Origin of the sequence: Martelella lutilitoris (genome assembly GCF_016598595.1) — a bacterium.
Lineage (GTDB): Bacteria > Pseudomonadota > Alphaproteobacteria > Rhizobiales > Rhizobiaceae > Martelella > Martelella lutilitoris_A.
In genome coordinates, this window is the sequence record NZ_CP066787.1 from 1 (window position 1) to 110176 (window position 110176).

The following is a 110176-nucleotide window of genomic DNA, read 5'->3' on the forward strand; positions in this document are numbered from 1 at the left end:
TGCTCAGGCACGGCTGACCTTGGCGTCATAGACATCCTCGGGAGAGAGTGGCACCAGACGATCACCCATTTCGCGCTTCAACGCGGCAAGCTGTATCTCGTCTTCGGCTGTCCTGTCCTCCTTGCGAGCCAGCGTGATAAACTCGGGGCGGACATGGCCGGGACGGATCGTCACCTCAACGACGGTACCCCGATAGGTGAAGCGGAAGTAGTATTTGCCCTTGGGGCTTTCCTCGATGCCATCCCAACCGAGCGACCGGTCAACCGTGTAGCGGTCGTCCGTCAGGGCGCGCGTGACGAATTCGATGGCGTCGCGGCCGCCGGGGCCGGGAAACGCCGTATCGATGCGCACCTCGCGGCGCTCGATCGGGCGGCCCTCGTCGAGCAGCGGAAAGGCGCGTTGCATCACTTTCAGGCCATGCGCCACGCCGCCCGGAAAGGTGGTGCCGTGATAGTTCAGTAGTTCGGCAAAGCTGACGGTGAAGGTTTCGCCGTTTTCGAGATAGGTGATCGTATCCAAGATTGGCTCCTGTCTTGCGGTTATGATGGAAGGGCCGCCTCCCCGAAGATCGGGGAAACGACATCTGGCCGGCCGGGGCCGGGAGTATGGCGGGCAAACGGCACGCCGTAGAGACGGGCGAGTTCTCCGTCCGTCATCATCGCGGAGGCTTGGCCATAGCGGACCTCGTCTCCGGCATGCATCATCAGCGCCCGGTCCGCAAGGAACAGGCCGTGCTGCGGATGGTGGGTCGTAAAGATGATCGTATGGCCGCGCGCCTGCCGCAGGCGCATGAGGACTCCGAGCAGAAGGTCCTGATTGGCGAGGTCGAGCGAGGCGGCTGGCTCGTCGAGCACCAGTACTTTCGTTTCCGTCGCCAGCGCCCGGGCAAGCAGCACAACCTGCCGCTCGCCGCCGGAAAGCTGGCCGAAGGGCCGCCCGGCGAAACACTCGGCGCCCACGGCCGCGAGCGCGGAGAGCGCCGCCGCCTCGTCCTGCTTGCCCGGCAGGCCGAAAAGCCCGAGCCGCCCGGCCCGTCCCATCGTCACGATATCGAGGCAGCGATGCTGCTCGCCGCCACTTTGCAACTGCGGCACGTAGCCGACGAGCGCCGGCATGGTGCGCTCACCCTCGGTCAATGTCAGCGAACCGAGCAAGGTGCGCAGCAGCGTCGTCTTGCCCCGTCCGTTACGGCCGAGGATCGCCAGCACCTCACCCTCCGCCAGCTTGAAGCTGACATGGCGGAAGATCCAGCGCTCACCCCTTCGAAGGCCGGCATCCTTGAGTGTGATCATCGGGCAGGGCCTCCCTGCGTCTGGCGCGTGCACAGGAGATAGATGAAGACGGGTGCGCCTATGACCGCCGTCAGGATACCGAGCGGCAGTTCCGCGCTCGTCACGGTGCGGGCGAGCGTATCGACCGTCACCATGAAGCTGGCGCCGAGCAGCGCCGCCGTACCGTGGAAGCGGCGATGGCTTTCGCCGACGAGCAGGCGCGCGGCATGGGGAATGACGAGGCCGACCCAGCCGATGACGCCGGAAACCACAACGCAACCGCCGATGATCACCGAGATGACCGCAAAGACAAGCCAGCGCGAGAAGCCGACATTGACGCCGAAGGACCGCGCCTCCTCTTCCCCCATCGAGAGCACCGCGATGCGGAAACGCAGGCGATAGAGAAGCGCGATGGCGACGAGGATGACCGGACCATGCTCACCGACTTTTTGCCAGCTTGACGAGGAAAAGCTGCCCATCAGCCAGAAGACGATGGCGGGAAGCGAGGTCTCCGGATCGGCGACATATTGCGTGAGCGAGATCATGGCGGAAAACAATGCGTCTATGACGATGCCGGCCAGGACGATGGAAAGGATCGAACGCCCTGCCATATGCGAAATCACCGCCACCAGGACCAGCGCCGTAAGCGCCGAGGCGAAGGTGGCCGCAAACAGCATCGCGGCACTGCCTCCGACGAGCAGGGTCAGCGTGCCGCCCAGTGCCGCGCCGGAGGAAAGACCCAGGACACGGGGCGAGACGAGCGGATTGCGAAAGAGCGCCTGCAGGGCCGCACCGCAGAGCGCAAGTCCCGCTCCGACGATCGCTGCGAGCAGGATCCGCGGCAGGCGCACATTGATGAGTATGCGCTCTTCCATCGTTTCCGGTGCGGCCATGCTGGAAAGCCAGCGGCCGAGAATCTGCCATACGTCGGCAAGCGGTATGTGGAACCGCCCGGTGGCGGCGGAGACGAAAGCCGCCACCGCAAGGACAAGCACGAGCGACAGCCAGTGAAGGGCGCCGCCAGCCGCCTGCCCGTTCGAAAGCCGGGCCTCGGTCAGGGCGGACGTCATTTGCGGGCAAACTGCTCGTAGTTGGCGGCACCCTTGTTGAGTTCGAGCTTCAGCACGGCATCGATCTCTTCATCGGTGGGCGTATAGTTATAGAGCTGCTCGAAGCCGCTCTTCACCTCGGTGCGCAGGTCGAAATGGAAGAGGTCCGGATGGGCGAGATTGGCGAGCCACATCCAGGTGAAGGGGCTTTCATGGCTGGCGCTGTCCCAGACATAACCGCCGTTCGGCGTCTTGTAGACGCGACCAGCCTTTGCCGCGGCTGTCTGCGACAGGATTGCATCCTCCAGGATCGTTTCGCGGCCGGCGTCGGCTTCGTGCGCCGTCAGCATGATAAGGTCGGGGTTCCAGGCCGCGATCTGCTCTGCATTGACCTCGGCCCGGACGCCAAGACCTGCGGCGACATTTTCGCCGCCCACCAATGTGATGTAGAAGTTCTGGTAGCTCTTCTCACCGGTCGCCGTGAACTTGCTCTTGGAGGATCGCAGGTGCAGGATTCTCGGTCTGGTGGCGTCCTGATGCGCGGCAAGCGTCGCCTTGATCTCGTCGATCACCGCGTCACGCCATTTGAACAACGCCTCCGCCTTGTCTTGCTTGCCAAGGATATTGGCGACGAGGCGGATATTCTCCCGCGCCAGTTCCTCCGTGCCACCATTGCCGCCACCGACCATCAGCGCGACGGGAATACCGGCATTGCGCAGGGGGGCCACCAGTTCGTCGCCACGTCCGCCCCACTGGATGACGAGGTCCGGCTTCAGCGCAGCGATCGCCTCGACATTCGGCATCCACCCGTTGCCGCCCTCCGCGACAATGCCACTCTCGATGGACGCGGCATCCGGGAACATCTTTTTGAGAAGACCTGTTTCGAAGGCCTTGCGCGAAACAGGATTCATGCCGACCAGGTGCTCCGAGGAGCCGTCCACCGCAATGACAGTCGCGGCACCGGGCTGCGGCAGCGTTACGATCCGCTTCGCTGGGCCGGGCAGCGTAATCTCCGCGCCCGTAACATCCTTGAAGGTGACGGGATCAGCAAGGAGCGGCGCCGGCGAAAGGGCGAGAAGGAAAAAGGCGGCAGACAGGCGCAGTTTCAAAGTCATCGGTTGTCCCATTATTCATGATAATAATACTCATGTTTTTTTGTACAAAGGGGAAGGCGTCGTATCAAGTCGAACAAATCGGACAATGTGGAAAGGAATTTCGAACAGCGGCGCCATCGGGAAAGCTGCTGCCAGACAACTATCGATCGCATTAATGCCGACGACAGGTGACCGCCATTGACGGGAAATCGTGTCAAGCATTCGCACAGGCCCTCAGATTGGGTGCAAAGCGGTCGAGGAAGCGGGTCGTTGCAGGCATGAAGCGTGAACCGTGATGGAACATCGGGTCGAGCGAGGAGATGACCATCGTGCCGGCCGTCGAAATCGTGTCCATGTAGAGGATGGCGCGCCCCTCGCCGTCGCGAGCCAGAACCGGTGCGCCTTCCGGTGGCGTGAACCAGCCGTGCAGATGCCAGGTCACGTCCTGCTTGCCGATGTGGCGCATCAATGGGTGTGTCTTAGCCTGATCGGTCAGTTCGACCCCGAGATCAGCCCCAGGGGTGAGCCACCACCACCAATTTGTCGGCGTTCTGGTGAAATGGACCGCAGGAAGCCATAATTCCGACTGGCTTTCTCACAACGCGATCACCGTGCCGCCGGCATCAAGCTGGCGCGCGATGACAGCCCTCTGCTTGATCATGCGCTGGGCCGGGGTTCGGCATGGCACCCAGAGGATATCCTGGGGGCGCAGTACGTTAACGAGGTCCTCGGGTGCGCAGATGACATCGAAAATACCGGTATAGGCCGACCCTTCCAGACTATGGATATGATAGTAGGTTCCGGAACTCGACGCGACGATGCGTGGGCCCACCCTGCCTGTATCGCGCGCGCCGCCATAGCTCTCGGCCCTGGTCAGCGGCAAGTCTTCGAGCGGCAGTGTCAGCGCGAAGCAATTCGAGGAGAGGCAGGAACCGCCGTTTGCCCAGTTGATAATGCGCCGCGTCAGGTCCGGGGCGAGATTCCATTCAAGCCCGATCGTGCCGAGGTCATTGCCGGCATGGGAGAAGAACCGGCCACCCCGCGGCCTTGCCCACACCCAATCGACCGGGACTTGCGTGGGACCCAGCCCATTGACGGCCACCGCGCCCTCCGGTGGCGGATTGCAGCCGCGTCCGTAGAAACCCGCGACGCCCCTGTTGGTCTCGATCTTCTTCAGGTCGATACCGTCATAGAGCGAATGAGGATTGATCGACGACAGATCTAAATTTTGTCGTTTTGGTGCGACGATCGAACGATACTGACCGATGCCATCAACCAGCGGACGCGCCATATGGCCGTTGATGAACCAGCGCCCACCGTGATCGAGAAAAGACGCGAGCGCATCCTTGAGCGCCAGCATGGCATTCTGGTCGAGCTAATTACCGGTGATCAGCCCCTTGTGCGACATGAGAATCTCGGCCGTGAGATCGGCTTGCTCTGTGATGGCGACTTCTCCACGGAGCGCGGCAGCCCGAACCGTCTCGGATGGCTCTTCGAAAGTGGATTTCAAGAAAATCGTGGTCATGCTGCCCCCTACCGATCAGTTCTGTCTGCAAGGCAAAGTCATGAGCCAGCATGGTTCTGAATATCATGACTAGTACTATCATGTTTTTTCGGATAGGAGATGAGGTGGCGTTTGGACAAGTCGAATGAATAGAACAGATCGAACGATCATATCGAACAAGCTATCGGCGGTCTCGATACGGGATTTTCTCCTTGTTACGACCGTCTGGAAGCGCTCCAGCTTTAGGGTCGTTGCGCGGGAGTTAGGGATAAGCCCGTCGGGCCTCTCCCATCAGGTTCGCAAGGTCGAGGAAGCTCTTGGCACGACCTTATTCGAACGGTCCAGCCAGCAGGTGAAGGCGACCCTGGAAGGTGAGGTTCTCTTGTCTCACATTCAGGATGTCCTCGGGGTGGTTGGTAAACTTGACCTACTCGCCGTGAAGACGAGCCGGCCCTTCGGAGGGCACCTTAAACTTGGCGCGATCTCAACGATCGGTGCCTATGTTTTGCCTCACGTCGTAAATCTGTTCGAGGCAAACTTTCCTGATGTCAGAATTGATCTCCTGGAAGGCAAGACCGAAGGGGTCACCCAACGTCTGCGCGGAAGTGAAATTGACATGATGTTATCTTGCTGTTTCGCTGACAATGCGGATCTGGAAACAAAACCTCTGTTCACCGAGCGCTTTGATTTGATCGCCAACGTAGCTCATCCGCTTGCGGCAAAGACATCAATAAACGTTCAGGATCTTGATGCATCTGAGTTTATGACGATGGCAGACGGCGAGGGTTATAGCGAAGATACGCTACCTGCAGCGATACGCACGACACAGCACGACTACAATGCTTGTCGCACCGAAATCAGAGGGTTGAGTCTCGAAACAATCGGTGCGCTCGTTTCAATGAAAGGGGGGGCTAGTATGGTTCCTTCGTTAGCCTCTCCCCGGCTAAGTACCTTTCCTAATGTAAAAATTGTGAGCATCTCCGGCCGCGCGCCACAACGAACCATATACGCTTCTTGGCGCAGATCGTCGCCTCATCAGGAGGCATTTCATCAGTTGTGCCATATTTTGAGCGAGATGCAGGCGGTATGCGATCTTCCGATCGCAGGCGCGAGTTCCTTATAGTTGGTTAGAAAAGTTGCAAGGTCGTATTTGGTCTCCATTGTGGCCATAGGCGACGGGCACGGAATAGTCGTTCGTCTTGTAGCGAACGAGAGACTGGGCCGTCACCCTGGCGCTGGCTTGGTCGCAGGCGTCAAATGGCGACGCTGGCAAGGACTGCATGGCAGCCAGATCGCGCTGCAGTCGTTCACCGATCGTCTCGCTCTCACCGCGCAGCCTGTCACATTGGCGCTTCCGGCACTGTTCTTCCAGAAAGGCATTGAAAGCATCCCAGGTCGCAAACTGCGGGATGGGGACCATGAAGTTACGCCGGGCATAGCCGACAAGGCCCTCGACATTCCCCTTATCTGGCATGATCACGCTGACGCCTCGATATCTTTGCCGCACTTCGGTGGCAGGCGCACCACATCAGTAGCAATGCGTTCGTCTTCAACAATACGAGCGCGTTCGAGTTCGCTGAGAAGAAAATCGGCAAGGCCAGCATTCTGCTCGGCAAAGCGTTCGGCAAGAAGCAGAAGGCGCTTGTGGTCGGTTTTCGTCAGAACAATTGCAGGTTTGCGCAGTTTCTTTTGGTTTGAAGGCGCAGTCTGTCTCCTTGCTGAGATCATCAGCAAAATGAAGGCCGCGAGTGCGGGCGTTATCTCTGCTATCTAGGGATTTGTGTCGCTTGACAGGCGCTGTTTCGAGCGCCCGGTGGCAAAATGCCCGTGCCCCGCGACCGGGGCGCGACGCGACCAGGCCGGGGGCTATTTGCCTACGTTAAGGCGAACCCGTTGGGAGCGGAGATGGAAACTCGTATAGTTCATAGTGATAAGGTGTGTCCTCGCAATCGATCAAAGTCAAGTGGGCTGGCGTGGGAGCCGGTGCGGCGAAGTGTCTGATGTTAGCATTACAGTTGCGATTTTGATTTGATATGGGCTCGTCGCCAGAGCGACCATGAGATGATGTGTGCGGGTCGGATTTGCTGACGCGCGAGGCGGTTGGCGATGCGACGCACCGTTTTTGGGGGTGGCGCGGCGTTGGCATGATGGCGGATGGTGGCCATCATGGCGAAGGCGAGCATGACGAGCGAGACGTGGCGATGCCAGCCATGCCAGGAACGGGTTTCACAAGGTCGAACGTTGCATGGACTCGAAGCGGCTTTTCTTGCCCATCCGTAACCTTCGTAGATCATTCGCCCCTGCGTTCGCTCATCGGCGTCCCACTCGGTCTTGCTTCGGCGCTGGTGATTTTCTTGACCGTCTATTGGGGTCTTCATGCCGCCTTTTTCCGCGCGGACCGCTGGCTCTGGCGGATATGAACGGAGGCGATGGCGAGCTGGGGGCAGGCGCTCCGGAGCTGGCACTCTGACGGTGATCGAAGCCTACGAACAGTCGATGATGGGGATGCATGAAGAGATGATGGACGGCTTGCGCTATGACGATCCGGGCGTGGCTTTCGCGCCCGGCATGATACCGCATCACCAGGCGCGATCGACATGTGCATCTGGCGGCGTCAGCGCCGTATCGAAAGCGAGCCATTCCCGCCATACGCTGGCCATAGAGGAGGCGAGACGGATCTGTCTTGTCGTCTCGCCTTATGGCGGAGAGGATCGTGCCGGTGACCCCGGCCCGAAGACCTGGGGCGACAGCACGATGTCGGCGAGCGTGTAGTGATCAAAAACGGTGAGGAAGGATATAAGCGCTTCGTTCAGGATCGCCGGCAGCTTGCAGGTTTTCGTGACCACGCACTGGTTGCCGGTCGCAAAGCACTCGACAAGCGCGAAATCGGCTTCCGTTGCACGAATGACCGCACCGAGATTGATCCGCTCGGGCGGCAGCGCCAGCCGGAAACCGCCGGAGCGCCCGCGCACGCTGACCAGATATCCGTGTCTGGTCAGAACATTCACGACCTTCATCAGATGCGTCTTCGAGATCGCATAGGCGGTCGACGTCTCTTCGATGGTGATCAGCCGGTCGCCGGCGGATGCCGCGTACATCAATACGCGCAGCGCATAATCGGAAAAGGTTGTCAGACGCATGAACGCACTCCGTGGATGCTGTGGCGGCGGAACGCAGAGGACGTTCCGCATCCGGGCATTTCCTCTGTTGCCGGTATTATCATATACCGAAGATGAATCTTATATTTCGTCCGAAGGCGGGACCAAGACATGACGAATTTTCTGCTCGCGATTTTCGCTTTCCTGCTGGCCCATGTCATTCCGCCGGCGCCCCCCGTGCGGACAAGGCTGATCGCCCTGCTAGGGCGTCCTGTCTATCTCTTCGCCTATTCTTTTCTGTCGATCCTGCTTCTGGTCTGGATCATCGTCGCGGCCCGGCAGGCACCGTTGATTTATCTCTGGTATCCAGCGCCCTGGCAGGCTCTTGTGCCCGTAATCGCGATGCCGTTCGCCTTCTGGTTCATCACAGCCGGGCTTGCGGCGCAAAACCGGCTTTCGATCACCTTCCGGCGCAGTGGCGAGGCGGGCGCGCATGGCCCGATCACCGCCATAACCCGCCACCCCGTGCTGATCGGTTTTCTGATCTGGTCGCTCGCCCATATTCCGCCGAACGGGGATGTCGTGTCGCTGATCCTGTTTGGCGGCATGGGGTTGCTCGCGCTTGCCGGAATACCTGTGCTCGACCGTCGTGCGCGCCGCCGGTTGGGCGATGGCGAGTGGGCGACGGTGCGCGCGCAAACCTCCGTTGTGCCATTTCTGGCGCTCATTGAAGGGCGCACGCATCTGCGGATGGATCGAGACTTCTGGCTCTGGACCAGCCTTGGGCTGGCCTTCTATGTCTGGTTCCTGTTGCAGGGACACCGTCTGCTGATCGGCGTCGATCCGATGGCCTGGCTGTAACCGTTTCAGCCGCGAGGCCTGAGCAGCATTGGTCCGTAGACCACGCAGAAGCCGGCAAAGGCGAGAACCCACGCCAGACCGGCGAAGGGCATCAGCGTGAATGTCCAGTTGGGATTGAAAGCGGCCGCAAGACGCAGGACCAGTGCGATCATGATCGCCAGATAGATTGCCGCCGTTGCCGGCGGCGCCGTCAGCGGATGGCCGGTGTGGCCGCGGCTGGCGCGGGTCATGATTGCAAGCGTCATGCCGCCGATGGCGCCGACGGTCCAGCAGTGGATCGCCGCACTTTCAGCGCCCCCATCGCCCGTAAAGGCAGCATAGCCGGCGAAGACGAAGCCGAGACTGACCGGCAGGAACGCCAGATGCAGAATGAAGACCAGCGGCTCAGCCAGGGTTTTCAGTGGTCGCCAGCGCCATTGCCGGAACAGGTTGAAGGCACCGATGGCCATCAGCAGCAAACCCAGCACCGGCTCTTCTATGTCGAATGCAGGGAACACGACCCATGCGCAGAGACCGGCAGCGCTCATCACCATCACGAACCGGTCGAATTGGCCGAAAGCAGGCGGAAGAACCGGAGAACCCTGCTTCTTGAGCCAGTTTCGGGTGAAGCTTGGAACCACCCGGCCGCCGATGATCTGGATCAGCATGATGATGAGGGCGATCGCGGCGCGTTCGGCATAGACCGACGTGCCGTAGCGGCTGTTTTCGTAGTAAAACAGGATCTGCGTGGTGGTAAAAAGGGTGAGAACCAAGACCACCTTCAGGTTCCGCCAGTTACGCCCGGCCAGAATTTCCCGCGTCAGAAACCCGATCAGCGCCAGCGGGAAAGCGAGGGCAGCGAGATAGACAAGGGCGGGCGTCAGCGAAGCCGAAAAGGCGACGAGGACCCGCGCGCCAAGCCAGAGGCCAAACAGGCCCGCAAGCGGCCAGCCGACCACCGGCAGACGGCCCGTCCAGTTGGGAACGGCGGTCAGAAGAAAGCCGGCGATGATCGCTGGAACATAGCCGTAAAGCAGTTCGTGCACATGCCATGAGACGGGCGTGAACATGCTCGGCACTTGAATAAAGCCCAGATACCACGGCACCCAGAGTGCGATCAGCAGGGCGGCGTCAAGCGCGCCGAAAAGGAAGAAGGGCCGGAAACCATAGCTGAAAATCGCCGGTCCCTGCCATGCGCGCAGTCTTGCCATTGTCGTCATTGTTCTTCTCAGCAATCATGTTGGTTGAGTGTTGCAGGATCGGCGAACGCTGGCCAGTAGACCCTGAGCCAGAGCAGAAAGCCGCCGGCCCAGAAAATTGCCGCCACTGCGTGGTGGTGACCGACGAGCCCGGACGCGATCCCGAATTCTGGAAGAGTTCGGATTGCGATCGCGATGACGATCAGTGCGATTGTAATCTTCGTCGCCACGGAGAATGCGAGCGGCTGACCCGTGTGTCTTAATCCGGCAATGCAGAAGACCGCGATGACGCCGAGGCCAAGCCCTCCCATCAGGGCTATGTGCAGGCCGGTGGTTTCCATTACCGGCAGCCCTAGCCGGGCGCAGCCGATCGCGATGAGGCCGATGCCTGCCAGCGCGCTTGATCCGGCCAGCACTGCGATTTCAGCCCGGAAAAAAGCGCGTCCGACGAAAGCTTCGGCCACGCGGTCGAGAAAGGCCGCACCGGCGGCGATGAAGACAAATCCCGTGACCTCGGAGGACAATCCGGAAAGTTCCGCCGCGATCAGGATGGTCATCACACCGGGGGCGAGATTGAGACGCCCGGGATGCGGCCTGAACGGGGATGTCTCTCCCGAAGGATCCAGAATGTCGTTGGTAACGGGCACTGTGATGCGTGCCAGAGCAAGACCGAGCAGCCCGAGGAAGATGAAACCCGAAAGGTGGGTGAAAAGCTGCGCATGTTCCACGTTTCCGGTGGCGAAGGCATAACGCGTTGCCGTTTCGCAAAGCCACAGGCCTGCAAGCCAAAGGATAAAACCGGTCAGTCTGCTGTTCTTCTTGTCCAGGCTGACGCGAAGCACATAGGCCGCAAGAAAGCCGGTCCAGACAATATCCGTGATGGCGCCTATCCAAAAAACACCCTCAGCGCCGACCAGCCCGCAAATGCGTGCAACACCCCAGATTGCCGCGAGTGCATAGAGCGCCTTGCCGCGAAGGCGCGGCGTGTCCGTCCATTCCGGGATGGCCGTTGTTAAGAAGCCCAGAAGTGCAGCGCCGAACGCTCCGATGATCATCTCGTGCACATGCCAGATGCTCGGTGGTATTGCCCCAACCGCGGGAAGTTCGTAGCCATGGACCACCACCCACAGGAACGGCCAGACGGCCGCGTAGAGGGCGCTCAAGGGGAAGAACAGCCGGAAACCTTCATCGCCGAGAACGTGCAGGAAGCTGCGCCGGCCGCGCAGAACGGATGTATCGACAAGGCTCATCCGCTCATCCTTTCGTCGACGTCGTGAATATGACGAAAGGCGGTGTCTTCGCGTATCCAGCGCTGCGAAAGCGCGAAAAGCTCGGCATCGTCGCGCATGCCAGGCGTTCCGGGAACCAGACGTTCGCCGACAATCCCGCCGCCGCCGACATCCAGCACGGCCACTCGGTGGGCTATCCGTGCGGCTTCCATCAGATCGTGGGTCACGAAGATACCGCCGAAGCTGGACGATTGCGTCGCGGCGATCACGAGATCCTGCATCCGCCGTTTCAGTGCAACATCCAAAGCGGTGAAAGGCTCATCGAAATAGATAAAGTCCGGCGCGACAATCAACGCGCGCGCGATTGCGCAGCGCTGGCGCATTCCGCCGGAAAGCTCGCCCGGATATTTTTCAAGGTCGTCCGGTAGGAGTGCGACCTTGGCTGCAACAGACTTCAACCTCGCCCTGGCCTCCCGGCGCGAGGTGCCGGAGATCCTCAAGGGATAGACGATATTTTCGGCCGCCGTGGCCCAGGGCAGCAATCTCGGTTCCTGAAAAATCATCGCATGGCGTTTGTAATTGCGCTCAACCCGACCGCCGATTGGCGTCAGCAAGTCAGCAGCAAGGTGAACCAGCGTGCTTTTTCCGCTGCCGGAGGGTCCAACCAGGGCGACGATCTCGGACGCTGGTACCTCAAGGTCGATATGGTCCAACACCGTGCGGCCGAGATAGGCATGACGGAGCCCTTTCAGGGTGAGGCCGGTCTTCATCGTTTGACCCCCCACGGAATTTCGGCTCGTCGCCAGCGCTCGAACTCGGACCGGATTGGATGGATGACGCCATATTCGAAGATCAGCAGCGCGATCACCGCGATCATGACCCAGGCGAGCGCCTGCGTGATATCGAGATAACTGCGGGCTGCCGACAGTTCGCCGCCGATTCCGCCGACATTGGCCAGCAGTTCGGCCATGACCGCGACCTTGAAAGACATGCCGAGGGCCAGCGTCAGGGCGGGAAACAGATGGGCAGTGAGTTGTCGCAGACGCAGGCTTGTCATCCTGCGCCAGGCATTTGCGCCGAAGACGCGCGCCATGTCATCGAGCTTCCGGTCGCGGCTCAGAATACCCTCGGCCGTTCCCGCAAAGATGATGGGGACGGCCGTCACCACCACAGTTGCGATGACGGTTCCGTCGCCCGCGCCGAACCAGATCAGGGCCAGAACAATCCAGGCGATCGGCGGCACGCCGATCAGGATCGTGATCAGCGGCCGCGCTAGTCGGATCGTTGCCGGGGAATGGCCGGCGACCACGCCGAGCAACGCACCGGAAAACGCGGAGAGGAGGAAGCCCTGGAGCGCACGTCCGACAGTCTGCGCGATCAGCGACCATGCGGCTGGATCGGACAGGATCGACCATGTGGCGGTAAGTGTTGCAATCGGGGAGGGCAGAATGAACGCCCCCCATTGCTCGTGCCCGTATTGCCAGACGGCGGCAAGCAGCGAAAATGCTGCCAGCCCCGCAAAGCCGGACCAGAGAAACTGCCCGGTCCGGCCGAGGCGATCCAGCACGGGGCGCAAGACGCTTGCGCTAAAGTAGGTAAAATCCGTCATCAGGAAGCTTTCCGCCGATAATGCCGGGATCGCTGTCGGCAAGGATCGACAACAGGGATTCGATTGCCGGTCGCGCCGTGGTTGCCTGTGTTGCCGTCAGGTTGGAATAGCCGATCGCTTCTTTCAGAACAGGCCAGGGCATGCCAAGCGCAGAGGCCGCGTTGTTGGCGGCTTCTGCCGGCTCTGCGTTGACGGCGGCCGTTGCCGCAACCAGTGCCTGATGAAGTTCGGGGATGAGGGTTCCATTGTCTTCGAGGAATGGCTCTGTCACCGCAAGGCCTGCCTGCGGCAGAACCGGCGGCACATTCATCGTCTCGCCCCAGGCTTTCTGCACGTCGATTGCGCGGGTGACTGTCACACCCGCGGCCTTGCCTTTGATGATGGCGGCTGAAGCGGCCGGCTCCGGCACAAGCGCGGCGTCGATCCTGCCGCTCAGCAGGAGTTGCATGGCTTCGATTGGCGTGCCGGTGGTGTCGAGCGAAAGGTCTTGTTGGGGATTGATATCGTGGGCCTTGAAAAGTCGCTTGAGGATTAGATCGGGCGTGTCGTTGCGGAACGGGACCGCAAGCTTTCTGCCGCGCAAGGCTGCGACCGTTTGCAGAGACGGGTCGGTGACGATGATATAGAGCAGTCCGTTGGTCAGCGTGTTGACAAGCCGAACGCCGAAGCCGCGATTATACATGTTGGCGGCTGCCTGGACCGGCATCACCACTAGCGACATCTGGCCGGAGGTGATCCCGGCACGGACTTCGTCGGGATTGCGCCAGACGTTGAATGCGGCCTTATCGGCGATCTTCGAGAACGCGCCCGTGGCCGCGGCCTGAGCGAGCGTGATCGACGGTCCGGCAGGCGGCCCGGATAGCGATATTTGCGCAAGCGGCGCCGCGGCTGCGGCATGGCCCGCGCCAAAGCCGATTGCGGGCAGGCTTGCCATGCCGGCCATTCCGGTAAGGAACGTGCGGCGGCGAAGTGGGAAGGTTTTCAGGCCGTTCATGAGGGATTCCTTTCGACTGCTTCAGGACAGTCGATCTGCTTGTCGGGATGGGCCATCGAAGATTTCCTTTTGCATGTCGTAGCGTTCAAAGCGCGTCGAGATAAGCCTCGAACCGCTTGCGCGCGCGTGGCGGGACACGACGGCTGACGAGGCCGTCAGGCGCCTGTACGTCACCGACCGCGATGATCATGACCATGCCCATGGCGTAATGCGGTTTGCACTTGATGGCGTAAACGCCCTCGGTATCGGGCGAAAACAAGACTTCCTCGTTCAGCCGACCCTCGAAGCCGGCTGCACCTTCGGGAACCATGCCGTCAATGGTTTCGGCATTGTGTCCCCGGTCGGCGGCAACAAAGCGCACAGTATCGCCGGGCTCAATGACGAGCAGACCGGGCTCGAACACCATGATGCCATCGTCACCCCGGTTGAGCATGTTCACGACATGATCTGCGGCCCGCACCGGGGCCATCGTGGTGGTCAGGACGAGAAACGAGAGGGCGAAGATGCGGAACATGGGGGCACCGGTCAGTGTATCGGCCAGTCCTTAGCGACCGAGTCAGAATAAAACATGTATTTTATACTCATCTTTTATGGTGACGGTCAACGATTGCTGCTAGGGCGGGTCAAGTTGACGCAGTGCGACCGGCTATTAGCGCATCCTGCGATGCCGACGAGCCTTGAACGGTATGAAACCAATAGCCGGCTGCTCGACAGTGATCGGACGAACTGGCTTCAGAAACATTCAGCGCAAATGCTGGGAATCATATGCCGGCAATGGTCTTGATGACCGGCGGGCAGGGTGTGCGTCTGACGACGCGTTTCGACCACGAACAACGTATGAGGACAAGCTTCGTGTCATGGCGAGCTCCGCGTGTCGTTCTGTTGGTCAAACGGCGCCATAGCGGCTGGGCAGAACGCCTTTTTCGGCGCGGAAGGCCTTGCTGAAGTGGCTCAGATTTTCGAAGCCGACGGCGAGGGCGGCTTCGGTCACGCTTGCGCCGGCCGAAATCAGGTCGGCGGCGGCTTCGATCCGGGTTGTCCGCAGGTAGGCGTGGATCGATTTTCCGATTGTCAGGCGGAAACCCTCTTTCAACGGCTCTGTTGCAAAAAAATCCAGCTGGCAAGGCAAGGCCCTCATTTTCTGCTGTCAAGCGGTCTGACCTTGTAGATTCTGGGCGAGCAGTTCCACGGCTTCTGTCAACGCGCTCGGCCCGATACCAAAAGCACGTTCAACGATGCGCGCTTCCCCACGGATGTCTCGTGTCAGGTTGAAAATATTAGCCTGGCCCTTGCGCAACGCCCGCATGACCTCGAAGCCCTTGATCGTCGCATATGCCGTCTTCAACGTCTTGAACCCTCTGACGGGTTTGATCAGCTGCTTTAGCTTACCGTGGTCAGCTTCGACGACATTGTTCAGATATTTGACCTGCCGATGCACAAGGTCATTGGGGCATCTGCCTTCGGCCTTCAACTGCGCGATGGCAATCCCATAGGTCGGCGCTTTGTCAGTGTTGATGAAAGTCGGCTTTTCCCAGTCTTTCAGGCCGTTCAAAGCTTTGCCGAGGAAGCGCTTGGCCGCTTTGGCATTGCGTGTCGGAGACAGGTAGAAATCGATCGTGTTGCCGAATTTGTCGACGGCCCGATACAGATAGGTCCATTTGCCGCGAACCTTCACATAGGTTTCGTCAACGCGCCAGCTCGTTGACTGTGGTCGGTGCCAATGCCAGCGCAGCCGTTTTTCGATCTCCTGCGCGTATTTCTGGACCCAGCGATAAATCGTGGAATGATCGACGGGCACACCGCGCTCACCCATCATCTGTTCAAGATCGCGGTAGCTGATCCCATAGCGGCAATACCACCGCACCGCCCATAAAATCACGTCACCCTGAAAATGACGCCACTTGAAATCGCTCATCAAAAGTCCCGCTGAAAATTGTCCGCACTCTTTCGGGCATCGGCAAAATTTTTGCAACAGAGCCCCCTGCTTTGGGGCAACGGGAAATCGGCCTCTTTAGATGGCAAATTCTTCCGCGCCAGCGACCGGGCCGCCAAGCACGGCGACATCAATTTGCACTACGGCGATGAGCCAGGGACAAAATTCTACAGTCATCTATCCGACCAGTACGGGTATTTCGGAATATTACCTATCAGCCCGACGGAAAGCGAAGCGGCTTATGTTCTCGACGGACTCTTTGACCACGAAACGATTTTGGAAATCGATGAGCATTTTACCGATACCGGTGGCGCCAGCGATCATATCTTCGCGCTATTCGCCCTGATTGGCAAACGCTTTGCACCACGGCTCCGCAACATAAAAGACCGGAAATTCCACGCCTTCGAAAAAGGCGATGTATATCCCGGGATAGAAAACCACATCGGAGCGCCCATCAATACGGCGCTTATTCTCGACCATTGGGATGATTTGCTGCGCCTGGCCGCCTCGGTCACTGCACGCCTTGTCGCACCCTCGATGATCCTCATGAGGTTTTCGGCTTCCTCGGAATCAAACAACCTAGCCAGAGCATTACGAGAAATCGGCCGCATTGAGCGAACGCTGTTCAAGATTGAGTGGTATTCCAGCCCTTCGTTGCGTAGACGCTGCCAAGCTGGCCTGAATAAAGGGGAGGCTGCCCGCAAACTGAAGCGCGCAGTCTTTTTCCATGAACGCGGTGAAATCCGCGATCGTTCCTACGACAGCCAAGCTTTCCGAGCATCCGGTCTCAATCTTGTTGTCAGCGCCATTGTTCACTGGAACACAGTTTATCTCAGTCGCGCGGTTGCTCATCTGCGTCAAAGGGGGCGCTACATTCCCGATGAACTGTTGAGGCACGTCTCGCCACTCAGTTGGGGGCACATAAATCTCACCGGTATATACTCCTGGGACTCTGAACAGCACATGCCAGGAGAGTTCAGCCCCTTGCGACTTCCGAACGGTCGCGCGGTTGCTGCATAAAGTTCACATTTCGTTCGCTCTTAGCGGATGACGCGATCGGCGACCACTACGATCTGGCGATGGGCCGCTGCGGACGCGATACGCCTGAGGAGATGACCGTCTTCAAGAATGGCGGCGGCGCCCATCTCGATACCATGATCGCCGCCTATATCGCCCGCGCCTGCGCCGAGGCGTCTCAGAACCCGTGATATTGCCGCTTCCCCAGGGTTAAAGTGGAAGCGGCTCCTTCATCAGGCTAGACAGGTTTTGCCGCCGCGCGCTGACGGGCGAGAATGCCGAGCGCGGAAGTGATGACGCGGGCAAACGACAGCGCGCCCAGCCCATCGATATCGCGCTCCGGCATGAATTCGACAAAATCCATCGCGGCGATGCGGCCGCGTTTGGCAATCCCGAACAGAAGGTCGAGGGTCTGGAAATAGGAGAGCCCGCCCGGACCGCGCGCGATCACGCCCGGCACAAGCGTGGAATCGAACGCGTCGGCATCGAAACAAACGATGACATCGGTGCCATCCGGGATCATGTCGAGCACCGGCTCGAGGCCGTCGCGACCGAGCTGATGGGCGGTAAAGAGGCTGGCGCCCCAACGCCTGGCATCCTCGACGTCCGACGCCCTTGCCGAGCCGATGCCGCGCGCGCCGACCTGAATGATCCGCTCGATATGGCCCATTTCGGATGCCCGGCGCATTGTCGACGACAGCCCCATGTTCTCGCCCATGTGGGAATCGCGCCAGTCGATATGCGCGTCGATCTGAACGATGGTATATTTACGACCGGTCTCGGACAGCGCGTCGATCATCGGGATCGGAATGGAATCGTCGCCACCGAGCAGGACGGGAACGGCCCCGCGCGAGATGACCGTGCTGACGGCCTTGCGGATCGTGCCCCGGTTGCCCGCCGCATCGTTTTCGTCGAAGGGCAGGTTGCCGCAATCGACGGCGCGCAGACCGGACTCGGGAAACACCGGACCGCCGAGATCGAAATCGAAATGGTCGACATTGGCTGTCAGGGGCGCGGTTGCCCGCCTGAGCGCATCGGGAGCATTGCGGCAATAGGCGCCGGCGCTGGCATAGGGCGTGGCGCAGGGCGCGCCGATGATGGCAATCGGGGCGTCGAGCGTCGTCAGCTCACCGCAGGCGTCCAGCCCGAGGAAGGTTTTGGTGTCGGCGGCTGCGCCGAAAAGAACGCCGAGATCGACGGATTCAGTCATGTCTTCTCCTTGTCTGCCAGGTCTGGGACGCGGGCAGATCGTTTGTCATTGTTTGAATGCGGATCGTCCGCGCGGTCAGTGAAGTCTTGGCTGCAGGTATCCGGCATAGCGGCGCTGAACGAGCTGGAAGGCGGAGACCAGCACGAATGTCATTACCAGATAGATACCGGCCGCTGTCACGTAGGGTTCGAACTGGATATAGTCGTTGAGCGAGATCTGCCGAGCGACGCCGGTCGTCTCCAGAAGCGTCACCGTGCTCGCAAGCGAGGTCGCATGCAGCATCATGATCATCTCGTTGCCGTAAAGCGGCAGCGCACGAGTCAGCATGGCCGGCAGCAGGATGCGTCGGGCCGCGGCAAGCGGGGGAATTCCGAAGGCGCGCGACGCCTCGATCTCGCCGTGCGGAATGTGCCGAAGCGCACCGGCAAATATCTCGGTGGTGTAAGCCCCGGAATTCAGCGCAAGCGCCATCAGCACACAGACCATCGGGCTTGAAAGCCAGGGCCACAGAAAACTCGTCTGGATCAGTTCGAACTGCGCCAGGCCGAAATAGATCAGGAAGAGCTGCACCAGAAGCGGGGTTCCGCGAAAGACCAGCGTATAGGCGTGAACCGCGCCGCGGATCGCACGGTTATTGCTGTTGCGCAGGAAAGACAGCGGCACGGCGATAGCAAAGGCCAGTAGAAGGGCGAAAAAGGTCAGCACCAGTGTCAGCTTCGCGCCTTCGAGAAACAGGAGGCGGTTTTCGGCGATGATATCCCAGTTCATGCTCCGGCCTTTCTCATGCCCGCATTGAAATGCGCCGCGACGCGCGCGAGGCAGAATGTGGAAAGCAGCGTGAGGGCCAGATAGAATGCGCCCGCAACGAGATAGAAGGTAAAGGGCTGTCCCGTCGCTTCAGCTGCGCCCTTGGCCCGGAACATGACGTCCTGAAGTCCGATCAGCGAAACCAGCGCCGTTGCCTTGGCCAGCACCAGCCAGTTGTTGGTAAACCCTGGCAGCGCCAGCCGGATGAGCTGCGGCAGCACGATCCGAAAGAAGATCCGCGCCCGTGCGAGGCCGAAGGCCTGTGCCGCCTCGATCTGGCCATGCGGAATGTTTTCCAGTGCAAAGCGGAAGGTTTCGGTCATATAGGCGCCGAAAATCAGCCCCAGCGTCGCAATCCCGGTCGCAAGCGGCGGAAACTCGACCCACCAGTCCAGACCCCAGAGCTGGAACAGCTGGTTGAGCAGCGCCGGCAGGCTGTAGAACACCAGCAGGATCATGACGAGGTCCGGAATACCGCGAACGATGAAGGTGTAGGCCTCGGCCGCGCCCCGCAACGGCCGGCTGTGCGAGCGCTTGGCGAGCGCTGCCGCCATGCCGATCAGCGTCGACAGCAACAGCGCCGCAAAGGCCAGGAGAAGGGTCATCCCTCCTCCTGCCAGGATCGTCCAGGTGTAATCGACGAGCATATCCGTCAGTCACCGAAATACTGGGCGTTGAGCGCATCCAGCGTGCCGTTTTCACGGACGATCTCGAGGCCCTTGTTGATCTCTTCCAAAAGCGCGGTGTTTTTCTTGCTGATCGCGATCGCCACGCCCTCGCCGAATTCCGGCGCGTCTTCTCCGGTCAACTGCGGGCCGACAAGCTCATAACTTTCAGCCTTGTCGCCGCCCAGGAAACCCGCCGTGATCTGTGCCTGGTAGCTGAGCACGACATCGGCGCGCTTGCTTTCCAGATCGAGATAAGGCGCGCTGCCGGTGTCGTAGCGCTTGATATCGGAGTCGGCGTAGACGCGGGTGACATAGGCATCCATCGGCGTGCCGCGCTGAACGGCGATGGTCTTGTCGGCAAGACCTTCCGGCGTGATCGTAAGGTCCGAGTCCCTAGCCGCGACGAAACGGAAGATCGGATGGCTGTAGATGTCGCTGAAAGCGATGACCTTGCGGCGCTTGTCGGTCACCGTCAGCTGCGAAATCAGCGCATCGTATTTGCCGCTGATAAGGCCGGGGATCATCCCCTCCCAGGCGGCATTGGAGATGACGCAGTTAAGTTCGGCGGCCTCGCACACGGCCGTCATCAGGTCGATGTCGTATCCGACGAGCTTGCCGTCCTTGTCGATCGATTCGAACGGCGGGAAGGTCGCGTCCGTTGCGACGATGACCTTTTCGCCGGTCTGGGCGTAAGCCGTGCCGGTCGCAAGGGCAAGCGCGATGGCGGCGGCGGAAAGCAGTCTTTTCATAGGTCTGTCCTCTGTGGTTTTCGGGGGTGGAGCGGCAGTTGCGGAACGATCCGGTCTGCCATTTCTTATCGGCGTTCGGCGGGACGATGCGCCCGGTCAATGCCGCAATTGTCCGGCCAGGAATTGCTGCATGCGTTCGCTCTCGGTTTGGTCGAACACGCGCGACGGCGCGCCTTCTTCCTCGACGCGGCCCTGATGCAGGAACATGACCTTGGTCGAGACGTGGCGGGCAAAGCCCATCTCATGGGTGACGACCACCATGGTGCGGCCCTCTTCGGCGAGCGCCTGCATGACCTTGAGCACCTCGCTCACCAGTTCCGGGTCCAGCGCCGAGGTCGGCTCGTCGAACAGCAGGACCTCGGGATTGACGGCAAGCGCGCGGGCGATCGCCACACGCTGCTGCTGGCCGCCGGAAAGATGGGTGGGGTATTTGTCGAGAACGTCCAGACCGAGGCCGACCTTGGTGAGGTTCGCCTTCGCCAGTTCGGTCGCCTCACGGCGCGACAGGCCCAGCACGCTGATCGGCGCTTCGATGATGTTGGACAGCACGTTCATATGGGACCAGAGGCAGAAATTCTGGAAAACCATGGCAAGGCGGGTGCGCATCAGCCGCAGCTCGCTGCGGTTCAGCACCCTCAGCATGCCGTCGCGGTCCCGCACCGTTTCCAGCCTCTTGCCATCCACGGCAATCTCGCCCTCATGCGGACGTTCCAGGAAGTTGATGCAGCGCAGGAACGTGCTTTTGCCCGAACCGCTGGAACCGAGAATGCTGACGACATCGCCGGCGGCCGCACGCAGCGAAACGCCTTTCAGCACTTCGTGCTGGCCGTATGATTTGTGAATGTCGCTGACGGCGAGTTTGTCCATTTCATACTCCGGAGCATGTCTCGGGCGGAAGGTCTCCCGCGGAGCGGGCCGGGCATCGGCAAACGCCGATGTCTAATTTTCAGGCACAATAGATGCGTGTCGGATTTTTGCGCAAATGATCATTCCTCAAGCGAATCATGATCTGTTTTCATCAATCGGGAGAGGGTAGCGTGTCGACCATGTCGTCCTGCCCGAAGGCCGCCAGAAGCCAATGCAGGAACAGGCGCGGGCCGGCCCGCTCCAAGCTGTGCAGGTGGACAACGACATACCAGCCGCCAAAGGCATCGATCGAGAAACCGAATGGTCTTATGAGACGGCCCTGGCGAATATCATTGCGGGTCAGCGTTTCGCTGGCAAGCGCAAACCCGACACCGTTGAGCGCAAGATCGATGGCGATGCCGAGATCGCTGCAATAAAGGTGGCGGGCGCGGTCGAATACATCGCCGTGGCCGCATTCGGAAAGCCAGCGCCGCCACTCTGCCCCGTCGTCCCGATGCAGCAGAAGACAGTTTTTCAACGCGCCCGCATCCGGCGTTGCATATCCCAGACGCTGAAACAGCACCGGCGAACAGACCGGCGTGATGTCGACATCGGCGAGACGCGCCGACCACCGGTTTGGCCATCCGCCCTGCCCGAACATGATACCGAGATCGACATCAGCTGTTTCGGGGACGAGATGATTTTCAATGAGCCGGATATGGCATTCAACCGTCGGGTGCCTCTCGCTGAAATCCGCGATATTCTTCGCAAGCCAGGCGCTGGCGAACATCGGCGGACAGGCAATGTCCAGCCGCCCGCCGGCGAGCGGCTGTTCGGACAACATGACCGCGGTCGACAGGATATCCTGCAACGCCTTCGCAACGGTCTTGTAAAACAGTTGCCCGGCATCGGTGAGCCTGATCCCCCGCCCCGCCTTCTCGAACAGGTCATAGCCGAGATCGCCCTCCAGCCTGCGCAGCTGATGACTGACGGCGCTGTCGGTCAAGTTGAGCTCGGCCGCCGCCCGCGCCATGCTGCCATGGCGGGCGGTTGCCTCGAACGTCCTCAGCGTCTGCAAAGGCAGATGTCGCAGATCCTTCACGTCGACCTCAATGTTTCGGCGCCCGGTCCTGGTGGACGATCTGTCGCCTGACGCAATGACGACCGCCCAGGCCGGCCGCTTCTATCGTCTGGCGAGGTGAATGCCCGCCAGGGTGCAGCGCACCGAGCCGCCGGCGTTCTCGATCGTCGGAATGTCCAACGCCACAATGCTTGCCGTCTTTTCTATCGCTGCAATCTGGTCGGGACGCAAGGCGTCGAGCGCAGTCGTGGAAAGGGCGAGCAATCGCTGATCGGGCGCCTGAAGCTCAAGCGCATTGCCGGCAAAGCGGGCGATCTGGTCGTTGTCGAGAGCAATGATGTCCCGTCCGGTCCGTCGCAACCTGTCGAGGATCTCGGCCCGCCGGTCGGGTTCGGTCATCATGTCCGGGCCGATCAGCACGAAACCGGTTCCGATGCACATCAGGACATTGGTGTGATAGATCGCCATGCCCTCAGGGTCGCGCGCGTCGAAGACCATCGGTTCGAAATTGAAGTGGGTCGCGAAACGCTCGAGCGCGACCGGATCGGCGCGCTCGGAACGTACCACATAGGCCACCCTGTCGATATGATCGAGCACCATGGCGCCCGTTCCCTCGAGGAAAAGACCGTCGGCTTCCAGCCCCGAATAGTCGATGACGTCCTGAACGCGATAGTCGCGTTTCAGCATTTCGATGATGTCCGGACGGCGTTCGAGCCGCCGGTTTCGCGCCTTCATCGGAAAAATCGCGATATGCCCGCCGGCATGGGTGGAAAACCAGTTGTTTGGAAAGACAGAATCCGGCGTCGTATCCCCCTCGTCCTCGAACATGTGCACGGCAATGCCGGCCGAAGAGAGCATTTCGCCGGCGCGGGTGATTTCATCATAGGCCCGGCGCCTGAGGTCCTGCCCGGTTTCGGGAACCTTCTGAAACCGGTTGTCATTGGCCGTTTCGGTGTTGACGGTGAAATGATGCGGCCGGACCATGACCACCGCGCTCGCCGCCTGCGGCGAAAAGAAGAAAGGGCGCGCCATGGTTCACACCGCCCGCTGCAGCATACCGAAGAGATCGCGCGTGTCGTCCGGATCGGCGATCATGTCGAGGTTGTCGTAGAGTTCGGTGCCTTTGATCCGCTCGGCGACATAGCGCAGCGCGGTGAAATCCTCGATCGCGAAACCGACGCTGTCGAACAGCGTGATCTGGCGTTCGTCGGTGCGCCCGGCCTGGCTTCCCTCGAGCACCCGCCAGAATTCGGTCACCGCGTAGTCTTCGCCCATCTGCTGGATTTCGCCCTCGATACGCGTTTGCGGCGGATACTCCACGAAGGTGGTCGCACGCTTCAGGATATCGGGATGCAGTTCGGTCTTGCCGGGGCAATCGCCGCCGATGGCGTTGATGTGGATGCCCGCCCCGACCATGTTGTCCGTCAGGATCGTGGCATACTGCTTGTCGGCCGTGCAGGTGGTGACGATCTCGGCGCCCTCCAGCGCCTCCTCCGACGAGCGGCAGGCCTTCACCGACAGCCCGCTGCCTTCCAGATTGCGGCAGGCCTTCTCTGTTGCGGCCGGGTCGATGTCATAGAGCCGCACCGCCCTGATGCCGACGACGGCCTTCATCGCCAGCGCCTGGAACTCCGCCTGCGCGCCATTGCCGATCATCGCCATCGTTCCGGCATTCTTCGGCGCCAGATGGCGGGCAACCATCGCCGACGTTGCCGCTGTCCGGATAGCCGTCAGCAGTGTCATCTCGCTCAGAAGGACCGGATAGCCGGTGGCGACATCGGCCAGCAGCCCGAACGCCGTGACCGTCTGGTGCCCCGTCAGCTTGTTCCTGGGATGGCCGTTGACATATTTGAAGCCGTAATGACCGCCATCGGAGGTCGGCATCAGCTCGATCACGCCATCGGCGGAGTGGGCGGCCACGCGCGGCGTCTTGTCGAACTGGTCCCAGCGCCGGAAATCCTCTTCAAGCGCTTCGACGAGTTCGATCATCATCGTCTCGATGCCGACATTGTGCACCAGCCGCATCATGTTCTCGACGCTGACGAAGGGCACATAGGCTTTGGTGGAAGGTGACGGCATTTCAACCTCTTTTCGTTTTGATCCTCTCAGGAAAGCTATGCCGATTTGAATGCTAGCGAAAAGCGCAAAACTGTACTAAATTTGTTGCATATTTAGTCTATTTGAACAAATGGATTGATCAATTTGAACAATGAACGCGACAATACCATAGCCAAATACGTTCCCGATCGCCTTGACAGGGACATTATTTCGCATCTGCGCAGCGATGGCCGGGCCTCGCTTTCCAAGCTCTCCGACACGCTGGGGATTGCCCGCGGCACGGTGCAGAAACGCCTCGACCGGCTGATCGATACCGGAACCCTGATGGGCTTTACCGTGCGGGTGCGCGAGGATTACGAGGATGATCGGGTTCATGCGGTGATGATGATCGAGGTCGTCGGCAAATCGACCACCCAGGTCATTCGCAAGTTGCGCGGCCTGCCGGAGGTCTATTCGCTGCACACGACCAATGGCAACTGGGACCTCGTCGCCAATATCCGCACATCGACGCTGTCGGAATTCGACAGGGTCCTGCGCGAGGTCCGGATGATCGAAGGCGTATCCAACAGCGAGACCAGCCTGCTTCTGAGCAGCGTGTGACGGCGCCGGCCGTTCTGCGAATCATCACCGGCGCGAACGAATGCTATCGAGCGACGCTTGAAAAGCGCGAGCCACAAGAATCCGGAAAAAGTAGAAAAGGCACTGATTGAAGCCACCATCGGTCGCAGATGCTTGGCACGACTGCGATTGGTCATGAAATAGCCGAAGATGCCGGCCGAAAGCGGGTAGTTTTCGTCCACCGCACCCTTGCCCATAACGGTCGTCGCCACCGGCAGGCCGAATGACTCCTGGAGGGCGGCGAGTTCTTCGGCCGCGCCAGATACATGCACGCCGCCACCCGCGATTATCAGCGGACGCTCCGCCGACGCCAGCAATTTGGCGGTCTGGGCAACTCGTTCCGGGTCCGGGCGGCTGCGATCGAGTGGAAATGTGCCGAGAGACGCCGTCCGGGCATCGTTGCGGCTCGTTGCTGTTTCCACGAATATGCCGATCGGGACGATCAGGACGGCCGGGCCTGGGCGGCCCGATGCAGCCGCGGCGAAAGCCATATCGATATAGGGCATCGCCAACTTAACGAAGCTTGGACCTGAATGTGGGATGCTCGGCCATGACTGACCGAGATCCTCTTTACCGCCGCCATCGTTTTCCACCCGAAATCATCGCCCATGCGGTGTGGCTCTATTTCCGCTTTCCCCTGAGCCTGCGGATGGTAGAGGATTTGTTGGCGGCGCGTGGCATCATTGTCTCGCATCAGACCGACAGACTGTGGGCGGAGAAGTTTGGCCGGACCTTCGCCAACGAGATCCGTCGCCGGTCATCCGGGCGGCTTGGTGATAAGTGGCACCTAGATGAGGCCGTTATCTCGATCCGGGGCAAGAAGCATTGGCTATGGCGCGCCGTGGATCAGGACGGTTTCGTCCTGGAGGTCCTGGTGCAAAGCCGCCGCGACACCAAGGCGGCCAAGCGCCTGATGCGCAAGCTTTTGAAAGGCCAGGGACGATCGCCGCGCGTGATGATCACCGACAAGCTTCGCTCCTATGCAGCCGCAAAGCAGAAAATCATGCACGGCGTCGAGCACCGCTCGCATAAGGGCCTGAACAATCGGGCGGAGAATTCCCACCAGCCAGTCCGACGGCGAGAGCGGATCATGAAGCGCTTCAAGTCAAAGCGACATCTCCAACGCTTCGTTTCCATTCACGATCCGATCGCCAACCTCTTCCACATCCCTCGCCACGACATTTCCACCAGCCACCATCGCGAACTGCGCGCCTCAGCCATGAGCATATGGGCGGAAATCGCTCGGATTTAGTCGACAAGTCGAGCAACCGGGCAAACCAGAGCCTATCGGGTGTTAAGTTTACGGTGCCAGTTTCGGAATTCTCCGGCATCGAAATGTCCCGACTGTTTTGCTTTTCATCGGACACCGAAAAGTCCGCCTGGCTATTTCTTATGACCTGCTCTCCGGGAAGTCGACGTCTATACGTTGGCCGTGTTCAGGTGTTCGTCCTGCCTTGATCGATTGGCACATTGCCGTGGTGCGATCCTCCCGCGCGTCCCGCGCCCTCATTCCTCCTCGCCCTCGACGACGGCCCCCATCGCCTCCTCCTGCACAGCGGCTCTGCTGAGCAACCCCGCATCCTCAAGCGCCTCGATGTCTGGGAGGTCACGCAACGTCTCCATCCCGAATGCGGAGAGGAAGTGCTTCGTCGTCACATAGGTATAGGGCGCGCCGGGTGTCGGGCTGCGGGGGCCGGAGGCGATGAGGGCGGCGTTGCGGAGCGAGGCGATCGTGTCGCGGCTGACCTCCTTGCCGAAAATCTTGCCGAGTTCGGCGCGGGTGATGGGCTGGAAATAGCCGATGGCCATCAGCACCATGGATTCGAATTCGGAGAGTGCAGCGCCTCCGCCGCGCGTCGGGGCGGCCGAAGCGCGGATGGCGTCGGCATAGGCCGGGCGGCTGCGGTGCTGCCAGCCGCCGGCGACCGGGACGATCTCGTAGGGCCGGCCGGTGAGTTCTTCGCGGAGATCGTCGATCAGAAGATCGATGCTGCAGGCCTTGCCGACGACGCGGGCGAGCGTTTCGCGGGTGACCGGTTCGGCGGCGGCGAAGATCACAGCCTCCACCCGCAGCATCCATTCGCGCCAGCGCAGATCGGGCGGCAAGGCCTCGAGCTCCCGGTCGAAGAGGCGTTCGCCTCCCGCCTTTTCGTCTGCGGCATTCGCTTTCTTGCGGCGGGACGGCCTGTTATCTGCTGCTCCGGTCATGGTCACAACCCGTAAATCCGGAAGGAAGAACGGCCCGACAATTCGCGCACGGCGCCGAAACTTTCGAGCCGTTCGAACAGGCGCGAGGCGGCCCAGCGGGAAAGATTGCTGCCGGGCGCGCTGGCCGGGATAGCGTCCTCGTCCAGCAGTTTCTGAATGACCGGGCCCGCGCCCTTGGTCCGCACCTTCGGCGCGACGGTCACAAGAACATCCGCCCGACGTGCAATCGTGTCTGCTGTCCGCAATGCGTCCCCTGCCCCGTCAGAGAGTGCCAAGCAGACCGCGCGTGCGAAAGCCGGCTCGCCCGGCCGCACACGCCCCCTGCCGCCGATAGTTCGAAACGCCGGGCCGTAGCGCTCGGCCATCAACAGCGGCACGGGACGGTCCCACTTCAGCAGGGTTGCGATCATCATGTCGGCCATCGCCCAGGCCAATGGCTCGGCATCCGGACGGATGGCGAGGATCGCGGTGATGAGGTCGGCGATTACGAAGGGAACCGCGCGGCCGGACTGGAGCGCGGTATCGGCCAGCTCCGGTACGGCGGCAAGGTGGTCGTTGAAGGCGAGCCCCATCAGATCGGCGAGATCCCCCACCTGTTTCTCAGAAAAACCGGGTTTTCGGGCGGCAAGCCTTTTGTGAGCCAAAACCATCCTGCCAGCGGGGCCTGGATCGTCGCCGGCGGCGGTGAGCAGGACGGCGTCGCGCAGCGCCGCCTCGTCCTCGTTGCGACCGCTGAGACGGACGGCGGCGGCGGCGCATTTCAGGGCCTGCCGTTCGCGCCAGCAGCCGGCCCAAGGCGGTTCAGAGCGGACGAGATCATCAAGGGATTTCAGGGCGATACCGGCCGAGAAGGCGGCATCGCTTTCGGTGATATCGCTCCCGCGCGGGCGGGTCCAAGCTGGCAAAGGCGCGGCGGTTCTGGCGGGTGTTTCGGCGTACGAATCCATGACGCCAACGCTAACCGAAACGAGCAGTTAATGCCATAATAATCGACATAACCGCACAGCCTGTCTTTTGTGTATTATGATTGATAATCTTGCATTATCGTTCATAATGCTCATTATAAATGAAAAACCCCATTTTGAGGCCCTCAATGCCCGAAAACGACGACGATCCGCACGACAGCCCGTCTCGCGGCACGAGCGCCGCTTATGAATTGCAGCCGTCCGGGGCGTCGGGCGCGGTGACGGGGCATCTCGCGCCGCTGGTCGAACGCGCCCGCGGTTACGTCGACGCCTCGAGCGCGGCCAATACGCGGCGCGCCTATGCCGCCGACTGGGAGCATTTTTCAAGCTGGTGCCGGCGCAAGGGGCTTGCGCCCCTGCCCCCCGATCCGCAAATCGTCGGGCTCTACATTACGGCGCTTGCCGCAGGCGAAGCCGCGCCACGGACAAAGCCGAGCGCGGTTTCCACCATCGAACGGCGGCTTTCGGCGATCACGTGGAACTATATGCAGCGCGGTCTTCACCTTGATCGCCGCGACCGCCATATTGCCACGGTGCTTGCCGGGATCCGCAATCGCCATGCAACCCCGCCCCGCCAGAAGGAGGCGATCCTGCCGGAGGAGCTGATTGCCATGCTGGAAACGCTCGACCGCGGAACGCTCCGGGGTCTGCGCGATCGCGCCATGCTGCTGATCGGCTTTGCCGGAGGATTGCGTCGCTCGGAAATCGTCGCGCTCGATTGCGGTCGCGACCAGAGCGAGGACGGAAACGGTTGGATCGAAATCTTCGACAAGGGCCTGCTGGTGACGCTGCGCGGAAAAACTGGCTGGCGGGAGGTCGAAATCGGCCGCGGCTCCTCCGATCTCACCTGCCCGGTCGCCGCCGTCGAAACCTGGCTGAAACTCGGCAGGATCGGCCATGGCCCGCTGTTCCGCCGTGTCACCGGCAAAGGCAAGGTCGTCGGCCCCGAACGGCTGAAGGACCAGGAAATTGCCCGCCTCATCAAGAAGACGGTGCTTGCCGCCGGCATTCGCGGGGAGCTGCCCGAGGCCGAACGGGTCAAACTGTTCTCCGGCCATTCGCTGCGCGCCGGCCTCGCCTCCTCGGCCGAAGTTGACGAGCGCTATGTGCAAAAGCAACTCGGTCACACGTCCGCCGAAATGACAAGGCGATACCAGCGCAGGCGTGACCGGTTCAGGGTCAATCTCACAAAGGCCGCGGGGCTTTAGAAGCCCCTCCCCTGCCGTGGCTCTTTCAGAGCTTTGGGCCGTGTCGGGAGCGCTCCGCAATGCTCGACAGATCAACTTTCTTGCCCGCGACATCCGCGACGATCTTCAACGTGCCGCCAAGGGATTCAACATAATCGCGAAGCGTCGACAGTTTCATGTCGGCCCGCTTCTCCAGTCTCGAAACATTGTTCTGCTTGATACCTGTTCCAACGGACACATCCTCCTGCGTCCGTCCGGCAAGTACGCGCAGTTCCCGCAGATTGTAGGCCGCAACAAGCTCGCCGGCACGCTTTTCAATAGCGCCTCGTTCTTCTTCAGGAAGCGTCTGCATCAGCTTATCGAGATCATCCATGTTTCTTCTCCAACTCGCTCAAATGCTCATCGTACCGTTTGTCCGCCAGATCAATCAGGCGCTTGTAAAAGAGTCTCTGGCTCACACCGCTCTTTGCACCGCCGCAAAGGACTATAGCCTTTCGCTCCGGATCGAAGGCAAACGCGAACCGCCATTGCACCTTCAACACCTTGACGCGCAGTTCCTTCATGTTCGCGTGTTTGGAGCCTTCGAGTGTGTCGACCTCAGGCCGTCCCAGTCGAAATCCCTTTTCGCGAAGCAGCACCAGATGCGCGAGCAATTCGACCCGAACATCTGCTGGAAGATCTGTGATCTCGCCTTTGAAGCGGTGATGAAACGCGACCTTCCATTTCGTCATTTAATATCCTAAATGATATAGATACTTTGGGATATATAGTCAATTTCTCTCCTCAACGCAACGGTAACGCTTCCTCTGGAGGTGCCGGCAAATAATGAATTATCCGTATCTCCTATGTCCGGACATCGGCTTTTCTCACCAATGCGGCAGGTTCCGTGATGACGCCTGCGCTCCAAGTCATCTCCCCGGCTTTTTCAGCGAGCGTGCCAGGGCGGGCGAGACGGAAAGACCATCATCGCGGCGGTCCTCCCCTCTCCCGTCGGCATCGGGTTTTGGCGGCGGCTCGTTGTTTCCAGCCTCGATCCGTGCCCTGAGCAGCGCCATGACCATCGGCCAGACGGAGAACTGGCCGTCGCGGGCGCGGTCCGTCAGGTTGCGCAGATAGCCGCCGGGGCTGACGACGGCTTCGCCGCGCTGGTAGATGGCGGCAAGGGTGATCGCGGCCTGTTTGTCGCCCATGATTTCGGCCGCCTCCCGCCAGGCGCTGGGACTGACGCCCAGCATCGGCCGGGCGATCTCGGCGACACCCAAAAACTCCCGCCAGTTACGGATCGAGCCGCCCTTTGCCAGATCCCGCCAGCCTTCGCAGGCGTCCAGCACCAGTGCCAATGGCATTTCCCGCTTCGGCAGGCTGTGCAGGTTGTCGGTTTCGTCGGCGCTGCCACTCGCTTCTGGTCTATTTCCTAAGCCATATTTAGATTCAAATTGGGATTCTGGGTTTGAATTCTGTTTGTGACGCTCAGAATGAGACTCATTGGCGTTCTTTTTTTGCGGATTTACGTGAAATTCCAATGTCTCACGCACTTCCTCGTGCAGCAGGGCCAGAGCATCGCAAATATCCTCGGCGATCGCCAGGTCGGGGCGGCGCGGAAGCCGGTCAATGATCTCTCGATAAATGCGCGTCATCTTCGCCCATTCGCCCGGAACACCCTCATCGAGCCCGGCCTCGATCATCTTGACGATGTCACGGCGCAGCAATGTCAGCCGTTCCCGGGCGCATTTCAGCGCCAGACGCTCCTCGGCGATCCGTGCGGCCATCGCCTCGAACTCGGTCGCCCTGGCGACAAGCGGCGACAGGTCGAAGCCATAGGCCTGCTCGACCTGCCCTCCCCTGCCCTTCCTGGCGAAGCGCTTGCCGTTCGGACTGTCGCGGCGGATGATCAACCCGCACTCGACCAGGACGGCCAGATGGCGGCGCAGCGTCGCCGGCGAGATGCCGTTGGCGCGCGCGATCAACTGCTCATTGGAGGGCCAAACCACGAAGCCGGTTTCCTCCGCAAGCTCGTTCTCGGGATAGAAGGTCAAAAGCGCGTTCAGGATCGCAAGGCCGCGATCACTCGCCCCCAGCGCTTCCCGCGCCTCGCGCACAGTATGGAACAGTTTCCACTTATTGAGCCGAGCCCCCTTCGGGGCTTCCCGCGCCACTTTCTGACTTGAAAGCATCGCGAGCGACATCGGCCGCCGCCCAAAGGGCGTCGTTGTCATCGCATTGTCCATGGTTCACCTCTTAAAAAGGCAAAAGAATCCGCCCCTCCCCACATCGAATGCAGGAAAGCCTCTTGACGGAAACGGTCGGAAATGCGAATCAGTAGGTGCTAGTTACAAATCGGCTTCCGGACGCTCGTCGTTTGGGGGCCTTTTTTCTTTTGCGCGTTATCCTTTCTTCTGCTGACGTTGAAATTCGTCGTAAAGCGCTTCTAACTGGGCGGAAAGATAGGTGCCAAAGGCATCCGCATCCGCAGCCTTGAGTGAAAGAGAAAAACCGTTTGTGGCGTGCTTTGTTGTCACGCTCATCTTATTGTCAGCCAGCGACCATTTCTTCTCGCTGACATTCTTCAGCCTCGCCCGCCTTCCCTTGCGCTTCAGCTCCTCAAGCAGCGCCAGGCATCGTTCCGGTGAGCCGAGCTCCTGAAAACGCCCCTCCCCCACAAACTGACGCGCCTGTTCCAGCTTTGCTGGCGGCAGCAGCAAACGTTTTAGCTCATCCCAACGATCGCGGCCGATCCCTTTGGCCGCCCCGATCTGCTCGAGAATGTCCGTCGGGATGCCCTCCGCGATCGAAAGCATGCGCGAAAGCATGGCGTTATCAATGCTGAGCGCCTGACGGATGGCCTGCCTGTCGATGCCGGATTGCTGCAGCCGGCTGGCAAACAGCGCCTTTTCGATAAAGGAGAGGTCCGCGCGCGCCGTGTTCTCCTGTCCCTGGGCCACCACATGCGCAAGCTCCTCGAGGTCGCGAATAATCGCACGGACCTTGATGCCAAGCATCTTTGCCGCCCGGGTGCGGCGATGACCATATACGAGCATGAAGCGGCCGGCGACGTCCGGATTGGGTCGCACAAGGATCGGCGAAATCTGCCCAGCCTCGCGAATGGCTTCAACCAGCACATTCAAGGCTTCGCCATCTTCCTCGATGCGGTCGACATAGGGCGATGGATCGATATCGTCCGGGTCCAGCATGACAACTGTCTCGCCGTCCTGGACACGCAGCGAATTCTCCGCCATTTCCTCAAGCGATAGCAACATCGAGCGCGATGCGCCGCGCAAGGCATATGCGGAGCGCCCGTCTTGCCCAGCCTCAGGCTTATCGCTGGCCTCTTTCGGGCTTATGACATGGTTCAAAAGGTGCTTGCGTGCCATATCAGTCCCCCCGATCGCGTGACAAGTATTTGAAGATGCGACAAAAAACTTCTGTTCGTACGGCTGGCAACATCACTTGCGTCCCCATGCCTGGTGGATGAGTTCGGCAATCTCTCCATTGACGTCGTTTAGGCAGCCGATCGCACGGTCATAGGTCGTTCGCGTGAACTGTACACGCTCGACCTCGTAGAGCGTCTGCTTGGTAATACCTGCATCGGAAATGGCTGTGGACTTGACCATGTGGTTCTTGAGCATCCTGCTCCCGAACATCGCTTGCATAAAGCCGACCATCTGTGCCTGCGGTCCGTCTGTGGGCTCATAACGGGTCACCAAGTAGCGGAACCAGTTAAGCTTCACGCTGGCACCTACGCCGCGAATTGAATCAAGAATGCCGCCCAGCATCAGCAGGAACTGGCTCATTGACAGAATATCGAGCATTTGCGGATGCACGGTAATCAGCACTGAGGTCGACGCAGTCAGCGCCGTCAAGGTGAGGTAACCCAGTTGTGGCGGGCAATCGATCACCACGACATCATAATCGGCTTCAACCTCCTTCAGCGCCCTGGTGAGGCGGGTGAAGAAAAGTCGGCCTTCCTGAGACGACCGGTCGGTGGCGGCAAGCGGTGTCTCATATTCATATTCCTGCAGCTCGAGATTTGCCGGTACGATATCGAGTCCGGGAAAGTTGGTCGGGCGTATGATCTCGCTGATTGGCTTGATCTGGTCATCATAACGCAACGCCTCGAACAGAGACGGTGAGTTGTCGAGCTCCGGCTGGATACCGTGCAGCGCAGTGAGCGAAGCCTGCGGGTCGAGGTCGATCGCCAGCACGCGGTGGCCGGTCAGCGCCAGATACTGGGCGAGGTGAGCCGTGGTCGTGGTCTTGCCTGAGCCGCCCTTGAAATTGACCACGGAGAGAATTTGCAGATCGTCACCTGGTCGACGATGAGGCACATAAAACTTGTCGGAGCGGCCATTCTTGTCCAGAAAACGGCGCAACTCTAGGATTTGCTCGGCCGAATACGAGCGGCGGCCGGAGGCTGAAACGACGGGGGAGGGGCCCTTGCCCTCTAAGTGCAGTTTCTTGATATGGTTCTGGGTGACGCCGAGAAACTCCGCAACCTCGGCAATGCCAAACAGCCGCAGTCCCTTCTGTGCATTCGGGGGGAACTGCTCAATGCGCAGCAGGTCGAGCTTATCCGAGATAAGCTTTCCCTGATCAAGGATCTCGTCGGCAAAATCGGATTTGCCGGTGTTTGCAACAGACTGTGTCGTCAAGGAATCACTGCCATCGACTCGGTTAATTCTCTAAGAGCGCTTTTTATACGGTTACTGATGAAAAAGCGTTATTAGTATGGACCGATTCGTCGAACGTGCAAGGTATTTTTAGTTAACGAGAGATTAACGCATCGCCGGGCAAAATACGAAGTGAATGCCGTTTAGGTCAGCCAGCCTAACGAGTGTCGAGCCACGTAAATCAATTAACCACGGATCAACCGGAAGCGTAACGACAAAATTCCAGTAACTCACTATTTTTTCTAACAATAATCCCATTCTTTACGGCTGGCAATCGCACGAGTCTGTCTGGAGCACATTTCGAAGAAGGGAGGTTATTGGGAATGACACACGGGATTGTTGGAGATCGTACAAACCAGCACAAGATATCTGGCAGATGAGATGACTGGTGGCGCCGTAGCAAATGACGATTACCTTTAATCGGCTTCGCAGTGATGCTAAGAAATTTCGAGTGGACGAACTGAGCACCGCCATGTGCTCTGGACCAAAGCCACACGCAAATTAGTGCATCTATGATCTGAGGGCTAGCCGGGTGGGCATCGAGCCCATTCGGAGTGAGCATAGGGCCTTCACCACACTAACGCTCGGGCGACTTCGTAGCACATGCGCCATAATTCTCTGCCGTGAAGCAGACCGCCTGGCATCACGTCACCCGCGCAGCCGGGCGCGTTCTCTCGCGTGGGGAGAGCTTTTGGGGCTTTTCACATATCGCTTGGACCGACCTCAAAATCCTGGAAAAGTGGTGCGCTTCGCCACCTCGTCGCCTAGACTGGCGAAGGCCAAGCTGTCAGACTTCATGACGCTAGTGACACTAGTCATTGGGATCGCGCATGATAACACCATGGCCGTCCTTTTCGCTCAATGCAGGCGATGCAGCTGGAAATGCCGAAACCAATTCAGATTACGGGAGCACTGGCGTCCCTAGTCATAGTCTTCCTTCTTCTCGGTTGCGTCGCGGATCCTTCGACGGAAGTGACAATAGATGCCGACCAGCAGAAAAGCGGCGGCGGGCCATCGCTGATTAGCTTCAAGACAACAGAACCGCCCGGAACAATCATCGTAGAGCCGGATGACCACAAGCTCTATCTTGTCCAGGAGGCCGACACGGCGCTGGCCTACAACGTGGCAGTCGGCAGAGAAGGCCATGACTTTTCGGGAAAGGCTGTCATTGGGAGGAAAGCCGAATGGCCGACCTGGACGCCAACGAGCTCAATGATACGCGACCGTCCAAAGGTGAACGCACCTATAGCCACGGGACTGCCCGGCAGCGAGACGAATCCGCTCGGCGCTCGCGCCCTATACCTTTACCAGGATGGCACCGACACGCTCTATCGTATTCACGGCACGAATGATCCGTCTTCGATTGGAAAGTCAGTTTCGAGTGGCTGCATCCGCCTGCTCAACAGCGATGCCATTGATTTATATGATCGTGTAGGCGTAGGCACCCACGTCGTCGTCCGTTAGAATTGATACGAAAGTCTTAGTGAAAACTGTCATCAAATGCTCAGGATTCGTTGACACTCCGCAATTTAGCCGATTGATTAAAGGGTGTAGTACACCTCTGCAATGCATCAAATTCGGGACGACATCATGCCTCAAGCACGCAATTTTCTTCGCTTTACCAATGAAGCTGGCCTTGAGGGTGAAATTCATCATAACGGTACGCTGTATCATATCATTGGCGAACCGTCGGGACCTTATAACTTCCAGATGTTCGGGTATTCACCGCGCGGCCGAAAAGTCGCGATCGGCGGCATCGGAAAACGCTTCGACGCGAATGGGAATGAATATCTGCATTTACGCGTGTCACTCCCAGGCGGCCCGTTCGAAGCAGACTTGACCGATGATCCACGAACAGTCGCATTCCTGCCTCTTTCTTCTCAAAACATCGCGACGACGTCTGATACGGCGACCGCGGTTTAAACAAGCGCGCGCAAAGTGCTTCCAGCAATAAGGTCGCGGCCAATTGGCTGCGGCTTTGTCTCGAAGTCCGCCGCCATCTTTTCCCTTCGCTGTCAATGACCAAGCATCTGCAAGGCAGATGACATCTGTTGAACCGTGCCTCGGCTTCGCCTGCGGCCGCACCACCTCAACAGATGTGTCATGACAGTGAATGAAAAAGCCGTCGGGCGGGCAGCGCCCTCCCTCCTTTGCCCCCGGAAAACTTGGTTTTCCAGGGAAAAGGAATGGATGCCTTGCCCATGGCGGACCGTTGAAAACAACGCAATCGACGGAGCAAGAAATGAAGAATATGGAGCGCTTGAACTACGTGCAGTTTGACGCAACGCGGGAAACATTCGAAGGCAATATCGCATCGCTTGAGTTTGACGAAGACATTCGCGGCGTCAAACTTGACAACAACAATGAAGGCTCACCTGCATATCGCGTTTACGGCAAAACCCCGAAAGACCGGGAGGTGGAGATCGGGGCAGTTTGGCGGCGTAAGAACGAACAGGGTCAGGAGTACTTTCAGATGTCGGTGCATATGCCGGGACGCACTGTGCGGGCAAATCTTGGCAAGTATCCGGGCGAGATCGATGACAAGCTCATGTCAGTGATCTTCTGGCGCGATTAGACAGCCAAATCCAGGGCCGGCGCTTCGGCGTTGGCCCTTTGCTTCAGGGGATGAAGATCGGCCTAGAAGCCGACCTTCATGAGCGGAATACCTGCCTTGCGTGCCTTGTCGGCCAGGTTCTGGTTGATGCCATTACCGGGCGTGACGATCATCCCCTTGGGCATCATTTCGACAATCTTGTCGTTGCGCTTGAAGGGCGCGGACTTGTTGCGGTGCGCGGTCCAGTCGGGCTTGCAAACCACCTGCGCCACCTTGCGAAGTTCTGCCCATTTGGCGGCGATGAGCTCGGCCCCCTTGGGCGAACCGCCGTGGATCAGAACCATATCCGGGTACTTTTTGTGCGTCTGGTCGAGAGCATGGAAGATGGTCTCGTGGTCCTGATAGTCGGCGCCGCCCGTGAACGCGATCTTGGTGCCGGTCGGGCAATAGATTTCCTTCTCTTCGTGGCGCTTCCTGGCGAGATAGTCGCGACTGTCGATAACCGCTGCGGTAAGCCCATTGAACGAGGTCTTTGAACCAGTGCGCGGTAGCCATTCACAGCCGACGCTTACCCTATAGTGATCCGCGGCAAGATCTCGCATCGCCTCGAAGGCATTGCGCATTTCAGTCAGCGTATCCCCTTCGGCAGCTTTCCTTTCCAGTTCGACGCTGCTGATCTCACTGCCATCCTGCACAGCGATCAAGCTTCGCTGTTCGGCTTCATTGTCATCGAGCTTCTTCTGCGCTCGGGTCAGACGGCGGTGAAACACATTGGCGACGGCCCACAGCACCTCGGACAGTTCGTCTTCCAGCCGGGTGTTGGTGAACATGGTTTCGAGGCTTTCGAATATGCCGGCGACACCGATCTCAACAGTCTCTGCGTTGGGAAGAGGGCGGTAGTCGTGCTCATCGCCGTTCGGGCGGTAGCCAAAGAGGGCGATTTCTTGGAGGAGGTGCGCGGTCGGGCTCTGCGGCTGCTGAACTTCGGTTGTGTAGGCGTTCATCGGTTCGTCCTCTCGTTTTCCTTGCGGTTTGTATGGGGCGATAAAAGAACCGAAAGGGCAGGGCTGACACCCGTAGGGCCGAGCGCAAGCGCTGGACCCGAACCGAAAAGAAAAGGGGAGGGTCCACCGAAGGTGGAAACCGCTTTTGTTGAGAGGCGGGGTTGTCCTTTGTCCTGCCAGCCGCCTTTGCGGTCGGCTTTCGGTTCATCGCCAAAGCCATACAAGCCGCTACGGAAAACGACTTGTCAGGCGAGACCGCACGCCGGCCAACCGTTATGGCATGCGCAGACTGGCCCATGGTACCGGCCTGGTGATCGCCGCCATGATCTGCCGGTTGAGGTTTTCCCGCAGGATCTGCCTGCCGAACTTCCGCAGATCGTCGTTGAAGTCGTCGAGCGTCGGCACAAGATCGACCACCTCGATGCCTCGTTCTTCGGCCCGGCTGCGCAACTGGCGGTTTGCCAGTTCGCCGGCATCATCGTTGTCGCGGCCGATGAACAGCCGCGTGCAGCTCGATGGCGGATCGAACAGAGACAGATGCGTTGCCGTCAGACAGGCTGCCAGCTCCGCGCCCGGATACACCGAGCCGATGGACAGCACTGTTTCAATGCCTTCTCCGGCGATGATGTCACCGCCCGCCTTGCTTGAGTGAAACCGCACGGCGTTGCCGTAGAGCTGGCCCGAAACCCGCTTGGGTTCGGCGATGCGCGCGACAGAGTTGTTTTTCAGATCGAGCCAGGTCCGCGCACATGCCATGACCACGCCGTCATTATCCGTCACGGCCGCCAGCATGGCAGGCAACTGCCGGGACTGACCGTCCTCATCGCGGAAGAAAACGCGGGGATGATACTTGAGGGCTGGCCCGAAGCGGCTGATATCTCGCCCGCGCAGATAGCGCTCTACGGGCGTATCCTTGAACAGTTTGCCGTAGGAGAAGAGCTTTCGGCCGGATTCGACCTGATCGAAATTGGAGGGTGGCTTCTCTTGATCGTTCCCGGCTCGCCCAAGATCAGCCGACACTTCCGGCAGATTCAGGAAACGGCGTGCTTCCTTGCAGGTTTCGGAAAAACTGCCTGTCCCGACGATACTCTCCAGCAGATCGAGAAGATCACCATATTCATGGGTCGCACGATCGGCCCACTTGCCAGCCCTGCGCGTGCCGGCGTCTTGAAGACGCACGGCCATGGATCTACCGGGGTCACCGTACTTGTTCCCCACCTGCCAATAGTTGCCCGCCCGCCGACCGGCGGGCAGATAGGTCCGGCAGAACTGTTCGGTTCGCGCAGCGAGCTGATCGGAAAGTTGGGAGGCAGAAATCATGTCCACCTCTCCCTGACTGCGACGATTTTCGTGCCTTCCAGCACTTTTGCGAGAACGCTTTCGTCGTCCGGAACGAAAAGGCGTGTCTTCCATGCGATGGTCTCCGTGTAGCAGCCAAGCGCCTTGAAAGCTTTCAAATCCCTCGGTTTGAAGTCTAGCATCTCGATGCGGTGGCGATCCATCACTTTCGACCGCCGAAGCTTGATTTTATTGGACAATGTGAATTGGGCATTGCCAATGAGGAGGGCTTTCAGCACCTCCTCGGGATCAAGCTTGATGGCATCCAAAACGCCAAGCTGAGCCGCGAAATTGACCGCATCGATATGGGTCAGCATGCGGCCCAGGATACGCTCTCCGTCCTCGGCAGTGAGGCGGTAGACCTGCGTGTTGGACTGTGGAAGGTGCTGCCAGATCGGCAGCAGAAGGCCGGCGACAATCGTGATCGTCGATGTGTCGAATTGGGGGATGGTCTCAACCTTGGTTGCCCATGCCCTTTCGAACGCAACGCGATCGATCGGCTTCCAGCTGGAATCCGCCAGCGTCGATCGGTGCATCGCCTTTTTAAACATCGGCTGGATCAACTGCACGCGCCGGATCGGATCGCCCGCTTCGGTGAACCAGGTCGCCGATGGGATAACAATGGCAGCGTCGCCGGTCTTCTTGTCGAGATAGGCTTGGGCGTCAGGCTGACGCTCCAGAAACCGGCGCGCATCGTCGAGCGACATCGGTTTGTTGCGGGTCAGCCTCTCGATCGTCAGGATCTCGGTCTTGCTGTGACCGTGTTCGTAGATCGGCACGCGCTTTTTGACGGTGAAGCGTTCACCCGTGAGCGTCTCAAGGCCGACCTCATAGGTGCCAGCCTCAATCGCCTCTTCGACGATCCCGTCGAGGATTTGGGTGAATGCTTCAAACACCGTGTTCTGCATGGCAATCGTGAGCGCCAGGCAGCGGTTGAGAAACTGGCTGATCGGGGGCAGGGTTTCGCGTAGCGACCCGTCATGATCGGTCAGCGCCAGACCGGTCACCTCCTCGAACTTCGTCAGCGAGCACGACGGAATCTTGCCAGCATAGAGCTGGCTGAAGAACCGGCGCAATGCAGCGCGGGCGTAGTCGCTCTCCAGATTGTCTTCCGGTCGGAACATATTTTGACCGCCAGTCTGGCGCTGACCTTTGGTGATGGCGCCAAGACTGTCGAGGCGACGTGCGATCGTGGACAGGAACCGCTTCTCGCCTTTCACATTGGTCGCACAGGGGCGGAACAAGGGCGGTTGCGCCTGATTGGTCCTGTGCGTGCGTCCAAGCCCCTGAATGGCCGCATCCGCGCGCCATCCGGCTTCAAGCAGATAATGGACACGCTTGCGCCTATTCGTCGCTGCAAGATCGGCATGATATGAACGGCCGGTCCCGCCGGCGTCCGAGAATGCCAGTATTTTCTTGCTGTCGCCCATGAACGCATCGGTTTCGGAGTAGTTCGACGATGCCGGACGGCGCTCCAGTTTCATGCGCCCGTCGCGCGTCTTGACGATCCGGCGCGAGCGGCCGGTGATTTCGGCCACCTGTTCGGTCCCGAAATGGCAAATGATCTGGTCAAGCGCCGACTGAACGGGAGGCAAGGCGCCAAGATGCTCGATGAGCTCATCACGCGCTTCGAGCGCTTCCCGGCTGACAACCGGATTGCCGTTTGCATCGTGAACCGGGCGGGAGCGCAGTTCCCCGTTCTCGTCCTCGAAGGCTTCGAATAGCTGGGTCGGAAAGGAGCTGTTGAGATAGTCCAGCACATATTCGCGGGGCGTCACGTCTACATTGAGGTCGTTCCACTCCGATGGCGGGATTTCCGCGATACGGCGCTCCATCAGCGCCTCGCCGGTCGAGACGATCTGGACGACGGGCGCATGACCATCATCGATGTCCGCCTGGATCGCCCGCAACACCGAAGGGCATTTCATCGCGGTGATCAGATGGTTGAAGAACCGCTGTTTGTTGCCCTCGAACGCCGATCGCGCGGCGCTTTTGGCGCGCGGATTAAGCGTTGCTCCGTCCGCCGTGATACCGACGGCTTCCAGCGCCTTCTCAAGGTTCTGGTGAATGATCTGATACGCGTTGGCATAGGCGTCATAGATCTCGGTCTGTGCCTCGGTCAGCTCATGTACGAGCATCTCATACTCGACATCCTTGAACGAAAGCAGGCGAGCCGTATAGAGGCCAAGCGCCTTCAGGTCGCGTGAAATCACCTCCATGGCGGCGATCCCGCCGTCTTCCATGGAGGCGATGAAATCGGCCCGCGTGCTGAACGGAAAGTCGCCGGTCTGCCAAAGGCCGAGCCGTGAGGCATAGGCCAAATTGCTGACCGTTGTGGCTCCGGTCGCCGACACATAGAGCACGCGCGCGCTCGGAACGGCATTCTGCAGGAGAAGCCCAACGCGACCCTGCTCCGATGGCTTGCGTTCGCCGCGCTCGCCTTTGGCGCTGACGGCATTGGCCATTGCATGGGCTTCATCGAACGCGATCACACCGTCGAAGTCATGACCGATCCAGTCGAGGATCTGCGCAAGGCGGCTTTTCTTGTCCTGCCTGGCCTGGCTGCGAAGCGTGGCATAGGTCACGAACAGAATACCCGGCTGATCAGGGATCGACCGTCCTTGCGGAAAACTTGAAATCGGAATGATATCGGCGGCCACGCCGCCGAGCGCCTGCCAGTCACGCCGGGCATCCTCGATGAGCTTGTCGCTGCGCGAGATCCACAGCGCCTTACGGCGCCCCTTCAACCAGTTGTCGAGAATGACGGCCGCGACCTGTCGACCCTTGCCGCAACCGGTCCCATCACCGAGAAAGAAACCGCGCCGGAACCGTGCGCTTTTCAGGACGGTCTTCGAGGCGTCCTCCGGCAGCGCTTCGACCGAAAACGCGCTGGCTTCAACCTTTGCCGGCTGGATCGACGCAAAGTCGTCGACCACATCGTAAGTGCCTTTCAGAAACGTCTCATGGGCCTCGCCGGCATAGATCACGGTTTCGAGCTGAGGGGCTGACAAGACGCCATCGGCTATCAGCTGCGCTGGAAGGCGGGGCCGATAAGAAGGAAGCGGGGCCTGTACGGACGCCATGGCGGCCGACTGAACCAGTTCGCCAGGATGCGGCTTGGCGTGATCGATCGCGATCGTCTGAACCTCGTAGGGCTCATAGATTTCATCGGAGCCCTGACCGCCAGCGCTGATGTCGTCGCGGGCCTGATAGGCGACGTCGCAGATCTCGGCGTTGTCCAGGGGATGCGCTGTCGAGGTTTTAACGGTCGCGCGTGCCTTGGCGCGGATCTGTGCCAATGCCGGGGCGGCCGGAGCCGGGTGCGGCGTTGTCGAGGAAGTCGTCGTTGCCAGTCGGGCAGGGCAGTGCTCAACCACAAGGTCCAGCAGCTCGCCCGCGGTTTCGCAGCGCGCAAACGCTAGCGGCTCGACCGTCTGCGGCACCTTGTCGAACACGGTCAGGCGCGTCTCGACGGTCGTGCCATGCCGGGCATAGGCTTTGCCCGAAATCGAAGCGGTGAAGACAACTGAAGCCGTTTGCTGCAGGTCGTTGAAGAACGAGCGCCACGAATGCGACTGCGCCGTAAAGGAAGCGCCGGAAATCAACACAAGGCGGCCGCCAGGGCGAAGTCGGGCGAGGGCAGAGCGCAAATGATGCGCGGTCGCGGCCCTGTAACGGCGAGTGACGCCCGGGGCGGCCGAAAATGGCGGGTTCATGAGAATGACCGACGGATCGACCGACGGGTTGAGCCGGTCATGGATTGTGCCGGCATCATGGCGGGTAACGTCTGATCCGGCGAACAGCTCAGTCAGCAAGGCTGCGCGCGTTTGCGAAATCTCGTTGAGATGCAGGTCTGCGCCGGCTATGGCGGCGAAAGCAGCCAAAAGTCCCGTGCCGGCCGATGGTTCGAGAACATGGTCGTCGGCGGTGATCGCCGCCGCGTGCGCGGCGGCGAATGCTATGGGCAGGGGAGTGGAAAATTGTTGAAGGGCCTGAGATTCATCGGAGCGCTTCGTCTGGCTCGGCGACAGGCTGGCGATGGTCTCGATCATCGTCACCAGTTGCTGCGGCGTCTTCGCCTGCTTGCGCATGGTGGCGCCGTACTTTTGCAGGAACAGAACCTGGGCGCATTCGGCAGCTTCGTAGGCGTGCTTCCACAGCCAGGTTCCGTCTGTATCGGAACCACCTGAGGCTCGTTCCATGGCATCACGCAACGCAGATGACGAGATGCTGGTCCCGCTTTCGAGGATTGGCAACAAGACCCTTCCTGCGTTCAAAATGGCGGCGGGATCATCGGTGACGGGGGTTCCGGTCGTAAAGGCTTCGACGATGGTCATGGGGATCTCCGGCTTGGTTGACGGTTGAGACCTCCCCTTTCTCTGTCCTGGGAAGGTTCAAACCTTCCCGGTCCCCCTCTTGCTTTTGGCTTCGAAGGCGAACCGCAACATAGAAAAAGCCGCCCGGTTGTTCGGACGGCTTTTGATTTTCGATTGATAGATGCCTATGCGGCGAGAACGCTACGCGCTTCCGTCAGGCAGTCAGCCATTGTTGAAAAGCCCCAGCATGAATCGATGACTTCATCGTCGTCGCCCATGATCTCAAAACCGCAATAGTCTCCACGAAGATAGGCGTCGTAAACATCCACTTCCGCCCGCAAAATGTCGATCGCGCGCTCGCGCATTTTGGAGGATAGCCGCTTGGCGCTGAATTCAGTCCTGGCGTCTTCGAGTGTGACGAAAACGTATCCGACCTGACCGCTGTCCCACGGGCAGGAAAATCCATTGGTGTTCATCGTTAGGCCGCTATGGTCATAGAGGTACAGCGGCAGGATGATCGCGTTTCGCAGAGCGCGTTTTTCGATCGCTTCCAGATCGAAAGGTGCTTCATCTTCATAGCCGGCAAGAGCGATGAACAGCTCCTGATTGTTGCGATAGCTGTGCTTGTCTCCAAGGTTATAGCGGGGATGCCAGCAGATCATCGTGCCCAGCGTGTCGCACTCGACACGCGGGTTCATCGGATCGGGATCGGGGATGATCCGGATTGTCTTGTCATTGAGGGTTTCGCGGTGCAGTTCAAACATGCCGTGCTCCTTGTTCAGATGCACGGCGAAAGCGCCGTCCTCGAACATCGAGGCGGCGCTTTTTGCAAGGCAACTTCTATGCTGCCGTATCGAGCGTCGGAATGCTGGATACGTCGACGGTGCGTTCGGCGTGCCAGGTATCATAGGCACTCTGCATGCGCAGCCAGAGGCCGGCGCCATTACCGAACAGTTTGCCAAGTCGAACAGCAACTTCAGGGCTGACCGGTTTTCGCTCTGCCAGGATGGCATGGAGCTGCTGACGCGATATGCCAAGAAGACGGGCGATCTCGCTGATGGACTTGCCCGTGGCCGGGATAACGGTTTCACGCAACAATTCGCCCGGATGCGACGGGCAGCGGTCAGGATTGCGGGCCATAATCGTCACCTCTCAGTGATATTGTTCAAAGTCGACCACATAGGCGTCACCATTCTCGAACTCGAATGTCACGCACCAGGGGCCATTGACATGCACCGTATAGCGGGTTGGGCTAAAACCGGTGAGGCTATGAAAATTGAAGCCGGGAATGTTTAGATCCTCCGGCCTTGAAGCCGCGTCCAAAGCATCGAGGCGCAGCAGGATTCGCTTGTGAAGACGGGCGTCTATTTTCGACTTTCCCGTCTCCCACAGCGCCTTGAGTTGCTTGTTGGCGAAGCCTTTTATCATGACAGAACCGTAATCAATCTGATTACATATGTCAACCGATAGATTACACCTACGCATAGTGCGATGCGTAGCACGGCTTTCCATACCACAGACGGGCATGAATGAAGGATTCCGGGCTGAAGCCACTGTTGGAGATTCTGACGCGCCGGGCCTACCCGATGAGCTGGCCTGCCAGGCTGGCCTTGGCTGTATGCTCAGGAAAGGTTGCGAGGCCTCCTCAAGAGCTTAGCAGCAACGATCTGGCATTTTCCGGGATTGAGCTCATGCTATCCAGTTCTCAACCTCGAGGCCGGGCACTCGCAAAAACTCGCGCGTATTGGCTGTCACCAGAACAGCATCGACAGCCAAGGCATGGGCTGCAATCAGAAGATCATTTGGACCGATGGGCGTACCGGCTGCTTCGAGGCCTGCTCTGATGCGGCCGTACCGGGCATGTGCTGGCGCATCCAATGCGAGTATTTGCATGCCGCCAAGAATGGCCTCGACCTGGGCTGTCAGCTTGGCAGACCCCTTGCGTTCGCAGCCATAGCATAGCTCAGCCGCGGTGATAATGCTGACGCAGATCATATCCTGCCCGACATCAGCGATATGGCCGACGACGGCGCCGGCCGGATTACGCGCGAGATCCGACACGATATTCGTGTCGAGCATGTAAAGGCGGCTCAAAGGTCGATTTCCCTTGCTGGCAGCAGGGTCTCATCGACGTCGGGGAACTGGTCATCAGGGCCGAGCGGCTTCAGTCGCGCCAGAATGTTCAGAAGATTTTTGTTGGGGGCAGGTTCGATCACAAGTCGGCTTCCCTCCCGATGTATCAGCACACGGTCGCCCGGAAGTTCGAAATCGGCCGGGATACGAACCGCCTGACTCTTGTTGTTGCGAAACAACTTGGCTTCGCGTGCTTCGGACGCTTGGGGCTGGGGCATGATAACCTCCTGTCAGAATTTTGTATATACAGAAGCATATACTAGGCCGGATGTGAGATTTCAAGCGTAGTGCGAAGCGTAGCACGGCTTTCCATCCCACAGACGGGCATGAATGAAGGATTCCGGGTTGAAACCGCTGTTGGAGATTCTGACGCGACGGGCAGGACCGATAAAGTGGTCGGCATACGGAACGACATGCTCGGTCATCGGCGCCTCATTCTCGCTCGACGCGTCGATCGATCCGATCGGTCGGACCTCGGCCATGGACTTGCCGATGAGCTTTGTGACCTGCCAGAAATCGACGTTTGTCTGATCATAGCCCCAGGACGCCACGAAGATATGGCCAATCTCGATGCCGGCGTTTGACGGCCGATAGCGCTTTTTGCACGCAAGCGTCCTGCGGCGGTCCTGGAAGCCTTCTTCGATCCGCTTCTCGCGCGCTTCCGGGCTTTTGAACCAGTAATGCCACTCGGGGCGCGCGCGCTTGTCGACGAACAGCTTGGCGCAGGGCCTGCCGCGGTTTTCGAACAGATAGGCGACGGCATCGGATTCCGGATCGGAACGCACGTCAGCACCTTCGGGGATGAAGTCTTCTCGTTTCGGTCTGTAAGCTCGCATGGGTTTTGTCTCCGTATCGAACGGCGGAGAAAACAACTTTCTCGCTCTTGTTTTCCGTTCACGGAAAAGACGGCCGCCCTCTAACTTGAGAGCGACCGTCCACCGGAGACCTGGTGGTGATGGGATCTATTCAGCGGCGGCTTTCAGGAACGCCGGCAGCACATCGGGCTTCGGGTTTTCGACCTCGCCCTGCGGCTGCTCATCAGAACTTTCGAAGGCCATGCCGTCGGGCAGCCAGCGCGCGGTGCGCCTGGCCGTTTCCGGATCGATGCCGACCCGTTCGTCAGCGCCCTCCCGGAAAGCCGCTTCCATCGAGGCGGCGAGCGCGTCTTTCTTGAAGTCGCGGCGCTCATCGGCCCACTTCTGACCGATAACTTCCGCGGCGACGGAAAGGGCATGCTTTTTCGGGACGCGCGACCAGTAGTTTTTCGCGTCCGGACGCCAGCAATTTGCAACATCAGTGCTGCAACGGCGGCCGATCTCCTCAAGAACCGGCGAGCTATGGTCATCGTTGGCCAATTGCTGCTGAACAGCCTGCGCCGTCGCCCAGGCGAACAGCGCCTGCTTCTTTTCCATCGGCAGAGCCGACATCGTGATGAAGTCCTGCGGACTTTCGAGCGAGATCCACGACAGGTCGAGCGTGTTCTTGATTTCCTCAAGCATGGCAGCCGCGATCGTATCCTCCAGATATTCACGGCTCTTGAAGACCTCCGCCTGACGCATCGAGATATCGATCGGCGCGGCGGCATAGGCGATGGGCAGGCGGACGATCATCGAATAGAGCATCGCGTCGAAGGCAGTTTGATAGTCGCTGGCAAGGTGGGCCTGTAGGTTCTGATGCCGGATCGCACGCAGATCCGCCGAAAGCGAATTCGACACGCCGGCCTCCTTGCGTTTTTCCTCGGCCGACATCGTTTCAGAGCCGCCGGAGCGAATCTGCTGCCGCTTGTCGTCCGGATGCACCAGACCGGTCTCAACCCTCAACGCCCCGCGGTGATCGATGGACACAACGCAGCCTGCCCGGGCGCGCTGTTCATCGGTGTATTCCGACCGCTTCACGTCTGCGGATAGCGCCTCCAGATCGTTATGGAGTTGATCCCAGCGCGCCTGCACCTCGTCGGTCCAAGCCTCCTCGCCGATCTCCTCCATCTCCTCGATCTCGCCGTTCAAGGCATCGAGCTTGGCCTGATCCTCGGGGGCCGGCTCGACGGGGAGCGGGTATTCGCGACCATAGCGCATATACTGGTCATAGGTGACCGACAGATGCACATCGACCCATTTCCACTTTCCCGTCAGCTTCTCCGCCTCGGCGTTCAATGCCTCGGTCGCCAGACGATGCAACAATGCAACATCTTCAAGAACAACGTTGTCAGCTTCGGAAAACAGATCCCTGCGCACCGTTCCCCCGGCAGCCGTGTAAGCATCGACGCCGACAAATTGGGCGACATTATCGCTCGCCGACACTTCGTCCTCCGTAGCCAGGTGGCGAACCTGATAGGCGTTGATGCCGTGATAGGTAGACTTGAGCTGCTCGAAGATCTCGACCTGCCGGCTCCGGTCCTTGCAGATCGTGAACGCCGTCAGCGCGTCCAGGGAGAGCTCGTCGTTGCGGAAAGCAGTGAGAAGAACCGGATCGACCTCGGCCAGTTTGAGGCGGCGCTGCACGAGGTTTTCGGTCACGCCGAACTGATTGGCGATTTCGGTGGTCCTAAAGCCCTTTTCGATCATCGCCGCGAAGGCTTCATACTGGTCAGCGGGGTGCATATTGGCACGCACGACGTTTTCCGTGGTCGAGCTGATGATAGCCTGCTTTTCGGTCTCGACCTTGCAGGGTACAGCCGTTTCGGCCGGCAATGCGCCTTCGTCGATCAGCACCTGCAGCTGCTTCAGCCGACGACCGCCGCCATGAACCAGGAACTTGTTCTTGCCTGCGGGATAGACGAGCAGGTTTTGCTTGATGCCGCCGTCGGCCTTAATCGAGGCTTTCAGTTCCGCGTCGGCGGCTGCGCCGGCCTCGGTCTTGCGAACGTTGAGCGGGCTGAGCGCGAGCTGCCTGACGGGGATGATCTTGATGGCGTTCGAGGTCATTGCTGTTCTCCGGTATCGGCCGGGAGGAAAGACTTTCTCTCCTTTTGGAAGCCCGGCAACCGGGCTTCGCTGAACTCTTGCTCTATCGATCAGTGAAACCGACACAGCTGGCAAAATCAACGTTTCGGTTGTTTTTTGTTCTTTCATATGTTGCATAAGTCTTGTTGCGGACATTTCGCAGCCAAGGCCCCCACTTTGGCGAAACCCCTGTTCGAGGCAGGTGCCGCAACAAAAAAACGGGCTTCGCGCGGCGGCGAAGCCCGTTTGATTTGCTAAGATTTTCGGGCACCTCATGCCGCATGTTGGGTGGTTTGTTCGCAAGACGCCTGCAGAAGATAGTCCGCTGCTTTCTGGGCCTCGCTCGCGGCGCGGAAGATGTACTTCTTGTCGTTCTTCAGTGATCGAAGCCAACTCTCCACATAGGCCGCCGATTGTGAAAAGTCGGGGACCAGATCCAGTGAAACGCAAAGCATGGCGGAACCGATTTCGGCACAAAGCTCCTCGAAGGCGAGGTCGGCTTTGCGGCAAAACCTCTGATTCCGATCAAGCCGGCCTGCATGGCTGGTAGCGTGAGACTTATGCCGATATCGGCATAAGGGTCATTATGCCGTAAGACGGGTTATGCCGCATGGCCGGTTTGGTGGCTTTCGCACCTGCGTTCTGCCTTGCAGCAGTTCGGCATAATCAGAGCGTTTCGAGGAACTCAGAAGTTCTGATTAAGTGCACCGTTCTCGAAGTCTGACTGTCAGTCACTGCGGACATTCCCAACATTCGTCCACCATGGACTTTGCCCTTGTGCCCACCTCTGTTTTGTAGGTATACTGGTCTACCTATATTCTAGGAGCAACTAATGACCATGCCAGACGCCACACCGAAAATCAGTGCTCACGACCGCCTCATACAGGCCGCGATGATCCTATTCTACAATCATGGCATCGGCGGGACCGGCATAGACGCCATCGTGGAACGCGCGGGGGTGGCGAAAAAGAGCCTTTACAATAATTTCGCCTCGAAGGCTGATCTGGTGAACCAGTATATCGAAGCGAGGCATGCGGAATGGCTGGCACTTTACGCTGCGCGAGAAGCTACGGCATCCCATCCGAAAGAACGCATCCTAGCCGTCTTTGACGCCTATCAGGATCACGCTGAACACGCCTATGAGCGTGGATTTCGCGGGTGTGGGCTGTTAAATGCGGCGGCCGAACTTGAGGCGGGCGATGCCGGTCGCGAGGCCGTTCGGCGGCACAAGGAACAGGTAGAAAACATCGTCGCTCAACATCTTTCCGAGATTGTACCGGATGACTTTCACCGTGTGTCAAGCCTTGCAGCACACATCGCCTTCTTGCTGGAAGGTGCTATGACGCGGGCGGGGCTTGAGGGCAACAGTGCAAGGGTCATATCGGCACGGGCCATGGTGTCCGACATGCTGAAGGCGCTTTGATATGACGCAAGGATATGTCGGGGGAGTTGTCGCGATCCTGTTCGCAGCCGTTGTCTGGGGCACAACCGGGACTGCTGCAACCTTTGCGCCAGATGTCAGCCCTGCAGCCATCGGCGCGGCAGCAATGGGGATTGGTGGGATGGCGCAAGCCTTGATCGCCCTGCGCGGCATCAGCCGTTCCCACGCAGCATTATGGGATCAACGCAGGTTGCTCATGATCGGGGCGGTTGCGGTCGCAGCCTATCCTTTGGCCTTCTATGCCTCGATGAGGTTGGCGGGAGTGACGATTGGAACAGTCATCACCATCGGGTCCGCGCCGCTGCTATCAGCTCTCATTGAATATGTTTTGGATCGGACAGATCTGACAGCACGCTGGGCCATCGGAGCCTTGGTCGGACTGATTGGCATGACTTTCATCTGTGTGGCGGAAAGCGCGTCGCATAGCGAGGTGGTCGGCGGGGACAACGTCCCCCTTGGTGTGACCCTAGGCCTTATCGGAGGGCTAACCTACGCCCTATACTCCTGGACCGCGCGCAGGATGATGCTCCGGGGCATGAGATCATCCGTAGCGATGGGTGCAACCTTCGGACTTGGTGGCCTTCTGCTGATGCCAGTGCTTGTCGCGACAGGTGGGCCATTCCTCGCGTCGTGGGAAAATGCGGCAGTCGGAATGTATATGGCTACCGTGCCAATGTTCCTAGGATATCTGTGTTTCGGCTATGGCCTTGCTCGTGTGCGATCTAGCATGGCAACCACAATTACGCTGCTGGAGCCTGTCATTGCCGCAGTTCTGGCCGTGATCATCGTGGGCGAGCGCTTGCCAGTCCTCGGATGGGTCGGCGTGGCATTGGTCGTGGGATGCCTTGGCATCATCACGATGCCTTATTCACGAAAACAAATAGCGACTGAACTCGGAGTGAGGTCCGCCTGAATGCGGATTTGGGTTCGAAGCGGACAACTTCATTGCCGAGGACGCACGGGGTCTCGTCGAAATCCGCCGCAGGGCTGGTCAAACAGCCCGGATTTTCCACCAAGATAGTGTTCCAAGAACATGGAGCACACGAAATGGAAATATCCAAGGAAACTACCTGCCTCGATTGCTATCTCGAATCGTTCGAGAAAAGTCTTTCATTCCAAAACTACAAGCCAACCACGCTGAACAACTATCGTTGCCTGCTTCGGCGGTTCGGTCGCTTGCTCGACGCCGAGGGCATCACTCCGTCGGCGTTGACGCCAGACCTTGCCGTCGAGTTGGGGCAGAGATTGCCGGCCACGCCGAAGAGCCAGGTGAAGATCCCCAATCTCGCAAGGCTGTTCGTCACGCACCTGATTGAAATAGGTGTTGCGACACGACCGCCTCTGACGCCCGCGCAGGCCGACCGCGCAGAACTGCTGGGCAACTTCGAAATCTATCTCGTCCGGCAGCGGGGTCTCAGCCCGCGCACGATCTATCATGTGCTCCGGTTCGCGGACCGCTTCCTTGATTATCGCTTCGGCGAGAACCTGCTCGATCTACCAGCGCTGAACGTCAAGGATATCGTGGCGTTCATGGAGTATCTTTTGACGCGCAAGCGGCCGTTCCGCGACAAGACACCGGCCACGCATCTGCGCAGCTTCTTCCAGTATCTGTTCGCTCAGGGCCTCACGACGACCAACCTGTCGCTCTGCGTCCCTCGCGTGCATAGATCCTGGGGCGCAAGGCTCCCTCGATACCTGTCGCCTGAGGAGGTGGAGGCCGTTGTGACCTCGGTGCGCGGCAATCCACGGCGCGGCACCCGTGACTACGCCATGCTGTTGCTGATGGCGCGCCTCGGCCTGCATGCGCCGGAGATCATCGCAATCCAGTTGGATGACATCGACTGGCGCGCCGGCGAACTGATGGTTCGTGGGAAAGGCCAGCAACATGATCGGCTGCCTATCCCGCCGGACGTCGGCGAAGCGATCAGCGAATACCTACGTGAGGATCGCTCCTCCGCAACCACACGCACGCTGTTCGTGACGCATCGAGCACCCAATCGCCCGTTCAAGGACAGCCAGGTCATCAACGCCATATTGAAGGAGGCATTCGCGGCGACGGGCGTGAAGCCGCCAACACCCTACGTCGGATCACATGTTCTACGCCACAGCCTGGCAACGAACATGGTCCGTGCCGGGGCGTCGCTGGAGGAGATCGGCGATCTGCTGCGACATAGGTCGCGGGCGACGAAGATGATCTACGCAAAGCTCGACACGGAGGGTCTGCGTTCCATTGCCCAGCCCTGGCCGGTCGCGGAGGCGGCACGATGAGCTTCCTCACCGAAATGGACCGATACCTCACCATCAGACGGCAGCTCGGCGCCGATCTCAGCACCGATGAACGGATATTGCGCCGCTTCGTCACGTTTGCCGACCGTGATGGGGCGCAACACGTCAGCACAAGCCTCGTCATGCGCTGGCTCGAAAGCCTGCCTTCCGCCAGCGCCGGAACAAGGGCGACACGCTTCAGGGTCGCCCGCCAGTTTGCCGAATGGTTGCACGGCATTGACCCAAGGCACGAAACTCCACCACGGGGATTGGTGCCAGGCCGCGTTCAGCGTTCTCACCCCTATATCTACAGCGATGCCGAAATCGTTGCGATCATCGAGCATGCGCGAATGCTGCCTTCGGTCTACGGCCTTCGCGGGCTGACCTGCTCGACGCTGTTCGGCCTGATCGCCGTGACCGGGCTTAGGATCAGCGAAGCTCTTGCTCTTGACCCTGCCGACCTTGATGTAGAATCCGGCGTGCTTCGCATCCGGCAAGGCAAGCTTGGCAAGGAACGGTTGCTGCCGCTGGACCCAAGCGTCGTACTACGGCTGGAAAGCTATGGTCGCGAGCGGGACCGGCTGCTCGGGGGCAGGCCGGAGGCATTCTTCGTGAACTGTGAAGGGCGTCGATTTGGCGACTGCAGTGCACGCTACAACTTCGCGCATGTCTGCCAGCAGATCGGACTGCGAGAATCGCAGCTTTATCTTCGGCACGGTCGTCGCCCGCGCATCCACGATCTTCGTCATACCTTCGCGGTGCGGACCATGCTGAGCTGGTATAGATCAGGCAAAGACGTCGGCCGCGAGATGATCAAGCTGACGACATGGCTAGGTCATGCGAACCCCGCCCACACATACTGGTATCTGGAAGCGGTACCAGAACTGCTGGAACTGGCCTCGGCCCGAATAACCGGCGCAGTAGCGGAGGAGGAAACCCGATGAAAACGAGTAACTTCCCTGCGCTGATCCAGCGCTTCTTCACTGACCGTCTCTGCACCCAGATGGAGGCAAGCCAAAATACCATTGCCGGCTACCGCGACACGTTCCGGCTGTTGATCCGGTACGCAAGCGCACGGTGTGAAAAGCCGCCCACCAGGCTGACAATTGGGGACCTCGATGCCGATCTCGTCGCCGACTTCCTGGTCCATGTCGAGACGGTTCGCGGTAATACGGCGCGCACCCGCAATACAAGGCTTGCCGCCATCCGCTCATTCTTCCGCTACGTCGCATTAACCGAGCCAAGCTGGCTTCTTCATTGCCAGCGGATACTCTCGATGCCGAACAAGCGGTATGTAAAGAGGAGTGTCACGTTCCTCGACGCGGATGAGATCGCGGCTTTGCTGGCTGCGCCGGATCGGGCGACGTGGGCGGGGCGGCGGGATCATGTCCTGCTGGTGCTTGCACTTCAAACCGGTTTACGCGCTTCCGAATTGGTCAACCTGCGCTGCAAGGATGTGATCCTTGGCACCGGCGCCCATATCCGTTGCATCGGCAAAGGCCGAAAAGAACGCAGTACGCCTCTTCGCCGCGACACGGCCAAGCTTATCCAGACCTGGATCGGCGAACGGCGCGAGAGCGATGGACCGCTGTTCCCCTCGATCCGGGGTGACCGGCTCAGCCGGGATGCATTGGAGCATCTGGTTCGCAAGCATTACCGTCTGAATGATGGAGGGCATAGCGATCACGACCTTCTGAAGGTGCCGATTTCGAACCGGTTTCCATTCAATTGAAACACCCGCAGAATTTATTTGAGAGTCGGATATCGCGGCGCTTTTTGCGCTTGGCGGTCTCGGCATCTAGTCGAACCTCTTCCCGCAATCGGCACGAAGCGAAAGACTGAAAGTCTTTCCGGACGAGCGATCGTGACCCGCATGGGCGAAGACGGCCTTTGGGCGGCTTCGTGCCGCAGGCATAGAGCGCGGTCGGCCATCGGCCGAACGGCCAAGATTTCGCATGATGACAATGCTTGGTCAGTTGAAATTCATTACCCTTCCTGCTGACCAACGCAAAAGTATACCACCATCGCCTCCGATACAGACTTCATCGCCGTCATCGCCGGCGGCACATGCCTTGAATGGATAGGAATGCAATGTTTCAAAAGGTTTATTGAGCACTTGCCTCTGAAAAACATGAACAATTTGTTCAAGGTCGAACATGCACGTTTTCACAAAATCGCACTCAAAAGAAACACGACCATCAGGCGAAATAATCGCCTTCATCAACGGGCTAGTTGCCTGAAACAGATCGCCCCGAGCATCTAGGCAATTCGATGCTTCGGTTTCGGTCCTTATCGCGTTTTCGCAGTAGTCAGGAACTGACCGTAACAGTTGTTCAATTTCTGCACGATGGGTTTTGAAATCACCCGCATCGATGCATATCACTCTTTCATCTGCGGGAGATGATGCTCCGTCAAGAACTCGCAGCGGGGCATTGAGCGAGTTGGTCTCCTGATAGCAAACCAAACCTCTGCGGTTAAATTCCGCGACTTGGTCAACTAGCGACATTTTCAGATTTACGCCTTTGATTGTGATCGGCGCGGCGCTGGCGCCAGTGGCCGAACTACCAAGAGCAAACATGCTAACGCCAAGCATGATAAGGGTGATCTTCCAGGACATTCCTCTACTCCAAGTACACATTCGACACTATCGATTTCATATATACAAACAGATCACCCGCACCAATGGCGCTTCCGCTCGTTCCAGGCGGCCGACCCGCCCCGATATCGAAGTGCAAGCCCCTCTCTGACGAGAATTTGCCCAGCGTCCCTTCCGTCAACCTCGACATGGATCAAATTCCGACCGTATTTGTCGGTTGTCCCGCTGTCGATGATTTCGACGGTCCCGGCCTGACCGATCAGCGCCCGCAATCTGTCTCGGGCCTGATACCCCACCTTTTCCTCGTAGCTGCACCGCGGCTTTGAGATTTCGGGCGTGTCGATATCAAGCAACCGCATACGCTGACCATCAATTTTGATGGTGTCCCCGTCGTAGACGCTGATTTCGCCGGCGCTGGTCACGATCGTTGTTTGCCGGCCGTATTTTTCAGCCTGCCGGCCGATCTCCCGAAGGACCGATTTCGGGACGCCGATCGATTGGGCAATGCTGCCGGCCTCCGGAATGGCGGCAATGATGGCGATGGCGCCGGCAAGACCGAGCAAAAATTTGGATCGCATGCGTTTCATGTCAGCGTTTCAGCCTCCTAAGTTCCTACTGGATCGGCGCCGCGCACGTCTGCTGCGCGGCCAATTTTCGAGCTAGCAGCCCGTTCAGGGATTTTTCGAGATGCAAATCGCCGGCCTTCGCCTTCCTGGCCATTCCCCGAAGATAGCCGCCCGGCGAACTGACTTCGCCGTCCGCTTGTTTTTGGGCGGTGATGGCAAGGGCGAGCGCAGCGAGCCCTTGCCCTGCGACCGTTCGCATTTCCGCCCAGGCATGGGCCGACACGCCGAGCATCGGGCGAAGTTCAGCGGCGTATGCGTCGAGATCGCGCCAGCTTCGCAGCGGCTCGGTGGAAAGCTCGGTGATAATCGGGCATGCCGTCAGCACGGTTCGCAGATCTATCCGTCGGCCGGATTTCACTGATTTTTCGGGTTGCTCATGCCCCTCAGCTTGCCGAGGCTCATTTTCAAGAGCCATTCTTTCAGCGCCGTAGGCGCTGTCAGCGTGAAAACCAGAGCGTTGCGCGTCAGCGCAACTCCATTCGTCATTACAAGATACGTTTTCAGGTTGGGTTGTAGGTTCTAATAGGTGTCCGCTCAGGGACACCTTGGTGTCAGTTTTCTTGTCCAAGTCACTCATGACGAGGGCATTGAGCGTCTTCCAAAGGCGTTCGAAATCGCGGTGCATCCGCTCCAGATGCTCGACGCTGGCGCGGCCGATCTTTCCGAGAAAGGCCCTGAGCTGGTCGAAGCGCTGGGCAATCGAATGCCAGCGCGACGGCTTGACCGTCTCCTTGGCGATTTCGAGCGTTGCCATGATATCGCGGCGCAGTGACGTAATGTCGTTGCGGAGGACGCGGCGGCGCTGATTGTCCAGGTCGTACCTGTCGGCTTTCGCTGTCAGCTCATCAAACCGCGCTTCGAGCAAAGCGAGGCTGATGCCGTGAGCATGAACGATGCGGCCGGAACGATCGCGCTGGCCGGATCGCCGGCAATTGGCGCTGTCGTAATGCGAGATGATGCCCATGTCGGTCAGTGACCGTAGCGCGGCGCGTGTCGCGTTGACGCTGATATTGAGCTGGCGGGCCATGGCCTCGTTGGACAGCCAAACGATCGGCTGAGATCCGTTTTTCCAGTCCTGGTAATAGGTGGCGTCGAACAGGATATTGAGGAGCAGCATCTGCGTGGTATTCGTTTTCAGAACGGGACGTATGCGGTTCAGGAGCCGCCTGATTTCGGCGCGGCTATGGTCTCCGATCGGGGCCTTGGCCGCGAGATCGGAAAAATAGGCGCGCTCGGGTGTCTGTTTTCGCCACCCGGTCGATGATTTTAACATTCCGTTTTCCTTGCTTTCGAGCAGGAAGCAGGCAAAGGGGTATCGTGCGCAGAAACTGCGTTTTTCCTCTTGCCCACGATGTCGGGTGAATGCTAAAAAGGGCCTATCAACGTCTTGGCTATTTTTAGCACTAAGCCCCCGCCGGTTGCAGCCGCGCGGGGCTTTGTCGTTCTGAGGCTACCTCAACTTTTCTCTCCTTTTTGTCGCGCTGAGTTTGACTTCACCGAAGCCAAAATAGATTCAGCGGCATCCGCCAACTGGTTCTGTCTCGCGTTGATCAGGCTATAGTCGCCACCCACAGCGCAAATTGCGCTGCCGCCGGCAATGCCTTCCGAGAACACACATGCGCAAACGGGAGCTTTGGCGGTGGTTTCTCGAGCTATGCTCATCCCTGAACCTCACGCGTCTCAAAGCCATAGTCGATCATTGAGCGGTATCTGTAGCCGGGCAGGGCGGGGTGTTGGCGGCCAGCAACAAGGCTGCGAATGGCCCTCAGTGCATTCGGGAAAGCATACCCATAGCGCTCGATGAGCCAGAACCCGCAACACGCGAGGACCAGTGCGATGAAGGTCCATAGCCGCAGGTGCAATGTCAAAAGCAGGAAGAAGAATATCAGGCGGGCATCGAAGATAAGCAGGCGCGGCGTTCGCACTGTTTCCCGCCAGTAAACCGGCGTGCCGTAGATGTTGAAGCTGCTTTCCGCCATCAGTTCGCCACTCCGACATTTTCAAGGAACAGGATGCCGATCATTTGACCGGCCCGAACCTTGACCAGGGGTCCGTTCGGCGCGTTGTTGTTGAGGTCGCTGGAAATGGCGTCGCCAGCTGCGGCGAAGCCGGCATAGATGCTTTCGTTCACCGTCGGCTTGTTGGTGATGATGGAGCCAATATTGTCGGAAATGCCGACATATTGCTGTTGCGGTTGAGACAGAGAGCCGCTCAGACCGGATATGAACGCGGCCGCCAGTTTACCGCCGTAGCGCTGAAAATAACGACGGTCGATGTCAGTTTTCACGGCGATGGTCGACTGCTGTGCATCGATCGCGTAGGCGCTGGTGTCGTAGTTTGCGCCATCGGGCATCACGATCCGATCGAACTGGATGACGAGCGCGCTCTGCGTCTTGTTCACCTCAAAAGCGCCAATGGCGCGGGCGCCATCAAGGGGGCCACTGATGATCTCGGCGATCACCGGTCCGGGCGTATCGGAATCGGAAGCGTTCTGGATACGCGCCATGACAGTGTCGCCGGCGACCGCATAGGTTTGAACCGACGAAGATCCGGACGCCTGGGCAGAACCATTGCCACCGCCCTGTCCATTGCTGGCTGCGAGCGGTTCAGGCGGCGTATACAGGTCCTGTTCAATGACAACCGTTGCCTGTGAGGCCACAGGCTGCCAGGACTGAAGCAATCCTTGCTGTTGCGCGCTCATGGCGCTCGCAAGCTGATCGATGCGTCGATAGTCAGTCTGCGGTTTGGGGGGCTGCCGCCGATCGGCGGTTCGGTACTCAACAGGCTGGACGCGACGCTCAATGACATTGGCGGGCGCGACGGGCCGTTTGACCGGCGGCGGATCTTTCCTCTGCCCAATCGTGTCGATCGACCGCATGGCTTCGTCAGGTGTCGCGATGAAGCTTTCGTCGTTTTCGAAAGCGGTCTTGGCACCGAGCTCGTTCGACTGATCGAGCGTATTCTGGTAGCGCTCCGACCTTCCTTGCTGTTCGCCGCCGGGTGTACTCTCGACATTCGGTGGGCGTGCAACGCTCGACGATGGAACGGGCGAAGACGAATAGCTCTGCCACAGAACGAAACCAAGACCGACCGCGATCACGAGAATACCGCCGTAGACAATGCGATTGTTGCGCTGCGCGCTCCGATCGATCGTGGAACGCCGTTCATCGTTCATGGGCGATTCAGTCTCGACTTCCGGTGCGGCCTGGGGCGTTTCGCTGGTATCGGGGTTGTTGTGGATCTCGTCAGATCGGTTTTCTGCATCGGTCATTGGAAAATTCTCACTTTCTTGACAGAGCCATCGGACGAGATCAGTGCAACGGGCGTCGGTTTGAGCTTGTAGGCGTGCACCGAGCCAGGACCGGTCAGGCTTTCAGTCCAGGATGGTGAAAGCAGCGTGCTGGTCGTGCGGATGTAGAGATCCTTTCCGTATCGCCATGCCGATACGGACGGTTCGTCCGTGGAAAGCCTCGTGGCATTTTGTGGAATGCCGGCGCCTTGGACGAACGCCATCATGACCTGGTTGGAGGCGCGGCTCGGCGGAGCGCTGACGGCCGTGGAAACATGCGCATTCGGGCCAAGACCGTCGACCTGATAGTCGCGCCGATATTGCGTGACCTTTTCGTTTGTTTCGACGTCGATAATTAATGGCCGGTCCTCACCGACCAGAGAAACGGTCAGGTTTGTGAAGGCATGCGGGAGAAGCGGCGTGATCATGAGCTGATTGCTCCCCTCCTGCATCGCATAGACCTGAAACGCATTGGGGCGACCGACGCCATAGCTGGCAATAGGCCAAGCCTTTCCGGTGCGGTCAAAGAAGGCAAGGTTGGAGATCGTTCCAGGCGAGGTTTTGATAGCGGTGGTTTGTGCGGATGCCTCAAGCGAAACCTGAACCTGATCAGAGATCGCCTTCGGCCGAAATCCAGCCGCGGGTTGAGCTGCGGCTTTCTGGCTTTCATTCACTCGCCGCTTGTAGTCGCGGATCAACTCGGGGGCCATCGGCATTTGAGATTGAACCGCAGCGCCGTAAGCCGTGATTTCTTCCGGCGAAAGCGGGCGATCCAACTCATCCAGCGACTTGAGTAGGTGGTCGGACCCAATGACAGGAAACTCGCTGTCGGGCTGCTCGTATTGTTGCTGGTCGGCGCGCTGCTGATTAATCTGTTCGGCGCGCTGCGTGCCTTGTGCAGCCGCCTGGGCAAGTCCGCTCGGCGCGTCCTGCGCGCGAGCGGGTGTCGTGGTCGCCAGAAGAACGCATAGAAGGGCGCCTGAAGTACGCATTGTCATTAGGCGCCTCCACGCGCTGCGATAAAGCGGTTGATCGCGACGGCTTCAGGGGTCTGATAGGTTTCCATCCGATTGATGGTAACTGTCACAAGAAGATCCTGCCCCGATACTTCACTTGCGGATTCATAGGTGATGCGGAGCGGAATCTGCACGACCCACTGATAGACGCCACGAGCATTTGGCCCCTGTGAAAGGATCACTGCGTCTTGAGCAACCGCCGTGGTATTCAGCCTGCGCTCCTTCACCATTTCGAGCTGACCGCTCTTGTCGAGAGCGTCGATGAACGAGTTCCATCCGGCGGGCTGCGTGAAATACTTCTGCACGGCTGTGAGGTCGGCGCGATAGTTGGTGAACGAGTAGGTCAGCGCGGCGGTCACGGCCTGGGTGGCGAAGTTGGCGACTTCGTTTGCATTGAGGTGCGGTTTATCCAAAGCCACCAATGGCAAGATTTGGCCGTTGGTTGTTGTCGCAAAGTAGCGGGGCTCGGGCCTATGGGTGGCAAGATAGGCCGCTGCGCCCACCGAAACGACGGTTGTGACCAGAAGCGCACAGCTGATTACCGACATCACCCGGAAAGCCGTCCGATACGTCTGTGTGCGCTTCATGACGGTTTCGAGTGCGCCGTAGGATTGCTCGCTCATGCCTCACTCCATCGTGAGCGCTGTATCGAGCGCTTGTTGAGTGAGGTTGCCAAAAGCGAACTGTCCGCCCTCGGGTGTCTTGTAAATGAAAAAGGGAACGCCCTTGATCCCGTTCTGGCGCATCCACAACACGTTTCTGCGAAGAATATCAGCCGTCTGATCGTCGATTTTGTCGGAAGCGATTGCAGCAACCTTTTGGCCACCAACACTTGAAGTCGCGGCATACTCATTTTTCAGGAAAACCGTGCCGACGTTGCGCGAAGCCGACGGCATCGACGATACGGCCGTTCGCTTCCGTGTCTCCTTTGCGGCCTGGGCTCCGAAAACCCACAAGGACGTGCTCATGAGACAGGTTGCCAATCTACGGCGCGCGGTCGAGCGCTGGGGATCAGCGCAAACCGATGCGCTGATTGGCGATCCCGTCGAGAACGTCATGTCGTCGGCGCTCGCGATGAACTGCGCGTCGACCGCGCCGCCCATGGCGGCGAGCCTGTCACACGCGCTGGCGATGAGCCCGATTTCGCGCCCGGCGAAATGCTGGGACCATGGTGCTGTGCTGTTCAGAACTTCGGACGGAAAGCTGTGGCCCTATCAGCCGGGATCATCCAAGCAGACGTCGTGGGTCGACGTCATCGTCGGAACGCCGGGCTCCGGCAAGTCGGTCCTGCTGAACTCGATGAACCTTGGCGTGGCGTTGTCACCGCAAAGTGGCCAGTCAGATGATGGTAGCGGATTGTTGCCACGCATTTCGATCATCGATGTCGGCCCGTCTTCGGCCGGATTGATTTCGCTCCTGCGTGACAGCCTGCCGGCGAACCGGCGTCACGAGGTCGTCTATCACCGGCTTCGGATGGAAGAACAGTATTCGGTCAATCCGTTCGACACCCAGCTCGCATTGCGGTTTCCTCTGGCTCACGAGCGCGGATACCTCGTCAATCTTGTGACCTTGCTATGCACGCCGGACGGGGCTGAATCGGCCTATGACGGCATTTCCGCGCTGGCAGCAAGCTGCATTAACGAAGCCTATGAGCGGTTTTCGGACGACCGAGAGCCGAAGAAATACGTCCCATCGGAGAGTTATGAAGTCGACGCCGCTCTCGGTGAGGTCGGCTATGTCGCCGACCAGTCCTCGACCTGGTGGGAGGTGACCGACATTCTGATGGAAAACGGTCGACGGCATGAGGCTGCACTGGCGCAGCGCTTTGCTGTTCCGACGCTGTCCGATCTCATCTTGGTATCGAATTCCGAGACTGTGCGAGAACCATTCAGAGAAATGGTGACGCGGACCCAGGAGCCGGTACTTAAAGCATTTCAGCGCATGGTCAGCTCCGCGACCAAGGATTTCCCCATCCTCGCTCGCCCGACGCGTTTCGATGTCTCCGGCGCGCGCATCATAGCCTTTGATCTGTCGGACGTGACCGCGACGGTCGGGCCGCAAGCGAAACGACATACCGCTATCATGTATATGCTGGCCCACCATGCCGTCACCTCTGACTTCTGGTTGGACGAAGACGAGTTGCGGGGCCTGAAGGCACCGCAAGTCTACATCGACTACCATCTGCGCCGTTGGAAAAATAACCGTCAGATGCACAAACGACTGTGCTTTGACGAGTACCACATGACTGGTGGGCTTGGTATTCGCCAGCAGGTCATCAATGACGTTCGAGTGTGCCGGAAAGCGGGTGTCCAGATCGCCTTGGCATCGCAGCTGATGGATGACTTCGATGAGGCCATCCAGAAGCTCGTCACCAATATTTGGTTCTGCAACGTGCCTACGGAAAGCGCGATTTCAGAGGTCTCCGAAACCTACAATCTTTCAGCCTCTGCTCGATCGATCCTCCGAACGCTCCATGGCCCCGTCCCTGGCGAGGGCGCTCCGGTCATGGCTTATCTGACGCTGAAGAGCGGTGTTTACACCCAATATCTGATCAATGAGCTCGGCCCGATCGAGCTATGGGCGCTGTCCACCACATCCGAGGACACGGCCTTGCGGTCCATGCTCTATGACCGTCTCGGCTCGAAGCGCGCGCGCGCCATTCTGGCCGCCCGCTTTCCCGACGGATCTGCAAAGGCAACGATCGAACGCCGGCTCGGTGAGCTGGAAGATCGGGGCGTTGCCGTTGACGAGGGCAAAAGAGGCGATGTCATCCGCGATCTCGCAGATCAAATTGTGAAGGAGGCAGTAGCATGAGTTTTCGAAACTTGGCGCTGGCGCTTCTGTTGTCGTCATCGGCAGCTGTCGCGCAAGATACGGATGTAGCGACCACATACATCACCTTCAACGATGTGGATGCGGATGCGACACAGGTCGCTCGCAAGATGTATGGGCGCTTCTATCGCATGGTCGAGGCCGAGCGCGTCTGGCTGGAAGAGCCGACCGAAAGCTATGACCAGATGGTGGTGCGCCTCGGCGACAACCGCAAATGCGATCCAAACTGCGGCGTTGTTGCTCTTTATTACAGCGAGCCGGACGCAATGTGGCTTGAAGTCTGGCGGGGCCTTGGCGATGCGGTTGGTATTGGAGACGTCGGCATGGATGGCATTCGCTCCATCCATGGCGACGACGGTCGTGTTTGGAAATGGTTCAGCACGTCCTACTCGCCCCAGGTACTAGGTGATGTTTACGAGTCCCGCGTTGCCACGGAAGATGAGAAGCGCGCCGCCTATGGCGTCCTGAATGCTCGATCGGCACCTCCCGAGGGCGTCGATCCGCCTGAGTTTCTCGCATTTGACGTGGACCTGAAGAGCGGCGACGAAACCGTCATTACAGCGCGTTCCCTTTACTATTGCGGCAACGGTCCTTGCCCACTGATTGTCCTCGACGGCGATAACAAGGCGATCGCCAACTTCCGGACCTATGCCGAGGATTTCGCTCTCGAGCCAGATCGCGACGAGGAAGGTTACCGCCTGATCGAATTGTCGATCGACGACGGCATCGGCGTTTACAGCGTCGGCAGTGGTGAACGGGTCAAGACAATCGGTCTTATGCCTGTCCTGGAGGCTGGTCGGGAGAAGCCGCTATGAAACAGGTTATCTTGTGCTTATCCGCTTTTTCGCTCGGCCTGGCGTCGGTAGCGGCACATGCGGGATATCTGGATGCTCTCAAGGGACATGAGGGAGGCGACAGCTACTCGGTCATCAACAAGAAGGGCACCGCGCTCGGCAAGTACCAGATCACGGCTGGTACATGGGCCACGCTCGGATATACCCAGGGATCTGGTGGTGACTGGTCAAACTACACCTTCACAGACAAGGCACGCGCCGCCGGCGTCTCTTCACTCGACGATCTGCGGTATTCCGAAGCCGGCAAGGCACTGCAAGAGCGCGCCGTGAACGAGCTGACCATCAGCAACTGGAATTCAATGAGTTCCCAAACACGAGGGCTTGTGGGTCAGACAGTCAATGGCGTGCAGATCACACAGGAAAGCCTTCTGGACGCGGCGCATTTTCTTGGCTCCGGCGCCCTGAATGATTGGGTCGCAAGCGGTTTCGATCCCAACGCGCTACCCGAGAGCTATCTCGCGGCCAATGGCCTGTCATCCTACGCGGAGCTGCAAGATCTCATCCTGAAGCGCATGGCATCCATCAACGGCAACTCATACGACGGCTTCGGATATACGAACACCTATTCCGTCGGGGGAATGTATGGCGCCACCAGCGACTTTCCCGGCTTTGGATCTAAGCGGCCCGTTCTCATTCAGGAAGTGCCGCCATATCAGGGAGAAAAGAAAACGCTATGAAGAAGCTTGTATTGTTTTTTGCACCTGCCCTGATGCTGCACGCGGGATTGACCCATGCCGCAGAGGGAACCGACCAGATCGAACAGCTATTCGATTCCATGCTCGGCGGTCAAAGCGGCGCATGTACTGACACCGTTAAAATCAGTTTGACCGACGCAATCCGCGCAGGGATCGACACTGAGGTGGCGCGAAAGGAAGCGGCGCTTCAACAGCCGAAGCCCGTTGATGGCCTTGGTTGCCTGGACAACCTCATGAATCTGGACCTGGATATCGCCATTCAGGTTCCTGACGTGCAGGGCCTGTTCGATTCTGCATTGTCCAACGCAGAACAACAAATCTGCTCCTTTGCACAAGAAGCCTGGGACAAGGCCACGGAGCCCCTGACATCGGCGCTTCAGCTGCCGTCCTTCGATGGCATCTCGGTAGACAGCTTTACCGGCGGTTCCAGTGACGTGCTCGACTTCGGGTCCGTCAACATGGGCCTGTCACAGGGCGGCGACTATGGCGGCGACGCGGGCGTGAGAGATGCTGGCGCGAATTCGCTGCTGCGCGACACCTATCAGAAGCTCTATGGCACCGGAGGACAGTGATGAAACATTTGATTTACGGCCTGTTGGTTTCGGTTGCGAGTGTCGGTCTGGCGCAGTCGGCTGAGGCGGCATGCTCTTGCGGTGGCGTGCGCAACATTGTTGCTCAATACAGCAACAAGACCATCCAGGACGTCAACGACCACACGACAGATGTCGGGCAGCAGATTGCGGATACGATCCTGAAAGGCGTCGCACAGCTGAGCGCCTATTCCGATCGCTCCGTGGAGGCGCAAAAGCGCATCGAGGACGCAGCACAGTTGAATGACACGTTGCGGGCGCGTCAGGAGGCCCGCGGCAAGGCGGAAGGCGGCCGCTACGATCCGGCCGCATCAGCGTGCTTCGACCTTTCCGGTCTGATGCAATTCGGCGGCGGAACCGCTTCCTATGGCGTCGGCGGGACTGACGTCTCGAACCTGTCGCGCAATCGCTCGCGTGGAAACGGTGCTGAGGGACAGGCAGTGTCCCAGGGTGGGCTTGCGATCGCCAATGCGATTATCAAGGACCGGGACGAGCTGGAAGATGTTGGCGGTTTCAAAGATCCCACATCTGACATTCGCTTCCTCACCGACGCGCAGACGTTGGATACATCCGAAGGCAAGGTAGCCCAGGCATATGCGCGCATGGTCAACAACATGGTCGACCCGATCCCGGCAAAGCCAATCACGGAAGGTGAAGCGAAAACGCCGGCAGGAAAGGCCCAAATGGCGGCGCGCCAGGTCGACGCGACACGCCGGTCGGCCTCCCACGCCATTCTCTCCTACCTTGGCGACCTGAGCGCGCCGACCGGCAGCAGCGAGCTCGCCGATTGGGCCAAAAAGGCTGCACCGACCAACTACCCCTATGAAATCGGAGACAAGGTTTCGAAGCTTCAGGCTTTGGATATCTTCGTTGAAAGTCGCTTCCCGAATCCGGAATGGCATCAGGCGGTTGCCAAGATGTCACCAGAGGCCGTTGAGCGCGAAAACCTTCTGACCAATGCCCTGCAGCTCTACGTCTCATGGGAGCGTTTCGGTCTCGAACGGCGACAGGCGGCCGCTCTGTCTGCACTGCTCGCTCTTCAGCTTGACGATCGCGACAGCAGGACAACCGTAATCCCGGTGAACGACTGATGAAAAGACGGCGGAACCGACAGGATGATCCGCACAAGACTGGCTGGCTTGCCCGACGCGGCGGCATGCACCAGCTTGCCTTCATCGTCACGTCCGGGTTTTCGGTCGGCATGGCGGCATGGGATATTATCTCCAGCACGATGCGACCGAAGCGCTATTCGCGTGACAGGTTCTTCAAGACGGACGAAGACGGCGGCATCTCCCGCTTCAAGGCCCAGACATCTGGAATGAGCCAAAAGGAAATCGACGACGATGCCCGCGCCTGGCTACGGGAGCGAACGGTTTACACGATCATCGCGTTTCTTTGTCTCGCTGTGATCCCGGCCATGTTTGCCTTCGGCATTTTCAGCATTTTCACACTCATAGCACTCATCGTTTTGGCACTTTTGTTAGCGGCCAAGGCCATGAAAGCTGACTTTGCCTACTGGCAAATCCGACAGGGCCGTTTCGGCCCCTTTGCGGACTACCTCCAGCACCGTCTTCCTTACGACATGCAGATAATCAGGAAGGATTGAACCTTGCGGCGATTTTTCAAAGGTCTGCCCCTGGCCTTCATCTTTACCAGCTCCGGCGCGTTCGCACAGGAAATCGATGTCGTGGACATTCTGTCCGGCGGCGGCGACGAACGGACGAACACCTATCTGAACATGATTTTTGGTCCGCTTTTTCCCGGCCCGAACGACAAAACCCTGATCTCGGTGCTGATCTCGGACTTCAATATTCTGTTCTTCGCCCTCGGCGCGATCCTGCTGACCTACAACATTATTATCGGGACGATGGAATCGGCGCACCACGGCGAAGTCCTCGGCCGACGTCATTCATCCCTGTGGGCGCCGATCCGCACACTGGTCGCAGCAGCGCTGCTCATTCCCATACCTGCGACGGGGTACAATGGCGTGCAGCACGCAGCGGCCTATCTGGTGCAGTTTGGTACGGGCACGGCATCGTATTTCTGGCAGAAAAGTGTGGATCTCGTCTTCAACGACCACATGCCGATCGTTGGCACGGATATGTCCCAAAAGGACGGTCAGTTCATTCAGGCTGTTTGGCGCATGGAGATGTGCCGGGCTGTCTACAACGCTGAAGCTGCAAAGGGTGGTGGCGACATTGCCGGCATTACCAAAAACTGGCGTACAACGGCCAGCGGCAGCTTGGCGCTCTCCTATGACATGCCCAACTATCGGGGTGCGTGCGGCACGATCACGCTTCCCTCCGAAACCAAAGGTTTCCAGAGGATTGCTGCGTCATCGAACAAAACATATGCCGATTATGCAAAGGCCATGCGTGACGCGGTTACTCAGGTCACCAACAACTATGCGCCGACGGCGGATTCAGTCGCCCTGGCGGTTTCGCAAAGGCAGCCTTTACCCGATTATAGGGGCCTTGCAGATGACCTTGCGGAATGGCGCGAACTTCATGCCAACATCCTCAAGGACTATATCGCAACCGTTAAGTTGCAAAAGGACGTGCAATCCGCGGCATCCGAAACAGAAACGATCAACATCAACGGCATAGGCGACAAGGAGCAGAACATCGACCTCTCTGCCAGTCTGAAGGATGGCGGATGGCTGCAAGCCGGCTACTACTATCAGCTGATCAGCCGCTTTACCGCCGACGCATCGGCCGTCGCGGGAGGAATTCCGCAGACAACACCCGGCGGCGCGATCGGAGCGACGGCTAATCCGAAAGGTCGGGTCGGAGAGTCTATTGCCTCGCAGTATGACGACGCCAATTGGTATCTGTTCGGTTCAGCCCAGGGAGACGCCACAAAATTTCTTGAGAGTTTCGCCGGCACCTACAATGGTGTCGTCGAATGGTGGAACGAGAGCGTCGCCCGAAGCGATGTACGGGCCTTTACCAACGAGCGTGCAGCGTTTGCAGATTCAACGGCCGATATGACATCCTATATGGTGTCTGCCGGCAATCTGTACGAAGCCTTCGACTTTCTAAACCCGGCTGCCAATGACGGCGACCCTATGGTGGGCCTGATCGCCGTCGGTAATCAGCTGGCGTTCTATAGCGGCGTCATCATGATTTCGCTCGCGGTGCTGGCAGCGGTGCCTTTTCTTGGACAGTCCGTGATCGCGTTCGCCGGCTTTCTCGGCTGGGTCTTGAGCGGGATCTCAGTCGCCGGCTACTTCATGGCGTTTGTGCTACCGATGATCCCCACCGTGATTTGGGTCATCGGCGTGACGGCCTTCTTCCTGTTGGTTGTCGAGATGATTTTTGCCGCACCACTGTGGGCGATCGCTCACTTGTCGATGGAAGGCGAAGGTTTGGGCGGTCGGCAGGCCAGACGCGGATACGTCATGTTGCTGGCGCTGACGGCAACACCAGTGCTCATGCTCTTCGGGCTTCTCGTGGGCATGATCATCTTCCGGATTGGTGGAACGCTTCTCAACGGGGGCTTCTATTATGCCATCACTGCAGCGCAGGCTCTGTCTGGTGACAGCTACACCCAAATCACCTGGTTCATCGGCATTTTGGCCATCATGGTGTTCATGCTCTTCGCATATGTCGTCATGCTGGAACGTTCTTTTGCCTTGATCGCCGAATTCCCTGGCAAGGTGTTCCGATTGATCGAACCGGATGCTGTCAGCGATCTCGACACGCATGCAGCCATGCGGGCCAATGTTGCCGCTGGTGGAACAGCTGGCTCGATGGGTAGCCTGACAACTTCGGGAGGCCATTCTCTAAATAGACGCATCGCTGGCAACGCAGCGAAAAATAACGATTAAGGAAGGAGCCGAAATGCCTGACACCAACTCTCCCGTTTCTGTTCGGTTGGATGTCGATACGCGCGGCAAACTAAACGCACTGGCCAATCGTCTGAACAGCACACCACATGCGCTGATACGCCAAGCGGTTGCAGGGTTTATCGAAGACAATCACGGCGGTTTCAGCTTCGATACCAAACTAGAGCAGCGGATAACCGATGATACGCATATCCAGAAACCTTGATGAAGCTGCAGCATCCCATCGACTTGAGGATTTCGCCGAAGCCTCAACACAAATTCTCGAAAGTTCCGGCTTCTGCCCGGCTTCCAGTGGCACGACATGATCCCAGAACAACGCCTCGATCGGGTCCAAAACGCACGGCGCTTACGCTCCAAGGAGACAGCATGCGGCGGCAGAAAACATCATCCAATTTGACCGGCGCTGAAGAAGGCGAACTCAATCGCCGACGAGTCCTGCCCGACAAGCGATAATCGACCAGGCTAGACTGTTCCGGAATTAACGAAAAGACTCTCCCGTTCCTTCGAAATACGCATACCGCCGACGTCATCTCCTGATTGTGTGCGCTTGACTGCGGCGCCAAGAGGGTTCCGCTTCCTTGCCCTTAGGCTCCGCTATCGAGCCCTCTCCAGCGGGTCTGGGTTGTAGTGTTCCGCGCGACGGATTTTTCCTCTCCGGTAGGCAGCACGACGACCTTTGATCCGTCAGGCACACGGCGATAAAGATCCATGACGTCTTGGTTCATCATTCGAATGCAGCCCGAAGACATGGCCTTGCCGATTGACCATGGTTCGTTGGTGCCGTGGATTCGGTACAGCGTATCCTTGCCATCCTCGAACAGATAGAGCGCCCGGGCACCGAGCGGATTCATCGGCCCTCCATCCATTCCATCTGCCCATTTCTGATAGGTTTCGGGATCTCGTCTGATCATGTCCTGCGTGGGTGTCCATGTCGGCCATTCGCGTTTGTAAGCAACGGTGGCCGTACCGGACCAATCCATGCCTGCACGACCAACGCCCACTCCGTAGCGCATGGCCTTGCCGTCATCCATAACGAGATAGAGGAACCGTTTTTCCGGATCGACGACCAGCGTTCCCGGCTGCTCGCCGGTCGGATCATCAACGATCCTGCGCCGGAATTCAGGGTCGAATTGTCTCATATTGACAGCCGGCACAATGAACGGTTCATCGGTGACGGCGTCATAGCGGGCATCGTACACCACTGGCTTCGGCTTTTCGGGTCGAGGCACATCCCTAGTCGATGCGCAGGCTGACAGTCCTGCGGCCACGACCACCAGAAAGAGCCGAAATGCGAGAAATTTCATACGTTGTTATCTCCCTTGGCGCGACGGTATCGGTCTTCCGGCACAGTCTTTTGGAATCCGTCACCGTCGAGCTTGGTCGTCAAAATCGAACCATTTGGATAGTTGCTGCAGGAGGAAAAATCCTGTGCTTCATTTCGATCTCGTTCGGCGATCTTCCGGCGCCACCCGAGAGAGTCTCAGTGGATGGTCTCAGCGAGGAAATCCGCTATCTCAAACGGAGCATTTGCCATCGCGCCCTCGGTAACATCATTGGGCAGCGATAAGCAACCTACCACAAACAGAACGGCGCTTGGGACCATGAAGGGCATCAATAGTTGGCGGTTCACTTCAATTGCAAAATCGATCCCTCCAATGCGACCTCCCTATTATTATTGTCGGCAATTGTTCTTCGACACCGTATTGGCTAAGCAGCAGCGGCACTCGCCCAGCGCACCTGCGTCCGTCTGAACCCAATGCAAGGCGAAGCTCAATCCGGAGTGGTTGCCCAGAATAAGGCAAACGGTCTCTAGAACCGGCAGGCCTCACACTGCGACTGAAGCTCGACAGGTATCCATTGACTAGGTTGAGCAGAGACAAGTCGGCTACCCCAACGTGATACGGTGCTTCATTGCTACCAAATATCTTCCCATCCGAGGGTCTGAATCACCGAGTTTTGACTCTCAGCCACCGCATGTTAGGCTTCCCGAGGAAGGAGATCATGAAACATGACTATACCATCCTGGATAAAGCCCGCAGCTTGGGGCGCGGTATGTGGTGCCGCTGCCATAACGATTTTCACGATGAGTGCCGGTTGGCTGGTGACCAGCGGCGCTGCGGAAGAACAAGCCGCGAATGAGGCTGACCGTGCGGTCATTGCCGCTCTAACGCCGATTTGCGTTGCGCGGTTCAATAAGGTCGCTGAGACGCAGCAAGAGAAATATATAGCCGCCCTTGAGCAAGAGAGCGCCTGGAGCCAAGGTGATTGGATAGAAGAAAAGGGCTGGGCAACGCTTCCCGGTAGCGAAGAACCCAACGACGAAGTCGCTGAAGCATGCGCCGAGCAATTACTTGCCGCAGCAGAAAGTTAAAAAGCTAACCAGTGGGATGTGGGACAATATTATCAAACTCCGACATTCTCAACTAGTTCTTATTTAGATGGTGGCTTTGGTCGGTGATCAAAAGCCGCCATTTTTTGAGAAACAACTATAATGAAGTTGAATTTCCTATCGCTCTTCGCTTCCCTCTATATTGCTGCATCAGTACTGCCTAATGGCGCTCAAGCGCTTGAGGAAAAAGGCCAGGAAACGGGGTTCCCGCTTCCTCGCTTTGTTTCTCTCAAGTCAGAGAAAGCAAACATGCGGGTCGGGCCCGGCCTGCAATATCGGATTAAGTTGGTCTACACTGAGCCCGGCTTTCCATTGGAGGTGCTGGCTGAATACGGGAACTGGAGACAGGTCAGAGATTATTCTGCCGACGTCGGCTGGATGCATGAGGTACTGTTATCCGGAAAGCGGACAGCAGTGGTTGCGCCGTGGAAGAAGGGGTATACGGCTCTGCGCGAGCGTCCGTCCTTTGACGGAGACGTAAGGGCGAAGCTGGAGAGCAAAGTTTTGGTCAACGTCAATTCATGTAACACGGCCTGGTGCAACGTTTCGGCAGGCGATCCTTCCGTGGAAGGTTATGTCAATCAGCTTGCTTTGTGGGGCGTATACCCTGGCGAGGCTATCAATTGAATCAAGCTGCACGAAATTTGCATTGGCTCAAGTCATCGGCAACCTTCTGATCGCCTTAACAATCTTTCATCAACTTTCAATCTCCTCGTAATGCGGCAGCTTTTATCCTGTGGCAAAAGAGCCACCGGCCATAAGCGGATAGGAGAACTTGATTGATGAACGAAGCCAATAACTCGACACGACTCAAAACCATTCTCAAAGGCTCAGCGGCAGCAGGACTTGTAGCTGCGGTCGTCTATGGAGGTATCACTGGCTCCGCGATCAACGCTTTTGCTGATCCGGTTCAAATTGAAGCCCCGGCAGAGAACCCTGGCTTCGCCGATGTCGTCAGCGCGGTGTCGCCAGCAGTGGTGTCGGTTCGGGTCAGAGGCGAAGTCAAACAGGTTTCAGACAATCTACCTGGCTACGGTTTTGGGAATGGTCTCGACAGACTGCCCGAGAATCATCCTCTACGGCGTTTCTTCGACCAATTTGGTGGACCAGGCTTTGCCACCCCCTATCAAGGGAAAGGCGAAGCTCCGCGAGAAGTTCACCCAATCTCACAAGGCTCGGGCTTCTTCATCTCTGACGACGGTTATGTCGTCACAAACAACCATGTCGTAGATAACGGATCTGAGTTTAGTATTCTTCTTGATGACGGGACCGAACTCGATGCGAAGCTTGTCGGCAAAGACAGCCGAACGGATTTGGCGGTACTCAAGGTCGACGACAAGCGGAATTTTACGTATGTCGATTTTGCCGAAGACGAGGACGTGCGCGTGGGCGACTGGGTGGTCGCGGTTGGCAATCCCTTTGGACTTGGCGGTTCCGTGACCGCCGGTATCGTATCAGCACTTGGTCGCGATATCGGAACCGGCCCTTATGACGATTACATCCAGATCGACGCCGCAGTGAATCGTGGTAACTCCGGCGGTCCGGCATTCAATTTGAATGGAGAAGTCGTGGGCATCAACACTGCGATCTTCTCACCCTCTGGTGGCAATGTCGGAATCGCTTTCGCAATTCCAGCGTACGTGGCGCAGGACGTTGTGCAGGACCTCATCGATGACGGCAAGGTCGAGCGCGGCTGGCTTGGCGTGCAGATCCAGCCGGTGGACGCCGAGATTGCAGAATCGCTTGGCCTTCAGGCGGACCGAGGCGCGCTTGTTGTCGAACCCATGCAAGGCTCTCCAGCGGCCAGAGCTGGTATCGAGACAGGAGATGTCATTGTAGCCTTGAATGATGAGCCGATCGAGGACGCCAGCGATCTCTCAGTCAAGATCGCGTCCGCCGGCCCTTCAAGCAAGGTCCAGCTCTCGGTATGGAGAGACGGAGAAACGAAATCGATCGATCTAACGCTTGGGAATCTGGCGAAAGCTGATGTCAATACAGCCGAAAGCCAGGACACGATAGCGCCGAGCACATTTCAGGCGCTGCCAAGTGTTGGACTGACGGTTGCCCCTGCCCAGGAAGGCAATGGCCTGGTGATCGCCAAAGTCGATCCAGAATCCGATGCTGCGTTGCAGGGCATCTTCGAAGGCGAACGCATCGCCTCAATCAATAACCGGAAGGTAAGCGACATTGATGATGCCAAGGCCATCTTGAACGACGTTCAAAAGTCTAACAGAGAGCACGCCCTCTTCCAGATTGAAGGGGAGCGAGGCAGCCGTTTTGTGGCCTTGCCGGTTCAGCAGAGCTAATCATCTCCAAGCGCGATCTCTGCTGTACCTTTTGCCGTTGAGGGCAGTCATGCATGAGGTGTCCACCAAAGATAGGTGGACACCATGTCACGGAAGAAGGTCAGAAGCTGAATGTGAGGTGAGAGGAAAGCGCCTAGAGGACCATGTTTGACATGAAGTTCCACGGCGGCACGAGAGCCTCGATATCGCGCGCAGCAATCGCTTGCTCATTCGAATCAGTGTCTGCTAGGCGACTAGATCGGATTCTGCAGATGGCCGTGTAAATCCTCGATCGAGCCGTTCTCCTGTAATGCGGTGGCGGGTTTGCGCGTCAGCGTCATATAATAATGGGCACAGACTTCCTCGTAACAATAGGAGAGATCGGCCTTTTGCTTTCGCATAGAGGTTTCAGAGGGCGGACGACAGCCTGTTGCTGCGGTGACGGAACGACAAAAGCTCGTCTTCAGTTCAGGGCAACGCTGTTTTTTTGAATGGCGACGTAACCGACGGCGGGTGTTGCCTCGTGGAACGGAACAGCCTCGGAATGAAAGAGGCGCGTCATCGAGATGAAGGCCACTCAATGCAGCGGTGCGAGTGGAGGGTTCGGGGAGGCTCCGAGCGGCCGCCGCGTGCCAAAGCGGAGACCGTTCATCCCTTGGAACAATCACCGCATTCGTCAGTTCGAAGCTCAGGAGCCGCTCGCCGGCCACTCGCAGGTCGGCGACAAACGCAGTCTCGATGAAGTGCGAGGAAAAGATGATAGTGAACGAGAGCACCCACCACCGCCTCAAAGATCCGGCGTACTGGTACTGCGTCAGTCTTAAGATCTTGATGACTTTGCTCGGGATCGTGTTGGGCATCGGCGGCCTCTGGCTCATCGCGCTGGGTGAGACCTGGTTCGATCTGCTTGGCGGGCTTGGTCTTGTGATCTCCGGCACGGGGATGGCCAATACGTCCAGCGCCGGCATGTGGGCCTATCTTCTTTCTTATCTGTTTACCCTCGGCTGGACGTTTTGGGGGGTCGAAACGGACTGGTCCTCGCTGGCGCCAAGGTTGGTTGCAACGATCGCGCTACAGGCTTCGGTCTTTATTTGTATTTCGTTGTCAAGATCACCCCGTGATGCACATGGTCATGGTCGAGCCGCCGCCATGGCGGCTTTCTTGGTCGTGGCGGCTGGCGGCTTTCTGCTCACGGCGTCTGAATCTCTCAGGGTGGTGGTCGGAGAGATATCTCGTTACATTGATATCCTGCCTACGTGAGGAGCGTCCAACTGGAAATCCTGACACCTGATCGATCGGACCGTTTCACTTCACGATTTTGTGCCAAGCTATGGAATAGGAGGTGCCAAGACCGGATCCCTCTGGCAAGGGTTGTAATCCCGCCTCCAATGCCCAATTGGATGCTTGAACCTGAACTCGAGAGCAGGAGAAAACGCATGCAGTGTCCGCTGGACGGTCAAACCCTCGTCATTGCCGAACGTAGCGGTATAGAGATTGATTACTGCCCCAAATGCCGCGGAGTTTGGCTGGACCGTGGCGAACTGGACAAGATTATCGAACGATCGGGCCAAGCTGCGATGAAACCCCAGCGGGGGCGCGACAGTCGCGAGGCGCCTTCATTTGGGCGCGACCACGATGACGACCGAGCCAGTGACGGATCGAGGTCTTACAAAAAAAAGAAAAAGGAATCGTTCCTCAGTGATTTGTTCGATTTTTGACGTTGTGAAGACAATCGCTTGGGTTTGTCTGGCCGTTTCGCACGTGCCTGTTGACGTCTAAGATGTTTACAGAACCAGAATAAGTTTTGAAAGACGAGGACTCGAATGCTCCCTGATCTTGTGCTCGTTGTGGCAGGTCTCTTTCTTCTTTTCATCGGTGGTGAGGGCTTGGTGCGAGGCTCGGTAGCCATCGCCGAACGACTGGGTATATCCAAACTTTTGATTGGACTGGTCATTGTCGGGTTCGGGACATCCACGCCTGAACTGCTTGTATCGGTAAACGCTGCCCTTGATGGCGCGCCGGAAATAGCGCTCGGAAATGTGGTGGGTTCGAACATCGCCAACGTGCTGCTGATCGTAGGCATAGCGGCCGTGATCGCTCCCATAGCGAACTGGGAGCGAACAGCCGTTCGCGAGGCGGTGATTGCGTCCCTCGTAACGCTTGCCGCATTTGCGCTGGTCCAGGGCGCGGTCATCACCCGTCTGGAAGGCGGCGCAATGCTGGTTGTACTCGCTGGCTACCTTGGCGCAAGCTACTGGTTGGAACGGCGGGATCGCAAGGCAAAGGCCTTCCAGCATCAGACCGACGAATTGAAAGATATCCCCCTGACACGACCTTGGCTGGCACCGGTCTTGGCAATCGGTGGAATAGCTGCGCTGGTATTCGGAGCTGACTTGTTGGTCGAAGGAGCTGTCAACATTGCTCGTGATTTCGGTGTGCCGGATGCGGTCATCGGGCTGTCACTCGTCGCCATCGGAACCTCCCTGCCGGAACTCGCCACGGCCGTCGTCGCCGCTGTCCGACGTCATTCCGATGTGGTTCTGGGCAATGTGATAGGTTCGAACATTTTCAACATCCTCGCAATCCTTGGCGTAACAGTACTGATACATCCAATCGAGGTTGCAGCGCGGTTTCGCCAGATCGACGCGCCGGTGATGCTTGGAGCCGCGTTGTTGCTGCTGACGCTGCTGTTTGCGGCCAAATCCATCGGGCGGATATGGGGTGTGCTCATGCTGGCTCTCTATGCGGCCTACATGATATTCCTGTTCTCCAACGGCCTATCGGCTTAAGCATGAAGATTGGAATTGTTTTTGGGACTGAAATGATCGGACTTGAGACGGTAAAGGTTCCGATTGCCCGTGTTATGTCCGAGGCAACCCGCAGAAGCTCTTGAGCATGTCTATTCTTGTCACATCACCCATCGGGCCTATCCTTTTCCTTGATGGTGTGCGGGAGGGGCGATTAAGCCTTTCGGCCCTTTTCATTGCCGCACGGGGTTATGTGCCGCCACCGATCATTCTCGGAGATGCCGAGGTCCATGCAATGGCTTTGGCGGAGTATGATCATGCGATCGCTTGGAGGGCGCGGTTCTCACTACCGGCCGATCGGACCTCCGCCTACGCCTGGGATGGCGTGAGCTATGAGGTCGCCGGCGATCTCACGGGTGATATTCGTCTGGCTTATGTCTCGTGCAATGGCGAAGAAATAGCCGACATGGAACGTGAGGGCTCAGAGCGCAACGCCATGTGGGCGCGCCTGCGCGAAAGCTATCAGGCCAAGCCCTTCGCGCTCATGCTTCACGGCGGTGATCAGGTCTATGCCGACGAGATCACGCTCGGTCACAGGTTGAGCCATGATTGGCCCGACCGCAAACCGGACGATCCGTCACCTCCGGAGTTGGCCGATTTGCGACACCATCTCCGCGAGGGTTTCTTCGCTCGATATGCCGCGATTTATTCAACACCTGAGCTTGCGTGGCTGGCCGCTCGAGCACCCTCGCTCATGCAGTGGGACGATCACGACATCTGCGACGGGTGGGGATCGTTGCATCACTCCCTGACAGAATCTCAGGTGGGCCAGACGGTTTTTTCAGTCGCGCGGGAGAGCTTTCTGATCTTCCAGCAAGCGGCCAGGGAGGGTGACCTGCCGTTCCGGTTCGCGGACCGCTCGGGGCGACATCTCGGTTGGGGCATTTCCGCGCCCGGACTGCGCATTCTCGCTCCGGATCTGCGTTCGGAGCGGACGCGAGACCAGATCATGGGGACTGGTGGTTGGGCAATGATGACGGCAGAAGCTTTGCGCAAGATGGAAGGGCACACGTTGCTGATGTCGAGCGTCCCATTGCTCGGGCCGAGGCTGTCACTGCTTGAGGCTCTGATGGCCGTCATTCCGCGGATGCAGAAATACGAGGACGACTTGCGAGACCAGTGGCAAAGCCGTGCGCATCGCGAGGAATGGCAGCGGATGCTAAAGCTCGTGATCCAGATAGGTCAACGTGACGGCCATCAACTGACCGCGATCTCAGGAGAAATTCACCTTGCCGCCCGTGCCGTTATGGACTTAGGACACGGCCTTCATCTCAATCAGCTTGTCGCGTCAGGCATTGCACATCGTGCGCCGCCCAAGGCTTGGGCTCGCTTCCTTGGCGCTCTCGCATCGCTCGGCGAGCAACCGCTTCCTGAGCATCCTATCCGAATCAATACGGTGCCTGGTCAAAGCGAGCGCTACACAGCCGAACGCAACTATTTGCTCCTTGAGCGATCATCCGGGACCTGGTCAGCGCGCTGGGACCTGGAAACGAGTGGTATGACTAAGTCGCTTGCACTCTACTGACTCTAAATCATGGTGTATTTGGTTTTCATGTCGATGTCGCGCAAGTATCTGCGGGTCGGTCATGCTCTGGCGGAGCGGCAGGCCTTTGGTCGGAAAGACATCCACCCGCAGGCGAAGGCGGATGCTTACCCTAAATGATAAAGTATCGATGCACGACGTAAGCCAGCTTCCAAAGCGACAGGATCGCCGCCGAGGCGAGAGCGATCAAAGCCAGCATTAACCAGTCGTGGGCAACGATGGCATTCTCGACAACATTCAAAAGCTTCAGGAACAACAGGCCGAAGGACAGAAACATGCTCGCGATCACAGCGATAGCCGGCACGCAAAGAAGAAAGACGATCGGCCAGTTGACCACTATGCGAACGATCCGCTCCCCGAAGCTTGCCTCGTAGCTTTTTTTGTCCCTGACGGGTCGAAGGTATTTAGGGACCAGCATTTTTTCTCCTTCATGATCAGCGGCCGTCAGTGGCGCGGCAGCAATCGCCTGACGTCGTCATACGAAACTTTGCCCTCATCAACCTTCTGTTGGGCCGCATCATGCATGGAGCGGGCAAGAACACGGTCGGCCGACTCAAGCATCAGGCGGCTCACGACCTTCGGCCAATCCCCGATAGGCGCGGAAACAAACTGATCGCGCACATAGTCATCAAACAACAGATACTCGCGCAGCGGCACGCGGCCGCGATGGTCGCTTGTGCGGACCAGGTGCTGAACGACGAAGAGCTGGAGCGACGTGATCAGGTCGAACGCGCGTGCATCGCGTTCTTCGGCCGGGAAGTTCACGACCATGCGCCGCAAGCCTTCCGCGACCGATCCGGCATGCGTGGTGGTGTAAACCAAGTGGCCGGTCAGACTGGCTTCCAGGCAACCCTCGAGGGAGGCTTTGTCGCGGGCCTCTCCCAGCGAAATAATATCAGGCGCACAGCGCAGTGCCGCCCACACTCCGTCGCCGAACGACGGCAGGTTGCGCCCTTCGCCGATCTCCGACTGCTCAATGGAAGACGCGCAGTCGCTATGATCTGTCAGCACGTCGGAATAGGTGAACTCGATAGGCGCCTGCAGATCGACGATCGCTTTCGGATCGGCCGTGTTCTCAAGATGAAAGCGCGTGATCCCGGCAAGCGTCGTGGACTTTCCCTGGCCGGTCGCCCCGGCGACCACGACAATGCCATTCTGAGGCGACATGTACGGGCGCACTTCAGTGTCGAGACCGACATCATCGATCGTCGGCGTCTTTGTCGGCAGCGGCCGCATCGTCATGGAAATGCCGTCGCCGGCACCTTTCATCACGCCCTTGGCGTTCACGCGGAAACGCTGACGTCGGTGGCGATCGATCGGCACCTCGAACGAGAAGTCCAGCGGCCGCCCTTGACGCAGAATGCTGAAGGCATCTTCCGACCGCCACATATGGCTCAGGATACTCAGGACCTCGGAGGCGTTCAGGGGCCTTGCCGTCGCAAAATGCTGGGTGCCGTGCATCTTGATCCGGATACGACTGTCGGTCTGTATCCGGATGTCCGACGCCCCTTTGATGGAGGCCCCGACCAGCAACTGTTGAAACGGGTCCATGTCGCCGTCAAAACGCAACGGCTCATGGTTCAGGACGCGAGCATAGGGCTCCTTCGGATCATAGGCGTCTTCCATCAAATTCGAGAGATCAACCGCCGGCATTACTTGGCCACCTGAAAACGTCTCTGGATTGGCTTCCATCGGGCAGGGTTCTTGACGAACCGGGCGGCATCGTCGATCTCGACACGGCGCTCCCCGATATAGAGCTCGTCGACATCACCGGCCGCGCGCGTCTCGCTCGACTTCAGCACGAGGTTGGTAATAAGGCCGGCTTCCACCGCCTTGCGATACTCGACCATGCCGAGATAGTCGCGCCGCAACAGGTTCATGTTTTCCTGCAAAGCAGCGTCGGCCTGCTGCTCGCCCTGTGACCAGCCTTCATCGAGATACTGCGACCAGACTTTGGTTTCATCGTCATCCTGGGGCAATAGGCGATCGTCAGGCTCACGCGGCGTATCGAGCGGGAGCACAAGATAGTCGCGCCAGGTCGGCAGAATGGCGACCAGTCGGCCTGGCTCCTCGATGCGGTAGTATTCGTCGGCGGCAACGCTCTTGCGGCCATTGTCAGTGACGTTGATCGCCGCCGTGGCGCGGGTGATCACCGGCGGCAACACGTAGCCTGTTTCCCGCGGCGCCTTGAATGCGACCCGGTTGAAATTGAAGGTTTCAGAGAGTTTGATCGATTCACGCTCCAGATCATTCATGATCTCCCAGCTGCGCCGCTCAAATCCTGCTTGTGCCCCATAGGCAAGGGCTGCGTCCCGAAGGACCGAATAGCGCTGCTCCTCAACCTCGGTCCCACCAAGCTTTCCGCGTTTGGCCCGGGAAGCAAACTGCTTGTAGGACAAGGGCGCATATCGCGGACTGGTAAGGTCGTCAGGGCCGCCGAGCTGCGGGATGGGCGGCGGTTCCGGGGTTTCGTCCTTCATTGTTGCGCATGAAGACAAAAACGCGGCCATAAGAATGCCTGTCAGCGTCATGGCACGAAGGCGACGGTGAGAAAGGGTCTGGCTCACGGCTTGAGGTCCTCCTGATGCGGGATCGGGCTTTGCTCAGGGCGAGCGTAATAGATTGTCATGTGTCTGGCGCCTTGATCGATCACGAGGCGCGCACGTCCCTTCGCCTGCCCATAGGCTTCCCGAAGCAATCCCAAGGCCGTCAGATTGTAGAAATTGGTCGAGATCAAAATCGGAGCGCCGGACTTTTCCCCGGACGCCGACACGCTGTAGTCCACTTCGCTGGCAACCCGCGTTGTCAGCTCATCCAACGTTCCCTGCCATTCGGCATCAACGATCTTCATAATCGGGTCTTGGGCAATCCCCGGATTGCGCACCTCAACCGTATTCGTAGCACGCGCTTCCAGGACATTTTGATAGAGCGCTGCATCGTTCAACTCGCTTCGAACGAGATGGACTTGATTGTCGATGTAATTGATCGTAGGGGAATCCGACGGAACGTCTCTTGTGCTGGTACAGCCAGCGAGCACAGCCAGTGCCAGGCTGATCGCGATGCGCATAGGGAAACCTCTTGCGGTGCGGAAATTGCAGCGTATTACATCTGCAATTCACCACAATGGCCGCCTTGATGCAACATCCAAGAGAACAAAAGGGCGTTCAGTCACCATTCTTGCCGATTTTGGAGCGCTTATCTCCCGATAGAATGATACTGCGACTTCTCGTGCTCGAGACGAGTTTCGCGCCGCTGTGTCCGATCGATCTCGACACACCTGTCATAGGCAGCGCAGATCTGGCGGGCATCACGATGAACCCTCGATCTTGCTTCTGGAGAAAGCTCCGGCATTGCCCGTGCAATCAGTTCCTGCGCCGGCGCGCCGCTGCTATCGCCAAAACGCGCCCTGATATCATGAGCGACACCCCGCAGCTGGCCGATGGCTTCCCTGTCTTCGATCGCCGCCCTTTCAAGAGCGCGACGTTCGTCAGAGCGTTCCGGAAGACTGGACGCTTTCGACAGAGAGGCCAGCACATCTTTGGCGGCCGGCGACAGTCCGTCGATTGGCGCGGCCATCTGGCTACGCAGCTTTCTCTCCGACTTTTCGGCACCCTCAATGCTCACCTTTAATGATCCGGCAAAATTATCAGCACTACTGATCGCCGGCATCACTGCCGCAAGTGCCGCTTTCCGCTCCTCATCAGGGCGCCCCAGGAAGTTTGTTTTGCCGTTCAAATCGCCTAGCGATGCCGGGCTCTGGTCCATCGTTTTCAATACCTGAATGACATCGGAGCCATCCGTCACCGCCGCCACCAGCTTGTCGAGGATCGCGGCCGGATCGCGCCAGACCTTGCCCATGTTCTGAAGCGCAGACCGGTGCAGCGACTTGGTAACCGCCGCGTAATTGGCCGGATCACGGGCAACGGCTTCGACCGAAACGGGCCATTGCGTCACGGACGGAACAAGCGGAACATCGGGAAGGCGATAACGTGCCCGCTCCTTTTCATAATCGGCCTCAAGGCCAGCATCGCGCCGCTCCGTGACCATGACCGACGCAACATCAACGCGGCTCTTGTCGTCGGCGGCCAGCTGACCGACATGCACGAGCTGCCAGTTTCTCTTGATGAAGGTCTGCGCCGATGGCGGAAGATGCGCGACAAGCGACTGAAGCTTGTCGTCATCCGGATCGCGACCAAGAGATCGAACTTCCACCGGGGAAACGAGCGCTGCGATCTGGTCATTGAACATCACCAGATCGGTCGCTGATGACATCTGCGTCAGCTCGGTTTCGGCAGCGCGGAACCAGCGCCCCCGTTTGCCGCTGTAGCCGTTCGTGTTGCGGTCCACTTCCGAAAGCCGCGAAAGCGCCTGGCTGACCGCTGGCGTCAGTTCAGGAAGCCTGATCTCTTTTTCAGCTTCAACAGGCCGCGCGCCGTCGGCAGGCGGGACATTCGGCGAGACGTCAACCGCTTGCGGACGCGCAAGCGAAAGCCGTTCGGAAATTGCTCTGAACCGTTCCGCAATAGCCGCGAACCGCGAACGCATGGCATCGAGCGATCGACGCCAAAGATCGCGCAGTTCGCCAATGTCCGGAAGGTCGCGCCGACGCACAAACGCGTCACGTTCGAGCTGATAGTCGGGCGTATGCGCATAGGCCAGCGTTGAATCCTTGAGCCGGTCGCGCGACAGCGTGTTCAGCAAATCCTTGATTTCAGGAAAGTCATTCCGGCCGGCATAAAGTGTGACCGCCTCGCGATGACGCGAAAGCGCGACATAGGAAAGCTGGGCATCCATCATCTGTGTGGCAAGCACATGCACCCGATCGACGGTCGCCCCTTGCGACTTATGGATCGTCGTCGCGTAGCCATAATCAACGTTGTTGTAATGCTCATGGTTGACCGCAACGATCCTGCCGTTGTCGAGCCTAACGTCAAGAATGCCGTCATTCGCCTTTTCCACGGTTGCCAGCATTCCGTTCTTGACGCCAAGGTCACGATTGTTTTCCAGGAACAACAGCCGATCGCCAACGGCGAAAGCGCGCGGGCCACGAACCGCGTCAAACGTCACTTCATTTTGAAGCCCCCCGTGGGCTTTGATGGTCAGGCGTGCCCGCTCATTCAGACTGAACACCGCGGCCTTGGTGTGCGCCAGCATCAGCGTATCGGCGCCGGCGCGCCAATCAGCTCCCCACGCACCAACCAACTCAGACATGGCATCGTCACGATGGCCCTTAAGACGAATGTGCCCGTTGTCTGCATAAGTTTGAAGCGCCGCGCGGCTCTCACCGCGCCCGAATGCGAGAGAAGCGTCCCGCATCCATGTTTCCCTTTGCCGGCGCACCTCCGTCAACTCGACAAACCCGGTATTATCCGCAATGGCGCGAAACGCAGCGCCAGCCTGAATAGGCTGAAGCTGCCGCGCGTCCCCGACAAGAATAAGCTTGGCCTGCGCCGCGTTAACCGCATCAACCAACATCACCATGTCGCTCGAAGAGACCATTCCTGCCTCATCCAGAACGAACACGTCGCCTTTCTGAAGTCGGCGCTTGTCGTGTTCCCACGACAAGCGCCAGGACGCCAGCGTCCGGCTCTCGATACCAGCCGATTCAAACAGGCCCTCGGCTGCCTTTCCGGCAAGCGCTCCGCCAACCACACGACGCCCCTGCCCTTCGTAAACCTCCCGCACGACGTCCATGACCGTGGATTTACCCGCTCCCGCATAGCCGACCACCGTCGATACGCCGCGATCGGACGTGACGGCGTGAACGACCATCGCCTGTTCGCCGGAAAGGGAAAACCCGTGCGACTTCGAGAAGTCCGCGATCGCCTTTTCAACCTGACGCGGCGGGGCACCGAAAGACTGATCCGTCGCGCGCTGACGGACGCCATCGATCATCTGCGCTTCCATCTGCAGGACTTCTCGCGTGGTCATCTTCTCCCGTTCAAGAAGTTTGTTCGTGAACGGGTCGCGGATTTCCTGGGAAAGCGTCACAAGGTTTTCGAGCGCACCGACCCGGAGGAAAAGCCCGGAAAATTCTTCAGACGTTGACGCATACCGGTGGATGAACTTTGCAACATCACGTTCATCGAAAACGGACTTTTCCGCAGTGATCATTTTCAGAACAAGCGCAGGATCTTCCGCCAGCCTGCGGAAATTCTCACGCATGACCTGCTGGTGCTGCTGGACCATCTCGGTCTGAATGCCGCGCGCCTCCATGTCGTCGACGGCGGGGCCGCGATGCGTCGTCGGCTCCAGCGGAATTTTCCGATCTTCGAAGCTGCGATGATCAACTGTCGTGTCATATCCATGCTGGACCAAATGACGATTGACCACCTGCGACCAGGCAGCGCGGATCTCGGGCAGGCGGTCCTTCCAACCCGCGAAGTGCTGATAGACGATTTCCCCCTTTTGGCCCTCCACCTTTGGCGGCCTTCGGACCGGTTCACCGTCACCATCAAGAACCGGAACCCGCTTTGAGCCAAAGCCTGTCTCGGTCAGCGGTCGCAACGCCACCATGATGTGAACATGCGGATTCCCTGTAGCATCGTGATAGTTCCAATCTGCGACCTGCCCACGCGCCGCAAACTGATTGCGCACAAAGTCACGAACCAGAGCCTTGTTCTGCTCTACGGACAACTCAACGGGCAGTGCGACGACAAACTCATGCGCGAGCTGGGCGTCATCGCGCTTTTCACTGGCTTCCACACGGTTCCAGAAACGCTCGGCAAACTCATGTGGCGAATATCGATCATGCCAGGCATTTATCCACCGCGGGGCAGCTTCGGGCAACACGACTTCACTGTGGATACAACCCTTCTTTCGACTGTAGTCGGCAATCTCTCCGGAGCGCGCGACGTTCATATGTGTCGCGTGGCGGTATGCAGCGGCAGCGACCGCACTCTGCCCTTTGCCACGGGATATCTGATGAGCGCGCAAATGATAGATCGCCATGAAACGGACCTACCATCTTACATTGTTGAAAACAATGTATAAGTGCGCATTTAACAAAACGATCGTTTTGTTCGCATGACGGAGTGCGGCATCGGCTCCGCCGATTCATCTTATACAGTATGGGCTCTTTTTCACGCATCATCGGTGTTTACAAACACAGAACATCTCTGCAATCTTCTCATCGTTTGATGCCGAAAAGGAGAAAGCACATGGCACGCGCAAAATCCCCTTCCGCGATCCGTGACCAGATCAGAACTCTGCAAAAGCAGTTGCGCGAAGCTGAAGAAAAGGAAGCAATCAGGATTGGACAAATCGCCATGAAAGCTGGCGTCGAAACCCTTGATCTTTCGGAGAATGAACTTGAGGCGGCATTTGCCGAGATGGTTCATTCCTTTCGTTCCGTGCGGGAGAATGAGCAGCGACCTTCTGACCTTGCGCAGAACGCTTAGCAACCTGCAAAGCGAGTTTAGAAAAATGCGCAAGCGCGAACGAAGCGAAGACACCCGTCACAAGATCGAGCTTGGTGGATTGGTCATCAAAGCAAGCCTCGGAGATGAGGACCGCGCCTACATTCTTGGCGTTCTGCTGACAGGAAATCGGAGAAAGGGCGACGCTCGACTTCGCGAACAAATGATCAAGCTAGGTCGCGAGGCGTTACGCCAATGATCACCAAACCCAGACGTTCCGAATTTGCTATTCTGCTCTATGCCGGTCTCTTCCTTGTGGGCATCTCGGCACTTGTCTGGGTTTGTTTTTTTGCGCTTCGTTCATGGAACGCCCCGAACGGATCGGCCTACCGCCTATCAGTTTCGCAGGCGATCGACTGCCTCACATTCTGGTCCTCCGATCTTTGCCGAAGTCACTTCATTCAGGCACTCGGCTACGTCCCGGCCGATCTGGCTAAACTGCAATGGTTGTTGGCTGCCATGCTTGTGGCAGGAAACCTTGCCATTGCGATCGGCGGCTATATTGCCTTCCTCATGCCACCGGATAAATGGATCAAGTCCGGCCGGACCGTCGCAGGCATGCCCGAACTGCTACGAGCCGCAAAAGCCGAAAAGATCGACAAGAGGGACGGCCTTCATTGGTTCAATGGATGGCGGCTGGCGCTCGAACGCGAGGTGCGACACTTCATCATCTTTGGCTCCATTGGCGGCGGCAAGACACAGACCATGATCGGGCTGATCGTCTCTGCAATCGCGCGACATGACAAGGTTCTCGTCTTCGATATCAAGGGAGACTTTACCGAGAAGCTGCCTCCAACGGACAAGGGAGATGGTTCCAGGGTGCAGCCAATCATCATCGCTCCACAGGATCGGCGTTCCCATGTTTGGGATATCGCCAAGGATCTGCGCATTGCAGAGGATGCCGTTGAGCTGGCCACGCGACTGATCCCTGAATCAAGAGATCGGTTCTTTTCCAACTCGGCCCGTGCCGTGCTGGCCGCGTGCACCATACGCCTTATGCATGAGAACCCCGGAAGGTGGACGTGGGCCGATCTGGTAGCAGAGACGCGCCGTGACCACCTTGAACTTCTTGAGGTCGCGCATCGCTATCACCCCGACGCGGTTCGCTTTCTGGATGCTGACTATCGACAAGTCGCCTCGACGCTTTCGACGCTCACCGCTGATACGAACACGCTGCGTCTGCTGGCAACGGCGTGGGCGAATTATGAAGGTCTGGAACGTTTTTCGTTGCGCGACTGGCTGCTCTACAAAACAGATCGGCGCACCGTCATCCTGCAGAAGTCTGGCCGGTTTTCTGACCAATCTGACGGCTGGATCAGCGCGTTTCTTACCATTGCCTCCGGCATCGTGTCCGATCCGGAACTTGGCGATGCCAAGCTCCGTCGCATCTGGTTTTTCGTGGATGAGTTTGCCCAACTGCCGAAGATCAGCCGGTTTTCCGCGCTACTGGATATCGGACGATCGAAGGGGGTTTGCGTGTGTCTCGGCGTGCAGGATATTGCACAGATCCGTGACACCTATGGGCGCGAACGCGCCGACGCGTGGATGTCGATCGTCGGAACAAAGATCATCGCCAAAGTGAATTCGGGACCGACCGCGCAGCGACTTGAAAGCGATGTCGGTCAGGCCACCGTGGTCTATAACCGTCGTGAGCCACGTGGAAACGGGCTGGAATGGGTGCGCGACGAGCGGCGCGAGAACACGATTGAGCGTTCCGAATTCGAGACGCAGCTCGGGCCTCGCAAGAACGGTATCGATGTCCTCGTCACCGGCGTTGGCGAGGACGTCTACAAGGTGCGCGTTCCCTATACCACCCTCCCGCATGCGCGCGATGCCCAAGCGCCAGCGCAATGGACCCTCGACCTTATCACCGCCAGCCGACTTGAAGGTTTCACGACTGACGACGATACTGAGACCGGTCAGACGGACAGTGACGCAAACTATCCGAAAGAGGCCATTGACGTTCTCAAGGGAATGGATCCGGTCGACACGCCCAGGAACACAGCGATGATAGAAGGCGACACGCACGACCTGTTCGACGGGCAACTGCCGGGGATCTGAAGATGCTGGGACAGCTTGATCTTTTCCCGACTGAAGTGCTCCTGCGCCGCATCGAGCCGGCCACGAATAAGTGGCGGTTCTATCATCTCAGCATTGAGGGCGGCCTGTTCGGAGACTGGTGCCTTGTGCGCCGCTGGGGCCGGATCGGGACCAGCGGTCAGCTGAAGCTCGATTGGTTCACCTCGGCCGGACAGGCCCATGACGCACTCGCCATTCTGGAGCAAAGCAAGCGCAAGCGTGGCTACCGCGACTGACCAGTGGTTCACGCACGGTGGTCACGCCATCAACAGGCATCAAACGGCCTTCCGCGCTGCAGGTCGGCCGAACTACACTTAGGAAGCGGCTCGATGTTCTGAAGCGCTCGAAGCTGCCCCTGCAGACGGTGCTGCAACAACCTGAATTTTAAGATCGAGCGCTTTGGCCACTTTCATCAAGGTTGCCATTGTCGGATTTCCGTTGCCGGACAGCGCGCGTGAAAGACCTTCCCGAGAAAGCCCGGTGTCACGCGCCAGCTGGCTCATATTGCGCGACCGCGCAATGGTTCCAAGAACGACAGCGATATATTCAGGATCGTCTCCGCCTTCTTCCATCGCGGCATCCAGGAAGGCCGCAATGTCTTCGTTGGTTTTCAGGTAATCGGCCGCATCGAAACGGCTAAAAACTTCCTTTGCCATAGTTTCAATCCTTCCATTCGTCGGCCAGCATTTTTGCGGCCTTGATGTCCTTTTTCTGCGTCGACTTGTCGCCACCGCAAAGCAAAACGATAATCAACTCGCCGCGCCTCATATAGTAAACTCGATATCCCTTGCCGTAGTGAATTCGGAGCTCGGAAATCCCCGACCCCACGGGCTCCACATCACCGGGATTGCCCATTGAAAGTCGCACGAGGCGGGCGGCGACCTTTGCGGCCACAGTTCGATCCTTCAGGCTCGAAAGCCAGTGATCAAATGTTGCCGTTTTGATTAACTCGACCATATGCCTACTATAGGTCACACTGGACTAAATTGCAAACTATAAGTCACAGCCTGCTCATGTCACCTGTTCATGCAGCAATGCTCGATTTGTCGGTTCAATGGTATTCCTGGCTTCGAGCTTTCTTTTTTGAACTGGCGCACGGAATAGCGGCTTCAGCGCTCAAAATATTCGGCTTTTCGGGTGTCGGCTAGAGAACAGGAAGGCTGAAAGCCTTCCTGAAACTGACCTCATTCCAGGTCAGCGTTCCAGGCTGCCATGTCCTGCTCAAACTGCAGCTCCTCTGCCACTGCCTGCGCCTCCAGCTTTTCAAGTTCTGCTTCAGCATCCCGCCGTTCGACTTTCGAGAAGTCGCAGTTCATCAGCTCGGCGCGAAGTTCGTTGATCTGATCGATAGTCGTCATGTTTCCGTCTCCTTTTGTTGACGGAAACCGGCCACGGGTGATCGCAGGCCGGCGTCAATGATCGCGAAGCGACCGGCAAGGCTGGTGAATGGGGGTGCCGATTTAGTTGCTGCCCGCAGGACTGCGGCAAAATTGATGGTGTGGACGGCCCTCCGAAACCGCAGCGCGAGATGATACGATCACCGCGCTCCAGCAATTCAAAGGAACCGCACCATGTCTTTAGAGAATATCGCTGTCGTTGGTCTTGATCTGGCCAAGAACGTTTTTCAGATACATGCCGTTGATGACACTGGGTGTGTCGTTGCTCGCCGCCAACTCCGCCGAAATCAGTTGCTGCAATTCTTTGAACAGATCCCGCGTTGCCTAGTCGGTATGGAAGCCTGCTCGACTTCTCATTTCTGGGCGCGAGAACTCGGCAAGTTGGGCTTCGAGGTCAAGCTGATGCCGCCAGTATATGTGAAGCCCTATGTCAAACGCGGGAAGAACGATGCTGCAGACGCCGAGGCGATCTGCGAAGCGGTCACACGCCCTACGATGCGTTTCGTGCCGATCAAGAGCTGCGAGCGGCAAGCACTGCTAATGCAACACAAGACGCGAGATCTACTCGTTCGTCACCGAACTGCGCTCATCAATGCTCTCCGTGGCCACCTCGCGGAATTTGGCATTATTGCTCCGCAAGGAGCGATGGGCGTGAAGACCGCGCTCGAAGCGCTGCATGCGGCAAGGGATGAGCTACCCGCGCCAGCAGTGCAGGCGCTGGAACACATTCGAAACCAGCTACAGGAACTCAGTCAGAAGATTGCCGAGTTGGATCGCATTATCATTGCGTGGTGCAGGAGCGACGCGGCCGCCCGTCGCTTGATGACCATCCCTGGCGTAGGTTCACTGACGGCGGCGGCTATCGCCGCTTCGGTTGGGGATGCTGCGGAATTCAGATCGGCACGGCAATTCGCGGCCTGGCTCGGTCTGACGCCGCGACAGAACAGCAGTGGCGGGAAAGAACGGCTCGGCCGGATCAGCAAGCAGGGAGATCGAACCATCAGGCGATTGCTGGTGGTCGGAGCGACTGCGGTTGTTCGGCGAGCCCGCCTCGACGCATCTTCATTTCCGTGGATCGCACGGTTGCTGGATCGCAGACCTGCAAGGCTAGTGTCCGTGGCGATCGCCAACAAAACCGCGCGCATTGCGTGGGCTATTCTCAGACGGGAGGAAGTGTATCGGCCGGCAACGGCCTGAGGGAATCCCGTTCGGCCATCACCGGCCGGGCGGTGGAATGAAGGACTGAGTTGTGATGGCGAACCGGTTTGGCCGGGGATGGATGAAAGCCTAGGTGCCCCCAGCGCCTCGAGCGCGCAAAATTGATTGGCAATCCGTCTGCGGACTTCATCAGGGCCAGCAGCATATGAGCTGCGATAAAAGGCCGGACACATGAGTGAACCTTATTGGCCGCCAACATAAATAAAGTCTTGCATTCCACGGGCCGTCCACACATGGGGGAACCGTTCGTCATTGACGCTGACCAAGGAGCCGTACGCTATCCCGGCAGATAAAAAAGAGAACCGCGTTCCCAAGGGCCGCGACCGAATCCGGCGTCCAGCCGGCAATCTACGCAGCGAGACCGCGAAGATGGGATTTTAGCTGAGGCCGTGCCCAAAGTCGTCGTCACGCCCCCTACTCTCTCGGGCGTTCGCAGGGGTCTTCTGTGGCGTTTCGAACGTCACATGCTGCCCTTGCTCGGGCAGAGGCCTTGGCAGGTCCTTTGTCTTGCCGACGAGAATATTCTGCTTGTCATGCATCATGAAATCCGAGCCACCGACCCCGACCAGAACGCCATCATAGCGGCGGCCAGGCTCGGTCGTTGCCATATAGCGATTTTGCCAGTCAAAGCCTTGCGAGGTCAGGAAATTCTGTGCCTTCTCCAACGCCTGCACGCGTTCCGGATCAGAAATCTCGCGGAACATTCGCTTGAAAGCATCGACATCGCCGCGTTCATGACCGGCAATGCTGGCCTGCGCCATGCGCTCGGCCGACACGACATCGAAGCTCAGTTCGTGACCGGCGTTCTTCGCCAGCGCGATCATGAACGCCCTCTGCGTCCGGCCATTGCCTTCGCGAAACGGATGAATCGAGTTGAGCCGATTGAAATAGCCTGCCGCCTGGTCGGCAAACGTCTCTCGGTCCAGGCCGCGCAGGAAGTTCTGACCGCGCAGGTCCTCGGAAAACCGGTCCAGTGCGCTGGAAATGGCCGGGCCAATCGCAAATTGCTCACCGTCGATCTTCTGCATGGTCGGCATGGTCGCGACAGTGCCATCAGAAAGCTGAACCAGCTCATCGCGGGTTCGCCCGGCCCATTCGTAGACCTTCTCGAAGAGGTGCTGATGTAAACCCTTCAAGTATTGGCCATCGAATGTCGGGGCCGGGCCGGCGCCAAATTGCAGGGTAACCAAACGAGCAGCAACGCGTTCGGCCTCCACAGCTGACAGCTTGTCAGCATCGGTTATGCCATAGATGTTCTTGAGGGTGCCGTTTTCGTAGGTGTAGTTCGTCATCCGTTGGCGGCGCGAAATTCATCGAGCATGGTGTCGATATCATCGGCGTCGATATCACCACGAATGAAAGCCTCGAAAATGTGATCGGTGGCAGGATCGCGCTTCAGGCCTTCCATGGCATTGGAATGATCGGCGCTGTTGACCAGCCGGCGCCGCTTTTCCATCTCGGCATCGGAGATGCGCATCTTTTCAAGGGTGCTCGCCATGGTCTTTTCCTTCTTCAGATCGGTGAGGTTTTACAGTCAGGCTGGTCTTCATGGAATCTCTCAACCCTTGAACCGGCACGGTCCTGCTATGCACTCTCGCTCTTGGACGATAGATCCAGCATAGGTCTCTTGACCACGCGCATTATACCAGAACCAGCAGAATAATTCTCTTGTTTTTTATATGTTTGACCCGGCTATCGGGTGCGTCAGTCGTCTCTGCGGAGCCGTTTCGCTGGCAACGGAACGAACAGGTCATGAAACACGACCAACGCCGTATCGGGCTCGACAGCGTAGCGACCGTTCTTCGTGACCTTATAGAAGAGGCCCATTTCCTCGAGCACAACGCAGTTGCGCGGGATCGTAAACCGGCTGACGCCAAGACGGTCGGCAAGCATTTGGAGGGGCAGGATGCCGCCATCGAGCTGCGGATCATGGATCAGCCCGATCAGGCTCATGCGCAACATGGGCAACAGGTTCACATACCGGCTCGGCCGGTTCTCGATGACACTGACAATCTTGATTGAGTTCACGCCCACTGTACCAGGCGGAATCTGCTCCAGTACGGGTGGTCCGTCGAACCACACAAACGGGTCATGCGGTTGCGCGCCCAATCCTTTGATGATTTCGTCTCTGGTCATTCTCTCGCGACAGCTGTTCAAGCCCACATAGTGCTTCGTCTATATGCGTCAACGCCCGTCATGAACCACGACACCCCCGCGGGTATCGGTCGTTGACTTGATAATGGCGGGCATTTCTCAATGCATGATACTTAATTTGTGTGAGGCTGGGACACAAGTGCGGACTATTCAGGCCGGCGCGGATTTGCCAGAACCGGCGCGGCGGATACCGCCGCGCCGGTGGAGCCTTAGCTCCAGGGGATCACGGTCATGAGGTCATCATCGTCCTGGCCGGGAAACTTTCCGAGGTTTGCACGGAACGCCCGGCTCGGGGTCGCAGCAGTCAGCTGCAGGTACTCTTCACCGTTCTGGTTCGTCTGACGCCAGATGCCGCCAACCTCGATCTTCCGACCTCGCGGGGAAACGCCATACAAGCGGTAGACAGGCGCCTTCGGGTTCGTGCTGTTGAGCTCTTCGCCAGTGATGTCGAAGTCGAAGTCCAGTGCGGCGATGTTGCCTTCCAAAGTGCCGTTGTCGTTGAAGCGGATGAAGTTGATCAGGTCTGCCATTGGTATGTCTCCGTTGTTTGATCGAATTGACAGGGACACCAGGAAGCACCGGAAGAGGATGACTGCACCCTTCAGGGCCGCAGCGAAGCGAAGGGCGGCGCAGGACCGGAAAAGACGGAGGGTCCGCCGAAGGTGGAAGCCGTCTTTTTTGGACGGAGACGTTGCTGACAGACCCCGGGCCTTACAGTCCCATCGTCAATTGCTCGCAAACAACAACGGCTGGACATTCCTTCGCCATGGCAGCCCGCGTCAGCTTTGTGCAACAGGGTGTCGATACTGGCAAAGAACACAGTCTGCATGGACAACAAAGCACGAAACGGCCTGTCGCAGCGAATCCGAAAGGGGCTCTGTTCCTTCGATGCGAGGAAATTCCCGACACAACACGACGGAGACGGTCACCCCCGAAACGAAAATTGGGTCCTTCGTCAAAAACAGAATCTGAATAGGAGAGGAACAGACCGGGCCGATTGAGGGAGGCTGCCAGCGCGGTCACTCTTGGCTAAATATCGCCATTTTCGAGTTCGGCAAAGATGGTTTCAGGCAGGGCAAGACAGATCGTATAATCGGCGAAACTCGGTTGCCAGTATTTATTTTGTCCATATTATTGGACACATGGAAATAAGCATCGTCACCGCGAGTTTTAGCGCGCTTTCCCAAGAGACCCGTCTTGAGGCGTTTCGTCTCCTTGTTCGCCATGAACCCGACGGGCTCCCTGCCGGGGAGATCGCGCGTCAATTATCTGTACCGCACAACACCATGTCGGCACATCTTGCGGTGCTTTCACGGGCAGGATGGGTGATATCGCGCCGACAGAGCCGCTCAATCATCTATCGCGCCAATCTCGAGCACATGCAGGAAACTCTGCGTTTTCTGGTCCGCGACTGCTGCGCTGGCCACCCAGAAGTTTGCGAGCCGTTTTCGGCGGCTCTGAGTGAAGGTGGCCTCAACGACAAAAGAAGGAGCGAGAACGCTTGAAAGCGATAATCTTTCACAATCCGGCATGCGGAACCTCCCGAAATACCCTAGCGATGATCGAGGCGTCAGGCGAAACCCCGACCGTGATGGAATACCTAAAGACCCCACCCAATCGTGAACGGCTGATCGAGCTGATTTCGATAATGGCGATCACGCCAAGAGAGTTGCTGCGCCGCAAGGGAACGCCTTTTGAGGAACTCAATCTTGATGATCCGACGCTGAGTGATGATCAACTGATCGATGCAATGATGGCGCACCCGATCCTGATCAATCGTCCAATTGTGGTGACAGAAAAAGGTGCGCGGTTATGCCGGCCTTCAGAGCGGGTTCTTGAACTGCTGGCAAACCCGGTGGCGGTGTTTACCAAGGAAGACGGCGATGTGGTACGCTTCGGCGGGGCAACTCAATGAGCGGGACTGAACGCCTCGATGACCTGCCGAATATCGATCCGGACAAGTTACGTCCAATTGACGTCGATCTGCTGGCGGGTCCGGATGCGCCTCGCCATCCCCCCAGGATTCTGGTGCTTTACGGCTCGCTGCGCGAGCGCTCCTTTTCACGCCTGGCCTCCGAAGAGGCGATGAGACTATTGCACTGGTACGGCTGCGAAGTGCGCACCTTCAAACCCTCGGGTCTACCTCTGCCTGACGATGCGGATACCGACCACCCGAAAGTCCAGGAGTTGCGCGATCTCGCCCAATGGTCCGAGGGCATGCTGTGGGTCAGCCCCGAGCGGCATGGCGCGATGACCGGCATCATGAAGACGCAGATCGACTGGATACCGCTATCGCTGGGCGGTATCCGGCCCACCCAGGGCAAGACACTGGCGGTCATGGAGGTTTCGGGCGGCAGCCAGAGCTTCAATGCCGTCAACCAGATGCGAATCCTCGGGCGCTGGATGCGTATGATCACCATCCCCAATCAATCATCCGTACCCAAAGCTTTCACCGAGTTTGACGAAGCCGGGCGCATGAAGCCTTCCCCCCTCTATATGCGTATCGTCGATGTGTGTGAGGAACTCGTGAAGTTCACCTGGCTGACGCGCGGCAGGTCTGCCTATCTCACTGACCGTTATTCAGAGCGCGTCGAGAGTGCTGAGGAGCTCTCTCGACGCGTCAACCAGAACACGCACTGACGATAAGGTCTTTTCATGTTGGCACTGGCTATTTTTGTCGTCACCCTGGTTCTGGTGATCTGGCAGCCGAAAGGTCTGGGGATTGGTTGGAGCGCGCTCGGCGGCGCTTTGGTGGCACTGCTGACGGGCGTGGTGCATCCGGACGATATCGTCGTGGTATGGGATATCGTCTGGGATGCCACTTTCACTTTCGTGGCGCTGATTATCATTTCGCTGATCCTGGACGAAGCTGGGTTCTTCGCGTGGGCAGCGCTGAATGTGGCACGTTGGGGCAACGGACGCGGCCATTTGCTTTTCCCGCTTGTCGTTATACTGGGGGCGATCATTGCTGCGTTCTTTGCCAATGACGGCGCAGCCCTTCTGCTGACGCCCATTGTCATCGCTATTCTCCTGCGCCTGAATTTTGGGCCGCCGGCGGCGTTGGCCTTCATCATCGCGACCGGGTTCATCGCAGACACGGCAAGCCTGCCGCTGGTGATCTCCAACCTCGTCAATATCGTCAGTGCCAACTATTTTGATATCGGGTTCGACCGCTACGCGGCGGTCATGGTCCCTGTGAATTTTGTTTCCCTGGCAGCAACACTGGCCGTGCTCTGGTTGGCATTCGGCCGTCGAATTCCCAAACACTACTCCGTCGAGAGCCTGGACCCGCCGCACATGGCCGTCAAGGATCCACTGGTCTTCCGGGCTGCGTTTCCCTTGCTGGCCGTGCTGCTTGCCGCCTATTTCGTGACGGCCCCGCTAGGCATTCCCATCGCGTTTGTGACAGGTACTGGCGCAGTTCTGCTCATGGCAATTGCCGGGCGCTGGTGGCAGGCCGGCCGCGGTGCAATCGTCTCCGTATCGGACGCGCTTCGCGGCGCCCCCTGGCAGATCGTTCTGTTCTCAATCGGCATGTATCTCGTCGTCTACGGGTTTGGCAATGCGGGGCTGACGAATTACGGCGCCCTGGCGATTGAGTGGTTGGCGCAACATGGTGAGTTTGTCGCCACGCTGGGCACCGGCGTGCTTTCCGCCATCGCAGCCTCCATCATGAACAATATGCCCTCGACATTGGTCGGTGCATTGTCTATCGATCGGGCCAACGTGCCTGCGGCAACGCGGGAGTTGATGATCTACGCCAACGTCATTGGCAATGATCTGGGGCCCAAATTCACCCCGATCGGCAGTCTCGCGACCTTGCTCTGGCTCCATGTGCTGGCCGGAAAGGGCTACAGGATTGGCTGGGGCCAGTATATGAAAATCGGTCTTCTGATAACACCGCCGGTATTGCTGGCAAGCCTGGTCGCCCTGGCTTTCTGGCTACCGGCTCTACCGCCATCGCCATAGGTGCATCTTGGGTCATGGCGCGGTGAGTTTCGCTGCCTGGAAGTTGCCGTCGGCACGATGACGCTGTCGTAATAGCCGGTTGGTCGCCTGGCCAGAAGGCGAATCCTGCCCAAGACAGCGTGAAAGCGCCGCTCTTCGACAGTATTCAGACTCGGGCCAGGCGCAGCCTACCGATATCGTCAACATGCTCCTGAAGGGCGGCGCGATCGAGGGTCGGTCCCGGGAGTTGAGCGAAGGGTTGAATGCGCCGGCGCATGGCCTGATAGGTCTGGCGAAACAATTCGAGGCGTTCTTCATCGCTGAAAACGCCCGCGGCAGGATCCGGGTGACCCCAATGCGCTGTAACCGGCTGTCCGGGCCAGACCGGGCATTCTTCATTGGCCGCCTGGTCGCACACAGTGAAAACGAAGTCCATTTGCGGCGCGGTCGGCTTCTGAAACTCGGCGATCGAGCTTGTCCCCAGTTCTGAAATCTCGTGTCCGTTTTCTTCAAGAACCTGCAGGGTCAAGGGATGGACCGCGCCATGTGACGATGTGCCTGCGGAATAGGCTGCAAACCGCTCAGGCGCGGTGTCACGCAGGATGACTTCGGCAAAGATTGACCGCGCTGAATTGCGCGTACAGACGAACAGGACATTATATCTGCGGTGATCGTTCGCGTCGAAATCTATCGTGCGATGGTCATTGTTTGTTCGGCCCCGACAACAATCCTCCGAGAGGAAGCCTATCAGCGACTTCGCGCCGGATAGATCGGCGCTGTACAACAACGAGTTCCCGTCGCGATCCTGATGGACGAGACCCGCACGCCGCAGAACCGATAGATAGATAGAAAGCGTCGAGCGTTTATAGCCAAGTGTTTCGGCCAGTTCACCGGCTGCCACTGATTGCGGATATCGTCGAACCAGAACGCGGAATACGTGGAGCCGTTCGGCGTGCCCGAGCGCATCGAGCATCCCGACCATGTCATCTATCATTACGTGCATGCCTCTTCAGTGCAGTCATAAGTCCGATTTATGCTTATGACCGGAAGAGACAACGATTTTGTGTCAGCCGCAAGGTTTAGCCGAGGGCGTACCCTATTCCCCTGATTGTTCGGAGCGGGTAGTTCGTTTTCTTCTGGTTGAGCACCTTGCGCAGACGGCCGATATGCACATCCACACTGCGAATATCGACATCGCCTTTGCGCCGTCCGGCGCGTTCCAACAACTGTTCCCTGGTGAAGGGTCGTCCAGGACGACTCATGAAGGCCGCAAGCATGCGATATTCGGTTGGACCGAGATGCACGGGGCGTCCTTCGATATAGACCCGCAGCGCGTCTTCATCCAGAGCGATGCGCTCAAAGGTGAGGCAGGGCCTTACCTTTCCGGAATCGATACGACGAAGCTGGACATGGAGCCGCGCCGCCAGCTCTGATGAAGAGTAGGGTTTGGACAGGTAATCGTCTGCGCCCAGTTCAAGCTCCTTGACCTTGTCTTCCTCGCCGGAACTGCCGGACAGAATAATCAGCGGCATCTGCCTCGTGGCGCTGTCCTGTTTGAAGCTGCGGCACAGGTTGAAGCCATAATCATTCGGTGCGACCCAATTGAAAAGGACGATGTCCGGCCGTACATGGCGCGTTTGAGGGTTTTCAGGCGGTTGATCTGACCTTCCGCCTGGCCGTTGCTCCAAGGCATCTCGATTGCGTTTTTGACCGCATCGAAGTCCCGGTTCAAGGTGCGGGCGAAGCGCATGATGGGCGCCAGGTTGGTTTCGATCGCGTCGTCGATCCATGCAGGGAGCGGGTCTGCTTGGCGGCCACGCATGATACCGTTGAACCGCATGGCGAGGCTGCGCATCGTTGCGAAGGCGGGAGAGCCGGTCTTGAGCGTGTCGACTTTCCGCGCCTGATCCGGGGTGAACTTTCCGCGCGGCTTGATGCACAGCGCGGCCGCGATGACCGGGGAGATCGCGTGCCCAGTTTCCGGGTCTCGGACTGGCTTAAGGATTTCGTGCTCTACCTTGGGGTCGCTCGCTTGCTGTTCGGCTCTGCGCCAACCCGCCAGCAGCCGCTGCAAATGCGACTGACTCCCCTCGTAACCACGCTCTTGGATCATATGGAACAGGGCGCTGCCAGTTCGAATGCCCTCCTTCCAGCTTTGGCTCAGGAACTCTTCAAAGTACCACGGCGAAGTTGGTTTCAAAGCGGCCCGCCTGCGGTCCGGTGGTGTTTCGAACTGCAGCCATTTCGCGATGCTACGACGCGGGAACCCTGTTCGTCGCCCGATCTCGCTGCAGGAAAGCCCTTGATTTCGGAGTGCATGAATGGTGGCGAAAATCTCTTCCCGAGACGTCCTGTGCGCAAGGCGTGACTTCAGAAGGTTGCCGGCGGCGGTGATGTTGTCGGCGTCGGACAGCAGCGCCCTGCCGGTCGCACGGCCATGAAGGTTCATTTGCTCCTCTATGGCCTGCCGCAGGTTTTGTACGATATGGAACCGGTCAGCGACTTGCTTCGCCTGCGGTGCCCCTTGCCGTGCGGCCTGGGCGTAAAGACCGCAGCGATCTCTACTGATCACTTCCACCTCGGGATGTCGCTTCAGCCAGTTGGTGCAGGTGACGACATCTCGATCCTCGAGAACATCGATGACCACGCGCCGCTCCAGATCGACAATGATCGTGCCGTAGGTCTGCGACTTCCGCCAGCTCCAGTCGTCGATCCCGATGACTGTCGGCGGCGCGGCGGTGTCTTGAGCACGCTTCTTCAACTGCCTGAGCACTGTGTCATCGCTGATCCCAAGGCCCAAACGGTGCAAGAGCCGCTCGGCCGGCCGCCCGCCGGTCGCATGCCCAAGATGGCTGACAATCCCCCCGACACGCGAGGTGCGCCGCGCATAAGGACGCGCAATCGAGGCGATCTGGTCCGAGAACGTCCGACGTGGGCAAGCGGGCGTCAAACATTGCCAACGGCAAACCCAGAGAGCCACCGTAACCCCGTCTCCATGGGCGGGGTAATCCTGCAGCCGCCGACGCCGCCATCCGTGACGTCGGCGTGAATGCAATCCACAGTCCGGGCAAATGCCGTTTGGTGTCAGACTGCCCGATACAATCCACCCGCCGGAATCACTTCGCTCGACGCTTTGAACCGAAACTTCGCCCCCGGGCGACCAATGGTGCTTCGAACTCACAATTATCCCTCCTGAATTTTCCAGTTTCAGGATAGTTGCGCCACACAAAGTGAGGCAGAGCCGATTAAAGGGCAACGCGACAGCGGGTTTGACATCTGCCCGCCTTCTGGCGCATAGGGTCGACATCACGCTGTCGGATGGACGACGGGTCGTTGTCGAAGGGTCGACGGCGCTGTCATCGGTTGTCGGCCTCGTGCAGGGTCTGATGGCATGATCCCGGTTCCGAGCAATACGCGGGTGTGGCTCGCGGCCTCTCCCACGGGTGCGGCGGCACGTCGGGGCGCTGGTCGGGGTCGCCCGCGTGCGCCGCCCGGCGGATCGCCTCTAGCGGGTCGTCCCCAGCCACCGTTTCACCGCGCTCGAACAGACGCGACCCCAGAGGCGACCCCTGCCACCAGACCGTACCGCGCGGGGCGGGAAGCTGGGCGTGCAGCCGCTCCAGCGCGCGCTTGTGCGCCGGCGCCACCTCTCCGGCCACCAGCAGCACGCGGGCGTGGCGCGAACTGTCCACCAGCCGCAGGCCGGGCCGGCGGCGCAGCGTCTCGACCCGCGCAAGGCCCCGTGCGCCGACGACCGGAAAGACCGGTACCTCGGCCCGGCGCGCCAGCGCGGTGAGCAGCCTCATTGCCACCGGAACACCCCCTCGCGCCAGCCGTAGAGGATGCCGAGGAACATCCCCATCTCCGCCAGCGCCTTCGCCCCGGTCTCCACATAGGCCACGGCCTACGGATACATGAACATCATCTCCATCTCGAACGCGATGAAGAGCAGCGTCATCGGATAATAGCGCACATGGAACCGCTGCCAGGCATGGGCTTCCGGCTGGCCGCCCCCGAGAAAGGCCGCGCGCCCTGGCCATGTCGCTCCGTCCTGCGACCCGATCCGCTGCACCGCGAGCGCAAAGGCCACGGCGAACAGCACAAGAATGAGTGGCATCGCAATCTCGGTCATCGTGCTGTCCTCCTTCACATCCCATGCGGCGTTTTTCCCGACGCTTTACCACCCTTTTCGCGAAGGATCATATCCTGCTGCAATCGCGCCTGCCTGCGCCAACCCGAAGCAACGCTCACGCCGCACAACGGTAGAAGCCGCGGAAGCCGGCGGTCAGGCCCGCGTCCAGCTCCAGCGTCAGGTCGGCTTCCTGCATGGTTCCGCCCGCGTTCAGGGCACCGCCACCCGGTGCGCTTACATGCATGGCAAGGCCGTCGGCGCGCGGCGCGGCGCCGGTCGCGATGTCGCCGTCCGAGGAAACGTCGAGGCGCACCAGATCGCCGCTGAGTTTCACCAGGCCGGCCATCCCGTCGCCAACCGAACCGATCGCCAGAACCGCGGGACTGTCCGAGGTATAGGCGAAGGTGCAGATGGGGCCATCGGGGAACAGGCGGGCGATGTCCGCTTCCGTCATGAACCCTGGATCGAGAACCGCGATATTGGCCGTGGAAAGCGCCTGCTCCAGGTTCATCACGTCCCCGGCGGGTGCTTCTTGCGATCCCGACACCACGCCCGACGCCTCGATCTCGTCGACGAGATAACGCATCTCGGCGATTTCCTTGTCCTGGGCATAGACGATTTCATCGGCCAGCTTGCGCACGCGGACATCCTCGATATTGGCCCGGCTCGACGTCATGATGGCGATGGAATGATGCGGGATCATCGCGCGCATGAAGCTGGTATCGCCCACCGTCACCTGGCTGCGCACCAGCCAGAGCGAGGCGGCGAAGGCAAGGACCGCGCCCGCGAAGATCGCGGCATTGATCGCCTTGCTGGAATACATCGACAACATGAATCCGAGCATGATGAAGGCCATTGTCGCGCCCATCAGGACCGCCATGTAGGCTCGCGTCTCCGACCAGAAGACATGCGCCCAGAGGTAGGTATTGAGATACATCAGAATGAACATCACGACCGTCGAGGTCGCGATCATTGCGGCAAATCTCCAATATGACATGAGTGACCTTTCAGATTCGCGTTAAAACAAGGTAACGACCTTCCAGCGCTGGAGGGTTCCCAAGCTTTGGAAAGTCCAGATATGCGGCAGGCGTCAGGAATGGCGTCTGGTCGTGACCAGAAAGATGGTCGAAGCCGAACAGCTGATCAGCAAGAAACCGTTCAGCGCCTCAATCCCCGCCGGAAAGCGCAGATGACCTGTCGGATAGATGTCGCCCAGCCCAAGGGAAGAATAATTCACCACTGAGAAATAGAACACATCCATGAACGAGTTCACGTCAGATTGCGCAAAACCGCCAATGCCCGTCGATTGGCCGATAAAGAAGCCGACCGCGTAGAGCCCTGCCTCGGCAATATGCGCGGCCGCCAGGACGTAAAGGGCGATCAACAGTGCACCTGTGCCGGTGATGTGCTTCCGGTCGGTAAGGTGCATGGCGAATGCCATCGCACGCGCATGCAGGCCGCCGCACAATCCGAAAAGAATGATGGCCAGCCCTGCAGCCAGTGTCATACGCGACTGTCCCTCTTAACCGGCTTCATTCAGCAGAGCGATTTCTTCCTCTTTCGCTGCAAGATCGGCCAGGATAGGGCAGTCGGGCCGGTGGTCTCCGGCGCAGGCATCGACGAGATGCGCAAGCGTCGCGCGCATCTCCGTCAACTCCGCGATCTTCCGGTCAATCCGATCAAGCTGCACTTCGGCGATCTGTTTGACCTCGGAGCTGGTGCGGTCGTCGTCCTCGTAGAGCTTCAGGAGATTGCGGCAATCCTCGATGCTGAAGCCGAGCGCGCGGGCGCGCCCGAGGAATGCCAGCTTGTGCACGTCGCGGTCGCGAAAGCTGCGATAGCCGTTGGCGCTGCGCAGCGGCTTGACCAGCCCGATATCCTCGTAATAGCGGATTGTCTTGGCCGGCAGGCCGGAGCGTTCCGCGACATCTCCGATGTTCATCTCAAAATCCTCCTTATTCGGCAGGGGCGGGGTAAAGGTTGGCGGCCGGGCGGACCGACCTCGTCTCGTCCATTGCGGGGGACACACGGCGGAGCCTGAGCGCGTTGGTCAGCACGAAGACCGAGGACAGCGCCATCGCGCCCGCGGCCAGAACCGGCGACAGCAACAGGCCGAACAGTGGATAGAGCACACCCGCCGCCACCGGGATCAGCGCCACGTTATAGCCAAAGGCCCAGAACAGGTTCTGGCGGATATTGCGCATGGTGCGGGTGGACACCTGATAGGCATTCACCACGCCGCGCAGATCGCCCGACATCAGCACCACATCGGCCGACTCAATCGCCACATCGGTTCCGGTGCCGATGGCGATGCCCACATCCGCATGCGCAAGCGCCGGCGCGTCGTTGATGCCGTCGCCGACGAAGGCCACCTGCCGCCCGCCTTTCCGCAGATCGTCCAGCGCCGCGACCTTGCCATCGGGCAGAACGCCCGCGATCACCTGGTCGATACCGGTTTCCCTTGCAATCGCCTCCGCCGTCTCGCGCTTGTCGCCGGTGATCATGGCGATCTTCAGTCCCAGATCGTGCAGCGCACCGATGGCCGCCGCGCTGGAAGGCTTCACCGGGTCAGCCACCGCGATCACCGCGGCCACCCGCCCGTCGATGGCGGCAAAGAGCGCGGTGCGCCCCTGTTCGGCGAGGCGCGTTTCCGCCTCGGCGAGGGCACCAAGTTCCAACCCTTCGCGGGTCATCAGCCGGTCGGCCCCGACCAGGACATCGCGCCCGGCGACATGCGCGCGGACGCCGTGGCCGGTAATCGACTCGAAGCTCTCCACCTCATGCCGCGCCACGTTTTCGGCCCGGGCCGCGCGGACGATGGCATCGGCAATGGGATGTTCCGACTGCGCCTCGACCGCAGCGACCAGTGCCAGAACTTCGGTCCGGACGAACCCGCCCGACAGCACCATGTCGGTCAGCTCCGGACGGCCTTCGGTGACGGTGCCGGTCTTGTCGACGGCCACGACGCCGATGCCGGACAATTGCTGCAGCGCGTCTCCCTTCCGAAACAGCACGCCCATCTCGGCGGCCCGTCCGGTGCCGACCATGATCGAGGTCGGCGTGGCCAGACCCATCGCGCAGGGGCAGGCGATGATCAGCACCGACACCCCGGCCACCAGCGCATAGGACAGCGCGGGCGAGGGGCCGACGACCAGCCAGACCAGAACCGTCAGCGCCGCGAAGGCCATCACCGCAGGCACGAACCACAGCGTGATCCGGTCGACCATGCCCTGGATCGGCAGCTTGGCGCCCTGCGCCTGTTCGACCATGCGGATGATCTGCGCCAGCGTGGTATCGGCGCCGACGCGCGTGGCGCGGAACTGGAAGGCGCCGGTGCCATTGACCGTGCCGCCCGTGACCGGATCGCCGGTGCCCTTGGCCACCGGCACCGGCTCGCCGGTAATCATGCTTTCATCGACATGGGCGCTGCCGTCGGTCACTTCTCCGTCCACTGCAATCCGCTCGCCGGGACGCACGACGAGGATGTCGCCCGCGCGGATCCTCTCGATCGCCACGTCCTGCGCCTCACCGTCAACGAGAACCCGCGCGGTGCGCGCCTGAAGCCCCAGCAGTTTCTGGATCGCGGCGCCGGTGCGGCCCTTGGCGCGCGCCTCCATCCAGCGGCCCAGCAGGATCAGCACCACGATCACCGCCGCCGCCTCGAAATAGACGGCGCGCGAGCCTTCGGGCAGCAGTGCGGGCGCGAAGAGGGCCACCAGCGAAAAGAGATAGGCCGCCGAGGTGCCGACCGCGACGAGGCTGTTCATGTCCGGCGCGCCCTTGAAGAGCGCCGGGAAGCCCCTGGTGTAGAAGGCACGCCCCGGCCAGGCCAGCACGATGGTGGTCAGCACGAACTGGATCATCCAGCTTGTCTGATGGCCGATGGTGCGCCCGATCAGGTCATGCGCACCCGGCACGACATGTGCGCCCATTTCCAGAAGGAAGACGGGAAGGGCAAAGGCGGCGGCCAGCGCGGTTTTTCGCGCCATCGCCTTGGCCTCGCTGTCCTTGCGGGCGCTGCGATCCTCCGAGGCGGTGTCCTCTGCGGGCTCCGCAGGGTAGCCTGCGTCCTCGGCCGCCTTCAGCAAATCCGCAAGCTCCACCGCCCCTTCGGCATAGGTCACGGTCGCGGTTTCCGAGGCGAGGTTGACGTTGACCTCCAGCACACCGGGTACCGCCGCCAGCGCCTTGTCCACGCGCCCCACGCAGGAGGCGCAGGACATCGACGCCACGTTCAGACGCACATCCTGGGTCCGTGCCGGATAACCCGCCTCATCCAGCGCTGTCATGACGTCGGAGATCCGCTCGGGCGCATCGATCTGCGCCTGCGCGGTCTCATTGGCGAGGTTCACATGGACGTCATCGACGCCCGGCAGCGCGGACAGGGTCCGCTCGACCCGTCCGATACATGAAGCGCAAGACATGTTCTGCACGGAAAGCCGAAGGGTTTGCGAATCGGGCATGGCGGACTCCTGTCTGGATTTGTCCGAAAGATAGGGGTTCCACCTGATGGAAGGTCAATAGGGTTCAAAAATATTCCATTCCGTCCTTGACCTTCCTGCGGTGGAAGACCTCACCTGAACTGGAATTCGAAGGAGATAGGCATGACCAGATTGAGCGTACCGGACATGAGCTGCGGGCACTGCACCGCTGCAATCGAGAAGGCGATCAAGGCAATTGATCCAACCGCCAGGGTTTCCTGTGACCTTGGGGCGCATATTGTCGAGGTGGAGAGCTTTCTAAGCGAGCGGGCCGTGTCCGAAGCAATTCGCGATGCCGGCTATGATGCAAAAACACCGGCAGCGACCTGATACGAAAGCGACCTGATACGAAAAATGGCGCCGGCGGGTCCGGCGCCATTCCAACATCTGATCTGGCGAGCGAGATCAGTCGCTTTCCCGTGTCTTGTCGACCAGAGCCTCCAGTTGATCCTGTTCGACAAAGCCGGGCACGAGGTCGTCTCCGATCACGAAAGACGGTGTTCCGTTAAAGCCGAGCGCCTGGGACAGGCGCATCGACTCGTCGATATGCTCCTGCACTTCGGGTTCGTCCATATCGGTACGAAGTCGTTTGACGTCGAGCCCGATCTCCTCGGCCAGGCGCATGACCGATGCTTCCTCGGCACGTTCTTCCATACCCATCAGCGCCCAGTGAAACTCCTCGTATTTGTCCTGTTCCCTCGCGGCCAGGGCGGCTTTGGCCGCGAAGACAGACCCTTCGCTGAGAATGGGCCATTCGCGATAGACGAGCCGGACATCCTGGTCGGCATCGAGCAGCCCCTGAACCTCGGACATGGCCCGTCTGCAGTAGGGACAGTTGTAGTCGAAGAATTCCACGACCGTGACATCGCCGTCGGGATTTCCGAGGACCGGCGCGTTCGGATCATGTTCGAGCGACTGGCGCTGGTTCTTCAGAACGTCGGCAGCTGCGTCTGCCTGCGTAGCCGCCTGCTGCTGTTCGAGCAACTGCACGGCTTCCATGATGATCTGCGGGTTTTCCCGGATCGCTTCCAGCGCCAGTTCCTTGATCCGAGCATCGCTCAGATCTTGCGCGAAGCCGGCAATCGGCGCGATAGCCAGACCAAGCGCCAGGGCTGTGGTTTTCATCGGGTGCATTGTCAATTTCCTTCTCTCTGGGCTTCGGCGGCGCTGCGTTCGGCCTGAATCTGCCGTTGCCGATCCGGCCATGTGGATTTGATATAGGCGAGGATATTCCAGATCTGATCGTCGGTCAGTTGGTCGCCGAAACCGGGCATGCCGCTTTCAAAATCGACGCCCTGTGCGGCGAGGGCCGCCTTGCCGCCGAGCTTGGTGTAGTCGAAGAGCACGCTGTCAGAATGGTGCCATGTATGACCCGTTTCGTCATGCGGTGGGGCGGGCAACACGCCAGCCGGGCCCGGTGAATGCCAGTCGGGCTGACCCTCGAGATTCGCGCCGTGGCAGGAGGCGCAGTAGCCCTGGTAGAGGTCCTCGCCCTGCGCCAGATCGAAGTCTTCCGGAGCAGCACTGGTTTGGGTGCCGGCCTGCGTCATGAGCCAGGCACGTGCTGCCGCACCGGACACCAGAATGACGGTCAGGATCAGGTATTTCCGCATCATGTCACCTCGAGCCACGTCATCATGCCCGAAGCCGCATGGCTCAGCATATGACAGTGAAACAGCCATTTTCCCGGGTTGTCGGCGACAAAGGCAATGGTCCGGGTCTCGCCGCCGAGCATCAGCAGCGTATCGCGGAAGGGACCAAGGGCCGCGTCCTTGGTCACCTCGCGGAAATGCATCCCGTGCAGGTGCATTGCATGGGGGAAGGACGTGTCGTTGTAGATTTCCAGCTTGATCGTCTCACCCACGGGCACGCTCACGAGCGGGGTGTCGGTCATCCCGATCGTCCCGTTGAAGGACCAGAACTGGTTTGCCTCGACCAACTGGCGAAAGCTCTTGCGTTCGCCGTCGAGGGTGGCGGCATCGAGTGTGCCCATTGCCCCGCCCTGCATATTGAGCCGCGCCGTTACCGCTTTTTCCATGCCGGATATGTCCATGCGTGGGTTCGGGGGCAGGGGATGTGGCGACCCGCGCCGCGCCGCCGCCGCGCGGCCCGATACCGGAAACGCCACCTGTGAGACGCCCTCCTGATCCTCGACGCGCACAAGATGCGCTGTCTCGCCCGACGCCGCTGTGACGTCCACGATCAGATCGGCGCGCTGGCCCGGCCCAATGATCAGCACCTCACTTACTGGCTTGGGCTCGGACAGCGGCATGCCATCAAGGGCCACGGTCCAGCCTTCCATCCCGAAAATCGAAAGAACGAATATCCGGGCGTTGGCGGCATTGATCAGCCGCAGCCGCAGGCGTTCGTTCTGCTTCACGTCCAGCGACAGATCAAAGCGCCCGTTGGTGGCGATGAAGTTGCCGCGCCGCCCGGCATGGCTGCGATCATGGCGTGACGTGAAGTCGGGGTCGATCTGTGCCGTTTCGGGATCGAGAAGCCAGTCGTCGAGGATCAATACCTCCTCGCGGTCGATATCCGGCGCCTCGGGCTCTTCCACGATCAGCGCACCATAGAGTCCGCGCGCGACCTGCTCGGTTGACCGGTTGTGCGCGTGATACCAGTAGGTGCCGGCGTCCGGCACCACGAAATCATAGTCGAAACCCTGTCCCGGTTCGACAGCTGGCTGCGTCAGCCCGGGAACCCCGTCCATCGCGTTGTCGATGCGGATCCCGTGCCAATGAACCGAACTTGCCTGCGGCAGTTCGTTCAGGAACGATCTCTGGATGCGGGCGCCTTGAGCCATCCGCAACTCGGGTCCCGGCATCGCGCCGTCATAGCCCCAGATTTCAGTCTTGGGATAGGTTGGGGGTGCAAGTTGGACGCGCGCGGGCCGGGCCTTGAGTTCGGCAAAGCGTGGCGTTGCAGCACGCGCCAGGGCCGGAACGGCCAGAGCCGCAATCGTCGCCGCGCCCTGCTCAAGAAATTCTCGCCGTGTCGTCATCTTTTCCGTGTCCTTGAAATGTGCGGGGCGATACGCCGCCCCGCCCGTGTCAATCGATGGTTTTGCCGATACTCGGCCTCCCCGCCAAAGCCCTGCCTTCCGGTACATCGCTGTCGAGAAGATAGATCGCCATCGCTTTCAAATCGGACTTTGAGAGGAACCGCGTTCCGTTCTGGACAACCTCACCCATGCTGCCGCCGAACACGTCTCCTGACGGGGTAACACCACTTTGCAGAGCATATGACAGATTGGCGACGGTCCATCCGCGATCTGCCAGATCGTCGGACAGGATTGATGGTGCCTTGTTTCCACCGGGCAGGTCGTCGTTGCCGGCAAAAACGGCATCTGGCATCCGGCCGCCCGCGAGGTTCCGACCGGTGTGACAGGCCCCGCAATGGGCGGCGCCGCGCACGAGTTGCCGGCCGCGGTTCCAGTCGACGCTCTTTCCTTCCACCGGTTCGGTCTGCGGATCATGCATGAAAAGCGCACGCCATAGTTTCAGGCCCCAGCGTTGGTTGAACGGGAAACCGACATCGTGCGGTGGTGCGGGGTTGGTTACCGGTGCGACGGTCTGGAATGCTGCCCACATATCGGCGACGTCCTGATCGGAAAAATCCGCATAGAACGGATAGGTGAATGCCGGAAACAAGGGCTCGCCATCGGGCGAAACGCCCTGCCTGACAGTCATCGCGAAGTCAGACAGGCTCCAGTCTCCGATGCCGTGCTCGGGATCGGTGGTTATGTTCGGCGGGTAGAAGACGCCAAACGGGGTTTCGAGCGGGGCACCGCCCGCCAGCGGAGCGCCGCCATCCTCGAAATTCGTGTGACAGGCGATGCAACCGCTCGCGCGCGCCAGATAGGCACCGCGCTGGACATCGCCGGTCAACTCGATCTCGGCGGGCGGTCGGCCAATCGGCCAAACCACCAACGCCGCGATTGCCGCCGTGCCGGAAAGGGCAAGGACGGCAACACCTGCAAGAACCCGCCTCATGTCATTTCACCTTCGCGCGGAAGCGGGTGTGACAGGACGAACAGGTGTCGCTGACCTTCGCGAAAACCGCGTTGGCGGGCATCTCGGCCAGTTCTTCGCGCCCCATCGTGTCATCGGCCATCATGTCACCACTGCCCATCATCGAGTTGGCTCCCATCATGTCGGAGCCGCCCATCATGGCGCTTGTATTCGACTTGGTGTCCGACTGACTTGCGGGTGCGTTGTCAGCGGCAAGAGCCAGGCCTTCGGCGTATCTGTGCAACTCCTCGGCCAGGCCTGCAAAGCTCTCCCAATCGTTCCATATGGCGTCTTTCGCGACCGATGGCATGCCTGCGCTGCCGTCCGGGAACAGACGGGTCATGGCATCGCCAGCGTGCATGCCGATGGTTTCCGCAGCGTGCCGCACGGTATCAGCATCATACCCCGTCTCGCCGCTCATCATCGGGGCGACCGTGTTTCACGGCCTTGCCCATTGCCGACATCGCGTCCATGCGCTCCTTCACGATACCGGTCGCGCCGCTATGGGCGAGCGCCGCCGATGCCACGCCGACAAGCACGGCGGAAGTGATAATCCCTGTAGGTTTCATGTCATTGTCCTTCAAATCCTGATTTCGAGACGGGTCCGATCACGTGAGGAGGCCGGACCTTCGTGGTCGCGGCACGCCTGACGGGGTGTGCGCGCTCTGAATCCACCGTGATCGCCGCAAGTGCGCAGTCAATTCCCGGATGGCAATGTCCGAATGCCTCCTGGATGACAGTATGATCTTCGCCATGATCATCGTCGACCACGGCGTGCGTTGAGCTTGTCGCGGCGGGAGCAGAAGAATGGGCTTCAGCGCCCTGAGGGGTCAAGCCGAATGCGAAAAGCGCGCAGAGAATCATCGCGCGTAGCAAGCCGACAGGTTCGATTTTGCGTCTTTCGTTCAAAAGATGCCGTTTTCCTTCTGAAGCTCACGAATGTAACGCGTGATCATTTTCACGTCGCCATCGGTCACACCCTCCACCGCCGGCATGTTGCCGAAGTTCCAGTGATGCGCACGGACGCCGTTTTTTGCCGCGAGGACGAATGCCATGTCGGAGTGATGGTTTGGCTCATAGGTCTTGTGTACAAGCGGTGGGGCGACGCCGTTCTGGCCCGCCGCATTCGCACCATGACACTCGGCGCATTTGGCGTCGAACGCCCGCTTTCCGATCTGCGCGTCCGCCGACAGTTCGGCGGGAAGCGCCACCTCGACGATCGGTGCGCCCTCGGCCAGGGTGCTGGTATCGGGCGGAATCATCGAATGGCCCGTGCCTTGCGTCGCCCGTTGCGTCGCATTCCAGTAGACCGCAACCCCCCCGACGAGAAAGAAGGCGACGATCGCCAGCAATGTCTTGTTCATACTTTTCTTGCCCCTCGCAACCGAATGCTTCGGTCAAATAAGTTTGACCTGTGTACCAACCGGCGATCTGTCGAAAACCCCGACAATTTGTTCGTTATAAAGGCCGATACAGCCATTCGACGATTTGCGACCGATCTTGCGCGTGTCGTTGGTGCCGTGAATGCGATAGTACTGCCAACTCAGGTGCATGGCACGAATACCCAGCGGATTGTCCGGCCCGGGCGCCACATAGCGCGGCAGCGTCGGATCGCGCTCGATCATCGAGGGTGTCGGCGCCCAATCGGGGGCCTCATCCTTGAAGACCACTTCGGTATAACCGCGGCGTGTCAGCTCGTCGGACAACGGCACCGAGGTGGGATAGATACGCATCTCCCCATCGGCAGTCCAATGCTGGAGCACCCTGGTGTTCGTGTCCGAGAGCAGGATGCCTTTGCCAAGGCTGTCGAAGTGATCCTGCCAAGCGTGTAGCCGGAAGGAAGACATGTTGCGCCTCACCACGGACGCTTCCTCCGCCCGAAGGAGTGTTGGGGTCGCCAGCGCGATAACACCGCTGGCACCCGCCGCCAGAAATCCGCGCCGGTTGAGGGGCTTTTCGCCATTTTTTATCATAACCTGCTCTCACATCTATTTCTTGCCTGTTTTAGCGGGATAAACCACCTTCCAGCACCGGAAGGTCAAGCAGATGCCCCCTGACAAGACCGTGATTTTT

At 59.1% G+C, this 110176-nt stretch carries 119 protein-coding genes and 6 pseudogenes; 40 read left to right on the forward strand and 85 right to left on the reverse strand.

Annotation, left to right across the window (positions count from 1 at the left end; genetic code table 11):
• Positions 1-3 precede the first annotated feature (3 nt).
• The 7 genes from JET14_RS20655 to JET14_RS20680 form a co-directional block, all read right to left on the reverse strand.
• The gene (locus JET14_RS20655) at positions 4-519 is read right to left on the reverse strand and encodes a hypothetical protein (protein WP_106313149.1); all 516 of its coding nucleotides are present in this window, start codon (positions 517-519) and stop codon (positions 4-6) included.
• 20 nt (positions 520-539) lie between these two features.
• Positions 540-1292 carry an ABC transporter ATP-binding protein gene (locus tag JET14_RS20660; RefSeq protein WP_106313152.1) on the reverse strand — a complete coding sequence of 251 codons (753 nt, stop codon included), beginning with the start codon at positions 1290-1292 and terminating at the stop codon, positions 540-542.
• Positions 1289-2341: a FecCD family ABC transporter permease gene (locus tag JET14_RS20665; RefSeq protein ID WP_180902370.1), complete on the reverse strand. Its 1053-nt coding sequence runs from the start codon at positions 2339-2341 to the stop codon at positions 1289-1291. Before JET14_RS20665 ends, JET14_RS20660 begins: the two co-directional genes overlap by 4 nt.
• Positions 2338-3435 (reverse strand): ABC transporter substrate-binding protein, encoded by a 1098-nt coding sequence (locus JET14_RS20670; protein WP_200338238.1) that lies wholly within the window; start codon positions 3433-3435, stop codon positions 2338-2340. Before JET14_RS20670 ends, JET14_RS20665 begins: the two co-directional genes overlap by 4 nt.
• Positions 3436-3628: 193 nt before the next feature.
• On the reverse strand, positions 3629-3883 hold the full coding sequence (locus JET14_RS22820) for a hypothetical protein (protein ID WP_246750657.1): 255 nt from the start codon (positions 3881-3883) through the stop codon (positions 3629-3631).
• Positions 3884-4009: 126 nt separating this feature from the next.
• Positions 4010-4774 (reverse strand): hypothetical protein, encoded by a 765-nt coding sequence (locus tag JET14_RS22825; RefSeq protein ID WP_246750658.1) that lies wholly within the window; start codon positions 4772-4774, stop codon positions 4010-4012.
• A 15-nt stretch (positions 4775-4789) separates the two neighbouring features.
• A complete protein-coding gene (locus JET14_RS20680; RefSeq protein WP_200338239.1) occupies positions 4790-4939 on the reverse strand; it encodes a hypothetical protein in 150 nt (49 codons plus the stop codon).
• Between the two features lie 124 nt (positions 4940-5063).
• Between JET14_RS20680 and JET14_RS20685 the strand changes: the two genes are divergently transcribed.
• Positions 5064-6041, forward strand: coding sequence for a LysR family transcriptional regulator (locus JET14_RS20685; RefSeq protein WP_200338240.1), 978 nt, complete (start codon positions 5064-5066; stop codon positions 6039-6041).
• Positions 6042-6062: 21 nt separating this feature from the next.
• Here JET14_RS20685 and JET14_RS20690 read toward each other — a convergent pair.
• From JET14_RS20690 to JET14_RS20705, 4 genes and pseudogenes are all read right to left on the reverse strand, one after another.
• Positions 6063-6386 (reverse strand): annotated as a pseudogene (locus JET14_RS20690) (Mu transposase domain-containing protein); the annotation flags it as partial.
• Positions 6387-6394: 8 nt separating this feature from the next.
• Positions 6395-6646: a hypothetical protein gene (locus JET14_RS20695; RefSeq protein ID WP_200338298.1), complete on the reverse strand. Its 252-nt coding sequence runs from the start codon at positions 6644-6646 to the stop codon at positions 6395-6397.
• Between the two features lie 281 nt (positions 6647-6927).
• Positions 6928-7146: pseudogene (locus JET14_RS22830) on the reverse strand (hypothetical protein); the annotation flags it as partial.
• A gap of 468 nt (positions 7147-7614) precedes the next feature.
• Positions 7615-8058 (reverse strand): RrF2 family transcriptional regulator, encoded by a 444-nt coding sequence (locus JET14_RS20705; RefSeq protein WP_200338241.1) that lies wholly within the window; start codon positions 8056-8058, stop codon positions 7615-7617.
• 129 nt (positions 8059-8187) lie between these two features.
• Between JET14_RS20705 and JET14_RS20710 the strand changes: the two genes are divergently transcribed.
• Entirely contained in the window at positions 8188-8877 is a 690-nt protein-coding gene (locus tag JET14_RS20710) for an NnrU family protein (protein ID WP_200338242.1), read from the forward strand.
• Positions 8878-8882: 5 nt separating this feature from the next.
• Here JET14_RS20710 and JET14_RS20715 read toward each other — a convergent pair whose 3' ends face one another.
• From JET14_RS20715 to JET14_RS20750, 8 genes are all read right to left on the reverse strand, one after another.
• Positions 8883-10067 carry an NnrS family protein gene (locus JET14_RS20715; RefSeq protein WP_246750660.1) on the reverse strand — a complete coding sequence of 395 codons (1185 nt, stop codon included), beginning with the start codon at positions 10065-10067 and terminating at the stop codon, positions 8883-8885.
• A 17-nt stretch (positions 10068-10084) separates the two neighbouring features.
• Entirely contained in the window at positions 10085-11305 is a 1221-nt protein-coding gene (locus JET14_RS20720) for an NnrS family protein (RefSeq protein WP_200338244.1), read from the reverse strand.
• Positions 11302-12054 (reverse strand): ABC transporter ATP-binding protein, encoded by a 753-nt coding sequence (locus JET14_RS20725; RefSeq protein WP_200338245.1) that lies wholly within the window; start codon positions 12052-12054, stop codon positions 11302-11304. Before JET14_RS20725 ends, JET14_RS20720 begins: the two co-directional genes overlap by 4 nt.
• Complete coding sequence (locus JET14_RS20730; RefSeq protein ID WP_200338246.1) at positions 12051-12893, reverse strand: ABC transporter permease; 843 nt, start codon at positions 12891-12893, stop codon at positions 12051-12053. The genes JET14_RS20725 and JET14_RS20730 overlap by 4 nt, the downstream gene beginning before the upstream one ends.
• Positions 12871-13887 (reverse strand): ABC transporter substrate-binding protein, encoded by a 1017-nt coding sequence (locus tag JET14_RS20735; RefSeq protein ID WP_200338247.1) that lies wholly within the window; start codon positions 13885-13887, stop codon positions 12871-12873. Before JET14_RS20735 ends, JET14_RS20730 begins: the two co-directional genes overlap by 23 nt.
• A gap of 85 nt (positions 13888-13972) precedes the next feature.
• Positions 13973-14401: a pseudoazurin gene (locus JET14_RS20740; RefSeq protein ID WP_200338248.1), complete on the reverse strand. Its 429-nt coding sequence runs from the start codon at positions 14399-14401 to the stop codon at positions 13973-13975.
• 372 nt (positions 14402-14773) lie between these two features.
• Complete coding sequence (locus tag JET14_RS20745) at positions 14774-14980, reverse strand: helix-turn-helix domain-containing protein (protein ID WP_246750661.1); 207 nt, start codon at positions 14978-14980, stop codon at positions 14774-14776.
• A gap of 54 nt (positions 14981-15034) precedes the next feature.
• Entirely contained in the window at positions 15035-15802 is a 768-nt protein-coding gene (locus JET14_RS20750; protein ID WP_200338250.1) for an IS6 family transposase, read from the reverse strand.
• 69 nt (positions 15803-15871) lie between these two features.
• Here JET14_RS20750 and JET14_RS20755 point away from each other — a divergent pair.
• Positions 15872-16840: pseudogene (locus JET14_RS20755) on the forward strand (Tn3 family transposase); the annotation flags it as partial.
• 59 nt (positions 16841-16899) lie between these two features.
• Entirely contained in the window at positions 16900-17028 is a 129-nt protein-coding gene (locus JET14_RS22935) for a hypothetical protein (protein ID WP_281435299.1), read from the forward strand.
• A 47-nt stretch (positions 17029-17075) separates the two neighbouring features.
• Here the strand turns inward: JET14_RS22935 and JET14_RS20760 are convergent, their stop codons facing one another.
• The 8 genes from JET14_RS20760 to JET14_RS20795 form a co-directional block, all read right to left on the reverse strand.
• Positions 17076-18047: an arginase family protein gene (locus tag JET14_RS20760; RefSeq protein ID WP_200338251.1), complete on the reverse strand. Its 972-nt coding sequence runs from the start codon at positions 18045-18047 to the stop codon at positions 17076-17078.
• A gap of 75 nt (positions 18048-18122) precedes the next feature.
• Complete coding sequence (locus JET14_RS20765; RefSeq protein ID WP_200338252.1) at positions 18123-18815, reverse strand: ABC transporter permease; 693 nt, start codon at positions 18813-18815, stop codon at positions 18123-18125.
• Positions 18812-19501: an ABC transporter permease gene (locus JET14_RS20770; RefSeq protein ID WP_200338253.1), complete on the reverse strand. Its 690-nt coding sequence runs from the start codon at positions 19499-19501 to the stop codon at positions 18812-18814. The genes JET14_RS20765 and JET14_RS20770 overlap by 4 nt, the downstream gene beginning before the upstream one ends.
• A gap of 5 nt (positions 19502-19506) precedes the next feature.
• Complete coding sequence (locus JET14_RS20775) at positions 19507-20271, reverse strand: transporter substrate-binding domain-containing protein (protein WP_200338254.1); 765 nt, start codon at positions 20269-20271, stop codon at positions 19507-19509.
• Between the two features lie 96 nt (positions 20272-20367).
• Entirely contained in the window at positions 20368-21138 is a 771-nt protein-coding gene (locus JET14_RS20780) for an ABC transporter ATP-binding protein (protein WP_200338255.1), read from the reverse strand.
• Positions 21139-21289: 151 nt separating this feature from the next.
• Entirely contained in the window at positions 21290-22219 is a 930-nt protein-coding gene (locus tag JET14_RS20785; RefSeq protein WP_200338256.1) for a LysR substrate-binding domain-containing protein, read from the reverse strand.
• Between the two features lie 81 nt (positions 22220-22300).
• Positions 22301-23230: a citrulline utilization hydrolase CtlX gene (ctlX, locus tag JET14_RS20790; protein ID WP_246750663.1), complete on the reverse strand. Its 930-nt coding sequence runs from the start codon at positions 23228-23230 to the stop codon at positions 22301-22303.
• A gap of 3 nt (positions 23231-23233) precedes the next feature.
• Positions 23234-24277: an ornithine cyclodeaminase gene (locus JET14_RS20795; protein WP_200338257.1), complete on the reverse strand. Its 1044-nt coding sequence runs from the start codon at positions 24275-24277 to the stop codon at positions 23234-23236.
• 123 nt (positions 24278-24400) lie between these two features.
• Between JET14_RS20795 and JET14_RS20800 the strand changes: the two genes are divergently transcribed.
• Entirely contained in the window at positions 24401-24856 is a 456-nt protein-coding gene (locus JET14_RS20800) for an Lrp/AsnC family transcriptional regulator (RefSeq protein WP_200338258.1), read from the forward strand.
• A gap of 152 nt (positions 24857-25008) precedes the next feature.
• Here the strand turns inward: JET14_RS20800 and JET14_RS20805 are convergent.
• Positions 25009-25380: pseudogene (locus JET14_RS20805) on the reverse strand (acetolactate synthase catalytic subunit); the annotation flags it as partial.
• Positions 25381-25424: 44 nt separating this feature from the next.
• Between JET14_RS20805 and JET14_RS20810 the strand changes: the two are divergent.
• On the forward strand, positions 25425-26126 hold the full coding sequence (locus JET14_RS20810) for an IS6 family transposase (protein ID WP_200338300.1): 702 nt from the start codon (positions 25425-25427) through the stop codon (positions 26124-26126).
• 254 nt (positions 26127-26380) lie between these two features.
• Here JET14_RS20810 and scpB read toward each other — a convergent pair whose 3' ends face one another.
• Both scpB and JET14_RS20820 read right to left on the reverse strand, forming a co-directional pair.
• Positions 26381-27082, reverse strand: coding sequence for an SMC-Scp complex subunit ScpB (gene scpB, locus JET14_RS20815; protein ID WP_200338259.1), 702 nt, complete (start codon positions 27080-27082; stop codon positions 26381-26383).
• 2 nt (positions 27083-27084) lie between these two features.
• Entirely contained in the window at positions 27085-28029 is a 945-nt protein-coding gene (locus JET14_RS20820) for a DUF1403 family protein (RefSeq protein WP_200338260.1), read from the reverse strand.
• Positions 28030-28175: 146 nt separating this feature from the next.
• Between JET14_RS20820 and JET14_RS20825 the strand changes: the two genes are divergently transcribed.
• Positions 28176-29255 (forward strand): site-specific integrase, encoded by a 1080-nt coding sequence (locus JET14_RS20825; protein WP_200338261.1) that lies wholly within the window; start codon positions 28176-28178, stop codon positions 29253-29255.
• Between the two features lie 25 nt (positions 29256-29280).
• Here the strand turns inward: JET14_RS20825 and JET14_RS20830 are convergent, their stop codons facing one another.
• The 5 genes from JET14_RS20830 to repA form a co-directional block, all read right to left on the reverse strand.
• Positions 29281-29607 (reverse strand): helix-turn-helix domain-containing protein, encoded by a 327-nt coding sequence (locus tag JET14_RS20830; protein WP_024710144.1) that lies wholly within the window; start codon positions 29605-29607, stop codon positions 29281-29283.
• A complete protein-coding gene (locus JET14_RS20835) occupies positions 29600-29965 on the reverse strand; it encodes a type II toxin-antitoxin system RelE/ParE family toxin (protein ID WP_200338262.1) in 366 nt (121 codons plus the stop codon). The genes JET14_RS20830 and JET14_RS20835 overlap by 8 nt, the downstream gene beginning before the upstream one ends.
• Before the next feature lie 177 nt (positions 29966-30142).
• Positions 30143-31462, reverse strand: a complete 1320-nt coding sequence (repC, locus tag JET14_RS20840; protein WP_200338263.1) for a plasmid replication protein RepC — start codon at positions 31460-31462, stop codon at positions 30143-30145.
• Positions 31463-31618: 156 nt separating this feature from the next.
• Entirely contained in the window at positions 31619-32605 is a 987-nt protein-coding gene (gene repB / locus JET14_RS20845) for a plasmid partitioning protein RepB (RefSeq protein ID WP_024706735.1), read from the reverse strand.
• A gap of 72 nt (positions 32606-32677) precedes the next feature.
• A complete protein-coding gene (repA, locus tag JET14_RS20850; RefSeq protein WP_024706734.1) occupies positions 32678-33883 on the reverse strand; it encodes a plasmid partitioning protein RepA in 1206 nt (401 codons plus the stop codon).
• 888 nt (positions 33884-34771) lie between these two features.
• Between repA and JET14_RS20855 the strand changes: the two genes are divergently transcribed.
• From JET14_RS20855 to JET14_RS20865, 3 genes are all read left to right on the forward strand, one after another.
• Complete coding sequence (locus JET14_RS20855) at positions 34772-35365, forward strand: L,D-transpeptidase (RefSeq protein ID WP_244435540.1); 594 nt, start codon at positions 34772-34774, stop codon at positions 35363-35365.
• 126 nt (positions 35366-35491) lie between these two features.
• Positions 35492-35824 (forward strand): hypothetical protein, encoded by a 333-nt coding sequence (locus JET14_RS20860; RefSeq protein ID WP_200338264.1) that lies wholly within the window; start codon positions 35492-35494, stop codon positions 35822-35824.
• Between the two features lie 190 nt (positions 35825-36014).
• Entirely contained in the window at positions 36015-36476 is a 462-nt protein-coding gene (locus tag JET14_RS20865; protein WP_244435541.1) for a DUF736 domain-containing protein, read from the forward strand.
• Between the two features lie 62 nt (positions 36477-36538).
• On the opposite strand, the gene JET14_RS20870 is transcribed toward JET14_RS20865, so the two are convergent.
• The 11 genes and pseudogenes from JET14_RS20870 to JET14_RS20920 form a co-directional block, all read right to left on the reverse strand.
• On the reverse strand, positions 36539-37459 hold the full coding sequence (locus tag JET14_RS20870; RefSeq protein WP_024707754.1) for a DUF2493 domain-containing protein: 921 nt from the start codon (positions 37457-37459) through the stop codon (positions 36539-36541).
• A gap of 273 nt (positions 37460-37732) precedes the next feature.
• A complete protein-coding gene (locus tag JET14_RS20875) occupies positions 37733-38779 on the reverse strand; it encodes a DUF7146 domain-containing protein (protein ID WP_200338265.1) in 1047 nt (348 codons plus the stop codon).
• Entirely contained in the window at positions 38776-43134 is a 4359-nt protein-coding gene (locus JET14_RS20880; protein ID WP_246750664.1) for a strawberry notch family protein, read from the reverse strand. Before JET14_RS20880 ends, JET14_RS20875 begins: the two co-directional genes overlap by 4 nt.
• Positions 43135-43298: 164 nt before the next feature.
• Positions 43299-43925 (reverse strand): hypothetical protein, encoded by a 627-nt coding sequence (locus JET14_RS20885; protein WP_246750665.1) that lies wholly within the window; start codon positions 43923-43925, stop codon positions 43299-43301.
• A 28-nt stretch (positions 43926-43953) separates the two neighbouring features.
• Positions 43954-44253 carry a HigA family addiction module antitoxin gene (locus tag JET14_RS20890; RefSeq protein ID WP_132312817.1) on the reverse strand — a complete coding sequence of 100 codons (300 nt, stop codon included), beginning with the start codon at positions 44251-44253 and terminating at the stop codon, positions 43954-43956.
• A 12-nt stretch (positions 44254-44265) separates the two neighbouring features.
• On the reverse strand, positions 44266-44541 hold the full coding sequence (locus tag JET14_RS20895) for a type II toxin-antitoxin system RelE/ParE family toxin (protein ID WP_200338266.1): 276 nt from the start codon (positions 44539-44541) through the stop codon (positions 44266-44268).
• Between the two features lie 261 nt (positions 44542-44802).
• Entirely contained in the window at positions 44803-45207 is a 405-nt protein-coding gene (locus JET14_RS20900; RefSeq protein ID WP_200338267.1) for a type II toxin-antitoxin system VapC family toxin, read from the reverse strand.
• On the reverse strand, positions 45204-45464 hold the full coding sequence (locus tag JET14_RS20905; protein ID WP_200338268.1) for an antitoxin: 261 nt from the start codon (positions 45462-45464) through the stop codon (positions 45204-45206). Before JET14_RS20905 ends, JET14_RS20900 begins: the two co-directional genes overlap by 4 nt.
• A gap of 60 nt (positions 45465-45524) precedes the next feature.
• A complete protein-coding gene (locus tag JET14_RS20910; RefSeq protein ID WP_200338269.1) occupies positions 45525-46082 on the reverse strand; it encodes a hypothetical protein in 558 nt (185 codons plus the stop codon).
• Between the two features lie 126 nt (positions 46083-46208).
• Entirely contained in the window at positions 46209-48317 is a 2109-nt protein-coding gene (locus JET14_RS20915) for a ParB/RepB/Spo0J family partition protein (RefSeq protein ID WP_200338270.1), read from the reverse strand.
• A gap of 143 nt (positions 48318-48460) precedes the next feature.
• Positions 48461-48733 (reverse strand): annotated as a pseudogene (locus JET14_RS20920) (zincin-like metallopeptidase domain-containing protein); the annotation flags it as partial.
• Positions 48734-49020: 287 nt separating this feature from the next.
• Between JET14_RS20920 and JET14_RS20925 the strand changes: the two are divergent.
• The 5 genes and pseudogenes from JET14_RS20925 to JET14_RS20945 form a co-directional block, all read left to right on the forward strand.
• Complete coding sequence (locus tag JET14_RS20925; protein WP_200338271.1) at positions 49021-49611, forward strand: TetR/AcrR family transcriptional regulator; 591 nt, start codon at positions 49021-49023, stop codon at positions 49609-49611.
• Position 49612: 1 nt separating this feature from the next.
• Entirely contained in the window at positions 49613-50542 is a 930-nt protein-coding gene (locus JET14_RS20930; RefSeq protein WP_200338272.1) for a DMT family transporter, read from the forward strand.
• 134 nt (positions 50543-50676) lie between these two features.
• Positions 50677-51897 (forward strand): site-specific integrase, encoded by a 1221-nt coding sequence (locus JET14_RS20935; protein ID WP_200338273.1) that lies wholly within the window; start codon positions 50677-50679, stop codon positions 51895-51897.
• Entirely contained in the window at positions 51894-52838 is a 945-nt protein-coding gene (locus tag JET14_RS20940) for a tyrosine-type recombinase/integrase (RefSeq protein ID WP_200338274.1), read from the forward strand. The genes JET14_RS20935 and JET14_RS20940 overlap by 4 nt, the downstream gene beginning before the upstream one ends.
• Positions 52835-53548: pseudogene (locus JET14_RS20945) on the forward strand (tyrosine-type recombinase/integrase); the annotation flags it as partial. The gene JET14_RS20940 and the pseudogene JET14_RS20945, both read left to right, overlap by 4 nt.
• 318 nt (positions 53549-53866) lie before the next feature.
• On the opposite strand, the gene JET14_RS20950 reads toward JET14_RS20945, so the two are convergent.
• From JET14_RS20950 to JET14_RS20985, 8 genes are all read right to left on the reverse strand, one after another.
• Complete coding sequence (locus JET14_RS20950; protein WP_200338275.1) at positions 53867-54511, reverse strand: hypothetical protein; 645 nt, start codon at positions 54509-54511, stop codon at positions 53867-53869.
• Between the two features lie 53 nt (positions 54512-54564).
• Positions 54565-55077, reverse strand: a complete 513-nt coding sequence (locus tag JET14_RS22835; RefSeq protein ID WP_246750667.1) for a thermonuclease family protein — start codon at positions 55075-55077, stop codon at positions 54565-54567.
• A gap of 25 nt (positions 55078-55102) precedes the next feature.
• Entirely contained in the window at positions 55103-56389 is a 1287-nt protein-coding gene (gene repC / locus JET14_RS20960) for a plasmid replication protein RepC (protein WP_200338276.1), read from the reverse strand.
• A gap of 385 nt (positions 56390-56774) precedes the next feature.
• Positions 56775-57095, reverse strand: coding sequence for an IcmT/TraK family protein (gene icmT / locus JET14_RS20965; RefSeq protein ID WP_200338277.1), 321 nt, complete (start codon positions 57093-57095; stop codon positions 56775-56777).
• On the reverse strand, positions 57095-58387 hold the full coding sequence (locus JET14_RS20970; RefSeq protein WP_200338278.1) for a DotG/IcmE/VirB10 family protein: 1293 nt from the start codon (positions 58385-58387) through the stop codon (positions 57095-57097). Before JET14_RS20970 ends, icmT begins: the two co-directional genes overlap by 1 nt.
• Positions 58384-59403: a DotH/IcmK family type IV secretion protein gene (locus tag JET14_RS20975; RefSeq protein ID WP_246750668.1), complete on the reverse strand. Its 1020-nt coding sequence runs from the start codon at positions 59401-59403 to the stop codon at positions 58384-58386. Before JET14_RS20975 ends, JET14_RS20970 begins: the two co-directional genes overlap by 4 nt.
• Positions 59403-60044: a type IVB secretion system apparatus protein IcmL/DotI gene (locus JET14_RS20980; RefSeq protein ID WP_106308663.1), complete on the reverse strand. Its 642-nt coding sequence runs from the start codon at positions 60042-60044 to the stop codon at positions 59403-59405. The genes JET14_RS20975 and JET14_RS20980 overlap by 1 nt, the downstream gene beginning before the upstream one ends.
• 3 nt (positions 60045-60047) lie before the next feature.
• Entirely contained in the window at positions 60048-60389 is a 342-nt protein-coding gene (locus tag JET14_RS20985) for a hypothetical protein (protein WP_200338279.1), read from the reverse strand.
• Here JET14_RS20985 and JET14_RS20990 point away from each other — a divergent pair.
• The 8 genes from JET14_RS20990 to JET14_RS21025 are packed head-to-tail and all read left to right on the forward strand — an operon-like array spanning position 60388 to position 68444.
• Positions 60388-62235 (forward strand): hypothetical protein, encoded by a 1848-nt coding sequence (locus JET14_RS20990; RefSeq protein WP_200338280.1) that lies wholly within the window; start codon positions 60388-60390, stop codon positions 62233-62235. The genes JET14_RS20985 and JET14_RS20990 overlap by 2 nt on opposite strands.
• A complete protein-coding gene (locus JET14_RS20995; protein ID WP_200338281.1) occupies positions 62232-63068 on the forward strand; it encodes a hypothetical protein in 837 nt (278 codons plus the stop codon). Before JET14_RS20990 ends, JET14_RS20995 begins: the two co-directional genes overlap by 4 nt.
• Positions 63065-63784 carry a hypothetical protein gene (locus JET14_RS21000; RefSeq protein WP_200338282.1) on the forward strand — a complete coding sequence of 240 codons (720 nt, stop codon included), beginning with the start codon at positions 63065-63067 and terminating at the stop codon, positions 63782-63784. Before JET14_RS20995 ends, JET14_RS21000 begins: the two co-directional genes overlap by 4 nt.
• Positions 63781-64374: a hypothetical protein gene (locus tag JET14_RS21005; protein WP_018067332.1), complete on the forward strand. Its 594-nt coding sequence runs from the start codon at positions 63781-63783 to the stop codon at positions 64372-64374. The genes JET14_RS21000 and JET14_RS21005 overlap by 4 nt, the downstream gene beginning before the upstream one ends.
• On the forward strand, positions 64374-65483 hold the full coding sequence (locus JET14_RS21010; RefSeq protein WP_183488787.1) for a hypothetical protein: 1110 nt from the start codon (positions 64374-64376) through the stop codon (positions 65481-65483). Before JET14_RS21005 ends, JET14_RS21010 begins: the two co-directional genes overlap by 1 nt.
• Positions 65483-65998, forward strand: coding sequence for a hypothetical protein (locus JET14_RS21015; RefSeq protein ID WP_200338283.1), 516 nt, complete (start codon positions 65483-65485; stop codon positions 65996-65998). Before JET14_RS21010 ends, JET14_RS21015 begins: the two co-directional genes overlap by 1 nt.
• A 3-nt stretch (positions 65999-66001) precedes the next feature.
• Positions 66002-68221: a DotA/TraY family protein gene (locus JET14_RS21020; protein ID WP_200338284.1), complete on the forward strand. Its 2220-nt coding sequence runs from the start codon at positions 66002-66004 to the stop codon at positions 68219-68221.
• 13 nt (positions 68222-68234) lie between these two features.
• Positions 68235-68444 carry a CopG family ribbon-helix-helix protein gene (locus JET14_RS21025; RefSeq protein ID WP_200338285.1) on the forward strand — a complete coding sequence of 70 codons (210 nt, stop codon included), beginning with the start codon at positions 68235-68237 and terminating at the stop codon, positions 68442-68444.
• 379 nt (positions 68445-68823) lie between these two features.
• On the opposite strand, the gene JET14_RS21030 is transcribed toward JET14_RS21025, so the two are convergent.
• The gene (locus tag JET14_RS21030) at positions 68824-69543 is read right to left on the reverse strand and encodes a L,D-transpeptidase (protein ID WP_200338286.1); all 720 of its coding nucleotides are present in this window, start codon (positions 69541-69543) and stop codon (positions 68824-68826) included.
• Positions 69544-70247: 704 nt separating this feature from the next.
• Here JET14_RS21030 and JET14_RS21035 point away from each other — a divergent pair.
• The 3 genes from JET14_RS21035 (at position 70248) to JET14_RS21045 (ending at position 72934) form a co-directional block, all read left to right on the forward strand.
• The gene (locus JET14_RS21035; protein WP_200338287.1) at positions 70248-70610 is read left to right on the forward strand and encodes a hypothetical protein; all 363 of its coding nucleotides are present in this window, start codon (positions 70248-70250) and stop codon (positions 70608-70610) included.
• Between the two features lie 120 nt (positions 70611-70730).
• The gene (locus tag JET14_RS21040; protein ID WP_200338288.1) at positions 70731-71255 is read left to right on the forward strand and encodes an SH3 domain-containing protein; all 525 of its coding nucleotides are present in this window, start codon (positions 70731-70733) and stop codon (positions 71253-71255) included.
• Between the two features lie 152 nt (positions 71256-71407).
• Positions 71408-72934: a Do family serine endopeptidase gene (locus JET14_RS21045; RefSeq protein ID WP_432443095.1), complete on the forward strand. Its 1527-nt coding sequence runs from the start codon at positions 71408-71410 to the stop codon at positions 72932-72934.
• A gap of 233 nt (positions 72935-73167) precedes the next feature.
• Here JET14_RS21045 and JET14_RS21050 read toward each other — a convergent pair whose 3' ends face one another.
• The gene (locus tag JET14_RS21050) at positions 73168-73314 is read right to left on the reverse strand and encodes a hypothetical protein (protein ID WP_200338290.1); all 147 of its coding nucleotides are present in this window, start codon (positions 73312-73314) and stop codon (positions 73168-73170) included.
• A gap of 361 nt (positions 73315-73675) precedes the next feature.
• Between JET14_RS21050 and JET14_RS21055 the strand changes: the two genes are divergently transcribed.
• The 4 genes from JET14_RS21055 to JET14_RS21070 all read left to right on the forward strand — a co-directional run bounded on the left by JET14_RS21055 (position 73676) and on the right by JET14_RS21070 (position 77245).
• The gene (locus JET14_RS21055; protein ID WP_200338291.1) at positions 73676-74173 is read left to right on the forward strand and encodes a hypothetical protein; all 498 of its coding nucleotides are present in this window, start codon (positions 73676-73678) and stop codon (positions 74171-74173) included.
• A gap of 176 nt (positions 74174-74349) precedes the next feature.
• Positions 74350-74631, forward strand: a complete 282-nt coding sequence (locus JET14_RS21060) for a zf-TFIIB domain-containing protein (RefSeq protein WP_200338292.1) — start codon at positions 74350-74352, stop codon at positions 74629-74631.
• A gap of 105 nt (positions 74632-74736) precedes the next feature.
• Positions 74737-75702: a calcium/sodium antiporter gene (locus tag JET14_RS21065; protein WP_200338293.1), complete on the forward strand. Its 966-nt coding sequence runs from the start codon at positions 74737-74739 to the stop codon at positions 75700-75702.
• Between the two features lie 106 nt (positions 75703-75808).
• Positions 75809-77245, forward strand: coding sequence for an alkaline phosphatase D family protein (locus JET14_RS21070; RefSeq protein ID WP_200338294.1), 1437 nt, complete (start codon positions 75809-75811; stop codon positions 77243-77245).
• A 130-nt stretch (positions 77246-77375) separates the two neighbouring features.
• On the opposite strand, the gene JET14_RS21075 is transcribed toward JET14_RS21070, so the two are convergent.
• From JET14_RS21075 to traA, 5 genes are all read right to left on the reverse strand, one after another.
• Positions 77376-77681, reverse strand: coding sequence for a hypothetical protein (locus JET14_RS21075; protein ID WP_200338295.1), 306 nt, complete (start codon positions 77679-77681; stop codon positions 77376-77378).
• A 26-nt stretch (positions 77682-77707) separates the two neighbouring features.
• A complete protein-coding gene (locus JET14_RS21080) occupies positions 77708-78955 on the reverse strand; it encodes a type IV pilus twitching motility protein PilT (RefSeq protein WP_246750669.1) in 1248 nt (415 codons plus the stop codon).
• Positions 78916-79830, reverse strand: coding sequence for a type IV secretory system conjugative DNA transfer family protein (locus JET14_RS21085; RefSeq protein ID WP_246750670.1), 915 nt, complete (start codon positions 79828-79830; stop codon positions 78916-78918). Before JET14_RS21085 ends, JET14_RS21080 begins: the two co-directional genes overlap by 40 nt.
• The gene (locus tag JET14_RS21090; protein WP_200338296.1) at positions 79827-80330 is read right to left on the reverse strand and encodes a DotD/TraH family lipoprotein; all 504 of its coding nucleotides are present in this window, start codon (positions 80328-80330) and stop codon (positions 79827-79829) included. The genes JET14_RS21085 and JET14_RS21090 overlap by 4 nt, the downstream gene beginning before the upstream one ends.
• A gap of 128 nt (positions 80331-80458) precedes the next feature.
• Positions 80459-84214 carry a Ti-type conjugative transfer relaxase TraA gene (gene traA / locus JET14_RS21095; RefSeq protein ID WP_200338297.1) on the reverse strand — a complete coding sequence of 1252 codons (3756 nt, stop codon included), beginning with the start codon at positions 84212-84214 and terminating at the stop codon, positions 80459-80461.
• A 209-nt stretch (positions 84215-84423) separates the two neighbouring features.
• Between traA and JET14_RS21100 the strand changes: the two genes are divergently transcribed.
• From JET14_RS21100 to JET14_RS21115, 4 genes are read left to right on the forward strand one after another with little or no spacing between them, the layout of a single operon-like run.
• The gene (locus tag JET14_RS21100; RefSeq protein ID WP_200338197.1) at positions 84424-84663 is read left to right on the forward strand and encodes a TraC family protein; all 240 of its coding nucleotides are present in this window, start codon (positions 84424-84426) and stop codon (positions 84661-84663) included.
• Positions 84626-84880, forward strand: coding sequence for a conjugal transfer protein TraD (locus JET14_RS21105; RefSeq protein ID WP_106312892.1), 255 nt, complete (start codon positions 84626-84628; stop codon positions 84878-84880). The genes JET14_RS21100 and JET14_RS21105 overlap by 38 nt, the downstream gene beginning before the upstream one ends.
• Positions 84877-86742: a type IV secretion system DNA-binding domain-containing protein gene (locus JET14_RS21110; protein ID WP_200338198.1), complete on the forward strand. Its 1866-nt coding sequence runs from the start codon at positions 84877-84879 to the stop codon at positions 86740-86742. Before JET14_RS21105 ends, JET14_RS21110 begins: the two co-directional genes overlap by 4 nt.
• Before the next feature lie 2 nt (positions 86743-86744).
• Entirely contained in the window at positions 86745-86996 is a 252-nt protein-coding gene (locus tag JET14_RS21115) for a WGR domain-containing protein (RefSeq protein WP_200338199.1), read from the forward strand.
• A 78-nt stretch (positions 86997-87074) separates the two neighbouring features.
• On the opposite strand, the gene JET14_RS21120 is transcribed toward JET14_RS21115, so the two are convergent.
• The 3 genes from JET14_RS21120 to JET14_RS21130 form a co-directional block, all read right to left on the reverse strand.
• Positions 87075-87416 (reverse strand): addiction module antidote protein, encoded by a 342-nt coding sequence (locus JET14_RS21120; RefSeq protein WP_200338200.1) that lies wholly within the window; start codon positions 87414-87416, stop codon positions 87075-87077.
• 4 nt (positions 87417-87420) lie between these two features.
• Positions 87421-87717: a type II toxin-antitoxin system RelE/ParE family toxin gene (locus tag JET14_RS21125; protein WP_200338201.1), complete on the reverse strand. Its 297-nt coding sequence runs from the start codon at positions 87715-87717 to the stop codon at positions 87421-87423.
• Positions 87718-87944: 227 nt separating this feature from the next.
• Positions 87945-88118, reverse strand: a complete 174-nt coding sequence (locus JET14_RS21130; RefSeq protein ID WP_200338202.1) for a hypothetical protein — start codon at positions 88116-88118, stop codon at positions 87945-87947.
• A 213-nt stretch (positions 88119-88331) separates the two neighbouring features.
• Between JET14_RS21130 and JET14_RS21135 the strand changes: the two genes are divergently transcribed.
• Complete coding sequence (locus JET14_RS21135) at positions 88332-89354, forward strand: IS110 family transposase (RefSeq protein WP_200338203.1); 1023 nt, start codon at positions 88332-88334, stop codon at positions 89352-89354.
• A 398-nt stretch (positions 89355-89752) separates the two neighbouring features.
• Here JET14_RS21135 and JET14_RS21140 read toward each other — a convergent pair whose 3' ends face one another.
• The 4 genes from JET14_RS21140 to JET14_RS21155 all read right to left on the reverse strand — a co-directional run bounded on the left by JET14_RS21140 (position 89753) and on the right by JET14_RS21155 (position 92059).
• Positions 89753-90667 (reverse strand): Fic/DOC family protein, encoded by a 915-nt coding sequence (locus JET14_RS21140; RefSeq protein WP_200338204.1) that lies wholly within the window; start codon positions 90665-90667, stop codon positions 89753-89755.
• A complete protein-coding gene (locus tag JET14_RS21145; RefSeq protein ID WP_200338205.1) occupies positions 90664-90873 on the reverse strand; it encodes an antitoxin VbhA family protein in 210 nt (69 codons plus the stop codon). The genes JET14_RS21140 and JET14_RS21145 overlap by 4 nt, the downstream gene beginning before the upstream one ends.
• Before the next feature lie 206 nt (positions 90874-91079).
• Entirely contained in the window at positions 91080-91511 is a 432-nt protein-coding gene (locus tag JET14_RS21150; RefSeq protein ID WP_200338206.1) for a hypothetical protein, read from the reverse strand.
• 227 nt (positions 91512-91738) lie between these two features.
• A complete protein-coding gene (locus JET14_RS21155; protein ID WP_106312870.1) occupies positions 91739-92059 on the reverse strand; it encodes a DUF736 domain-containing protein in 321 nt (106 codons plus the stop codon).
• Between the two features lie 612 nt (positions 92060-92671).
• Between JET14_RS21155 and JET14_RS21160 the strand changes: the two genes are divergently transcribed.
• The 4 genes from JET14_RS21160 to JET14_RS21175 are packed head-to-tail and all read left to right on the forward strand — an operon-like array spanning position 92672 to position 95498.
• Positions 92672-93034 (forward strand): ArsR/SmtB family transcription factor, encoded by a 363-nt coding sequence (locus JET14_RS21160; RefSeq protein ID WP_079921054.1) that lies wholly within the window; start codon positions 92672-92674, stop codon positions 93032-93034.
• The gene (gene arsC / locus JET14_RS21165) at positions 93031-93444 is read left to right on the forward strand and encodes an arsenate reductase (glutaredoxin) (protein WP_200338207.1); all 414 of its coding nucleotides are present in this window, start codon (positions 93031-93033) and stop codon (positions 93442-93444) included. Before JET14_RS21160 ends, arsC begins: the two co-directional genes overlap by 4 nt.
• Positions 93441-94169, forward strand: a complete 729-nt coding sequence (arsH, locus tag JET14_RS21170) for an arsenical resistance protein ArsH (RefSeq protein WP_200338208.1) — start codon at positions 93441-93443, stop codon at positions 94167-94169. The genes arsC and arsH overlap by 4 nt, the downstream gene beginning before the upstream one ends.
• A 15-nt stretch (positions 94170-94184) precedes the next feature.
• Positions 94185-95498, forward strand: a complete 1314-nt coding sequence (locus JET14_RS21175) for an arsenic transporter (protein WP_018065835.1) — start codon at positions 94185-94187, stop codon at positions 95496-95498.
• Between the two features lie 145 nt (positions 95499-95643).
• On the opposite strand, the gene JET14_RS21180 is transcribed toward JET14_RS21175, so the two are convergent.
• The 9 genes from JET14_RS21180 to JET14_RS21220 form a co-directional block, all read right to left on the reverse strand.
• Complete coding sequence (locus JET14_RS21180; RefSeq protein ID WP_018065834.1) at positions 95644-96480, reverse strand: helix-turn-helix domain-containing protein; 837 nt, start codon at positions 96478-96480, stop codon at positions 95644-95646.
• Positions 96481-96556: 76 nt separating this feature from the next.
• A complete protein-coding gene (locus tag JET14_RS21185; protein ID WP_246750671.1) occupies positions 96557-97093 on the reverse strand; it encodes a winged helix-turn-helix domain-containing protein in 537 nt (178 codons plus the stop codon).
• Complete coding sequence (locus tag JET14_RS21190; protein WP_432443094.1) at positions 97000-98658, reverse strand: ISL3 family transposase; 1659 nt, start codon at positions 98656-98658, stop codon at positions 97000-97002. The genes JET14_RS21185 and JET14_RS21190 overlap by 94 nt, the downstream gene beginning before the upstream one ends.
• A gap of 175 nt (positions 98659-98833) precedes the next feature.
• Positions 98834-99283 carry a hypothetical protein gene (locus JET14_RS21195; RefSeq protein ID WP_018065829.1) on the reverse strand — a complete coding sequence of 150 codons (450 nt, stop codon included), beginning with the start codon at positions 99281-99283 and terminating at the stop codon, positions 98834-98836.
• A gap of 98 nt (positions 99284-99381) precedes the next feature.
• Complete coding sequence (locus tag JET14_RS21200) at positions 99382-99609, reverse strand: NADH-quinone oxidoreductase subunit A (protein ID WP_207768750.1); 228 nt, start codon at positions 99607-99609, stop codon at positions 99382-99384.
• Between the two features lie 115 nt (positions 99610-99724).
• Positions 99725-100606 (reverse strand): DUF305 domain-containing protein, encoded by an 882-nt coding sequence (locus JET14_RS21205; RefSeq protein ID WP_200338210.1) that lies wholly within the window; start codon positions 100604-100606, stop codon positions 99725-99727.
• Between the two features lie 93 nt (positions 100607-100699).
• Positions 100700-101116 (reverse strand): two pore domain potassium channel family protein, encoded by a 417-nt coding sequence (locus JET14_RS21210; RefSeq protein WP_200338211.1) that lies wholly within the window; start codon positions 101114-101116, stop codon positions 100700-100702.
• Between the two features lie 15 nt (positions 101117-101131).
• The gene (gene cueR, locus JET14_RS21215; RefSeq protein ID WP_018065824.1) at positions 101132-101551 is read right to left on the reverse strand and encodes a Cu(I)-responsive transcriptional regulator; all 420 of its coding nucleotides are present in this window, start codon (positions 101549-101551) and stop codon (positions 101132-101134) included.
• A gap of 13 nt (positions 101552-101564) precedes the next feature.
• Positions 101565-104072 (reverse strand): heavy metal translocating P-type ATPase, encoded by a 2508-nt coding sequence (locus JET14_RS21220; RefSeq protein ID WP_018065823.1) that lies wholly within the window; start codon positions 104070-104072, stop codon positions 101565-101567.
• Positions 104073-104213: 141 nt separating this feature from the next.
• On the opposite strand from JET14_RS21220, the gene JET14_RS21225 reads away from it, so the two are divergent.
• Positions 104214-104420, forward strand: coding sequence for a heavy-metal-associated domain-containing protein (locus JET14_RS21225; protein WP_018065822.1), 207 nt, complete (start codon positions 104214-104216; stop codon positions 104418-104420).
• A gap of 75 nt (positions 104421-104495) precedes the next feature.
• Here JET14_RS21225 and JET14_RS21230 read toward each other — a convergent pair whose 3' ends face one another.
• The 8 genes from JET14_RS21230 to JET14_RS21260 form a co-directional block, all read right to left on the reverse strand.
• Positions 104496-105224, reverse strand: coding sequence for a DsbA family protein (locus tag JET14_RS21230; RefSeq protein ID WP_018065821.1), 729 nt, complete (start codon positions 105222-105224; stop codon positions 104496-104498).
• Between the two features lie 2 nt (positions 105225-105226).
• Positions 105227-105706, reverse strand: a complete 480-nt coding sequence (locus JET14_RS21235) for a c-type cytochrome (protein ID WP_200338212.1) — start codon at positions 105704-105706, stop codon at positions 105227-105229.
• A complete protein-coding gene (locus JET14_RS21240) occupies positions 105703-107094 on the reverse strand; it encodes a multicopper oxidase family protein (RefSeq protein ID WP_200338213.1) in 1392 nt (463 codons plus the stop codon). The genes JET14_RS21235 and JET14_RS21240 overlap by 4 nt, the downstream gene beginning before the upstream one ends.
• A gap of 49 nt (positions 107095-107143) precedes the next feature.
• Positions 107144-108085 (reverse strand): cytochrome c, encoded by a 942-nt coding sequence (locus tag JET14_RS21245; protein ID WP_200338214.1) that lies wholly within the window; start codon positions 108083-108085, stop codon positions 107144-107146.
• Position 108086: 1 nt separating this feature from the next.
• Complete coding sequence (locus tag JET14_RS21250) at positions 108087-108524, reverse strand: cytochrome c (protein ID WP_210162258.1); 438 nt, start codon at positions 108522-108524, stop codon at positions 108087-108089.
• Positions 108502-108672 (reverse strand): hypothetical protein, encoded by a 171-nt coding sequence (locus JET14_RS22995; RefSeq protein WP_207903860.1) that lies wholly within the window; start codon positions 108670-108672, stop codon positions 108502-108504. The genes JET14_RS21250 and JET14_RS22995 overlap by 23 nt, the downstream gene beginning before the upstream one ends.
• Positions 108673-109008: 336 nt before the next feature.
• Positions 109009-109467, reverse strand: a complete 459-nt coding sequence (locus tag JET14_RS21255) for a c-type cytochrome (protein WP_200338215.1) — start codon at positions 109465-109467, stop codon at positions 109009-109011.
• Between the two features lie 33 nt (positions 109468-109500).
• Positions 109501-110076, reverse strand: a complete 576-nt coding sequence (locus JET14_RS21260) for a L,D-transpeptidase (RefSeq protein ID WP_018065816.1) — start codon at positions 110074-110076, stop codon at positions 109501-109503.
• Positions 110077-110176 lie beyond the last annotated feature (100 nt).

What these genes read in the sequence shown, in the direction of transcription:
- JET14_RS20870 (WP_024707754.1), bottom strand. Translation starts at nt 37,459, where the DNA reads ATGAACGCCTACACAACCGAAGTTCAGCAGCCGCAGAGCCCGACCGCG.
- JET14_RS21260 (WP_018065816.1), bottom strand. Translation starts at nt 110,076, where the DNA reads ATGATAAAAAATGGCGAAAAGCCCCTCAACCGGCGCGGATTTCTGGCG.
- JET14_RS21230 (WP_018065821.1), bottom strand. Translation starts at nt 105,224, where the DNA reads ATGCACCCGATGAAAACCACAGCCCTGGCGCTTGGTCTGGCTATCGCG.
- JET14_RS21250 (WP_210162258.1), bottom strand. Translation starts at nt 108,524, where the DNA reads ATGAGCGGCGAGACGGGGTATGATGCTGATACCGTGCGGCACGCTGCG.
- JET14_RS20935 (WP_200338273.1), top strand. Translation starts at nt 50,677, where the DNA reads ATGGAAATATCCAAGGAAACTACCTGCCTCGATTGCTATCTCGAATCG.
- JET14_RS20855 (WP_244435540.1), top strand. Translation starts at nt 34,772, where the DNA reads ATGCAGCTGGAAATGCCGAAACCAATTCAGATTACGGGAGCACTGGCG.
- JET14_RS21145 (WP_200338205.1), bottom strand. Translation starts at nt 90,873, where the DNA reads ATGGCGAGCACCCTTGAAAAGATGCGCATCTCCGATGCCGAGATGGAA.
- JET14_RS21245 (WP_200338214.1), bottom strand. Translation starts at nt 108,085, where the DNA reads ATGAGGCGGGTTCTTGCAGGTGTTGCCGTCCTTGCCCTTTCCGGCACG.
- JET14_RS21050 (WP_200338290.1), bottom strand. Translation starts at nt 73,314, where the DNA reads ATGCGAAAGCAAAAGGCCGATCTCTCCTATTGTTACGAGGAAGTCTGT.
- JET14_RS20985 (WP_200338279.1), bottom strand. Translation starts at nt 60,389, where the DNA reads ATGAGCACGTCCTTGTGGGTTTTCGGAGCCCAGGCCGCAAAGGAGACA.
- JET14_RS20875 (WP_200338265.1), bottom strand. Translation starts at nt 38,779, where the DNA reads ATGATTTCTGCCTCCCAACTTTCCGATCAGCTCGCTGCGCGAACCGAA.
- JET14_RS20820 (WP_200338260.1), bottom strand. Translation starts at nt 28,029, where the DNA reads ATGGATTCGTACGCCGAAACACCCGCCAGAACCGCCGCGCCTTTGCCA.
- JET14_RS22835 (WP_246750667.1), bottom strand. Translation starts at nt 55,077, where the DNA reads ATGAAACGCATGCGATCCAAATTTTTGCTCGGTCTTGCCGGCGCCATC.
- JET14_RS20670 (WP_200338238.1), bottom strand. Translation starts at nt 3,435, where the DNA reads ATGACTTTGAAACTGCGCCTGTCTGCCGCCTTTTTCCTTCTCGCCCTT.
- JET14_RS22935 (WP_281435299.1), top strand. Translation starts at nt 16,900, where the DNA reads ATGGGCCGCTGCGGACGCGATACGCCTGAGGAGATGACCGTCTTCAAG.
- traA (WP_200338297.1), bottom strand. Translation starts at nt 84,214, where the DNA reads ATGGCGATCTATCATTTGCGCGCTCATCAGATATCCCGTGGCAAAGGG.
- JET14_RS21025 (WP_200338285.1), top strand. Translation starts at nt 68,235, where the DNA reads ATGCCTGACACCAACTCTCCCGTTTCTGTTCGGTTGGATGTCGATACG.
- JET14_RS21210 (WP_200338211.1), bottom strand. Translation starts at nt 101,116, where the DNA reads ATGACACTGGCTGCAGGGCTGGCCATCATTCTTTTCGGATTGTGCGGC.
- JET14_RS20880 (WP_246750664.1), bottom strand. Translation starts at nt 43,134, where the DNA reads ATGACCATCGTCGAAGCCTTTACGACCGGAACCCCCGTCACCGATGAT.
- JET14_RS21235 (WP_200338212.1), bottom strand. Translation starts at nt 105,706, where the DNA reads ATGATGCGGAAATACCTGATCCTGACCGTCATTCTGGTGTCCGGTGCG.
- JET14_RS21205 (WP_200338210.1), bottom strand. Translation starts at nt 100,606, where the DNA reads ATGTCATATTGGAGATTTGCCGCAATGATCGCGACCTCGACGGTCGTG.
- JET14_RS21090 (WP_200338296.1), bottom strand. Translation starts at nt 80,330, where the DNA reads ATGCGCATCGCGATCAGCCTGGCACTGGCTGTGCTCGCTGGCTGTACC.
- JET14_RS20720 (WP_200338244.1), bottom strand. Translation starts at nt 11,305, where the DNA reads ATGAGCCTTGTCGATACATCCGTTCTGCGCGGCCGGCGCAGCTTCCTG.
- JET14_RS21175 (WP_018065835.1), top strand. Translation starts at nt 94,185, where the DNA reads ATGTTGGCACTGGCTATTTTTGTCGTCACCCTGGTTCTGGTGATCTGG.
- JET14_RS20765 (WP_200338252.1), bottom strand. Translation starts at nt 18,815, where the DNA reads ATGAACTGGGATATCATCGCCGAAAACCGCCTCCTGTTTCTCGAAGGC.
- JET14_RS20770 (WP_200338253.1), bottom strand. Translation starts at nt 19,501, where the DNA reads ATGCTCGTCGATTACACCTGGACGATCCTGGCAGGAGGAGGGATGACC.
- JET14_RS21255 (WP_200338215.1), bottom strand. Translation starts at nt 109,467, where the DNA reads ATGAACAAGACATTGCTGGCGATCGTCGCCTTCTTTCTCGTCGGGGGG.
- JET14_RS20685 (WP_200338240.1), top strand. Translation starts at nt 5,064, where the DNA reads ATGAATAGAACAGATCGAACGATCATATCGAACAAGCTATCGGCGGTC.
- JET14_RS20895 (WP_200338266.1), bottom strand. Translation starts at nt 44,541, where the DNA reads ATGATAAAAGGCTTCGCCAACAAGCAACTCAAGGCGCTGTGGGAGACG.
- JET14_RS21065 (WP_200338293.1), top strand. Translation starts at nt 74,737, where the DNA reads ATGCTCCCTGATCTTGTGCTCGTTGTGGCAGGTCTCTTTCTTCTTTTC.
- JET14_RS20905 (WP_200338268.1), bottom strand. Translation starts at nt 45,464, where the DNA reads ATGCCCCAGCCCCAAGCGTCCGAAGCACGCGAAGCCAAGTTGTTTCGC.
- arsH (WP_200338208.1), top strand. Translation starts at nt 93,441, where the DNA reads ATGAGCGGGACTGAACGCCTCGATGACCTGCCGAATATCGATCCGGAC.
- JET14_RS20695 (WP_200338298.1), bottom strand. Translation starts at nt 6,646, where the DNA reads ATGATCTCAGCAAGGAGACAGACTGCGCCTTCAAACCAAAAGAAACTG.
- JET14_RS20715 (WP_246750660.1), bottom strand. Translation starts at nt 10,067, where the DNA reads ATGGCAAGACTGCGCGCATGGCAGGGACCGGCGATTTTCAGCTATGGT.
- JET14_RS21110 (WP_200338198.1), top strand. Translation starts at nt 84,877, where the DNA reads ATGATCACCAAACCCAGACGTTCCGAATTTGCTATTCTGCTCTATGCC.
- JET14_RS21180 (WP_018065834.1), bottom strand. Translation starts at nt 96,480, where the DNA reads ATGCACGTAATGATAGATGACATGGTCGGGATGCTCGATGCGCTCGGG.
- JET14_RS20925 (WP_200338271.1), top strand. Translation starts at nt 49,021, where the DNA reads ATGACCATGCCAGACGCCACACCGAAAATCAGTGCTCACGACCGCCTC.
- JET14_RS21240 (WP_200338213.1), bottom strand. Translation starts at nt 107,094, where the DNA reads ATGACGACACGGCGAGAATTTCTTGAGCAGGGCGCGGCGACGATTGCG.
- JET14_RS20740 (WP_200338248.1), bottom strand. Translation starts at nt 14,401, where the DNA reads ATGTTCCGCATCTTCGCCCTCTCGTTTCTCGTCCTGACCACCACGATG.
- JET14_RS21195 (WP_018065829.1), bottom strand. Translation starts at nt 99,283, where the DNA reads ATGAGGCTGCTCACCGCGCTGGCGCGCCGGGCCGAGGTACCGGTCTTT.
- JET14_RS20865 (WP_244435541.1), top strand. Translation starts at nt 36,015, where the DNA reads ATGAAAAAGCCGTCGGGCGGGCAGCGCCCTCCCTCCTTTGCCCCCGGA.
- repC (WP_200338263.1), bottom strand. Translation starts at nt 31,462, where the DNA reads ATGGACAATGCGATGACAACGACGCCCTTTGGGCGGCGGCCGATGTCG.
- JET14_RS21120 (WP_200338200.1), bottom strand. Translation starts at nt 87,416, where the DNA reads ATGGCAAAGGAAGTTTTTAGCCGTTTCGATGCGGCCGATTACCTGAAA.
- JET14_RS20860 (WP_200338264.1), top strand. Translation starts at nt 35,492, where the DNA reads ATGCCTCAAGCACGCAATTTTCTTCGCTTTACCAATGAAGCTGGCCTT.
- JET14_RS20930 (WP_200338272.1), top strand. Translation starts at nt 49,613, where the DNA reads ATGACGCAAGGATATGTCGGGGGAGTTGTCGCGATCCTGTTCGCAGCC.
- JET14_RS20665 (WP_180902370.1), bottom strand. Translation starts at nt 2,341, where the DNA reads ATGACGTCCGCCCTGACCGAGGCCCGGCTTTCGAACGGGCAGGCGGCT.
- JET14_RS21040 (WP_200338288.1), top strand. Translation starts at nt 70,731, where the DNA reads ATGAAGTTGAATTTCCTATCGCTCTTCGCTTCCCTCTATATTGCTGCA.
- JET14_RS20760 (WP_200338251.1), bottom strand. Translation starts at nt 18,047, where the DNA reads ATGACTGAATCCGTCGATCTCGGCGTTCTTTTCGGCGCAGCCGCCGAC.
- JET14_RS21005 (WP_018067332.1), top strand. Translation starts at nt 63,781, where the DNA reads ATGAAGAAGCTTGTATTGTTTTTTGCACCTGCCCTGATGCTGCACGCG.
- JET14_RS21060 (WP_200338292.1), top strand. Translation starts at nt 74,350, where the DNA reads ATGCAGTGTCCGCTGGACGGTCAAACCCTCGTCATTGCCGAACGTAGC.
- JET14_RS20735 (WP_200338247.1), bottom strand. Translation starts at nt 13,887, where the DNA reads ATGAACGGCCTGAAAACCTTCCCACTTCGCCGCCGCACGTTCCTTACC.
- JET14_RS20940 (WP_200338274.1), top strand. Translation starts at nt 51,894, where the DNA reads ATGAGCTTCCTCACCGAAATGGACCGATACCTCACCATCAGACGGCAG.
- JET14_RS20680 (WP_200338239.1), bottom strand. Translation starts at nt 4,939, where the DNA reads ATGACCACGATTTTCTTGAAATCCACTTTCGAAGAGCCATCCGAGACG.
- JET14_RS20890 (WP_132312817.1), bottom strand. Translation starts at nt 44,253, where the DNA reads ATGGCCCGCAATCCTGACCGCTGCCCGTCGCATCCGGGCGAATTGTTG.
- JET14_RS20970 (WP_200338278.1), bottom strand. Translation starts at nt 58,387, where the DNA reads ATGACCGATGCAGAAAACCGATCTGACGAGATCCACAACAACCCCGAT.
- cueR (WP_018065824.1), bottom strand. Translation starts at nt 101,551, where the DNA reads ATGAACATCGGAGATGTCGCGGAACGCTCCGGCCTGCCGGCCAAGACA.
- JET14_RS20885 (WP_246750665.1), bottom strand. Translation starts at nt 43,925, where the DNA reads ATGTTCGAGGACGGCGCTTTCGCCGTGCATCTGAACAAGGAGCACGGC.
- JET14_RS20915 (WP_200338270.1), bottom strand. Translation starts at nt 48,317, where the DNA reads ATGAAAGAACAAAAAACAACCGAAACGTTGATTTTGCCAGCTGTGTCG.
- JET14_RS20660 (WP_106313152.1), bottom strand. Translation starts at nt 1,292, where the DNA reads ATGATCACACTCAAGGATGCCGGCCTTCGAAGGGGTGAGCGCTGGATC.
- JET14_RS21130 (WP_200338202.1), bottom strand. Translation starts at nt 88,118, where the DNA reads ATGACGACTATCGATCAGATCAACGAACTTCGCGCCGAGCTGATGAAC.
- JET14_RS21080 (WP_246750669.1), bottom strand. Translation starts at nt 78,955, where the DNA reads ATGGAAGCCAATCCAGAGACGTTTTCAGGTGGCCAAGTAATGCCGGCG.
- JET14_RS21155 (WP_106312870.1), bottom strand. Translation starts at nt 92,059, where the DNA reads ATGGCAGACCTGATCAACTTCATCCGCTTCAACGACAACGGCACTTTG.
- JET14_RS21010 (WP_183488787.1), top strand. Translation starts at nt 64,374, where the DNA reads ATGAAACATTTGATTTACGGCCTGTTGGTTTCGGTTGCGAGTGTCGGT.
- JET14_RS21135 (WP_200338203.1), top strand. Translation starts at nt 88,332, where the DNA reads ATGTCTTTAGAGAATATCGCTGTCGTTGGTCTTGATCTGGCCAAGAAC.
- JET14_RS21070 (WP_200338294.1), top strand. Translation starts at nt 75,809, where the DNA reads ATGTCTATTCTTGTCACATCACCCATCGGGCCTATCCTTTTCCTTGAT.
- repB (WP_024706735.1), bottom strand. Translation starts at nt 32,605, where the DNA reads ATGGCACGCAAGCACCTTTTGAACCATGTCATAAGCCCGAAAGAGGCC.
- JET14_RS20710 (WP_200338242.1), top strand. Translation starts at nt 8,188, where the DNA reads ATGACGAATTTTCTGCTCGCGATTTTCGCTTTCCTGCTGGCCCATGTC.
- JET14_RS21015 (WP_200338283.1), top strand. Translation starts at nt 65,483, where the DNA reads ATGAAAAGACGGCGGAACCGACAGGATGATCCGCACAAGACTGGCTGG.
- JET14_RS20835 (WP_200338262.1), bottom strand. Translation starts at nt 29,965, where the DNA reads ATGACGAAATGGAAGGTCGCGTTTCATCACCGCTTCAAAGGCGAGATC.
- JET14_RS21160 (WP_079921054.1), top strand. Translation starts at nt 92,672, where the DNA reads ATGGAAATAAGCATCGTCACCGCGAGTTTTAGCGCGCTTTCCCAAGAG.
- JET14_RS20795 (WP_200338257.1), bottom strand. Translation starts at nt 24,277, where the DNA reads ATGCCGTCACCTTCCACCAAAGCCTATGTGCCCTTCGTCAGCGTCGAG.
- JET14_RS21225 (WP_018065822.1), top strand. Translation starts at nt 104,214, where the DNA reads ATGACCAGATTGAGCGTACCGGACATGAGCTGCGGGCACTGCACCGCT.
- JET14_RS20725 (WP_200338245.1), bottom strand. Translation starts at nt 12,054, where the DNA reads ATGAAGACCGGCCTCACCCTGAAAGGGCTCCGTCATGCCTATCTCGGC.
- JET14_RS20810 (WP_200338300.1), top strand. Translation starts at nt 25,425, where the DNA reads ATGACTGACCGAGATCCTCTTTACCGCCGCCATCGTTTTCCACCCGAA.
- JET14_RS21125 (WP_200338201.1), bottom strand. Translation starts at nt 87,717, where the DNA reads ATGGTCGAGTTAATCAAAACGGCAACATTTGATCACTGGCTTTCGAGC.
- icmT (WP_200338277.1), bottom strand. Translation starts at nt 57,095, where the DNA reads ATGGCGGAAAGCAGCTTCAACATCTACGGCACGCCGGTTTACTGGCGG.
- JET14_RS21150 (WP_200338206.1), bottom strand. Translation starts at nt 91,511, where the DNA reads ATGACCAGAGACGAAATCATCAAAGGATTGGGCGCGCAACCGCATGAC.
- JET14_RS20780 (WP_200338255.1), bottom strand. Translation starts at nt 21,138, where the DNA reads ATGGACAAACTCGCCGTCAGCGACATTCACAAATCATACGGCCAGCAC.
- JET14_RS20980 (WP_106308663.1), bottom strand. Translation starts at nt 60,044, where the DNA reads ATGAGCGAGCAATCCTACGGCGCACTCGAAACCGTCATGAAGCGCACA.
- JET14_RS21115 (WP_200338199.1), top strand. Translation starts at nt 86,745, where the DNA reads ATGCTGGGACAGCTTGATCTTTTCCCGACTGAAGTGCTCCTGCGCCGC.
- repC (WP_200338276.1), bottom strand. Translation starts at nt 56,389, where the DNA reads ATGTTAAAATCATCGACCGGGTGGCGAAAACAGACACCCGAGCGCGCC.
- JET14_RS20830 (WP_024710144.1), bottom strand. Translation starts at nt 29,607, where the DNA reads ATGGATGATCTCGATAAGCTGATGCAGACGCTTCCTGAAGAAGAACGA.
- JET14_RS20990 (WP_200338280.1), top strand. Translation starts at nt 60,388, where the DNA reads ATGAGACAGGTTGCCAATCTACGGCGCGCGGTCGAGCGCTGGGGATCA.
- JET14_RS21030 (WP_200338286.1), bottom strand. Translation starts at nt 69,543, where the DNA reads ATGAAATTTCTCGCATTTCGGCTCTTTCTGGTGGTCGTGGCCGCAGGA.
- JET14_RS22995 (WP_207903860.1), bottom strand. Translation starts at nt 108,672, where the DNA reads ATGAAACCTACAGGGATTATCACTTCCGCCGTGCTTGTCGGCGTGGCA.
- JET14_RS22825 (WP_246750658.1), bottom strand. Translation starts at nt 4,774, where the DNA reads ATGCTGGCGCTCAAGGATGCGCTCGCGTCTTTTCTCGATCACGGTGGG.
- JET14_RS21140 (WP_200338204.1), bottom strand. Translation starts at nt 90,667, where the DNA reads ATGACGAACTACACCTACGAAAACGGCACCCTCAAGAACATCTATGGC.
- JET14_RS20825 (WP_200338261.1), top strand. Translation starts at nt 28,176, where the DNA reads ATGCCCGAAAACGACGACGATCCGCACGACAGCCCGTCTCGCGGCACG.
- ctlX (WP_246750663.1), bottom strand. Translation starts at nt 23,230, where the DNA reads ATGGCGCGCCCTTTCTTCTTTTCGCCGCAGGCGGCGAGCGCGGTGGTC.
- JET14_RS21200 (WP_207768750.1), bottom strand. Translation starts at nt 99,609, where the DNA reads ATGACCGAGATTGCGATGCCACTCATTCTTGTGCTGTTCGCCGTGGCC.
- scpB (WP_200338259.1), bottom strand. Translation starts at nt 27,082, where the DNA reads ATGACCGGAGCAGCAGATAACAGGCCGTCCCGCCGCAAGAAAGCGAAT.
- JET14_RS21100 (WP_200338197.1), top strand. Translation starts at nt 84,424, where the DNA reads ATGGCACGCGCAAAATCCCCTTCCGCGATCCGTGACCAGATCAGAACT.
- JET14_RS21105 (WP_106312892.1), top strand. Translation starts at nt 84,626, where the DNA reads ATGAGCAGCGACCTTCTGACCTTGCGCAGAACGCTTAGCAACCTGCAA.
- JET14_RS20750 (WP_200338250.1), bottom strand. Translation starts at nt 15,802, where the DNA reads ATGAGCGATTTCAAGTGGCGTCATTTTCAGGGTGACGTGATTTTATGG.
- JET14_RS21220 (WP_018065823.1), bottom strand. Translation starts at nt 104,072, where the DNA reads ATGCCCGATTCGCAAACCCTTCGGCTTTCCGTGCAGAACATGTCTTGC.
- JET14_RS20995 (WP_200338281.1), top strand. Translation starts at nt 62,232, where the DNA reads ATGAGTTTTCGAAACTTGGCGCTGGCGCTTCTGTTGTCGTCATCGGCA.
- JET14_RS21035 (WP_200338287.1), top strand. Translation starts at nt 70,248, where the DNA reads ATGACTATACCATCCTGGATAAAGCCCGCAGCTTGGGGCGCGGTATGT.
- JET14_RS20910 (WP_200338269.1), bottom strand. Translation starts at nt 46,082, where the DNA reads ATGCGAGCTTACAGACCGAAACGAGAAGACTTCATCCCCGAAGGTGCT.
- JET14_RS20730 (WP_200338246.1), bottom strand. Translation starts at nt 12,893, where the DNA reads ATGACGGATTTTACCTACTTTAGCGCAAGCGTCTTGCGCCCCGTGCTG.
- JET14_RS20950 (WP_200338275.1), bottom strand. Translation starts at nt 54,511, where the DNA reads ATGTCCTGGAAGATCACCCTTATCATGCTTGGCGTTAGCATGTTTGCT.
- JET14_RS21075 (WP_200338295.1), bottom strand. Translation starts at nt 77,681, where the DNA reads ATGCTGGTCCCTAAATACCTTCGACCCGTCAGGGACAAAAAAAGCTAC.
- JET14_RS20705 (WP_200338241.1), bottom strand. Translation starts at nt 8,058, where the DNA reads ATGCGTCTGACAACCTTTTCCGATTATGCGCTGCGCGTATTGATGTAC.
- JET14_RS20775 (WP_200338254.1), bottom strand. Translation starts at nt 20,271, where the DNA reads ATGAAAAGACTGCTTTCCGCCGCCGCCATCGCGCTTGCCCTTGCGACC.
- JET14_RS20975 (WP_246750668.1), bottom strand. Translation starts at nt 59,403, where the DNA reads ATGACAATGCGTACTTCAGGCGCCCTTCTATGCGTTCTTCTGGCGACC.
- JET14_RS21000 (WP_200338282.1), top strand. Translation starts at nt 63,065, where the DNA reads ATGAAACAGGTTATCTTGTGCTTATCCGCTTTTTCGCTCGGCCTGGCG.